123 protein-coding genes and 11 pseudogenes are annotated in these 115,343 nt (G+C 35.0%); 101 read left to right on the forward strand and 33 right to left on the reverse strand.

Annotation, left to right across the window (positions count from 1 at the left end; translation table 11 throughout):
• Positions 1-46 precede the first annotated feature (46 nt).
• Together NSQ40_RS10355 and NSQ40_RS10360 are read left to right on the forward strand one after the other, a co-directional pair.
• Positions 47-1,519 (forward strand): flavin monoamine oxidase family protein, encoded by a 1,473-nt coding sequence (locus NSQ40_RS10355; protein ID WP_097786781.1) that lies wholly within the window; start codon positions 47-49, stop codon positions 1,517-1,519.
• Between the two features lie 321 nt (positions 1,520-1,840).
• Positions 1,841-2,425: a GNAT family N-acetyltransferase gene (locus NSQ40_RS10360; RefSeq protein ID WP_003197085.1), complete on the forward strand. Its 585-nt coding sequence runs from the start codon at positions 1,841-1,843 to the stop codon at positions 2,423-2,425.
• Positions 2,426-2,473: 48 nt separating this feature from the next.
• On the opposite strand, the gene NSQ40_RS10365 is transcribed toward NSQ40_RS10360, so the two are convergent.
• Together NSQ40_RS10365 and NSQ40_RS10370 are read right to left on the reverse strand one after the other, a co-directional pair.
• On the reverse strand, positions 2,474-2,620 hold the full coding sequence (locus NSQ40_RS10365; protein ID WP_018765463.1) for a hypothetical protein: 147 nt from the start codon (positions 2,618-2,620) through the stop codon (positions 2,474-2,476).
• Positions 2,621-2,698: 78 nt separating this feature from the next.
• Positions 2,699-3,601, reverse strand: coding sequence for an aldo/keto reductase (locus NSQ40_RS10370; protein ID WP_003197089.1), 903 nt, complete (start codon positions 3,599-3,601; stop codon positions 2,699-2,701).
• A 272-nt stretch (positions 3,602-3,873) separates the two neighbouring features.
• On the opposite strand from NSQ40_RS10370, the gene NSQ40_RS10375 reads away from it, so the two are divergent.
• Positions 3,874-4,824 (forward strand): CobW family GTP-binding protein, encoded by a 951-nt coding sequence (locus NSQ40_RS10375; RefSeq protein ID WP_033796079.1) that lies wholly within the window; start codon positions 3,874-3,876, stop codon positions 4,822-4,824.
• A 31-nt stretch (positions 4,825-4,855) separates the two neighbouring features.
• Here NSQ40_RS10375 and NSQ40_RS10380 read toward each other — a convergent pair whose 3' ends face one another.
• From NSQ40_RS10380 to NSQ40_RS10390, 3 genes are all read right to left on the reverse strand, one after another.
• Entirely contained in the window at positions 4,856-5,710 is an 855-nt protein-coding gene (locus NSQ40_RS10380) for an alpha/beta hydrolase (protein ID WP_018765465.1), read from the reverse strand.
• 278 nt (positions 5,711-5,988) lie between these two features.
• Entirely contained in the window at positions 5,989-6,459 is a 471-nt protein-coding gene (locus NSQ40_RS10385) for a GNAT family N-acetyltransferase (RefSeq protein WP_003197096.1), read from the reverse strand.
• A 140-nt stretch (positions 6,460-6,599) separates the two neighbouring features.
• On the reverse strand, positions 6,600-7,550 hold the full coding sequence (locus NSQ40_RS10390) for a metal ABC transporter substrate-binding protein (RefSeq protein WP_033796080.1): 951 nt from the start codon (positions 7,548-7,550) through the stop codon (positions 6,600-6,602).
• A 546-nt stretch (positions 7,551-8,096) separates the two neighbouring features.
• On the opposite strand from NSQ40_RS10390, the gene NSQ40_RS10395 reads away from it, so the two are divergent.
• Complete coding sequence (locus NSQ40_RS10395; protein ID WP_003197100.1) at positions 8,097-8,756, forward strand: oxidoreductase; 660 nt, start codon at positions 8,097-8,099, stop codon at positions 8,754-8,756.
• Positions 8,757-8,799: 43 nt separating this feature from the next.
• Here the strand turns inward: NSQ40_RS10395 and namA are convergent, their stop codons facing one another.
• On the reverse strand, positions 8,800-9,840 hold the full coding sequence (gene namA, locus NSQ40_RS10400) for an NADPH dehydrogenase NamA (RefSeq protein ID WP_097786782.1): 1,041 nt from the start codon (positions 9,838-9,840) through the stop codon (positions 8,800-8,802).
• A 133-nt stretch (positions 9,841-9,973) separates the two neighbouring features.
• Between namA and NSQ40_RS10405 the strand changes: the two genes are divergently transcribed.
• The 6 genes from NSQ40_RS10405 to NSQ40_RS10430 all read left to right on the forward strand — a co-directional run bounded on the left by NSQ40_RS10405 (position 9,974) and on the right by NSQ40_RS10430 (position 15,064).
• Positions 9,974-10,426: a methylated-DNA--[protein]-cysteine S-methyltransferase gene (locus tag NSQ40_RS10405; protein ID WP_003197104.1), complete on the forward strand. Its 453-nt coding sequence runs from the start codon at positions 9,974-9,976 to the stop codon at positions 10,424-10,426.
• Between the two features lie 206 nt (positions 10,427-10,632).
• Positions 10,633-11,577: a DUF2628 domain-containing protein gene (locus NSQ40_RS10410; protein ID WP_003206921.1), complete on the forward strand. Its 945-nt coding sequence runs from the start codon at positions 10,633-10,635 to the stop codon at positions 11,575-11,577.
• A 147-nt stretch (positions 11,578-11,724) separates the two neighbouring features.
• Positions 11,725-13,386 carry a peptide ABC transporter substrate-binding protein gene (locus NSQ40_RS10415; protein ID WP_097786783.1) on the forward strand — a complete coding sequence of 554 codons (1,662 nt, stop codon included), beginning with the start codon at positions 11,725-11,727 and terminating at the stop codon, positions 13,384-13,386.
• Between the two features lie 57 nt (positions 13,387-13,443).
• On the forward strand, positions 13,444-13,860 hold the full coding sequence (gene fosB / locus NSQ40_RS10420) for a FosB/FosD family fosfomycin resistance bacillithiol transferase (RefSeq protein WP_018765467.1): 417 nt from the start codon (positions 13,444-13,446) through the stop codon (positions 13,858-13,860).
• Positions 13,861-13,885: 25 nt separating this feature from the next.
• Positions 13,886-14,428, forward strand: coding sequence for a short-chain dehydrogenase (locus NSQ40_RS10425; protein ID WP_003197109.1), 543 nt, complete (start codon positions 13,886-13,888; stop codon positions 14,426-14,428).
• A gap of 18 nt (positions 14,429-14,446) precedes the next feature.
• Entirely contained in the window at positions 14,447-15,064 is a 618-nt protein-coding gene (locus NSQ40_RS10430) for a phosphoserine phosphatase 1 (protein ID WP_097786784.1), read from the forward strand.
• A gap of 57 nt (positions 15,065-15,121) precedes the next feature.
• Here NSQ40_RS10430 and NSQ40_RS10435 read toward each other — a convergent pair whose 3' ends face one another.
• Entirely contained in the window at positions 15,122-15,823 is a 702-nt protein-coding gene (locus NSQ40_RS10435; RefSeq protein ID WP_341286106.1) for a CotG/ExsB N-terminal domain-containing protein, read from the reverse strand.
• A 190-nt stretch (positions 15,824-16,013) separates the two neighbouring features.
• Between NSQ40_RS10435 and cotH the strand changes: the two genes are divergently transcribed.
• The 8 genes from cotH to NSQ40_RS10475 all read left to right on the forward strand — a co-directional run bounded on the left by cotH (position 16,014) and on the right by NSQ40_RS10475 (position 24,742).
• A complete protein-coding gene (gene cotH / locus NSQ40_RS10440) occupies positions 16,014-17,090 on the forward strand; it encodes a spore coat protein CotH (RefSeq protein ID WP_097786786.1) in 1,077 nt (358 codons plus the stop codon).
• An 872-nt stretch (positions 17,091-17,962) separates the two neighbouring features.
• Complete coding sequence (locus tag NSQ40_RS10445; protein ID WP_003197116.1) at positions 17,963-18,580, forward strand: NUDIX hydrolase; 618 nt, start codon at positions 17,963-17,965, stop codon at positions 18,578-18,580.
• A gap of 251 nt (positions 18,581-18,831) precedes the next feature.
• Positions 18,832-19,434: a DedA family protein gene (locus NSQ40_RS10450; RefSeq protein ID WP_003197119.1), complete on the forward strand. Its 603-nt coding sequence runs from the start codon at positions 18,832-18,834 to the stop codon at positions 19,432-19,434.
• 95 nt (positions 19,435-19,529) lie between these two features.
• Positions 19,530-20,909 carry a putative polysaccharide biosynthesis protein gene (locus NSQ40_RS10455; RefSeq protein ID WP_097786788.1) on the forward strand — a complete coding sequence of 460 codons (1,380 nt, stop codon included), beginning with the start codon at positions 19,530-19,532 and terminating at the stop codon, positions 20,907-20,909.
• A 184-nt stretch (positions 20,910-21,093) separates the two neighbouring features.
• A complete protein-coding gene (locus NSQ40_RS10460; RefSeq protein WP_003197123.1) occupies positions 21,094-22,035 on the forward strand; it encodes a magnesium transporter CorA family protein in 942 nt (313 codons plus the stop codon).
• A gap of 200 nt (positions 22,036-22,235) precedes the next feature.
• Positions 22,236-23,132, forward strand: coding sequence for a permease (locus NSQ40_RS10465; RefSeq protein ID WP_003197125.1), 897 nt, complete (start codon positions 22,236-22,238; stop codon positions 23,130-23,132).
• A 3-nt stretch (positions 23,133-23,135) separates the two neighbouring features.
• Complete coding sequence (locus NSQ40_RS10470; RefSeq protein WP_003206931.1) at positions 23,136-24,005, forward strand: TIGR03943 family putative permease subunit; 870 nt, start codon at positions 23,136-23,138, stop codon at positions 24,003-24,005.
• Between the two features lie 230 nt (positions 24,006-24,235).
• Positions 24,236-24,742: an acyl-CoA thioesterase gene (locus NSQ40_RS10475; RefSeq protein WP_018781325.1), complete on the forward strand. Its 507-nt coding sequence runs from the start codon at positions 24,236-24,238 to the stop codon at positions 24,740-24,742.
• Positions 24,743-24,829: 87 nt separating this feature from the next.
• Here NSQ40_RS10475 and NSQ40_RS10480 read toward each other — a convergent pair whose 3' ends face one another.
• Entirely contained in the window at positions 24,830-24,916 is an 87-nt protein-coding gene (locus NSQ40_RS10480; protein WP_000505094.1) for a YjcZ family sporulation protein, read from the reverse strand.
• A gap of 160 nt (positions 24,917-25,076) precedes the next feature.
• On the opposite strand from NSQ40_RS10480, the gene cls reads away from it, so the two are divergent.
• Entirely contained in the window at positions 25,077-26,261 is a 1,185-nt protein-coding gene (cls, locus tag NSQ40_RS10485; protein ID WP_097786789.1) for a cardiolipin synthase, read from the forward strand.
• Between the two features lie 32 nt (positions 26,262-26,293).
• Entirely contained in the window at positions 26,294-26,752 is a 459-nt protein-coding gene (locus NSQ40_RS10490) for a spore coat protein (protein WP_018765476.1), read from the forward strand.
• Positions 26,753-26,801: 49 nt separating this feature from the next.
• On the opposite strand, the gene NSQ40_RS10495 is transcribed toward NSQ40_RS10490, so the two are convergent.
• Positions 26,802-27,587, reverse strand: coding sequence for an SDR family oxidoreductase (locus NSQ40_RS10495; RefSeq protein WP_003197135.1), 786 nt, complete (start codon positions 27,585-27,587; stop codon positions 26,802-26,804).
• A gap of 187 nt (positions 27,588-27,774) precedes the next feature.
• Here NSQ40_RS10495 and NSQ40_RS10500 point away from each other — a divergent pair, with 187 nt between their 5' ends.
• Positions 27,775-27,954, forward strand: coding sequence for a hypothetical protein (locus NSQ40_RS10500; protein ID WP_016114600.1), 180 nt, complete (start codon positions 27,775-27,777; stop codon positions 27,952-27,954).
• Between the two features lie 106 nt (positions 27,955-28,060).
• Positions 28,061-28,681 (forward strand): NAD(P)-dependent oxidoreductase, encoded by a 621-nt coding sequence (locus NSQ40_RS10505; protein ID WP_003197138.1) that lies wholly within the window; start codon positions 28,061-28,063, stop codon positions 28,679-28,681.
• A 25-nt stretch (positions 28,682-28,706) separates the two neighbouring features.
• Here the strand turns inward: NSQ40_RS10505 and NSQ40_RS10510 are convergent, their stop codons facing one another.
• From NSQ40_RS10510 to NSQ40_RS10520, 3 genes are all read right to left on the reverse strand, one after another.
• On the reverse strand, positions 28,707-29,189 hold the full coding sequence (locus NSQ40_RS10510) for a DUF456 domain-containing protein (protein WP_003197140.1): 483 nt from the start codon (positions 29,187-29,189) through the stop codon (positions 28,707-28,709).
• A gap of 1 nt (position 29,190) precedes the next feature.
• Positions 29,191-30,498, reverse strand: a complete 1,308-nt coding sequence (locus tag NSQ40_RS10515) for a hemolysin family protein (protein ID WP_098158727.1) — start codon at positions 30,496-30,498, stop codon at positions 29,191-29,193.
• 212 nt (positions 30,499-30,710) lie between these two features.
• Complete coding sequence (locus NSQ40_RS10520) at positions 30,711-31,598, reverse strand: hypothetical protein (RefSeq protein ID WP_003206939.1); 888 nt, start codon at positions 31,596-31,598, stop codon at positions 30,711-30,713.
• Positions 31,599-31,946: 348 nt separating this feature from the next.
• Between NSQ40_RS10520 and cbpA the strand changes: the two genes are divergently transcribed.
• The 4 genes from cbpA (at position 31,947) to NSQ40_RS10540 (ending at position 35,326) form a co-directional block, all read left to right on the forward strand.
• Entirely contained in the window at positions 31,947-32,594 is a 648-nt protein-coding gene (gene cbpA / locus NSQ40_RS10525; RefSeq protein ID WP_003197146.1) for a cyclic di-AMP binding protein CbpA, read from the forward strand.
• Positions 32,595-33,057: 463 nt separating this feature from the next.
• A complete protein-coding gene (gene brnQ4 / locus NSQ40_RS10530; protein ID WP_033796086.1) occupies positions 33,058-34,395 on the forward strand; it encodes a branched-chain amino acid transport system II carrier protein BrnQ4 in 1,338 nt (445 codons plus the stop codon).
• A gap of 67 nt (positions 34,396-34,462) precedes the next feature.
• Positions 34,463-34,792 carry a chaperone CsaA gene (csaA, locus tag NSQ40_RS10535; RefSeq protein WP_003206946.1) on the forward strand — a complete coding sequence of 110 codons (330 nt, stop codon included), beginning with the start codon at positions 34,463-34,465 and terminating at the stop codon, positions 34,790-34,792.
• A gap of 18 nt (positions 34,793-34,810) precedes the next feature.
• Positions 34,811-35,326 (forward strand): DUF1572 family protein, encoded by a 516-nt coding sequence (locus NSQ40_RS10540; protein ID WP_097786790.1) that lies wholly within the window; start codon positions 34,811-34,813, stop codon positions 35,324-35,326.
• On the opposite strand, the gene NSQ40_RS10545 is transcribed toward NSQ40_RS10540, so the two are convergent.
• Both NSQ40_RS10545 and NSQ40_RS10550 read right to left on the reverse strand, forming a co-directional pair.
• On the reverse strand, positions 35,317-35,613 hold the full coding sequence (locus tag NSQ40_RS10545) for a permease (protein ID WP_224796182.1): 297 nt from the start codon (positions 35,611-35,613) through the stop codon (positions 35,317-35,319). The genes NSQ40_RS10540 and NSQ40_RS10545 overlap by 10 nt on opposite strands.
• A gap of 26 nt (positions 35,614-35,639) precedes the next feature.
• Positions 35,640-35,933: a hypothetical protein gene (locus NSQ40_RS10550; RefSeq protein ID WP_016114606.1), complete on the reverse strand. Its 294-nt coding sequence runs from the start codon at positions 35,931-35,933 to the stop codon at positions 35,640-35,642.
• Between the two features lie 89 nt (positions 35,934-36,022).
• Here NSQ40_RS10550 and spoIIP (NSQ40_RS10555) point away from each other — a divergent pair, with 89 nt between their 5' ends.
• The 5 genes from spoIIP (NSQ40_RS10555) to NSQ40_RS10575 all read left to right on the forward strand — a co-directional run bounded on the left by spoIIP (NSQ40_RS10555) (position 36,023) and on the right by NSQ40_RS10575 (position 40,914).
• A complete protein-coding gene (gene spoIIP / locus NSQ40_RS10555) occupies positions 36,023-37,177 on the forward strand; it encodes a stage II sporulation protein P (protein ID WP_003206948.1) in 1,155 nt (384 codons plus the stop codon).
• Between the two features lie 312 nt (positions 37,178-37,489).
• Complete coding sequence (locus NSQ40_RS10560) at positions 37,490-37,987, forward strand: GNAT family N-acetyltransferase (protein ID WP_016114607.1); 498 nt, start codon at positions 37,490-37,492, stop codon at positions 37,985-37,987.
• An 11-nt stretch (positions 37,988-37,998) separates the two neighbouring features.
• On the forward strand, positions 37,999-38,739 hold the full coding sequence (locus tag NSQ40_RS10565; RefSeq protein WP_006094622.1) for a M15 family metallopeptidase: 741 nt from the start codon (positions 37,999-38,001) through the stop codon (positions 38,737-38,739).
• Between the two features lie 23 nt (positions 38,740-38,762).
• Positions 38,763-39,209 carry an NUDIX hydrolase gene (locus NSQ40_RS10570; RefSeq protein ID WP_003197163.1) on the forward strand — a complete coding sequence of 149 codons (447 nt, stop codon included), beginning with the start codon at positions 38,763-38,765 and terminating at the stop codon, positions 39,207-39,209.
• Positions 39,210-39,438: 229 nt separating this feature from the next.
• A complete protein-coding gene (locus NSQ40_RS10575; RefSeq protein WP_006094623.1) occupies positions 39,439-40,914 on the forward strand; it encodes an amidase family protein in 1,476 nt (491 codons plus the stop codon).
• 50 nt (positions 40,915-40,964) lie between these two features.
• Here the strand turns inward: NSQ40_RS10575 and NSQ40_RS10580 are convergent, their stop codons facing one another.
• On the reverse strand, positions 40,965-42,143 hold the full coding sequence (locus NSQ40_RS10580; RefSeq protein WP_078211714.1) for an MFS transporter: 1,179 nt from the start codon (positions 42,141-42,143) through the stop codon (positions 40,965-40,967).
• 318 nt (positions 42,144-42,461) lie between these two features.
• Here NSQ40_RS10580 and NSQ40_RS10585 point away from each other — a divergent pair, with 318 nt between their 5' ends.
• The 18 genes from NSQ40_RS10585 to alr all read left to right on the forward strand — a co-directional run bounded on the left by NSQ40_RS10585 (position 42,462) and on the right by alr (position 59,596).
• Positions 42,462-42,890 (forward strand): NfeD family protein, encoded by a 429-nt coding sequence (locus NSQ40_RS10585; protein ID WP_003197168.1) that lies wholly within the window; start codon positions 42,462-42,464, stop codon positions 42,888-42,890.
• A gap of 2 nt (positions 42,891-42,892) precedes the next feature.
• Positions 42,893-43,861, forward strand: a complete 969-nt coding sequence (locus NSQ40_RS10590; RefSeq protein WP_003197170.1) for an SPFH domain-containing protein — start codon at positions 42,893-42,895, stop codon at positions 43,859-43,861.
• A gap of 399 nt (positions 43,862-44,260) precedes the next feature.
• Positions 44,261-45,391, forward strand: coding sequence for a stage II sporulation protein P (gene spoIIP / locus NSQ40_RS10595; RefSeq protein WP_016114609.1), 1,131 nt, complete (start codon positions 44,261-44,263; stop codon positions 45,389-45,391).
• Between the two features lie 200 nt (positions 45,392-45,591).
• The gene (locus tag NSQ40_RS10600) at positions 45,592-47,064 is read left to right on the forward strand and encodes a 4-hydroxyphenylacetate 3-hydroxylase family protein (protein WP_018765489.1); all 1,473 of its coding nucleotides are present in this window, start codon (positions 45,592-45,594) and stop codon (positions 47,062-47,064) included.
• Positions 47,065-47,217: 153 nt separating this feature from the next.
• On the forward strand, positions 47,218-47,964 hold the full coding sequence (locus NSQ40_RS10605; protein ID WP_341286107.1) for an IclR family transcriptional regulator: 747 nt from the start codon (positions 47,218-47,220) through the stop codon (positions 47,962-47,964).
• A gap of 19 nt (positions 47,965-47,983) precedes the next feature.
• A complete protein-coding gene (locus tag NSQ40_RS10610; RefSeq protein ID WP_098803387.1) occupies positions 47,984-48,532 on the forward strand; it encodes an FAD synthetase family protein in 549 nt (182 codons plus the stop codon).
• A gap of 27 nt (positions 48,533-48,559) precedes the next feature.
• Positions 48,560-49,099, forward strand: a complete 540-nt coding sequence (gene nbaC, locus NSQ40_RS10615; protein WP_003197181.1) for a 3-hydroxyanthranilate 3,4-dioxygenase — start codon at positions 48,560-48,562, stop codon at positions 49,097-49,099.
• Entirely contained in the window at positions 49,084-50,127 is a 1,044-nt protein-coding gene (locus NSQ40_RS10620; protein ID WP_033794804.1) for an amidohydrolase family protein, read from the forward strand. Before nbaC ends, NSQ40_RS10620 begins: the two co-directional genes overlap by 16 nt.
• Complete coding sequence (locus NSQ40_RS10625) at positions 50,099-50,557, forward strand: RidA family protein (protein ID WP_041488410.1); 459 nt, start codon at positions 50,099-50,101, stop codon at positions 50,555-50,557. Before NSQ40_RS10620 ends, NSQ40_RS10625 begins: the two co-directional genes overlap by 29 nt.
• A gap of 12 nt (positions 50,558-50,569) precedes the next feature.
• Positions 50,570-52,039, forward strand: a complete 1,470-nt coding sequence (locus tag NSQ40_RS10630; protein ID WP_097786792.1) for an aldehyde dehydrogenase — start codon at positions 50,570-50,572, stop codon at positions 52,037-52,039.
• A 202-nt stretch (positions 52,040-52,241) separates the two neighbouring features.
• The gene (locus NSQ40_RS10635; protein ID WP_003197188.1) at positions 52,242-53,021 is read left to right on the forward strand and encodes a 2-keto-4-pentenoate hydratase; all 780 of its coding nucleotides are present in this window, start codon (positions 52,242-52,244) and stop codon (positions 53,019-53,021) included.
• Positions 53,022-53,053: 32 nt separating this feature from the next.
• Positions 53,054-53,953, forward strand: a complete 900-nt coding sequence (locus NSQ40_RS10640; RefSeq protein WP_003197190.1) for an acetaldehyde dehydrogenase (acetylating) — start codon at positions 53,054-53,056, stop codon at positions 53,951-53,953.
• Positions 53,940-54,965, forward strand: coding sequence for a 4-hydroxy-2-oxovalerate aldolase (gene dmpG / locus NSQ40_RS10645; protein ID WP_041488411.1), 1,026 nt, complete (start codon positions 53,940-53,942; stop codon positions 54,963-54,965). The genes NSQ40_RS10640 and dmpG overlap by 14 nt, the downstream gene beginning before the upstream one ends.
• Before the next feature lie 3 nt (positions 54,966-54,968).
• A complete protein-coding gene (locus NSQ40_RS10650; RefSeq protein WP_003197195.1) occupies positions 54,969-55,757 on the forward strand; it encodes a 2-keto-4-pentenoate hydratase in 789 nt (262 codons plus the stop codon).
• 15 nt (positions 55,758-55,772) lie between these two features.
• A complete protein-coding gene (locus NSQ40_RS10655; protein WP_003197197.1) occupies positions 55,773-55,973 on the forward strand; it encodes a 4-oxalocrotonate tautomerase in 201 nt (66 codons plus the stop codon).
• A gap of 238 nt (positions 55,974-56,211) precedes the next feature.
• Entirely contained in the window at positions 56,212-56,757 is a 546-nt protein-coding gene (locus NSQ40_RS10660) for a MarR family winged helix-turn-helix transcriptional regulator (RefSeq protein WP_003197200.1), read from the forward strand.
• A gap of 262 nt (positions 56,758-57,019) precedes the next feature.
• Positions 57,020-58,219 (forward strand): MFS transporter, encoded by a 1,200-nt coding sequence (locus NSQ40_RS10665; RefSeq protein ID WP_003206975.1) that lies wholly within the window; start codon positions 57,020-57,022, stop codon positions 58,217-58,219.
• Between the two features lie 201 nt (positions 58,220-58,420).
• Positions 58,421-59,596 (forward strand): alanine racemase, encoded by a 1,176-nt coding sequence (gene alr, locus NSQ40_RS10670; RefSeq protein ID WP_097786793.1) that lies wholly within the window; start codon positions 58,421-58,423, stop codon positions 59,594-59,596.
• Positions 59,597-59,692: 96 nt separating this feature from the next.
• Here the strand turns inward: alr and NSQ40_RS10675 are convergent, their stop codons facing one another.
• Positions 59,693-60,562, reverse strand: coding sequence for a GNAT family N-acetyltransferase (locus tag NSQ40_RS10675; protein ID WP_003197204.1), 870 nt, complete (start codon positions 60,560-60,562; stop codon positions 59,693-59,695).
• 23 nt (positions 60,563-60,585) lie between these two features.
• Positions 60,586-60,798: a hypothetical protein gene (locus NSQ40_RS10680; protein ID WP_003197205.1), complete on the reverse strand. Its 213-nt coding sequence runs from the start codon at positions 60,796-60,798 to the stop codon at positions 60,586-60,588.
• A 177-nt stretch (positions 60,799-60,975) separates the two neighbouring features.
• Here NSQ40_RS10680 and NSQ40_RS10685 point away from each other — a divergent pair, with 177 nt between their 5' ends.
• Positions 60,976-61,833 (forward strand): YitT family protein, encoded by an 858-nt coding sequence (locus tag NSQ40_RS10685; protein ID WP_003197206.1) that lies wholly within the window; start codon positions 60,976-60,978, stop codon positions 61,831-61,833.
• A 26-nt stretch (positions 61,834-61,859) separates the two neighbouring features.
• Here the strand turns inward: NSQ40_RS10685 and pdxR are convergent, their stop codons facing one another.
• Positions 61,860-63,281 (reverse strand): MocR-like pyridoxine biosynthesis transcription factor PdxR, encoded by a 1,422-nt coding sequence (pdxR, locus tag NSQ40_RS10690; RefSeq protein ID WP_003206981.1) that lies wholly within the window; start codon positions 63,279-63,281, stop codon positions 61,860-61,862.
• Between the two features lie 130 nt (positions 63,282-63,411).
• Here pdxR and NSQ40_RS10695 point away from each other — a divergent pair, with 130 nt between their 5' ends.
• Entirely contained in the window at positions 63,412-63,837 is a 426-nt protein-coding gene (locus NSQ40_RS10695) for a GNAT family N-acetyltransferase (RefSeq protein ID WP_258248373.1), read from the forward strand.
• Positions 63,838-64,002: 165 nt separating this feature from the next.
• The gene (locus tag NSQ40_RS10700) at positions 64,003-65,130 is read left to right on the forward strand and encodes a metallophosphoesterase (RefSeq protein WP_098101121.1); all 1,128 of its coding nucleotides are present in this window, start codon (positions 64,003-64,005) and stop codon (positions 65,128-65,130) included.
• A gap of 90 nt (positions 65,131-65,220) precedes the next feature.
• Here NSQ40_RS10700 and NSQ40_RS10705 read toward each other — a convergent pair whose 3' ends face one another.
• Together NSQ40_RS10705 and NSQ40_RS10710 are read right to left on the reverse strand one after the other, a co-directional pair.
• Complete coding sequence (locus tag NSQ40_RS10705) at positions 65,221-66,261, reverse strand: ABC transporter permease (protein WP_033798382.1); 1,041 nt, start codon at positions 66,259-66,261, stop codon at positions 65,221-65,223.
• Positions 66,258-67,160 carry an ABC transporter permease subunit gene (locus tag NSQ40_RS10710; protein ID WP_097786796.1) on the reverse strand — a complete coding sequence of 301 codons (903 nt, stop codon included), beginning with the start codon at positions 67,158-67,160 and terminating at the stop codon, positions 66,258-66,260. The genes NSQ40_RS10705 and NSQ40_RS10710 overlap by 4 nt, the downstream gene beginning before the upstream one ends.
• A 139-nt stretch (positions 67,161-67,299) precedes the next feature.
• On the opposite strand from NSQ40_RS10710, the gene NSQ40_RS10715 reads away from it, so the two are divergent.
• The 24 genes and pseudogenes from NSQ40_RS10715 (at position 67,300) to NSQ40_RS10825 (ending at position 89,118) form a co-directional block, all read left to right on the forward strand.
• The gene (locus NSQ40_RS10715; RefSeq protein WP_018765502.1) at positions 67,300-67,866 is read left to right on the forward strand and encodes a GNAT family N-acetyltransferase; all 567 of its coding nucleotides are present in this window, start codon (positions 67,300-67,302) and stop codon (positions 67,864-67,866) included.
• A gap of 6 nt (positions 67,867-67,872) precedes the next feature.
• Positions 67,873-68,421 (forward strand): 2'-5' RNA ligase family protein, encoded by a 549-nt coding sequence (locus tag NSQ40_RS10720; protein WP_097786797.1) that lies wholly within the window; start codon positions 67,873-67,875, stop codon positions 68,419-68,421.
• Complete coding sequence (locus tag NSQ40_RS10725) at positions 68,418-68,903, forward strand: GNAT family N-acetyltransferase (RefSeq protein ID WP_033796095.1); 486 nt, start codon at positions 68,418-68,420, stop codon at positions 68,901-68,903. The genes NSQ40_RS10720 and NSQ40_RS10725 overlap by 4 nt, the downstream gene beginning before the upstream one ends.
• Before the next feature lie 23 nt (positions 68,904-68,926).
• Positions 68,927-69,307 (forward strand): annotated as a pseudogene (locus NSQ40_RS10730) (cupin).
• A gap of 4 nt (positions 69,308-69,311) precedes the next feature.
• A complete protein-coding gene (locus NSQ40_RS10735; RefSeq protein ID WP_003197224.1) occupies positions 69,312-69,749 on the forward strand; it encodes a GNAT family N-acetyltransferase in 438 nt (145 codons plus the stop codon).
• Between the two features lie 177 nt (positions 69,750-69,926).
• On the forward strand, positions 69,927-70,223 hold the full coding sequence (locus tag NSQ40_RS10740; protein ID WP_003197226.1) for a WXG100 family type VII secretion target: 297 nt from the start codon (positions 69,927-69,929) through the stop codon (positions 70,221-70,223).
• 154 nt (positions 70,224-70,377) lie between these two features.
• Complete coding sequence (gene esaA / locus NSQ40_RS29435; RefSeq protein WP_445684660.1) at positions 70,378-72,588, forward strand: type VII secretion protein EsaA; 2,211 nt, start codon at positions 70,378-70,380, stop codon at positions 72,586-72,588.
• Positions 72,589-72,620: 32 nt separating this feature from the next.
• A complete protein-coding gene (locus tag NSQ40_RS29440) occupies positions 72,621-74,069 on the forward strand; it encodes a hypothetical protein (RefSeq protein WP_003206986.1) in 1,449 nt (482 codons plus the stop codon).
• Complete coding sequence (essA, locus tag NSQ40_RS10750) at positions 74,041-74,544, forward strand: type VII secretion protein EssA (RefSeq protein ID WP_018765509.1); 504 nt, start codon at positions 74,041-74,043, stop codon at positions 74,542-74,544. Before NSQ40_RS29440 ends, essA begins: the two co-directional genes overlap by 29 nt.
• Before the next feature lie 12 nt (positions 74,545-74,556).
• Positions 74,557-74,808, forward strand: coding sequence for an EsaB/YukD family protein (locus NSQ40_RS10755; protein ID WP_018765510.1), 252 nt, complete (start codon positions 74,557-74,559; stop codon positions 74,806-74,808).
• A gap of 90 nt (positions 74,809-74,898) precedes the next feature.
• Positions 74,899-76,098, forward strand: coding sequence for a type VII secretion protein EssB (gene essB / locus NSQ40_RS10760; RefSeq protein WP_003197233.1), 1,200 nt, complete (start codon positions 74,899-74,901; stop codon positions 76,096-76,098).
• 304 nt (positions 76,099-76,402) lie between these two features.
• Positions 76,403-76,681: pseudogene (locus tag NSQ40_RS29445) on the forward strand (FtsK/SpoIIIE N-terminal domain-containing protein); the annotation flags it as partial.
• Positions 76,679-80,908, forward strand: a pseudogene (gene essC / locus NSQ40_RS10765) (type VII secretion protein EssC); the annotation flags it as partial. The pseudogenes NSQ40_RS29445 and essC, both read left to right, overlap by 3 nt.
• The gene (locus tag NSQ40_RS10770; protein ID WP_097787420.1) at positions 80,905-81,720 is read left to right on the forward strand and encodes a DUF3952 domain-containing protein; all 816 of its coding nucleotides are present in this window, start codon (positions 80,905-80,907) and stop codon (positions 81,718-81,720) included. The pseudogene essC and the gene NSQ40_RS10770, both read left to right, overlap by 4 nt.
• Before the next feature lie 29 nt (positions 81,721-81,749).
• Complete coding sequence (locus NSQ40_RS10775) at positions 81,750-83,315, forward strand: lipase family protein (RefSeq protein WP_097787421.1); 1,566 nt, start codon at positions 81,750-81,752, stop codon at positions 83,313-83,315.
• 72 nt (positions 83,316-83,387) lie between these two features.
• Positions 83,388-83,648, forward strand: coding sequence for a hypothetical protein (locus tag NSQ40_RS10780; RefSeq protein WP_018783501.1), 261 nt, complete (start codon positions 83,388-83,390; stop codon positions 83,646-83,648).
• Between the two features lies 1 nt (position 83,649).
• Complete coding sequence (locus tag NSQ40_RS10785) at positions 83,650-84,000, forward strand: DUF4176 domain-containing protein (protein ID WP_003206994.1); 351 nt, start codon at positions 83,650-83,652, stop codon at positions 83,998-84,000.
• 135 nt (positions 84,001-84,135) lie between these two features.
• Positions 84,136-85,113: pseudogene (locus NSQ40_RS10790) on the forward strand (hypothetical protein).
• Between the two features lie 220 nt (positions 85,114-85,333).
• Positions 85,334-85,515: pseudogene (locus NSQ40_RS10795) on the forward strand (hypothetical protein); the annotation flags it as partial.
• On the forward strand, positions 85,512-86,339 hold the full coding sequence (locus NSQ40_RS10800; protein WP_003206999.1) for a DUF3952 domain-containing protein: 828 nt from the start codon (positions 85,512-85,514) through the stop codon (positions 86,337-86,339). The pseudogene NSQ40_RS10795 and the gene NSQ40_RS10800, both read left to right, overlap by 4 nt.
• Positions 86,332-87,183 carry a DUF3952 domain-containing protein gene (locus tag NSQ40_RS10805; protein ID WP_306473178.1) on the forward strand — a complete coding sequence of 284 codons (852 nt, stop codon included), beginning with the start codon at positions 86,332-86,334 and terminating at the stop codon, positions 87,181-87,183. The genes NSQ40_RS10800 and NSQ40_RS10805 overlap by 8 nt, the downstream gene beginning before the upstream one ends.
• Before the next feature lie 43 nt (positions 87,184-87,226).
• Positions 87,227-87,421, forward strand: a complete 195-nt coding sequence (locus NSQ40_RS10810; protein WP_018765516.1) for a hypothetical protein — start codon at positions 87,227-87,229, stop codon at positions 87,419-87,421.
• 1 nt (position 87,422) lies between these two features.
• Positions 87,423-88,235, forward strand: coding sequence for a DUF3952 domain-containing protein (locus tag NSQ40_RS10815; RefSeq protein WP_098609929.1), 813 nt, complete (start codon positions 87,423-87,425; stop codon positions 88,233-88,235).
• Positions 88,236-88,662: 427 nt separating this feature from the next.
• A complete protein-coding gene (locus tag NSQ40_RS10825; protein ID WP_098101999.1) occupies positions 88,663-89,118 on the forward strand; it encodes a GNAT family N-acetyltransferase in 456 nt (151 codons plus the stop codon).
• Positions 89,119-89,526: 408 nt separating this feature from the next.
• Here the strand turns inward: NSQ40_RS10825 and NSQ40_RS10830 are convergent, their stop codons facing one another.
• Complete coding sequence (locus NSQ40_RS10830; RefSeq protein ID WP_006097544.1) at positions 89,527-90,111, reverse strand: HAD-IA family hydrolase; 585 nt, start codon at positions 90,109-90,111, stop codon at positions 89,527-89,529.
• 311 nt (positions 90,112-90,422) lie between these two features.
• On the opposite strand from NSQ40_RS10830, the gene NSQ40_RS10835 reads away from it, so the two are divergent.
• Both NSQ40_RS10835 and NSQ40_RS10840 read left to right on the forward strand, forming a co-directional pair.
• Positions 90,423-91,004 (forward strand): DUF4256 domain-containing protein, encoded by a 582-nt coding sequence (locus NSQ40_RS10835; protein ID WP_018765517.1) that lies wholly within the window; start codon positions 90,423-90,425, stop codon positions 91,002-91,004.
• A 221-nt stretch (positions 91,005-91,225) separates the two neighbouring features.
• Positions 91,226-91,636: pseudogene (locus tag NSQ40_RS10840) on the forward strand (restriction endonuclease); the annotation flags it as partial.
• Between the two features lie 298 nt (positions 91,637-91,934).
• Here the strand turns inward: NSQ40_RS10840 and NSQ40_RS10845 are convergent.
• The gene (locus NSQ40_RS10845) at positions 91,935-92,105 is read right to left on the reverse strand and encodes a hypothetical protein (protein ID WP_003197259.1); all 171 of its coding nucleotides are present in this window, start codon (positions 92,103-92,105) and stop codon (positions 91,935-91,937) included.
• 243 nt (positions 92,106-92,348) lie between these two features.
• On the opposite strand from NSQ40_RS10845, the gene NSQ40_RS10850 reads away from it, so the two are divergent.
• Positions 92,349-92,627, forward strand: coding sequence for an AbrB/MazE/SpoVT family DNA-binding domain-containing protein (locus tag NSQ40_RS10850; RefSeq protein ID WP_003197260.1), 279 nt, complete (start codon positions 92,349-92,351; stop codon positions 92,625-92,627).
• A 326-nt stretch (positions 92,628-92,953) separates the two neighbouring features.
• Here the strand turns inward: NSQ40_RS10850 and NSQ40_RS10855 are convergent, their stop codons facing one another.
• Both NSQ40_RS10855 and NSQ40_RS10860 read right to left on the reverse strand, forming a co-directional pair.
• The gene (locus tag NSQ40_RS10855) at positions 92,954-93,628 is read right to left on the reverse strand and encodes a hypothetical protein (protein ID WP_098102272.1); all 675 of its coding nucleotides are present in this window, start codon (positions 93,626-93,628) and stop codon (positions 92,954-92,956) included.
• A 531-nt stretch (positions 93,629-94,159) separates the two neighbouring features.
• Positions 94,160-94,252, reverse strand: a pseudogene (locus NSQ40_RS10860) (class I SAM-dependent methyltransferase); the annotation flags it as partial.
• A 434-nt stretch (positions 94,253-94,686) separates the two neighbouring features.
• On the opposite strand from NSQ40_RS10860, the gene NSQ40_RS10865 reads away from it, so the two are divergent.
• The 7 genes and pseudogenes from NSQ40_RS10865 to NSQ40_RS10895 all read left to right on the forward strand — a co-directional run.
• Positions 94,687-95,007, forward strand: coding sequence for a PadR family transcriptional regulator (locus NSQ40_RS10865; RefSeq protein ID WP_033796096.1), 321 nt, complete (start codon positions 94,687-94,689; stop codon positions 95,005-95,007).
• 71 nt (positions 95,008-95,078) lie between these two features.
• On the forward strand, positions 95,079-95,420 hold the full coding sequence (locus NSQ40_RS10870) for a DUF1048 domain-containing protein (RefSeq protein ID WP_003207016.1): 342 nt from the start codon (positions 95,079-95,081) through the stop codon (positions 95,418-95,420).
• A gap of 171 nt (positions 95,421-95,591) precedes the next feature.
• Entirely contained in the window at positions 95,592-96,353 is a 762-nt protein-coding gene (locus tag NSQ40_RS10875; protein ID WP_003207019.1) for an ABC transporter ATP-binding protein, read from the forward strand.
• Positions 96,354-97,103 (forward strand): ABC transporter permease, encoded by a 750-nt coding sequence (locus NSQ40_RS10880; protein ID WP_003204823.1) that lies wholly within the window; start codon positions 96,354-96,356, stop codon positions 97,101-97,103.
• 497 nt (positions 97,104-97,600) lie between these two features.
• A complete protein-coding gene (locus NSQ40_RS10885) occupies positions 97,601-97,888 on the forward strand; it encodes a hypothetical protein (protein WP_098101495.1) in 288 nt (95 codons plus the stop codon).
• Complete coding sequence (locus NSQ40_RS10890; RefSeq protein ID WP_097787350.1) at positions 97,885-98,697, forward strand: DUF3952 domain-containing protein; 813 nt, start codon at positions 97,885-97,887, stop codon at positions 98,695-98,697. Before NSQ40_RS10885 ends, NSQ40_RS10890 begins: the two co-directional genes overlap by 4 nt.
• A 28-nt stretch (positions 98,698-98,725) precedes the next feature.
• A pseudogene (locus NSQ40_RS10895) lies at positions 98,726-98,941 on the forward strand (lipase); the annotation flags it as partial.
• A 279-nt stretch (positions 98,942-99,220) separates the two neighbouring features.
• Here NSQ40_RS10895 and NSQ40_RS10900 read toward each other — a convergent pair.
• The gene (locus NSQ40_RS10900; RefSeq protein WP_098101496.1) at positions 99,221-99,859 is read right to left on the reverse strand and encodes an acetylglutamate kinase; all 639 of its coding nucleotides are present in this window, start codon (positions 99,857-99,859) and stop codon (positions 99,221-99,223) included.
• A 278-nt stretch (positions 99,860-100,137) separates the two neighbouring features.
• On the opposite strand from NSQ40_RS10900, the pseudogene NSQ40_RS10905 reads away from it, so the two are divergent.
• From NSQ40_RS10905 to NSQ40_RS10915, 3 genes and pseudogenes are all read left to right on the forward strand, one after another.
• A pseudogene (locus NSQ40_RS10905) lies at positions 100,138-100,314 on the forward strand (DNA repair protein); the annotation flags it as partial.
• Positions 100,314-100,487: pseudogene (locus NSQ40_RS10910) on the forward strand (DNA repair protein); the annotation flags it as partial. The pseudogenes NSQ40_RS10905 and NSQ40_RS10910, both read left to right, overlap by 1 nt.
• Positions 100,484-100,825 (forward strand): YolD-like family protein, encoded by a 342-nt coding sequence (locus NSQ40_RS10915; protein WP_018783025.1) that lies wholly within the window; start codon positions 100,484-100,486, stop codon positions 100,823-100,825. The pseudogene NSQ40_RS10910 and the gene NSQ40_RS10915, both read left to right, overlap by 4 nt.
• Positions 100,826-100,931: 106 nt before the next feature.
• Here NSQ40_RS10915 and NSQ40_RS10920 read toward each other — a convergent pair whose 3' ends face one another.
• Positions 100,932-101,717: a GNAT family N-acetyltransferase gene (locus NSQ40_RS10920; protein ID WP_097787353.1), complete on the reverse strand. Its 786-nt coding sequence runs from the start codon at positions 101,715-101,717 to the stop codon at positions 100,932-100,934.
• A gap of 132 nt (positions 101,718-101,849) precedes the next feature.
• On the opposite strand from NSQ40_RS10920, the gene ytfJ reads away from it, so the two are divergent.
• From ytfJ to NSQ40_RS10940, 4 genes are all read left to right on the forward strand, one after another.
• On the forward strand, positions 101,850-102,275 hold the full coding sequence (gene ytfJ / locus NSQ40_RS10925) for a GerW family sporulation protein (RefSeq protein ID WP_000349994.1): 426 nt from the start codon (positions 101,850-101,852) through the stop codon (positions 102,273-102,275).
• A gap of 160 nt (positions 102,276-102,435) precedes the next feature.
• A complete protein-coding gene (locus NSQ40_RS10930) occupies positions 102,436-103,212 on the forward strand; it encodes a hypothetical protein (RefSeq protein ID WP_016114639.1) in 777 nt (258 codons plus the stop codon).
• A gap of 51 nt (positions 103,213-103,263) precedes the next feature.
• Positions 103,264-103,584 carry a hypothetical protein gene (locus NSQ40_RS10935; RefSeq protein WP_018767261.1) on the forward strand — a complete coding sequence of 107 codons (321 nt, stop codon included), beginning with the start codon at positions 103,264-103,266 and terminating at the stop codon, positions 103,582-103,584.
• Between the two features lie 69 nt (positions 103,585-103,653).
• A complete protein-coding gene (locus tag NSQ40_RS10940) occupies positions 103,654-103,866 on the forward strand; it encodes a hypothetical protein (protein ID WP_018767262.1) in 213 nt (70 codons plus the stop codon).
• 27 nt (positions 103,867-103,893) lie between these two features.
• Here NSQ40_RS10940 and NSQ40_RS10945 read toward each other — a convergent pair whose 3' ends face one another.
• Entirely contained in the window at positions 103,894-104,232 is a 339-nt protein-coding gene (locus tag NSQ40_RS10945) for a hypothetical protein (RefSeq protein WP_006094661.1), read from the reverse strand.
• Here NSQ40_RS10945 and NSQ40_RS29450 point away from each other — a divergent pair.
• The 5 genes from NSQ40_RS29450 (at position 104,231) to NSQ40_RS10965 (ending at position 108,711) form a co-directional block, all read left to right on the forward strand.
• Complete coding sequence (locus tag NSQ40_RS29450) at positions 104,231-104,293, forward strand: sortase B protein-sorting domain-containing protein (protein ID WP_367899897.1); 63 nt, start codon at positions 104,231-104,233, stop codon at positions 104,291-104,293. The genes NSQ40_RS10945 and NSQ40_RS29450 overlap by 2 nt on opposite strands.
• Positions 104,294-104,437: 144 nt before the next feature.
• Positions 104,438-105,115: a class I SAM-dependent methyltransferase gene (locus NSQ40_RS10950; protein ID WP_097787354.1), complete on the forward strand. Its 678-nt coding sequence runs from the start codon at positions 104,438-104,440 to the stop codon at positions 105,113-105,115.
• Positions 105,116-105,215: 100 nt separating this feature from the next.
• Positions 105,216-106,904, forward strand: a complete 1,689-nt coding sequence (locus NSQ40_RS10955; protein WP_029427715.1) for a formate--tetrahydrofolate ligase — start codon at positions 105,216-105,218, stop codon at positions 106,902-106,904.
• A 90-nt stretch (positions 106,905-106,994) separates the two neighbouring features.
• Positions 106,995-107,522, forward strand: a complete 528-nt coding sequence (locus NSQ40_RS10960; RefSeq protein ID WP_003204852.1) for a hypothetical protein — start codon at positions 106,995-106,997, stop codon at positions 107,520-107,522.
• Positions 107,523-107,541: 19 nt separating this feature from the next.
• A complete protein-coding gene (locus NSQ40_RS10965; protein ID WP_003204854.1) occupies positions 107,542-108,711 on the forward strand; it encodes a DEAD/DEAH box helicase in 1,170 nt (389 codons plus the stop codon).
• A 207-nt stretch (positions 108,712-108,918) separates the two neighbouring features.
• Here the strand turns inward: NSQ40_RS10965 and NSQ40_RS10970 are convergent, their stop codons facing one another.
• Together NSQ40_RS10970 and NSQ40_RS10975 are read right to left on the reverse strand one after the other, a co-directional pair.
• Complete coding sequence (locus NSQ40_RS10970) at positions 108,919-109,560, reverse strand: zinc dependent phospholipase C family protein (RefSeq protein ID WP_097787355.1); 642 nt, start codon at positions 109,558-109,560, stop codon at positions 108,919-108,921.
• An 11-nt stretch (positions 109,561-109,571) separates the two neighbouring features.
• Positions 109,572-110,549, reverse strand: a complete 978-nt coding sequence (locus tag NSQ40_RS10975) for a quinone oxidoreductase family protein (protein ID WP_097787356.1) — start codon at positions 110,547-110,549, stop codon at positions 109,572-109,574.
• A gap of 214 nt (positions 110,550-110,763) precedes the next feature.
• Between NSQ40_RS10975 and NSQ40_RS10980 the strand changes: the two are divergent.
• A pseudogene (locus tag NSQ40_RS10980) lies at positions 110,764-111,123 on the forward strand (sigma-70 family RNA polymerase sigma factor); the annotation flags it as partial.
• Positions 111,124-111,125: 2 nt separating this feature from the next.
• On the opposite strand, the gene NSQ40_RS10985 reads toward NSQ40_RS10980, so the two are convergent.
• The 3 genes from NSQ40_RS10985 to NSQ40_RS10995 all read right to left on the reverse strand — a co-directional run bounded on the left by NSQ40_RS10985 (position 111,126) and on the right by NSQ40_RS10995 (position 112,944).
• Complete coding sequence (locus NSQ40_RS10985; RefSeq protein ID WP_097787357.1) at positions 111,126-111,563, reverse strand: hypothetical protein; 438 nt, start codon at positions 111,561-111,563, stop codon at positions 111,126-111,128.
• Positions 111,564-111,662: 99 nt separating this feature from the next.
• Complete coding sequence (locus NSQ40_RS10990; RefSeq protein WP_033796102.1) at positions 111,663-112,634, reverse strand: MBL fold metallo-hydrolase; 972 nt, start codon at positions 112,632-112,634, stop codon at positions 111,663-111,665.
• A gap of 88 nt (positions 112,635-112,722) precedes the next feature.
• Positions 112,723-112,944: a DUF3925 family protein gene (locus NSQ40_RS10995; RefSeq protein ID WP_170958750.1), complete on the reverse strand. Its 222-nt coding sequence runs from the start codon at positions 112,942-112,944 to the stop codon at positions 112,723-112,725.
• Between the two features lie 212 nt (positions 112,945-113,156).
• On the opposite strand from NSQ40_RS10995, the gene NSQ40_RS11000 reads away from it, so the two are divergent.
• On the forward strand, positions 113,157-113,636 hold the full coding sequence (locus NSQ40_RS11000) for a glutathione peroxidase (protein WP_097787358.1): 480 nt from the start codon (positions 113,157-113,159) through the stop codon (positions 113,634-113,636).
• Between the two features lie 112 nt (positions 113,637-113,748).
• On the opposite strand, the gene NSQ40_RS11005 is transcribed toward NSQ40_RS11000, so the two are convergent.
• A complete protein-coding gene (locus NSQ40_RS11005; protein WP_003204869.1) occupies positions 113,749-113,988 on the reverse strand; it encodes a hypothetical protein in 240 nt (79 codons plus the stop codon).
• A 457-nt stretch (positions 113,989-114,445) separates the two neighbouring features.
• Here NSQ40_RS11005 and NSQ40_RS11010 point away from each other — a divergent pair, with 457 nt between their 5' ends.
• The gene (locus tag NSQ40_RS11010; protein WP_003204871.1) at positions 114,446-115,306 is read left to right on the forward strand and encodes a DUF1259 domain-containing protein; all 861 of its coding nucleotides are present in this window, start codon (positions 114,446-114,448) and stop codon (positions 115,304-115,306) included.
• The last annotated feature ends 37 nt before the right edge of the window (positions 115,307-115,343 follow it).

Consider the following 115,343-nt stretch of genomic DNA (forward strand, 5'->3'; position numbering starts at 1 on the left):
ATTCAGAGAATCACTGTTTTGTATTTTCAAAGTAAGGGGTGGAATGATGCGAGTGCATACACAATCCCATGTCACAACTGATAAAATGGTGGGAATTATTGATAAGGGATTACCGAAAACAGTAGAGCCAAAACAAATCATTGTAATTGGTGCTGGAATGGCTGGTTTAGTATCAGCATCCTTACTTAAAAGCGCAGGACATCATGTGAAAATTTTAGAAGCGAATAACCGTATAGGAGGCCGAATTGAGACTATTAGAATGGAAGACACCGGATTATATTTAGATGTTGGAGCAATGCGCATTCCATATATACATACATTAACGATGGCTTATATAAGAAAGTTTGAGCTACAAGTGACCCCTTTTATTAATCGAAATGAGACGGATATTATTTATGTGAATGGTAGAAAAACGACATTACAACAATACGAGAAAAATCCAAGTATTTTAAGATATCCAGTAGTGATGAATGAAGAAGGAAAAACATCTGAAGAATTATTATTGTTAGCAGTGCAGCCAATTATTGATTTCATTAAAAGAAATCCAGATAAAAATTGGGAAATTGTTGAAAAAGACTTTGGGAAGTATTCAACAGCACAGTTTTTAAAATATCATCCTTATCAATATAATACGTATTTTTCACCAGTAGCAATTGAGATGATTGGTGTACTTTTAGATTTAGAAGGATTTTTAGAAAGGTCATTTGTTGAAACGTTACGTTTTATATATATTTTGCAGCAAGAAAGTGGTTTTTGTGAAATTAGTGGGGGCAATGATAAATTGCCAAAATCTTTTTTGCCGCAGTTAAAGGGAGATATTATTTACAATCAAAAATTAATGAAGCTTCAACAACATGATAAAGGTGTGACAGCATATTGCAGACATGAAGAGACATTTGGATATAGCAGTATAACAGGTGATTTAGTTATTATTACAATTCCATTTTCCACAATGCGATTTGTTGAAATTGATCCATTCGATTCTGTATCACATGAAAAGTGGAGAGCAATTCGTGAACTACATTATATGGCGGCTACTAAAATAGGAATTCAATTTAAAAGTCGCTTTTGGGAAGAACAGGGTCAATTAGGGGGGAGGATTATTACAGATTTACCAATTCGCTATGCGTATTATCCAAGCCATGGTATTGGGACTAAGGGACCGGCTATGATGCTTGGGAGCTATACATGGTCGTACGATGCATTATTATGGGATGGATTGTCGAAAGGTGATCGTATTTATTATACATTACAAAACTTAGCGACTATATTAGGTGGTCAAGTATATGATGAATTTATGTCAGGAGTAGCAAAAAATTGGACACTGGACCCGTATGCATTAGGAGGGTTTGCGATTTTTCAAGCGGGTCAAGAAACAGAACTGCAGCCAGCTATTGTAAAACCCGAGGGGAAAATATATTTTGCAGGAGACCATACAACACTTTATCATGGGTGGATACAAGGCGCAATTGAGTCTGGAATACGTACAGCTGTAGAGGTGAATCAATTGATTGTATGAGTATTAATAGTAAGAGGAAGGAAAGTGTCGTGACGAATATAATTAGAGATAGGTATGTATGAATTTGGTTTGAAAATAAGTGAAGTTCAGAAAAGTTATTTATTATATAAGTCGCTGCTACGGAGAAAAAAGTGACTTGCACTTGTTTTCTCTCTTTGTTTTCACTGGGCATGGGGCAGGAAAAGGATTTGACTGCTTCTATGCATGGTCGGATGCTCTCTTCCATCTGAAAAAGAAAGACTTTATGCCGTTTTTTTAATTTGTATTTATATATAGTGTTAAATGTTATTATATATAAAAGAACAATAGGGAGTGTTTGTAATGAATCCATTATTACTTGATTTTCCTTCTGAATTTTACACAGACAGGCTTCTCATTCGAATGCCAAAACCAGGGGATGGAAAGGCAGTATATGAAGCTATCAATGCATCGTTAGAAGAATTAAAACCTTGGATGACTTTTGCTCAAAAAGAACAAACAGAAGAAGAAATCGAAGCGAGTATAAGAAGATCACATATTCAATTTTTACAACGTGAAGATTTGAGATTACTAGTATTTTTAAAAGACACAGGCGAATTTGTAGCTTCTGCTGGATTGCATCGTATTAATTGGGAGATACCAAGATTTGAAATTGGATACTGGATAGATTCGCGCTTTGGTGGAAAAGGTTATATGACAGAAGCTGCGCAAGGTATTATGGATTATGCTTTTTCTGAGTTAAAGGCAAACAGGATAGAGATTCGCTGTGATTTACGAAATGTAAAAAGTAGAGCGATACCTGAGAGGCTAGGTTTTAAATTAGAAGGGATTTTAGAAAGCAGCAGTGTAGCAGTAGATGGCAAGGGACTCAGGGATACATGTGTGTTTGCGATGACAAGAAACAGGTATGAAAAAGAAGAGCTATAATGTATTAGCTCTTCTTTTTGAATTGTATTATTAATTAAGTTTTAGTCATTATAAGAACTGTTTAATGATTTTTACCCATCCTAAATAGGAAGCTCCTAAAATAATAGCCCATAAGAATGCAAGTCGTGCACTTCTTGGAATAGATAACCAAATTTCGAATAATTTCCAAGAGTAATTTTTATTTGAGTTATTCATTAATGGATATCCTTTTTGTGGAAATTATAACATAAAAAGGAGTGGGGTATTCAATACCTACTATAATGTGCTAGCACATTAAGGTACGGGATGTCCATTCGAACTTTCAAAGATGGTAAACCATTGCTGACGATCTAATGTAAGTTTTGTTGCAGCGATAGCTGACTTCACGCGATCTAATTTACCAGAGCCAACGATTGGCATCATTTTTGCTGGATGAGCAAGTAGCCATGCATACATGACAATATCGATGCCATCAGCATTCAGTTCATTTGCGACTTTTTGTAAAGTTTTGCGTAAGCGTACAGCACGTTCATTTTGTCCTGTAAAGATTTCTCCACCAGCAAGAGGAGACCAAATCATAGGGCTAATTCTTTTTTCTTGGCATAAGTCGATTGTACCTTTTTCAAAATGTTCAAGCTGCATCGCAGATACTTCAATTTGGTTTGTGATGAGCGGGAAATCTAAGTATGAGCTAAGCATATTAAATTGAGACGGTAAAAAGTTAGATACACCGAAATGACGGACTTTTCCTTCTTGTTTTACACGTGTGAAAGCTTCTGCCACTTCACTTGGGTCCATAAATGGATCAGGTCGATGAATCAGTAACAAATCAATATAATCAGTATGTAAGTTTTGTAGTGACTGTTCCACGCTTTTTACAATATGTTTCGTACTTGTATTATAGTGAGCGACATATCGCTTTGGAAACTTCGGAGATAAGGGAGCGATTCCACATTTTGTGACAATTTGCATGTTATCACGTAAAGAAGGCTGTAATTGTAATGCTTCCCCGAATAATGATTCACACGTATATCCTCCATAAATATCGGCGTGGTCAAAAGTTGTAATCCCCATCTCCATACAATTTTTGATAAAAGAAAGTAATTCTTGTTTTGGCATATTCCATTCTGCTAAACGCCAAAATCCTTGAATGATACGAGAGAATTCAAGGTTATTAGCCATTTGAATTCGTTCCATTTTGAGTAGACCCCCTTGATGAATGATGATATTTTTGAAAAGGCTTTCTTGTTCGGTACTATTATATAGTTATTGGACTGTACTTACAATGAATATGTCTTTGTTGTAAAAAACGATTTTACCTCGCATTAACGGGCAGTAAGCCCCCACCTCAAGAGTAAGAGCGAAACGAGGAAGATAGGTGGGGGATGAAGAAAAACCCTACTGATGGAAGTTTCACTTTATCTGTATGGTATAATGTACGAAGATATAGCTATAAGGAGATGTACGAAATGATTCCAGTAACAATTTTAACTGGTTTTCTTGGATCGGGGAAAACAACATTATTAAATCGTATTTTATCGGAAGAACATGGAAAGAAATTAGCGGTTATCGTAAATGAAATAGGGCAAATTGGCATCGATAATCAATTAATTATGAATGTAGAAGAAGAAATTATGGAAATGACAAATGGCTGTTTATGCTGTACAGTGCGTGAAGATTTACTTGTTGCTTTAAAACAGTTATTGGATGTAAAAGCAGAAGGGAAAATGGATTTTGATGGTCTAGTGATTGAAACGACAGGTCTTGCAAACCCAGGGCCGATTATCCAAACGTTCTTTTTAGATCCAGTTATTCAGTCAGCATACAAAATTAATGGTGTTGTGACAGTGGTAGATAGTTATCATATACATAAACATTTTGAAAAAGGGCTAGAAGCGAAAGAACAAATTGCTTTTGCAGATATGGTTTTAGTAAATAAATTAGATTTAGTTGGAGAGGAAGAAGAGAAAGAACTCCTTACTGAATTACAAGGGATTAATCCAACAGCAAAATTAATCCCAACGATAAATTGTGAAGTAGATATACCGGTCTTGTTAGAAATTCAAACGTTTAAAACGCGTGATACATTAGAGATTTATCCACATAAAGAGCATCATCATTTAGAAGGTGTAAAATCATTTGTATTACGTGAAGAGCGGCCGTTAGATTTGCAAAAGTTAAACGAATGGATGTCAGCTGTAGTTCAAGAGTTAGGAGAGTATTTATATCGATATAAAGGAATTCTATCGATCGATGGAGTAGATTGCCGTATTGTTTTTCAAGGTGTTCATACACTATTTGCTGCTTCTTACGATAGAGAGTGGCAAGAGGGAGAAGAGCGCGTGAGTGAAGTGGTCTTTATCGGGAAAGATATTAATAAAGAATGGTTCCAAGAACATTTTAAAGAGTGCGTAAAATAAGCCTGCTAATTTAGCAGGCTTATTTTTGTTATTAATCTCTGCCGGCTTCAACTAATTTCTTCGCGACAATTGCTGGTTTAGCATGAAACATAGTCATGTGATCACCTTGTGTAGTTACTAAACGAAATAATCCAAGGCGATTTGACATGTGAGGGTGCCATCCTGAATCTTTACCTTGTGGAACTGCCATATCTTCAGTTAAATAGAAATAACTTTTTGGAATATTTAATTGATAAAATTTCGTAAGGTCCAGCTTTTCAAAAAGTGGTCCAGCTGGTTCTGGTGTAACAGTTTCGTAAATTTTTTTCGCTAAGTCGAGATTAGCATTATTCATAAAGGTTTCTCGCCAAATAGGAAAAGGCAATTGGATAGCATTATTTTTCGATTTTTTCGCAAGCTCGGTCCAAAGCGTTTTTCCTTCGGCTGGGATTTCATCAGCTGCACTTTCTCCATTTGCTAGAACAAATGCATTCATAAAGACAAGTCTGTGGATTCGATCTGGAATTTGTTCGGCAACTTTTGAAATAACAGTACCACCAAAACTATGACCAACAAGAACAAAATCCGTTATATTTCTTTCCTTCACATAGTTGACTACTGATTTGACATAATCAGTGTGTTTTACAGCTTTATTCGTATCTTTTCCATGCCCAGGTAAGGTAGGAGTATATACTTTATGTCCCATTTGTTTCAACTCATTAGCTGTTTTATCCCAATAGCTAGAATCTCCCCAAGCGCCGTGAACGAGTACAAACGTAATTGGTTTTTGACGTATTACATCAATATCTGTCTCTATTTTAGCTTCTGCTGGGATATGGAAGCTATTACTGCTAAGCATGATTAAAATAGCAGAAAGGCTTACGAATAAGAACTTGAATATTTTCAAAACAAACCCTCCATTTACTACTGATTTTGCATATATGTACATATATTTTCGCTGAAAGATTGTTTTTATTCTTTTGGAGTATAGTTATTAAAAGTAGTAGTGTTTACTTTGTAGAAAAAAGGACATTATTGTACGGTAAATGTTTAGCATTACATCTTTAGTTAATGAAAAAAAGTGAAACAATTATATTTTTGATGCGGAGGTAGAATAGGAAACATGACCATCTTGTTCTTCTATTAATAAACAAAGATTAGTAGAAAATAATAAAAAGCCTGTTTTCACAGGCTTATACTTTCATTTATCCGTAATTCCATTACAACACCAACAACTGGTCCTTCATCGTCTATATCACCAGTTAAGTGAAAACCGAAAGACTCATATAGTTTCATTGCTAGTTTGTTTTCTGGATGAAGACTTAAATAAATCTTTTTGCATTGAAATTTTTGTTGTAAATACTGGATAAGCAGATGGAGAAAACGTTTCGCATAGCCATTTCCTTGAAAATGGTAATCAATCATAAAACGATCTAGCCATACGCTATCATCTTTTTTTGAATACCAACCATACATTGCGTAGCCAACAAGTGTTTCTCCATCATATAAGCCTACTGACGTTCCGTTTTCTTCATATAGGGATTCCGCTAAAGAAAATGCATTGCTTTCAATAAATTGCTGCTGCTCCTTTGCTACGTCTAAAGCAGCGACTGAACGCCAATTATTTGCTGTTACTTCACAAATGTGAAGATTCATAGTTCCAACTCGCTTTCATAACATAGTATATCTTTAAAACTAATATGGATAATTTTACTTGTTATTTTGTTGAAGTCAAGCTGCTGAATATGAAAAAAGACAGTTGAATATGTTTCAACTGTCTGAAAGGAAATATAAATTTAGTTTGTAGCTTCTTTTAAAGTGTTCACGTTTTCTTCCATTAATGTGAAGTAATCTTTATTTTTCTTTGCATCATCTTCAGAAATAGTAGCAAGGTGATTTAAACGTAAAATTTTCGTTCCTGTTTCTTTTTGAATAACTTCTGCTACTTTTGGAGTAGAGAATGTTTCAAATAAAATATATTTTAAACCATGCTCTTTTGCTGTTTTTGTAATGTTAGCAAGTTCTTTTTGTGATGGTTCATCAGAAGCGGAGATGCCAGCAACTGGTATTTGTTTTAAGCCATAGCGTTTTTCCCAATATCCATATGCAGCGTGAGAAACTAAAATATCTTTCGTTTTTGCCTCTGAAACAACAGATTTAAAGTGATCATCTAAGTCAGTGAACTTTGTTTGTAGGGCGGCGAAGTTTTTCTCAAATTCTTTTTTATGATCTGGTTGCAATTCTACGAGTGCATCTTTAATTTTTTCAGCCTGCTTCATCGCGAGTGTAGGATCAAGCCACACGTGTGGGTCTTTGTCATGATGGTGATTTTCTTCTTCTTTATGACCTTCCTCGTGCTCATGCTCTTCTTCTGATGAAGCGATAAGATCGAAACCTTTAGATGCATTAACAACTTTTACGTTCTCTTTTTTTAATGTTTTTTCCATTTTTTCTGCAAACGGCTCTAATTCCGCGCCGTTATATACGAATAGGTCTGCCTTCGCAACTTGTACCGTTTGTTTTTGACTTGGCTCATATGTATGAGAGTCAGCGCCAGGTGGATAAATTGTTTCAACATTTACATAGTCACCACCGATTTTTTTAGCGAAATCAGCAAGTGGAAAAATAGTTGTATATACAGAAAGTTTTCCATCTTTTTTTGCAGTTCCGTCTTTTTTGCTGGCACACCCAGCAAAAATTAATGTAAAAATAAGTATAAAAGAAAATACCATTAACCTTTTCTTCATGTAATTCTCCTCTTTTCTTTCTTTTCCAATTTTATATTCTCCAAAATAAGAGAAAAAATATCTTTTTGTTATAAAACGGAATAATTACGTTTTAAGTTGCGAACTTAGTATAATACATCTTTACGAAAGTTGCAATAAATAATAATCATTCCGATTTGATTTTGTTATAAAGTTGTCAAAAAGAACAGTATTAATTTTTATGAATGTCGCATATGTGACAACACTCCTTTCATATATTGAGGTAGAGGGTATGAAAAGGGGATGAGTAATTGGATTACATAATGGAAGCAATCTTATTGATACTAGCAGTAGTTTTGCCATTAACATGTGTTTTGATTTTCCTCAAGACATTAATAAGTAATCTAGGTGACTCTAGGATAATAACCAAGCTACCAACAGAGAAAAAAGGAGAGAAGAGTAAGTAAAGCACTTGCATCACGCATAGTGCTTTACTTATGATAGAATAAGAAAAAGGAAACTCCTAGAAATAGGATTTGTACTGCCTGTTTGGACGGTATAAAATTAGATAAAGAGGTATAAAGATAAATGAATAAAAGAACAGCCTTAGTACTCGGTGCGAGTGGTTTAGTTGGACAAGAAGTGACGCAGCTATTACTTGACTCAGATTACTATGATTCGGTTATGGTTTTTGTAAGAAAGCCACTGCAATGGGAACATGAAAAGTTACAGCAGAAACAAGTTGACTTTTCTATATTAGAAGAGTATAAAGAATTTTTTGCTGTTGATGATGTTTTTAGCTGTCTTGGGACAACAATTAAGAAAGCGAAAACGAAAGCGAATTTTAAAAAAGTAGACTATGAATATACATTACGAGCGGCCTGTTTAGCAGAAAAACAAGGTGTACAAAATTTTCTTGTTATTTCTTCTATGGGTGCTAATCCAAAATCACTTTTCTTTTATTCACAAGTAAAAGGGAAGATGGAGGAGGAACTTCAAAAGTTAGTAATCGGTGGGATTCATATATTTAGACCATCACTATTGCTAGGAGATCGAGAAGAATTTCGTTTTGGAGAAAGAATGGCTGAGAAGATATCTGGTGTTTTGCCATTTGTATTTAATGGTACTTTAAAAAAGTATAAGCCGATTACAGCTGAGCAGGTTGCAAAAGGGATGTACTTAGCGGCACTACGTGAAGAATCTGGTGTCCATATTTATAATTCTACAGAGATTACAATGATGGAATAATGAAAACGAGAAGGGGAGCCCTTCTCGTTTTCATTATTGCGTATTAGCGGCGAGTCGGGGCTATTTTACCACGAGCACGTTGATATTGGTGGGGCTCTTGTAATTCAAATCCAAGTTCATTAGCTGCTGTTCTTGGAAAATATGGATTGCGAAGTAATTCGCGACCGATAAAGATTAAGTCCGCTTCATTATTTGCTAAAATTTCTTCTGCTTGTATCCCGCTTGTAATCAATCCTACTGCGCCTGTCGCAATGTGTGCTTGTCTTTTTATATGATTTGCATACTCTACTTGATAGCCAGGATAAACGTCGATTTGTGCAGGTACAACTGCCCCAGAACTACAATCAATTACGTCTACATCTTGTTCTTTCATCCATTTTGCAAATTGAACATAGTCATGGACTGTTAATCCTTCAGGATGATAGTCATTTGCAGAAATACGAACGAATAAAGGACCATTCCAAACTTCATTTACAGCATCAATGATTTCTTTTAAGAAACGGTAACGGTTTTCAGGTGATCCGCCATATTCATCAGTTCGTTTGTTAGATAATGGAGAGAGAAATTCATTAATGAGATAGCCGTGAGCCGCGTGGAGTTCAATAATATCGAATCCTGCTTGTTTGGAACGGCATGCGGCATCTTGAAAAGCAGAAATTGTTTTTTTGATTAGCAGTTTATTCATTTCTATTGGGGTTTTCATTGTATCATTAAATGCAATAGCCGAGGGTGCTACAGAGTCTGTATGTAATTCAGCTTTTCGACCAGCATGGGCTAACTGAATAGCTGCTTTTGCCCCATTTTCATGGACGAGGGACACCGTTTTTTGTAACCCTGGAATATGATCATTATTCCATATACCTAAATCTTTATTAGAAATACGTCCTTCAGGTACAACAGCTGTAGCTTCAAGCATAACAAGGCCTACTTGACCAGCTGCGCGAGACGCATAATGGATAAGATGGAAATTTGTCACTTTTCCATCTTCGTTTTCTGAAGAGTACATACACATCGGTGACATAACAATACGATTTTTTAATGTAACATCTTTAATCGTATAAGGTGAAAAAAGCTGATAGTTCATATTTATTCCCCCTTATTGTAGTTTCCTTTATTGTATCATCATCATTTTTGTTTCCATAATGAAACGCTTATTCCCGAAATTTTGTACATTTATGTTACAATTATTGAAATAAATTAAATTGGGGGATAGGGGCATGTACCGAGCTTATTATGAAAGCGAAATAGGTTTGCTTGAAATTACTGCAAATGATGAAGGAATTACTTCTGTTATTTTTGTAGAGGAACGGAAAGAAGAGAATAAAAATCAAATTGTAGAACAGTGCCTCGCTGAATTAGATGAATATTTTAATCGAAAGAGAACTGAATTTACAGTACCACTGTCAGCGGTTGGAACACCATTTCAAAAGAGTGTTTGGGATGCACTTTATACGATTCCATATGGAGTGAATGCTTCCTATCTGGATATTGCAGAAAAGGTTGGTAACACAAAGGCGGTGCGTGCAATAGGAGGAGCGAATAGTCGCAATCCGATTTCTATTATTGTTCCGTGTCATCGTGTAATTGGAAAAAGTGGAAAGTTAGTTGGATATGCAGGTGGTCTATGGCGAAAAGAATGGTTATTGAAACATGAGGGGATTTTGCAATAAGATAAAACTCTTTTCAAATGGAGATAGTAGTTTTCATTGCTTAGAGGATAACAAAGTCTAGTAGAAAGTAAGTATTTCTATGTTTCATACGAATGGTTTAACCTGTTATTTGCGGGGAGGAATCATCTTGTTAAATAGCTAAATTTTTTAGTATGCTGGACAACAGAAGTATAAGTAGGGGATAAATCAGGGAAAGAGGGATTATTTTGCGTTGTATAAATTGTGGGAATCCTTGTCCTGAAGGTCAATTTAATTGTGAAGATTGTCAGCAAACTTTACATAATGGAACAAAAGAGGAGACCTCACCAATCGAAAAAAATATGGAACAATATGTGGGAGCACATTATCCATATTATAAAAGAAAATGGGATAAAGAAAAGAAACGAATAGCAAGGTGGAGCTGGAATGGATGGGCTGCTATTTTCAATGTCGGATGGTTTGGTTATCGAAAATATTACTTACCTGCTTGTTTATTTGTAATTTTATTAGTAGCTTGTGATGCATTTTCATACTATATGGGATTCAATGTAGCACTCCCCATTATTAACATGGTTCCCCTTACCTTTTTATTGCTCATTTTAATGATGATAGGGGTCGGAATTTTTGCAAATGGGTTATATTATCGATTTGCTGAGCGGAAAATATACCGGATAAAAGCAAGAGGGGTAACGAATGGAGATGTTGAGCGTTATCTCATCCGTGATAGTGGAGGAACAAGTAAAATGGGAGCGGCTATTGTTACAATTTTGACAGCTGCTAGTATATTCATGAGTCACTTTTTCTTTCCTACAGATCAAGATGTTATTCAAAAAGTACGAGCAAGTTCCCTTTATGAGTATCCTTTTTTTTCTATTGGGGAATCTTTTGAACAGCATTTTAAGCAACCAACCTGGGTTTATTACCGCGGGGGAGATGGATTGGAATTAGTAGAATTTCATGGATACAATCATGGTATGACAAGACAAAAAATTATCATTCAATTTGTTGTCGATTACAGGTTGCATGAAATTGAACCCTATTCTCTTACAGTTAACGGTGAGCCCCAAGGTGAAAAAGAGTTTTTGAAAATGATGGAAGATGTGTTTCGTACGCAAGATCTTTTTGAGTTGGATGACGGATTACAAAAAGATGAAAAAAAAGAAATGTTATAAGAAATGAATGTAAAAGCAGATGGAGCAGCTTTTACATTCATTTCTTTTTTTATTTTAGGAAAGAAAAATATTTAAAATAATCAGAATTTTTTGTATAATAATATTATACATGCTTTATTGTATACATACAGATTGGGGGAAGGAATAATGAAGAAAAAAGTTTCAACGCTTGCTGCACTTGCATTATCAACAAGTATGTTCGTTGCAGGTTGCGGGAATGGGGAGAAAGCATCGACAACGAAGAAAGAAACAGGTAAGGGGATGGCCGATAAACAAGTGCTAAACTTACTAGAAACAGCAGAAATTCCTTCGATGGATACATCAAAATCAACAGATTCCGTATCATTTCGAGTATTTGTAAATGCAATGGAGGGTTTATATCGATTAGATAAAGATAACAAGCGAACTCCAGGTATGGCAAAAGATGTGAAGATTAGTGAAGATAAGAAAACATATACTTTTGAATTACGAGATGCAAAGTGGTCGAATGGTGAGCCAGTTCGTGCACAAGATTTTGTATATGGCTGGCAACGTGCGCTTGATAAAGCAACAGCAGCTGAATACGCATTCATTTTATTTGATGTAAAAAATGCTCAAAAAGTTAATAAGGGGGAACTACCACTTGATCAGCTAGGTGTAAAAGCAAAGGATGATAAGACACTAGTGGTAGAACTAGAACAACCAACTCCATATTTTCTTGATCTTACATCATTTCCAACATTCTTCCCTTTAAATGAGAAGTTTGTAAAAAAACAAGGTGATAAGTATGCATTAGAAGCTGATAAAATTTTATACAATGGACCATTTACGTTAAGTGAATGGAAGCATGAGCAAAGCTATCAATTAAAGAAAAATCCAAATTATTGGGATAAAGATACTGTAAAACTAGAAGAAATTAATGTCGGTGTCGTAAAAGAAACGAGCACAGGTGTGAACCTATATGATAATGATCAAGCCGACCGCGTAATTTTAACTTCAGAGTTTGTTGATAAATATAAAAAGAATAAGCCAGATGAATTCAAAACGAAACTAGATCCGCGTATGTATTTCTTACGTTTTAATCAACAAAATGCAACATTTAAAAATCAAAAAGTGCGTGAAGCAATTGATTTAGCTTATGATAAAAAAGGTATTGCAAATGTCATTTTAAATGATGGCTCATTACCAGCATATTTCTTAGTACCAGAAAAATTCACAACAGGTCCGGATGGAAAAGATTTTCGTACTGTAAATAAAAACTTCCGTGATAGTAAAGACAATGCGGAAAAAGCGAAAAAGTTATGGGAAGAAGCGAAAAAAGAACTGGGTCAAGATACAATTACGGTAGAATTACTAAACGATGATAATGGTAGCCGGAAAAAAGTTGGCGACTTTATTAAAGAAGAGCTTGAGAAAAATTTACCTGGAATTAAAGTGAATTTGAAACAACAACCGTATAAACAGAAATTAGATTTAGAGAAGAAATTACAATATGAGTTTTCACTATCAGCATGGAGCCCAGATTATCCAGATCCAATGACGTATATTGATATGTTTATTACAGGAAGTACATTTAATGAAATGGCGTATTCAAATCCGAAATATGATGACCTAGTTGCTAAATCGAAAGGTGAGTTGTTAAAAGATGATGCAGCGCGCTGGAAAGCACTTGCAGAAGCTGAAAAAATCTTAATTGGAGAAGATACAGCGATTTCACCTACTTATCAGCAAAGTACAGCATATTTAGAAAAAACATATGTAAAAGGAATTGCAAATCATACATTCGGCGGCGATTTTAGTTATAAATGGGCGTATATTACAAAAAAATAGTATAATAAGAGATGCGCGAATTTTCGCTCATCTCTTATTTTGTAAGGAGGACTTATGTTGATAAATGGCTTTAATCATCTTTGTTTTTCGGTTTCAGATTTAGAAAGATCTATTCAATTTTATGAAACAGTATTAGAGGGGAAGTTATTAGTAAAAGGAAGAAAACTCGCATATTTTGATATATGTGGAGTGTGGGTGGCACTCAATGAAGAAGCAGATATTGCACGAAATGAAATTCATCAGTCATATACACATCTTGCATTTTCTGTTAAACAAGAGGATTTTGGTCGACTATTAAAGCGATTAGAGGAGAATAAAGTTCATATTTTACAAGGAAGAGAACGTGATGTAAGAGATTGTCAGTCTATTTATTTTATTGATCCAGATGGACATAAGTTTGAGTTTCATTCAGGTACACTGCAGGATCGCTTAAAGTATTATAAGGAAGCAAAACCACATATGAAATTTTATTGATGAAATAAAGGGGGATGGGAAGAGCATGCATGCGCTCGTTATTGGAGGGACAGGGATGCTGAAGAAAGTGTCCGTTTGGCTTTGTAATCAAGGGCTTTATGTTTCTGTTATTGGACGAGATAGGAATAGGTTAGAAGATGTAAAAAATACATGTAATGCTCCAAGAAATGTTACATGTATTTCTCTTGATTACCACGATAGTGATGCTTTGAAACAATCTATTAAAGATACGATTAAACAAAATGGACCTATCAGATTAGTCGTAGCTTGGGTACATACAACTGCTAAAAAGGCGCTTCAAGTAATTTGTGAAGAAATTGAATTACATTCTAAATCCTATAGTTTGTTTCATATATTAGGGAGTAGTGCATCTCGATTGGAACGTCAAAAAATAGGAAGTGCTTTCTGTAATTATCATAGAATTTTATTAGGGTTTATTTTACAAGGTGAACATTCAAGGTGGTTGACTCATGAAGAGATTACTGATGGAGTTATAGCAGGAATTCAGAGTAAACAAAGTGATTGTATTGTAGGAACATTGGAACCATGGGAATTACGACCAATTTGATGAGGGGGAAGAAAACGAATGAAAACGACTTTATATGTAACACGTCATGGAGAAACAGAGTGGAATGTGGCAAAGCGTATGCAAGGGAGAAAAAATTCTAATTTAACCGAAAAAGGGATATTACAGGCAAAGCAGTTAGGGGATCATATAAAGGATATACCACTTCATGCGATATATAGTAGTCCAAGCGGGAGAACAATGCATACGGCAGAGTTAATAAAAGGAGAGCGGAATATTCCAATTATAGCTGATGAGAACTTTTATGAGATTAATATGGGGAACTGGGAAGGGCAAATGCTTGTGGATTTGGAAGCGCAGTACCCAGAGGAAGTACATACGTTTTGGAATGAGCCACATCGTTTTTGTTCGACATCAGGCGAAAATTTCTATGATGTGCATAGTCGGGTGATAGAAGGAGTAAACCTTCTTTTAGAAAAACATAAAGGGGAAAGTATTTTAATCGTATCTCATGCAGCAGCTGCAAAATTACTTGTGGGACATTTTACTGGTCTTTCTGTTGAAAGAGTGTGGGATGATCCATTTATGCATAGTGCGAGCTTAAGTATCATTGAATTTGAAGGAAAAGAGGCTAGTGTTAAACAGTTTGCCGATATAAGTCATTTTCAGCAAGTATAAAAAGACCGCAATAGAGCGATCTTTTTACGTTTACTGTTAACAATAAGGGATAAAGAATTAGCAATTACGTTTTCTAAACCAGAAGTGATCGACTTTTTTCCGTTTGCAAGATGAATGTTTGTGATGATCGCACTCATGGCAGCTTGAATGACAGTCATCATCCCATGAGTGATTGCAAGATTTTTTATCATGATTACGGATAAAAACACATTTTTTACAGAAACATTTCTTCACACGTGTCCGTTTTGTAACACAAGTGGACTTTTTCACACGTGTCCGTTTTGTAACACAAGTGGACTTTTTCACACGTGTCCGTTTTGTAACACAAGTGGACTTTTTCACACGTGTCCGTTTTGTAACACAAGTGGACTTTTTCACACGTGCCCGTTTTGTAACACAAGTGGACTTTTTCACACGTGTGCGTTTTGTAACGAACGTACATTTTTTCACACGTGTGCGTTTTGTAACGAACGTACATTTTTTCACACGCGTACATTTTGTAACGAATGTCCACTTTTGTACACGTACACGAGTACGCTTCGTAACAAACGTACATTTTTTCACACGCGTACATTTTGTAACGAACGTACATTTTTTCACACGTGTACATTTTGTTCGAGGACATTTACAGCTTGTTGTACATTTATGACCAGAAAATTTATTATCGTCACAATCAAACTTACTTGGGTCTTGATGTAAAAATTCTTCCATCCCTGCACTTTTGATTTCCTCAACGGCTTTTTGAATATCACGTTTCATAGAAACCCTCCTTATCGCTAATTAAAATGAAAAAGTATCCTTTTACATTAATCAGGATATGAGGAGAGAATTTCTTCTGTATGAGACAAGAGCTTAGATTTCAATAAAAATAGACATATAGCGGATATATGGACATGGACAAAGCAATGAGCATACATTAAATGGAGAAAAAAAGAAGGGATGGGAGAACATGTTGCCTTCTTATGATTTTTTTATTCATCCGATGTATCTTGTTGAATTAAAGAAGGACATTTGGTCTGATAGTCCAGTGCCTGCTAAATTAACATATGGGAAAAGAAAGTATGATATTGACATTGTATACCGGGGAGCACATATTCGAGAATTTGATAAAAAATCATATCATGTTATGTTCTATAAGCCGAAACAATTTCAAGGGGTGAAAGAGTTTCATTTGAATTCTGAGTTTAAGGATCCGTCACTTATAAGAAATAAATTATCGCTTGACTTCTTTAGTGATATTGGTGTGCTTTCACCAAAATCTCAGCATGTTTTTATTAAAATTAATGGTCAAATTCAAGGGGTATATTTGCAATTAGAATCTGTTGATGAGAATTTTTTGAAAATCCGTAAATTACCGAGTGGGTCAATTTATTATGCGATTGATGATGATGCGAATTTTTCTTTAATAAGTGAGCGTGATCAAGATGTTAAAACAAACTTATCTGCAGGCTATGAGTTTAAATGTGCGAATGAACATAGTGAAGAACAGCTTAGTGAATTCGTTTATCAGGCAAATGCACTATCGCGAGAAAAATATGAAAAAGAAATAGTGAATTATCTTGATGTTGAAAAATATTTGCGATGGTTAGCAGGTGTTATTTTGACTCAAAACTTTGATGGGTTTGTTCATAACTATGCATTGTATCATAATGATGAAACGCATTTGTTTGAAGTGATACCATGGGATTATGATGCTACATGGGGCCGTGATGTAGAGGGAAGGCCACTTAATCATGAATATATTCGAATTCAAGGGTATAATACATTGAGTGCCAGAATTCTTGATATACCAGTATTTCGAAAACGTTACCGCAATATCCTTGAAGAAATTTTGGAGGAAAAATTTACGGTTTCTTTTATAAGGCCACAAGTAGAGGGAATGTGCGAAGCGATTCGTCCGTATCTTATTCAAGATCCTTATATGAAAGATAAAATAGACATTTTTGATAAAGAAGCAGAAATGATTTTTCAATATATCAATAATCGTCGGCAATATATTGAAGAACACCTCCATGAATTAACATAATGTGAAAAGGGATTGATTCGTTATCAATCTCTTTTTTGTTATCCCGCTATTAGCGAGTAGTAAGATTACTATATTAAAATTTATATTAGGTGAAGGAGGGAGCAAAAAACGAAAGATTAAAGATTCATCTTATTTGAGTAGGTTTCAATTGCTCGACGTTGTGGAACATCAAAGTAATAATGCGTCTATTAGTAAAATGATTGTAGAAGATTGGTAATTTTTAGGGATCTCACCATTCTTTAAGTGTATATGGGGATTAGTCTTTCATTGCTCAAAAAAGAGTGCAATTAGAGTAATGATTTAACAAAATAATGGTTATATATGGTAAAATACAACCGAATGGGACAGGGAGATTTGGTTCATTAGAAATATAATGAATATTTTAATAAAATAATTAGAAAAAGAATGCGTGCCTATAATGAAGATCTTAAAACGTATGATATTCGAGAGAAATTAAGATATATTCATTTCCCTACTCTCATTTTGTGTGGTCAACATGATGTTCAATGCCCAGTTTTTTATTCAAAGGAAATACATAGCTTGATTTCAGATTCAAAATTAGTAATTTTTGAAAATAGTAATCATTTTCCTTTTGTTGAAGAGAAGGAATCTTTCGCAATAGATATCCGAAATTTTACAACTATTTAATTCGTTTATACAAATGGAGGTGAACTTTTTATATTTTTTATTTCTTAATCAACAATAGGAATTAACAGAGATTATAGTAAGATTTTGAAGGAATGGTGTATATTCTGTTATTTTTGCTAAGTATAGTTTAGTTTTAAGTGAACAAGTAGTCTATTTTTCATTTGCAGTGAAATTACGTATTGTTCAATGTGAGTAGAGAATATCTTTCCTAGGATGGTGAGAATATGGAAGTGAAATGGATCGATTGGGTAAAACAAATACAAGCCATTGCTCAGGCTGGTTTAACGTATTCAAAAGATGTGTATGATATGGAACGTTTTCAACAATTACGTGATCTTTCAGTTACGATGATGTCTCATTATACGAAGACAGATTGGGAAGTGGTAGAGAGATTATTTGCCAATGAAATGGGTTATCAAACACCAAAAGTAGATATTCGGGCTGTCGTGTATCAGGATGGAAAATTATTATTTGTGAAAGAAAAAAGTGACGGGAAATGGGCTCTTCCAGGTGGCTGGGCAGATGTTGGCTATACGCCAACAGAAGTGGCAGCAAAAGAAGTGTGGGAGGAAACGGGTTATAAAGTTGATCATTTTCGATTATTAGCAGTATTTGATAAAGAAAAACATTATCCATCACCATCAGCAATGCATGTATATAAAATATTTATTGGTTGTGAAATTGTTGGGGGCGAAAAACAAACAAGTATTGAAACAGAAGAAGTGACCTTTTTTGGTGAAAAGGAAATCCCAGAGTTATCGACTGCTAGAAATACAGAGTGGCAAATTAGAGAGATGTTTGCCTGTATGAAAGATAGGAATAAAAGCTCCTTACTTGATTAAGAAAATATGTAAAGATAAGAATAAAGATAGTTTAACAGTACTCCAACAGAAGTCCCCTTCCTCAAGCACATGCAGGTCATAGTCCAGGGATCATTCACAGCGTATAAATCTCTTTTTCTTTCTATTCGTGCCTGGTATATTTATAATGAATTGTACATATTTTGGGTAAAGAATGAGGAATATATTGGCATGCATAAATCTTTGTGGGATAATAAGAAGGTATGTAAGCAGAAAAGGAGATAGAAAAGCAAATGTTAGCAAATTTAATAGAGCAGTTATTGCAATTTTTCGCAAGTTTAGGATACTTTGGAGTTGCTTTAGGGCTAATGATTGAAATTATTCCGAGTGAGATTGTCCTTTCTTATGCTGGTTTTTTAGTTGCGCAAGATAAAATAAGTTTTATTGGGGCAGTAATCGCCGGTACAATTGGTGGTACATTAGCACAAATCTTTTTATACTGGTTAGGATATTACGGAGGGCGTCCGGTAGTTGAAAAATATGGTAAATATTTATTGATTAACAAGCATCATTTAGATGTAGCCGAAAGTTGGTTTAAACGTTATGGTGCGGGGGTAATCTTCTCTGCTCGTTTCATCCCAATTGTACGCCATGCGATTTCAATACCAGCAGGATTAGCGAAAATGCCTTTAAAACTTTTTACACTATATACAGTAGTTGCGATTATTCCATGGTCAATTCTCTTTATTTATTTAGGAGAAAAACTAGGTGGGAATTGGCGGCATATTAAAGAATATGCAGCTGATTATACGCATTACATAATTATTGGGGCAGTGCTCTTTATTGCTCTTTATTTCGGTTTAAAGGTATTGAAAAAAAGAAAAACAGTTCGTTAAAGCCAATGATTTCATTGGCTTTTTTTATACGTTTCAGTTCTAAAATAAAGAAGTTGTCCATAATGTGTAGTAATAAAGCGTAGCGGGGGAATGAAATGAAAGGATCACCGTTTTTACGTGGAACATTATTTTTAACGATGGCAACGATGATATCTAAAATGCTTGGATTTATATATGTTATCCCATTTACAGCGATGGTTGGTACTAGTGGATACATATTATATACATATGCATATCGGCCATATACAATTATGCTGAGCATTGCAACGATGGGATTGCCACTTGCTGTTTCTAAAATGGTTTCAAAATACGATGAGTTAAATGATTATCATACAGTAAAACGGGTGCTAAAAAGTGGACTGTTTTTTATGGTTTTTATGGGAATTGTTTCATTTCTAGTTCTTTATATGTTAGCTCCATATCTTGCAAAGCTAGTGATCGACGGAAGTGATCAAACTGGTAATAGTATGACTGCTGTGACGTATAATATTCAAATTGTTAGTTTTGCATTATTGATTGTACCAGTAATGAGTTTATTGCGCGGTTTTTTTCAAGGATTTCAATCTATGGGACCGTCAGCATCTAGTGTAGTTGTGGAACAGTTTTTTCGTGTCTTAACAATCTTAATAGGAAGCTTTGTTGTTTTGCATATTTTGAAAGCGTCTGTTTCGTTAGCGGTTGGAGTTTCAACTTTTGGTGCATTTATGGGGGCAGCGGCAGGATTGACTGTTTTGATAGGGTTTTATATGAGAAGGCGGAAATATTTAAAACGGAAAGAGATTGCCAGTATCCCACAGACAACGAAGTCCTTTTTTGCTTTATACAAAGAGCTATTTACGTATTCAATTCCATTTGTTGCTGTTGGGTTAGCGATTCCGTTGTATCAAACAATTGATACATTTACAATCAATAAACTTTTAATAGAGATAGGTTACGTACAAGGTGAAGCAGAAAAAATAAATGCAATAATTGGGCTTGTCCAAATGGTTGTACTTATTCCTGTATCCGTTGCAACAGCTTTTAGTATGTCTCTCGTTCCTGAAATGACGAAAGCTTATACAGTTGGAAATGAACAATTATTATATAAGCATTTCACGAAAACGAATTTACTTGTTGTAGGGATTACAATTCCCGCAGCAATTGGAATGATTATATTAGCCCAACCTATATACACTCTTTTATTTGGAGTAGGAAATAATCCAAGTTTAGGAAGTGTTATTTTACGGTACTATGCACCAGCGTGTATATTATTTTCATTGTTTACAGTTACTGCTGCGATGTTACAAGGGATTGATCAGCAAAAAAAAACAGTTCTAGGTTTAACCTTAGGAATTATAATAAAGATTGTACTAAATATTATATTATTGCCGTACTTTGACTACACCAGTTTTATTATCTCAACATATGCAGGCTACACAGTTTCAGTTTCATTTAACTTGTGGATGCTGTCTAAATATGTTATAAAGGCAACATGAGCTTTTGAAAAGACAGAGCAATCTCTGTCTTTTTCTATTTTGAAAGAAATTATGAAGAAAAGCGTTTTCAAAATAATTTTCTATTGAAATTTAAACGTTTGTTTCATATGCTGAAAATAGCGGTTCAAAAACTGTTGTTTAAGTGAGGTAGATTCCCACATGTAAAAAGAATCGGGGTGATAGTATGTTAAATATTTATTTAACAGACCGAAACGGAAAACTACAAGAAATAGAGGAAATTCAAAAAGGTTGTTGGATTAATGTACTCCATCCAACAGAGGAAGAAATTCAATTTCTAGTGCAAACATTGAATGTAGAATTGGATTTTATTAAAGACCCTTTGGATGATGAAGAACGATCTCGGATTGAAAAAGAAGATGACAATGCATTAATTATCGTTGATATTCCAACAGTAAGGCATGATGAAGAAGGAAATTCAATATACGACACGATTCCAATTGGTATGATTGTAATGCCGGAATGTTTCGTTACAATCTGTTTAGAAGAAAATCCGATTTTCGAGCGATTTATTAATCAGCGTATTAAAGAATTTTATACTTTTAAAAAGACTCGTTTTGCATTGCAGCTCTTATATACGATTTCTACTTATTATTTACGATACTTAAAACAAATTAACCGAAAAACAATCGACCTAGAGCACGAGTTAAATAAGTCGATGAAAAATAAAGAAATCTTTACATTATTAGGTCTTGAAAAGAGTTTAGTGTATTTTACAACATCTTTAAAAGCAAACAAAATTGTTATTCAAAAGTTAATGCGCAATAATACGTTTATTAAAATGTATGAAGATGATCAAGATTTACTAGAAGATGTATTAATTGAAAATAAACAGGCCATTGAAATGGCTGAAATATATAGTAATATTTTAAGTGGTATGATGAATACGTTTAGTTCGGTTATTTCTAATAATTTAAACAGTGTTATGAAGTTTTTAACTTCTATGACAATCATATTATCAGTGCCAACAATGGTTTCCAGTTTTTTTGGAATGAATGTTCCAGTTCCTTTAAGTGAAAATCCGCATGGTTTTTTAATGGCTATGATTATATCCGCAATATTATCTTGCGTAATGGCCTTTATTTTTTGGAAGAAACGTTATTTTTAAATCATATGAAAGCTGTTCTAGCATAGTTATCAAACTGCGCTAGAGCAGCTTTTTTGTCGTAATAAAACGTTTCTTATATACAATATGTGTATTGAGGAAAAACTTATTTCCATGATTTGTAGATTTGAAAAGGGCTTGTTCAAATAATAAATTGAGGTTAAAATTACATATTGTTAATGAAAAGATGGAGGAAATACATCATGGAATTGTTTCAGTTACCGAAAGCATTCCTGCAAATGAATACGATTTTTATCTCAATTTTAATTGAAGCACTACCATTTGTGCTAATTGGTGTATTTATTTCAGGATTCATTCAAATGTTTGTGACAGAAGATATGGTGGCAAAATGGATGCCCAAAAATCGATTTCTGTCTGTATTATTAGCTACTTTTCTTGGCATGATGTTTCCAGGGTGTGAATGTGGAATCGTTCCAATTGTAAGACGTTTAATTGGGAAAGGTGTTCCGCCGTATGCTGGAATTGCATTTATGTTAACGGGGCCAATTATTAATCCGGTTGTATTATTTGCAACATATGTTGCGTTTGGAAGTAGTATGCATATGGTGTGGTATCGTTCCATTGTAGCCATTATTGTAGCTATTATCGTTGGACTTATATTATCGTTTATGTTTAAAGATCATCAACTACGTGATGAACATTTCCCAGAGGTGGATCATAAGCGTCCTTTGCGTAAAAAGATGTGGGACGTATGTACACATGCGGTTGAAGAGTTTTTCTCAATGGGGAAATACTTAGTAATGGGAGCATTAATTGCTGCTGCAGTTCAAACATTTGTACAAACTTCAACACTACTTTCTATAGGACAAGGACCGTTCTCTTCATCAGCTGTTATGATGGGACTTGCGTATATTTTATCACTATGTTCAGAAGCGGATGCTTTTATTGCATCTTCGTTCCAAAGTACATTTTCAACAGCATCACTTGTCGCGTTCCTCGTTTATGGACCGATGGTGGATATTAAAAATATGTTTATGATGCTTGCGACATTTAAAACAAAATTTGTAATTGTTGTGATAGCTACAGTTACACTTGTGGTTTATGCAAGCTCACTACTCATTTATGCGATGGGGTGGTAGGTTATGTTTCGAGCATATATTTTACTCGGATTTACAATCTTAATTGCGCAGCTTCATATTTCAGGTAATATAACAAAGTATATAAATATGAAGTACGCATATTTATCAAAAACAGCTGCAATTATTTTAGGGTTTTTAACACTTATTCAAATCATTGTTGTTTTCCAAAAGGAACACAAAAAGGAAAAAGATCAGCACAGTTGTGGTTGTGATCATAGTCATTGTGGACATGATCATTCAAAAGATGAAAACACATGGTGGAAACGAACTTTTGCGTATACATTATTTTGTTTCCCTATTATTTCAGGACTATTCTTTCCAATTGCGACGTTAGATTCAGATATTGTTAAAGCGAAAGGATTTCATTTCCCTGTTGCGCAAGCAGAGAGTACAGATCCATTTATTACAAGGCAGTTTTTAAGACCCGATACGAGTATTTACTATGGAAAAGAAGGGTATCGTGGTGTGATGGAAAAAGGAAAAAAAGAATACGTCACAAAAGATAATATTGCCTTGAAGGATGAAGACTTCTTAAAAGGTATGGAAACAATTTATAATTATCCTGGTGAATTTACAGGTAAGACACTTTCGTTTAAAGGATTTGTTTTCCGCGATGATTCTTCAAAGAAAGAACAATATTTCTTATTCCGCTTTGGTATTATTCATTGTGTAGCCGATTCAGGTGTATACGGGATGTTAGTGAAAAAGCCAGATGGAGTAGAGTGGAAGAATGATGATTGGATTGAAGTGGAAGGTGAAATTTCAACTGAATTTTATCAACCATTCCATGCAAATATTCCTGTTTTGGAAGTAACAAAATGGAATAAAGTTGAACAGCCGAAAGAACAATATGTATTTAGAGGAGCCGATTGATTATAATCGGTTCTTTTTTATAGACATAAATTTATGAAAATTGCTAATATATAATATATAGTTCACCTAGTGTAATTTTTATATACAAGATGAACAAAAAAGCATAGGGTAGTTCCAATGTTTTCATATTAATTAATATATAGGATGCATGGGACTAGGAGAATTTAGGGAGTATTTATTTCGTTTTCATGTTATGAAAGGTTTATGAATGAATTAAAGAGGTGAAGGAAATGGAAGAAACAAATGGGAAAACAGTTAATGAATCAAGAGTTTTTAAAACAAGTCGTGTCTTTCCAACAGATTTAAATGATCATAACACATTATTTGGAGGTAAAATATTAGCTGAAATGGATATGATTGCATCTATCTCAGCAACGAGACATTCACGAATGGAATGTGTAACGGCATCAATGGACTGGGTAGATTTTTTACATCCAGTTCGTTCAACTGATTGTGTGAGCTATGAATCGTTTGTCATTTGGACAGGGAGAACGTCGATGGAAGTGTTTGTAAAGGTAGTAGCGGAAGATTTAATTTCTGGTGAAAAACGAATTGCAGCAACATCTTTTGTTACATTTGTAGCACTTGGGAAAGAAAATAATCCAGTTCCTGTTCCGCATGTAATTCCCGAAACAGAGGGAGAAAAAAAACTACATGAAATTGCTGTTTTACGTGCGCAACAACGTCATATTCGAAAAGCAGAAAGTAAGAAAATTGCAACGTTATTAACTTTATAAGTAATTTGAAATGAAAAGCGGACACCTAAATTTAGGTGTCCGCTTTTATAGTTTTTTCATCTGCATATCGCTCTTTCGGGTGGCTAACTAGCAAAAGCAAGCAGCACCGACGATAATTAAGAGGATAAATAGTACGACAAGTAACGCGAATCCATTTCCATGTGCGAAGCCCATTGTTATTTCCTCCTTTTATTTTAAGATACAACATACAATATGCAAATTCACTCTTGTTTGACAGGGACATATATCACGAAAATATAGATTTTTCTTGTATGTTAACGTGAAAAAAAGGAAAGATATAGGAATAACTGTTTTTGAAGAAAGGGTTTTATCCATGAAAAAATGTGTATCCATTTTGTTATGGATCATAGGGATATTCATATGGATGAACATCGATTTAGAGATGGGGAAGAAAATGACTAGTGGGCTTGAAATATCACAAATTCGATACGGTAATTTCCAATTATATACAAATGGAACGGATTTGTATCAAAATTTGTTTGATGATATAAATCGTTCAGAAAAGTATGTCTATATTCATTTTTATATTGTTGGTAAAGATGAAGTGAGTCGTAATTTTTTACAATTATTAGAGAAGAAAGCATCGAGCGGTGTGGATGTGAAATTATCAGTAGACCGTATAGGTGGCTATAAAATGAAGAAACAAGTGATTCAGCAGTTAAAAGAAAAGGGTGTTAAGTTTACTTTTAGTAAAAAGCCTAAATTAAAGAATTTGTTTTATTCATTGCATCAACGTAACCACCGGCGTATTGCGGTGATAGATGGAAAGATATCTTACATTGGTGGTTTTAACATTGGAAAGGAGTATCTCGGTAAGGATCCTAAATTTGGGAAATGGCGTGATTATCAGTTGCGTATTGAAGGAGATGGAGCGACTGATATGGAACAGAAATTTGCAGAAGATTGGTATGCGGATACTGGTGAAAAACTTTCTTTGTACAAAGGACCATCTCAGCAAGGAAATGCAAAGTATCAATATGTATTTTCAGATGGGAAAGGGTTATGGCAGGAATACGGTGCATTATTAAAAGGGGCTAAAAAATCATTAATCATTGCAACGCCGTATTTTGTACCAAGTAAGGAAATGATGGATGGTTTACAAGAAGCATTGCGGCGTGGCGTGACGGTAAAGATTCTTGTTCCTTTTAAAAGTGACGCTCTGTTACTAAAACAAGCTGCTTATCCGCATTTAAAAAAGATGCTGGATGCCGGTGCGGAAGTCTATCAATACCAGAATGGTTTTTTTCATGGAAAGGTGACAATAATTGATGATATAAGTGTTGATGTAGGAACAGCTAATTTTGACAATCGTAGTTTTTACATAAATACAGAGTCGGACTGTTTTATATATGATAAAGCAGTTGTAGCTGAGGTATGGAAACGACTACAAGAGGATTTTCATGATTCTAAACGCTTAACTGATAAAGATTTTGACAAAATAAATAGCTGGGATTGGTTTCTAGCAAAGGTAGCAAATGTTCTGGTATCCTATTTATAGGCATATATTTAGAGGGAAGGGGGAGCTATGATATGAGATGTATGGAAGAGTTAATGAAGTGTAGTTATGAAATGATTCATATGATTGGTGAGTATATGAATAGGGTGGAAGGTGAAGAGTTAAAGGATATATTAAAACAACATTTGCCTTATATTTTGCAAGCTTACAATGAACAAGTGAACTTTCAAGAAGGTGAAAATATACAGCATATGATTTGTGAACAACTGAAGTCTCCCCTTATACAAAATGATATACCGATGAAGAATACAAGTCAGGGTGACATTGAACTTGCTATTTCCTATATTTCGAATTTAAAAAGATTAGCACTCAGATTCGCCCAAGTTGCTGTAGAAGTTGCAAATCCGGAATTTCGATCATTTTTGGAAAACTGCTTTGTTAAAATGAATCGTTATGCATATAGTGTATGGCAATATGTTGTGAAAAAAGAATATACAATAGAGAATATATATGAAGACGAAAGATTTGCATAGAATAAAAAAACAAGACGGCATATGAGCTGTCTTGTTTTTTTGAAAAGAATTATAAGCTTTTTACCATTCCACCATCAACAAGGAATGATTGCCCAGTCATATAAGTATTTGCATCGGATGCAAGGAATGTAGCAAATTTAGCGAATTCACTAGGACGACCATATCTTCCAAGTGGGATAATTGCTTCATATTGTTTTTGAACGTCTTCTACTGCAATTCCGCGCTTTTCGGCAGCTGTTTCATCGAGAGAAGCGATGCGGTCCGTAGCAATACGTCCAGGAGCAATCGTATTAATTAAAATGTTATATGGAGCAAGCTCAGATGCTAACGTTTTTGCTAAGCCTGTAATGCCGACGCGGAATGTATTCGATAATAGTAATCCGGGAATGGGCTCTTTAATAGAAGACGAAGCAATGTTAATAATTTTGCCGCCTTGCTCTTTCATATATGGAAGTACTTCACGAATCATACGAACGTAACTTAATAAATTGAGCTCAAATGAATTGTACCAATCTTCGTCTGTTAATTGTTCAAATGTACCAGGCTTAGGGCCGCCGGCATTGTTTACTAAAATATCAATTGTGCCAAAGGTTTGTACAGTATATTCTACCGCTTGTTTCATGTTTTCTTTGTTTGTAACATCACAAACTGTATACATGGCAGTGCCTTTATTAAGAGCGATCAATTCTTTTTGTAAAGATGCTAGCTTTTCTTCATTACGACTAAGTAGCATAACATTTGTTCCTTCTTTTACAAGTTCCGTAGCAATTGCTTTTCCTAACCCTTGACTAGAAGCAACAACTAGTGCAGTTTTTCCAGCTAATCCAAGTTCCATATATATCAACCTTTCTTTGTTATATTATTTCTATTATAAGTGAAAAAGATCCAAAATAAAAAACAAACGCCTCTCTTATCAGAAAATTTACAGAAATTTACCGTATCTTTACTCTTTTCTCATATTATCTTCAAAAAAGAGAAGTAATATGAGATTGTACATATTCTATCAAAAGGGGGATAAGCAAATGAATAAATGGGTTAAATCTTTAACTGCTATGGCACTTGCGAGCTCTTTATTTATGGTAGGTTGTAGTAAAGGTGAGGACAAAAAGAAGGATGAGGACAAAACATCACAGCAAGATGAAAAGAAAGATCAAGAAACGAGCAAGGATAGTAATTCTTCAGATTCAAAGGAAAAAAAATAATATTTTGAATGGTAGGGCTTTCTCACGTGTTGGGGAAGCTTTTTTAGTTGCATATTTATCGTTTTTGAGAAAGAATAGAGAAAAATAGTAAGTAAGGAGTACGAAGATGAAAATATGTATATTTGGTGCAACTGGAAGAGTTGGGTCACAGTTAATGAAACTAGCATTACAAGATTCACATGATATCACAGTATTAGTTCGTGATCAAAATAAGCTTATGATGAGACATGATAAGCTACATATCGTAGAAGGGGATGTATTACAGGGAAATGATGTGAAGAAAGCTTTAAAGGACGCTGAGCTCGTTTTAAGCGCTCTTGGAACAGATGGAAATAGAACATTATCGAATAGTATACCTAGCATTATAAAACATATGGGGAAAGAGGGAGTAAAAAGGATTATTACGATAGGAACAGCAGGCATTTTACAGGCGCGAACAAATCAGAAGATATATCGATTTCAATCGGAAGAATCAAAAAGAAAAACCACAACGGCTGCAGAAGATCATTTAGCTGCTTATGTAGCTTTAAAAAATAGTGGGCTATGCTGGACAATTGTTTGTCCTACACATTTAATTGATGGTGAAGAAACGGGTATATACCGGACGGAGACGGATATGTTACCACTGGATGGATCAAAAATTACGGTAGGAGATACAGCTCGTTTTACGTGGTCTCTAATAAATGAAAAAGTATATGAAAATAGCCGTGTAGGCATTGCTTATTAAAAAAAACATCCCTGAAAAGGGATGGTTAAAAAAGAATGTAACATACAAAAATGATAATCATAATAATTTGTAAAATTGCTTTTGCTACTGTACTGCTTAAGAAGCCGACGACTGTAGCAATTCCGACCATAAACGCTTCTTGTGGTGTCTTTTTATGCATTATTTCTGTCACGAAAACAGACAGAAATGGAATGATAATGAGACCAAATGGTGGGAAGAAAAAGGAGCCGATAATAATAGAAACCATTCCCACACGTTCACCCCATTTGGTACTTCCATATTTCTTTAAGAAGTATCCATTTGCGATAAAATCAGCAACGAAAATAATGATGGTAAAAATGATTTGAAGGATCCAAAAACTTATTGTTAGCTCCCCACCATTTATGCCAAAATGATAAATGAGATATCCAGCCCACAGTGCAAGTATGCCAGGGATAATCGGATAGATAAACGCAATAAACGATACGATAAAACAAGCAATTATACAAAGTGTTAATAAAACGGTCACTTTATATCTCCTTTTTACTATCTAGTTTATGTACAGCAACTTTCTTAATTTGATGCCCATCAAGTTCTAATACTTTGAATTGGAAACCAGCATATTCAATTGAATAGCCAACTTCAATATTTAAATCAATTGCCTGAGATAGAAGCCAGCCCCCAATTGTATCTAAATCACTATCATCGATATGTAGACCAAATATATCATTTACTTCTGAAATGAGTACTTTTCCATCCAGTACAGTGAGTTTTGGTGTGCGTTTTTCAATCATTGGCGATTCATCTGCATCAAATTCATCTTGAATTTCACCAATAATTTCTTCAATAATATCTTCCATTGTTAATAGGCCAGCTGTCCCGCCGTATTCATCCATTACAATTGCCATTTGCACACGATTCTTTTGAAGATGAATTAATGTTTTACGGATTGGTACTGTTTCAAATACAGTTAAGACCGGATGTATATACGCTTCTAAAGGTTTTTGAATCCCCTTCGTTTGGTCGTGAAAAATTTCTTTTGTATTTAGCATCCCGATAATATCATCTTTATCTTTTTCAATAATCGGATAACGTGTATATTTTTCAGATGCCACGATATCCATATTTTCTTCTAATGTATTTTCGGTAGATAAACAAACCATTTCTGTGCGAGGTACCATAATTTCTTTGGCAACACGATCATCAAATTCGAAAATATTGTTTACATATTTGTATTCAGTTTGATTAATTTCACCACTTTTAAAGCTTTCACCTAAAATAAGTCGTAATTCTTCTTCTGAGTGAGCAAGTTCATTTTCTTTTGCTGGTTCTAAGCCGAATAGTTTTGTAAAGAATACGGCTGTACTATTAAGTGACCAAATGAAAGGATACATGATTTTATCAAACCAAATGAGTGGTTTGGCAAATTTTAATGTAATAGCCTCCGCTTTTTGAATTGCAAAAGATTTTGGAACAAGTTCCCCCAATACAACATGGAAAAAAGTGATGACACTAAATGCAATGATAAACGATAGCGTATTAGCCATTGCTCCAGTAATATTTATTTTTTCAAATAGTGGTCGTAGTAAGTGTTCAACAGTTGGTTCACCAAGCCAACCAAGGCCTAAAGACGTGATAGTAATACCAAGCTGACAGGCTGATAAGTATACATCTAAGTTAGAAACAACGCTTCTGGCAGCTAATGCTTGCTTATTTCCTTCATTTGCAAGCTGATCAATTCGACTTTTTCGTACTTTTACAACCGCAAATTCAGATGCGACGAAAAAGCCAGAAATGAGAATAAGTACAAAAATGAGAAAAATATTTAATATGTCCAAGTGTGTTCTCTACTCCGAAGTTGGAATAAAGATGTCACCTCCTGCAAGTATGTTATACTTTTATAATAAATCGAAATGAAAATAATAGTCAAAGGAAATGAGTAAATATTGGAATGTTTTTCTAACCATACATGAATTTGTTGGTATTTTACCCTGAATGAAAGGGGAATAACCCTCCATTTTTAAAAGGAGGGAGATAGCATGAAGCTTAATTACTTTATCAGTGTTTTTGTGATAGTGTAAGTTTGATGTTTAGACTGGTTTGTTGTCCACACGGATTGAAGAAAGGAAAGAATGATGTATGGAATATAAATGAGTAGCAGTCCAATTGTGACAACGGTCGGGGAACTTCCTCCAAATTGAATAATAAATTGTAGTAATCCTTTCGTATGAAAAATACATTCCATATAAAAAAATGACAGAATAATGGAGCTTAAAATAGATTTATGATTTGAAACAATTGCCATAAATAACGTATTAATGAGAAAAGTTGAATCACGTAAATCATGTTCTGCAGTTTTATTTAAAAACGGAATCCATTTTTTAATTGCCTGTATAACAATAATCATTGATGTACTACTTATGATGATGAGAGAGGAAAGGAATGGAATTGTTATGTACTTTGCGATGTATAAAGAAATTAAAACAATAGAACATTGTAATAAAGCAGTACTGAATGAGTATGGAATCCAGCGCAATATTGAAGTGTATTTTTTTAGTTGTTTTGGTGCCTTTAAGAATAAACGTCCCATTGTTAAGCTAATTGAAAAACCAATTGCGAGTGTGAATGTAAAACGCACGATTGATAAAAAGTATACTTCCCACATATAAGGGAATAGAAGTGTAGATTGTCCTGGAGCATGTAAAGTTGTGGTTGAATTTATAATAGGTTGTGATGAAAAAAGAATGGATTCATGCATCCAATCAATCATCGGGATGAAAATGGATGGAAAATGAGCGAGATTATGAAAAATCCCAAGTAAACCTTTCAAATAAGAAGACTCATGAGTTAATAATAAGGCGGGAATGGGGCTTATGATAAGAATAATAAGGAATCCTACAAAAAAGCGATATGTGTAAGAACGAAATAATGAAGACATAAAGGTTCACCTACTCTTTGAAAATTCAGAAAATTCTTATTCTTATTTTAGCGCTTTTTTGCTAAAGTTACAATATCTTTTTCTTTACATATGGGTATAAGCTAGGATTATAAGTAATTCTCTTTATTTTCAGCTATAGTCAGTAACTAGCTTAAGTATGATAAGTTGCTTATATTATTTGTTGTACAGAATGATAATCTACTAAATTTCTCAAAAATGAATCATTCATGAACAAATAATGACAATAATATGAAAAGATTTCAGAAAAATAAAATAAATTATTTATTTTTTTCTGAAAATATAATATAGTTATGGCACAGAAAGTATTTTAACATAAGGAGGCTTTTTATGAGGATTAAAGGAAATTATGTGCCAAAAAGAGAAGTTTTATATTGCTCCATTTCATTTACAATAGGTGAAGCATTGGATCATTTAAATAAAACAGGTTATCGTTGTGTGCCAGTTTTAGATGAAAAGAAAGAGAAATTTTTAGGGAATGTATATAAAGTAGATATTTTAGAATATAAAGGTTCATTAGAAGATGATTTATCAGAATTATTAAATGATAAAGAGGGCTATGTGAGAGAAGACTCTTCTTTCTTTAAAGTGTTCTTTACAATTAAGAAGCTACCATATTTGTCCGTTATCGATGAGAAAGGGACATTTCTTGGAATCTTAACTCATAAAAAGGTATTTGAGTTATTAGAGGATGCATGGGGTGTTCATTCTAGCAGGTATTCTGTTATGGTGGGAACCCAAGATTATAATGGAGCGATTCAAAAACTATCTACAGTTTTGAAAAAATATAGTGGCATACAAAGTTTAATGACATTTGATAATGATGCGTTATTAGTACGCAGAATTATGTTTACACTAGGCGAAGAATTTAAACCAGAAGAATTAGATTCATTGCTTAAGGATTTAGAAGACCATGGATTTCGCGTTGTATATGTAGAAGAAATGAATAATCCACGTGAAGTGGAGACAATAGAATAGAAGATAAAAAGCCATCTGTATAATTTAGATGGCTTTTCGTTATACATAAAAAAGGAAATAGTAATGTTATTTCGAGATAACAAAATGAATCGTTGCATATTTGTTTCTAAAATATTTTCCTAAAAGAATAATAGACGAGGAAGGAGAACTTATTATTTTGTTTTTCGAAAAATTCTATATAAAAAATATGTTTTTATTTTTCAACTAAATATGTTACTATATGTGTGACAAAAGCAAAGAAGTCTGACAAGTTTACTCCATGGTTTAACACTCTAATGATTTGAATATTCAAAAAAATCAAAATTTATAAATTAGAGTAATAAAAAGGGGAAGTGGAAAAATTATGGAGAAAGGCATTGCCTTTTAAGGGGCGATATATTAATCAACATGAGCAGAGAGGAGGATGCATAGCATATTGTGAAAAAAGATAAAAACAATAGGGAACATGCTATGCAAGAAAAAGATGAAGGGACGATTAAGGCCAGGAGATACGATAGCAATTGGTTTGATGTTGTTTGCATTATTTTTAGGAGCAGGAAATTTAATTTTCCCACCAGTATTAGGTCAACAAGCAGGAGAAAATGTTTGGATTGCCACAATTGGATTCCTTGTGACAGGAGTCGGACTTCCTCTATTAGCTGTAACCGCTGTAGCTTTTGTAGAGGGAGACTTAAAAGCGTTATCCTCTAGAGTACATCCTATATTTGCGTTTATTTTCCCACTGATTAGTTATTTAGCGATTGGACCATTCTTTGCAATCCCGCGTACAGGGGCAGTTTCATTTGAAATGGGAATGAAGCCGTTTCTATCAGAAGCGTTTTTGTCAGAGTGGTATATGCTGTTTCTATACACAGTAGTTTTCTTTGGGGTTACTTGGTATTTATCATTAAATCCATCAAAACTAATTGATTGGTTTGGAAAGTTCCTTACCCCATTATTAGTATTAATTGTTGCTGTAATTGTTGGGAAAGCGATTATTGATCCAATTGGGGCGCCTGCTGCACCATTAGATGCATACAAAGAAAATGCATTTTTTGGCGGATTTATTCAAGGATATTTAACGATGGATGCTATTAGTGCACTTGTATTTGGGATCGTTGTTGTACAAGTTATTCGTTCAAAAGGGATAAAAGAGAGTGGACAAATTGCAAAAATAACAATTATATCAGGAATTATTGCTGTGGTAGGCTTAACATTAATTTATTTATCACTTGCTTATCTTGGTTCGACAAGTACATCACTTGGCGTTTCTGATAATGGAGGTCTTATTTTAACGAAAGTTGTAAATGAGCTATATGGAACAAGTGGAAAAGTATTGTTAGGCCTTGTTATTACACTTGCATGTTTAACAACTTCAGTTGGACTTACATCGGCGTGTGCGGGATTCTTTACAAACTTATTCCCAAGATTATCACATAAAATGATTGTCACATTGGTATGTGCGTTTAGTTTATTTGTATCAAACTTAGGGTTAACACAGCTTATTGCTGTAACATTGCCTGTGTTACTGATTATTTATCCTGTTGCGATTGTACTAATTGTTCTGTCTTATTTCCATAAATGGATTGGGCAGCGAAATACAATATATATCGGTGCGATTTTAGGGGCACTAGTTATTAGTCTATTTAACGGTTTAGAAAGTGCAAATATTAAGTTTGATGCTATAACAAATGTGTTGCAAATGCTTCCTTTATATAAGGAAGGAATTGGATGGTTATTGCCATCATGTGTTGGTGGAGTTATCGGTTACTTCCTATATAGACCAAATGAATCAAGGGAGTTACAAAAGAAAGGTGCTTAGGCATCTTTCTTTTTTTAGAGGGAATTTGCATGTTTTGTCTAAATGATAATTTGGGAGGGAGAATAAAATGGCTAATTTTGAAGACTTTTTACAGTTAGATTTACGTATTGGAACGATAAAAAAAGCAGAAGAGTTTAAAGAAGCGCGTGTACTTGCAATTAAGCTGGAAATTGACTTTGGTGAACTTGGTATGAAGCAATCCAGTGCTCAAATTACAAAGCGGTATACACCAGAAGTGTTAATTGGAAAACAAGTTGTTGCCGTAGTGAATTTTCCACCAAAACGTGTTGCAGGCTTTAAATCAGAGGTGCTTGTGTTAGGAGGAGTCCCAGAACATGGTGATGTAATCTTATTGCAACCTGATATAGAAATTCCAAATGGAACGCCAATTAGTTAATATGGGAGAGGATTGGAAATGGAAGTTAGAAAAGCTTATTTAGAATGTGTTTTTTTAAACTTTAAGGCGATTCAAAAGCAAGGAGAACAATCGCTTTCACAGTTATCATATGAACAACTATGCTGGACACCTCATGAAGAAGCAAACAGTATTGCGATTATCATTAAACATTTGCATGGGAATATGCGCTCAAGATGGACAGATTTCTTAACGACAGACGGTGAAAAGCTAGATCGGAATCGTGATGGTGAATTTGAAGGCGGTTATGCTTCAAAAGAAGAAGTGCTAGCAGCATGGGGGGGAGGATGGGGGTATGTTTTTCAAGCGCTGCAATCATTAACTCCGCAAGATCTTTTAAAGATAATTCATATTCGTGGTGAAGCGCATAGTGTTATGCAAGCAATTGAAAGGCAGATTGCTCATTATGCATCACATATTGGACAAATTATTTATGTTGGGAAATTGCTGAAAGAAAAAGATTGGGAGTGTTTAAGTATTCCTAAAGGACAGTCTAATCGCTATCTTCAAAAGTGACGTTCGATATAATAATAAGAAATGAAGCGATATAGAGCTGGTAGTAAAAAAAAGATCCAAATAATTGAGGGTTCAGTTATGGTTAAAACACTCCCTATAGCGAGAGTATACCAAATGAAATATGCTCCAAATAACGTGTTAATAGGAATGAAACTAGAAAAGAAAAATTGTTGGCTAAAACAAGTATTGTGAAATAAGTAGATACGTATGTAAAATATTGTGGTGATAAGATCTTGTTTTCTGATAATTTTCTTCTGGCATTTATGACATATAAAAGGTGGTTTCATCTTTACACTCCATTTAAAGGTAAGTATTAAGTTTTTCTTACATTTGTTACTAGTTTATAAATAAGGAGATATAAAGAATATACTCCTACATAAGCCCCGGTAAGGAGAAATAATGGATTCAATAAAATACTGTGAATGGTTGTCATAAATACTAAGCCGTGCAGTACAACATCATATATGTTAAAAGCAATTAGTATACCCAGTATATATAATGAAAGGTACGCGCAAATATCTAAGAAAGCACGGATTTTAGGGTGTGCTGCAAATAATAAAAAAACACATGATAAAACAATAGGAATTATACCTATAATTAGCTTCAATTCACTTCACCTCTATGACAATATAGCCGAAATTTAGGCGGTCTATTCTCTATAGCTTGTACATAAGTTGGAACAGAGAGGGTGATGTTATGAATCGAGGCTTTTTTTATGTAAAATTAACGAGTGTACGAAAGCTCATTTTATTTGTTGTCATTATGATGTTAGCAACTTTTTTTCTTATTAGTATGATGGTGACTTCATTAAAAGAAACAAAGTCAGCATATTTATATAATTGGTTGAATGAGTTGTCAATAAATGGTTATATGTATGTGATTGGAAAGGAAAATCACTATTTTACACAAGAATATCGGAATTTAAATCAAGATTTTTCGATTTCATCTTTTCTTTTTTCAACTGTAACGAATATTCGATTTGATGATGTACGTAGCTTTGTTGGAAAGGAGCTTCCGGGTTTTGGGAAATACGATACGGAAATCGTCATTGCTGGTGAAGGAACAGATTATTCTAACTTACCAATAGAATCGAGTGTTCCACTTGAGGAAGTAGTGAAAGAGCGGACTGGAGAAGCAGGACAAGTTCCGAAAACGGATACAAATAAAGACAAGAAACAACCATCTCAAACAACTGGGAAAAGACAAGTGGCCTTTATTTATCATACGCATAGCTGGGAGTCTTATTTACCGTTATTAAATTTGACAAATAATCCAAATCCAAATAAAGCGACAAGCTCTGTGACGAATATTTCTATTTTGGGAGACAGATTCCGTGAGCAATTAGAAAATGAAGGGATAGGGGCAGTTAATGATAAAACAGATGTTGGGGAGAGGTTGATTAGTAAGGGTTTAAATGATACAAGTTCTTATAAAATGTCTCGTGAAGTTGTACAGGAAGCAATGGCTAGTAACAGAGAATTGCAATACTTCTTTGATTTGCACCGAGATAGCGCTCGTAAAAATGTCACAACAAAAGCGATTGGAGATAAATCATATGCGAAGCTTGCTTTTGTCATTGGAAAAGGAAATAAAAATTATGCAAAAAACTTACAATTAGCAACTGCGCTACATGAAGCGATTAATAAAAAATATCCTGGAGTAAGCCGCGGTGTTATTCAAAAGGGATTTCAAACAGGGAACGGTGTTTATAATCAGGACTTATCAGGACAAGCGATTTTAATTGAAGTGGGAGGTGTAGATAATACATCTGAAGAATTAAATCGTTCCATTGATGTATTGGCGAAAGCATTTAGTGAATATTTTTGGCAAGCAGAAAAGGTAAATGGATGAACGTAAGTGAGATACTTACGTTTTTTTGTGTGTTCAAAAAATAAAAAGATGGAAGCTAAGCTTTTATCTCGCTATCCGCGGGTAGTAAGCCCCAACTTTAAAATGTAGCAAATGTAAAAAATTTAAGTGAGGTAAGAAGAAAACTCCCACTGATTAAAGTTTCACTTTATTGTCACAATTTTTTCTTCATTATATTGATATCGAAAATTGTCTATTTCTCCTGGGGAAAATAGAAAGGAATTTCATAAAAAAATAGCGAAAATCTCTTTATAAAGAAAATTTTTATATTATAAACTTGGTAGGGTGATAGAAATGATTCGAGAAATTCGAGTAGAGGACGCAGCAGCATTTTTGCAATTAGGAAAACAATTGGATGAAGAAACTACTTTTATGCTATTAGAACCAGGTGAACGGAATACAACAGTAGAGCAGCAAACACAAATGATTCAACGTTTTGTAGAAGATTATAATTCTACTATATTTGTAGCAGTAGAAGGGGAGCAATTAGTTGGATTTATTTTAGCTAATGGTGGTAATGTGCAAAGAAACAAGCATGCAGCAGCAATTGTAATTGGAATCTTACAAGAATATGGCGGAAAAGGAATTGGGACGACATTGTTTAAAGAAGTAGAAAAGTGGGCAAGATTACATGATATATGGCGTTTGGAATTAACAGTAATGGCCCACAATACAAGAGCGCAGGCACTATATAAAAAAGCAGGATTTGAACAAGAAGGTGTCAAAAAAGATTCTCTTATTGTCGAGGGTGAGCGTGTCGATGAGTATTATATGGCCAAATTATTAAAATAAGAGGTCGTTGTATGAAAAAAAGATGGACACTACTGGGTGTCGTAGTAGTTGTAATTATTATTGGAGTGGCAAGCATTAATTATAAAATGTATAAAGATAAACAGGCACAAGAGGTGAATAGTAGCGTTGTATTTCCAAAAGCACAAGAAACTATTGCCAAAATGGAAGGAGATCTTGCGGTTGTCAATAATCCTGATTCCGTACTTGTACTTGTAAATAAAAGCAGACGGCTACCAGATCGTTATAAGCCACAAGATTTAGTTATTCCAAAAGTGCGTTATTCGAGTGAAGGTGATCAAGAGAAAAAGAAGATGAGGAAAGAAGCAGCGCAGGCACTTGAAAAAATGTTCGAGCAAGGAGATCAGGAGCGGATTTTTCTTTTTGCAGTTTCTGGATACCGGTCTTTTGATCGGCAAAAAGCATTAAATACAATGTATAAGATTCAAGATGGAGAAGCAAAAACAGCAATGTCTAGTGCTGTTCCAGGAACGAGTGAACATCAAACGGGACTCGCAATGGATATTACATCACAATCAGCTAAATTCCAATTAGAGTCTGTTTTTGGAGATACAAAAGAAGGGAAATGGCTATCTCAAAATGCGCATCGATTTGGTTTTGTCATTCGGTATACAAAAGAGAAGGAGTCCATTACGGGTTATCGGTATGAACCGTGGCACGTACGTTATGTAGGGAATCCACAAGCGACATATCTATATGAAAATCAACTCACCTTAGAGGAAGCGATGAAGTAATGAATTGAGGGGAGACGGATTAGATGACGATGTTATATAAGAAAAAAGTATATGCATACATTACAAGGGAGAAAGCAGGAGTTATGCAGTTGCTTGTTTTTACTCATCGTGATATACCAGAAGCAGGTATACAGGTCCCAGGTGGCACAGTTGACGAAGGAGAAAAATTAGAAGCAGCAGTACTGCGTGAAGTAATAGAAGAGTCTGGACTTCGTCATTTATGTATAGAACGTTTCATTGATGATTATATCATCTATATGAAAGAAAAACAGGAGTATCAAAAGCGTCACTTCTTTCACATTTCATTATTAACAGATGTAAAAGATATGTGGGAACATATAGTAAGTGCAGGAGAGGAAGATGAGGGCCTAACATTTTGTTATGAATGGGTTGATATAGCAAAGTGTCCTGTATTAGCAGGGAATCAAGGTGAATTTGTACATTTATTAGAGGACGTGTATGTGAAATAAAAGAGAGTTTGAAAATAGGAAGAGAATATATGTGATTGTTAACAACGTTTTAGATAGTTTTATTCGTCTAAGGCGTTTTTTATTTTGTTTGAAGGTTTTTATGTATGGTAGACGAAATGTTTAAACAGATGTGAATTTGTCGAAATGAGGAGACAAGGCAATGATTAAAGTTAATAAGTAATAAGATAAGATCTGAAACTAGGAAACAACTTGTAAGGGGAGAAATCAGATGGAGATTCAATTCAATAAACTACTAAGAAAAGAATTAACAATTCATGGTATACAAACAGCGATGGAAAATGGGGAACTTACTTCGAAAGAGTTAGTTATGTATTACCTTCATAGAATAGCGAAGTATGACCAAGACGGTCCGAAAATAAATTCTATTTTAGAAATAAATCCAGATGCAATTTTTATCGCAGAAGGATTAGATCATGAAAGAAAAATAAAGGGTGTCAGAGGTCCTTTGCACGGTATTCCTATTCTCTTAAAAGATAATATTGAAACAAATGATTCAATGCATACAAGTGCAGGAACAATTGCGCTTGAAAACTATAGGAGTAATCATGATGCATTTCTTGTTGAAAAGCTTCGTGAAGCAGGTGCAGTCATATTAGGTAAGACGAATATGACAGAATTAGCGAATGGAATGTCTTTTGAAATGTGGGCTGGATATAGTTCAAGAGGTGGACAAGTCATTAATCCATATGGATCAGGTGATGATGACCTTTTTGTTGGTGGTTCAAGTACAGGATCGGCCGTAGCGGTTGCTGCCAACTTAACCGTTTTATCTGTTGGAACAGAAACAGATGCCTCTATTTTAAGTCCAGCAGTTCAGAACTCTGTAGTTGGTATTAAGCCTACTGTTGGCTTAGTAAGTCGCAAGGGGATTATACCTTTTACATATTCGCAAGATACAGCGGGATCTTTTGCTAGAACAGTAACTGACGCGGCAATTTTATTGGGGAGTCTAACAGGAATAGACCAGCTTGATCCTGCAACTTATAAAAGTGAAGGAAGAGCTCAACAAGATTATATGGTTTATTTAGATTCTAATGGTTTAAGGAGTGCTAAAATTGGAGTATTTAACAAAGCCTCTGAAAGCTATTACGAATCTGGAGAGTATGATGAGGAACTATTTCAGAATGCTATACAAGTACTGCGTAATGAAGGAGCAACAGTATTAGAAGATATCGAAATTCCATCTTTTCATAGGGAGTGGAGTTGGAGAGTCTCATCGTATGAATTAAAACATAGTCTAGATAATTATCTTTCCAAGTTACCTTCCAATATTCCAGTCCATTCTATCTCTGAATTAATTGCATTTAATAAAAATATAGAAGAGAAAGCATTAAAATATGGACAAAGTAGGTTGGAGTTTGGAAAGGATTTTTCTAATACGTTAAGAAACCCTGAATACTTAAATGCAAAATTAGAAGATTTATATTTTTCCCAGGAACAAGGAATTGATTTTGCGTTAAAGAAATATGATCTTGATGCAATTCTCTTCCCTTCATATATAGGATCAACAATATGTGCCAAAGCTGGTTATCCTTCCATAGCAGTACCGGCTGGATATATGAAAAGCGGAAGACCGTTTGGAATCACTTTTGCAAGTACTGCTTTTAGCGAAGGGACTTTAATTAAGCTTGCATATGCATTTGAACAAGCTACAAAACATAGACGAATTCCAAATTTATCGTAAATAGAATGCAAAAAGGATAGGGTAACCTATCCTTTTTGCATTCTGTGAACTTAAAGAGAAATGTCTTTTTCTTGCTGTTTTGTATGTTTTAACAAAATAAAAGATAAACAAGCAGAACAAAAAATTAGAAAAGCAGCAATGATATATATAGTACGGACACCGAACATATCGGTAATAATGCCAACGCATAGCATAGAAAGTCCTGAAACAGCCGAAGTAAGTGTACCGTGAGCTGTATACATTCTTGATAATAGAGATGGTGGTACGCTTGATTGTAAAACGGTTGTTTGGGAAATATCTCGAATTTGATAGGAAGGTCCCATTAGAACACAAAGAAACAGTGCAATAAATCCGTTGCTTGTTATGCCATATAAGAAGGTAAGCACGCTAAATAGAAGTGATCCTAAGGCCATTGAGCGTATTAAGTTATTTTGAATATATGTACTCATTCGCCATGCTAATAGCCCACCAATTAATGTTCCGAAATAATAGCTTGTGTTGATATAACCCCACCATTCTGCTCCTCTATGAAGAACAGTCGTTACGTAAGCCATAGTAATACCACCAATCCATATCGTTCCAGCAAAAGTTTCAATTAAGTCCATATATGTAACTATACGGAGGGAGGGATGCTGAAATAAAAGTTTCCATCCTTCTATTAATACAGCTGATTTGGAAGAGGATTTCTCTATTGTTTGTTCAGTTTGTATAGCGCGCAATGAAACATATAATGCAATACACCCCAAAATCATTAATACGTTGTTTATCATAAGTGTAGAAGTGGCACCAATCAATAAGACCACTACACTTGTGAATGAATAAGCAGCTGCTTGAACAATTTGTGTTGAAAAGGAAAAGACACTATTTACTTTTACTAACTTTTCTTGTGATGTTAGACGTGGAATAACAGCGTATAATAAAGGAGAACTCCAACCTTCGCATAATGAAATGAGAATAATAAAAGCAAGAAGGGCAATGATGTTAGATGATAGTAAGGGAAATAATGCAGTTAAAAGAATAAAAAAGAAAGTCTTAACGCCTTGCAATGTAAAGAGCAATGAATAAGATGGAAAACGGTTCATTAAAAGTGGTGCGGATGTACTCGCAATAAAACTTGTAATAACTCGTAATAATGGAAAAAGAGCTGTGATAGTAGCTGATTTGGTTGTTATATAAATATGAGTAGTAAGAATCATTATGTAAACAACTTCAGCAAGAGTGATGCACATTTTAGAAAACCAATAAAAGGATAGCGATTGTTGATGCAATATTGGTACCTCCACTCAAAGAATAATACATATTTCTTTATAGTAATCATAATTCGTGGAATAAATTTTTGAAAGAATTTTATTTTTTGTAACTTTTATACAGGGATTTTCATGTATAATAAAGAATATATTAATATAATATTTTAATAATACTCATTATAACAGTGAATATGTATAGTAGCTTCCGATGAAACGTCTCGCCTTAATTAGGAGGACGTGATAAACAATTCTTTTTTTTCATATACATATAGAAAATAAAAAAGAAAGTGAGGGTTGCATATGGCTGGATGGGTAGTTTGGTTTATTATAGCCGGTATTTTATTTATAGCAGAAATGTTATCGATTACCTTTTACATGTTATGGCTTGGAATTGGAGCGGTTGTCGGAGGTCTTATTGCATTGTTTGCTCCAGATGCACTATTTTTACAAGTTGTTGTAGGAGCAATTGTAAGTTTAACATTGACTTTCTTTACGAAACGAATCTCTAAAAATTTTCGAGAGGCAAAAGGATTTATCGATACTGTCGATAAATTAGCTGGTAAAAAAGGAATTATCCTGCAAGCGATTACAAGTGAAGGGAATGGGATCGTGAAAGTGGATGGCGATACTTGGACTGCTATTTCAGATGTTCCCATTTCTACTGGGGAAAGAGTCATTGTTATAAAGAGGAGCAGCACTGTTTTATATGTGAAAAGGGAGAGTGAATAAAAATGGTAGCATTAACATTAACGATTATTTTTGCATTAATTGTCATTGTATTTATCGCGTTAACAATTAAAATCATGCCCCAACAAAAGGTAGGTGTGGTTGAAAGATTTGGTAAATTCCAACGCATCATGCAGCCAGGATTAAATCTAATAATCCCAATTGTAGATCGTATACGTGTATACCATGATTTACGTATTCAACAAACAAATGTGCCACCACAAAAGGTAATTACGAAAGATAACGTACAGGTAGAAATTGATACAATAATTTTCTATCAAATTGTTGAACCGGAACTTGCGACATATGGTATTTCTAACTATGAATATGGTGTTCGTAATATTACATCTGCAACAATGCGTCAAATCATTGGTAAGATGGAGCTGGATGAAACATTATCAGGGCGTGAAAAGATTTCAACAGAAATTCGTCTAGCTCTTGACGAAGCAACAGAGAAGTGGGGCGTTCGTATTGAACGTGTGGAAGTTGTTGATATTAATCCACCAAAAGATGTGCAGGTATCCATGGAAAAACAAATGAAAGCAGAGCGTAATAAGCGTGCGATTATTCTAGAAGCAGAAGCGGCTAAACAAGATAAAGTTCTTCGTGCTGAAGGGGAAAAACAAAGTAAAATCTTGATGGCTGAAGGGGATAAAGAAGCGCGTATTCGCGAAGCAGAAGGTATACGAGAAGCGAAAGAATTAGAAGCACAAGGGGAAGCAAGAGCAATTGAAACGATTGCGAAAGCAGAACAAAACCGAATCGAATTAATACGTGCAGCGGACTTAGATGAACGCGTTCTTGCTTATAAATCATTTGAATCGTTAGCTGAAGTAGCAAAAGGACCAGCAAATAAGGTCTTCATCCCATCTAATGCAATTGAAACACTTGGCACACTTGGTGCAATCGGTGAAATTTTTAAAGAAAAACAAGCGAAGAAATCACCTTCGTCGGATACATCGAAAGAACAATAACTAATGAGAGAGAAATGGGCTGCCATTTCTCTTTTTTTATCATTTTAACAGAGAAGACCCCCTCCTCTAAACGAAGTGAAGGTGGGGGTAGTTCAATTAGGGAGAATTGTACAAAACAGGCGGTAGATATTTTGAAGATTTGTATATCATTTATATTTGCTCTAAGTGAGGCTAGGTAAGAAAAGACATTATTTTTAACTTACACTTAAACTTTGGTGCAACACAAATTGAAAATGGAATTCTAGTATGTAAGGTCTAATTTAAAAGTCTAGTAAATATATATTACATAAAGCTTGTACATATCCATGTTTGAACTACCACCACTTACTCATTGGTCTGTGCTCTTCACGTTCCTTGAGGTGGGGGCTTCTCACCTAAAATGATAAAGAAGGTGATACATTGAAAAAGTATGCAACTCGTATACATGGAAAGAAATTTCTATTTTTAATCTTATCATATGTATTTGTAGTGATAGTGGCGGCGTCTATTGTGACCTCGCTTTTACATACTATGAAATCTTATTATGCGAGTCAGTGGTTTGGAAAAGTATCAATGCAAGGATTTATTCAAATGTTTGAGAGTGAAAATCGTTATTTTGCATCGGATTATTTTAAAACAAATAAACGAGAGTCTGTTGGGAATTTATTGTTTTCTATCACAACAGATCTGAAAATACATGATTTACGAACGTTCGTTGGCAAAGAAGTACCGGGGATGTCAAAGTACTATTCTAATATTATCGTAGCTGGAGAAGGAACGGACTATACGAATATTCCGAATGAATCTAGTGTACCGATTGAAGAGGTAACGAAAGAACGGGAAGTAGCGAAAGATAAAGTCACAGAAGCAGACAAAAAGAATCCTGTACAAAAAAATAAAAACGATGCAAAAGGTGAAAAAGCTGTATATATTTATCACACGCATAGTTGGGAGTCCTTTTATCCATTGTTACCTGGGGCGAAGAGTCCATCAAGTCCGGATGTAAATGTCTCGCTTTTGGGAGAGCGTCTAAAAGAACAGTTGGAAGGGCAGGGAATACCGGTTCTTCATGACAAAACAAACATGGGTGATTTATTGGCGAATAAGAAATGGAAATGGTATCAAGCATATACCGCATCTCATGGATATGTGAAAGAAGCCTTGGCACAAAATGATAAGATTATGTTTCCAATTGATATTCACAGGGACGATCAGCGGAAGAATGTTACGACAAAAGTGATTAATGGCAAATCCTATGCGAGGTTATATTTTATAATAGGGATGGAAAATGCAGGGCGTTCTGATAATGAAAAGATTGCAAGAGCGATAAATTCGTATTTAGATGAAAACTATTATGGGTTAAGTAGAGGGATTTTTCCAAAGTATAAAAAGGATGGAAATGGAGTCTATAATCAAGATTTATCGAAAAATGCCATGCTTATCGAAGTTGGTGGCGTTGATAATACTTTAGAAGAGCTATATAACACAATTGATGTGTTAACTGAAGCATTTAGTAAATATTATTGGGATGCGGAGAAGGTGAATGAATGATGTGAAAGGAACAGGGAACTGTTCCTTTTTTACATGTCCCTTAAAAATTTTACTAGAATTTCATAATGTGAAATAAGGCAGTAGTTTTGAGTTGAGATTGTTTTATAATAATTTAAAATTCCGTCAATTTAAAAGGGTGACAGAATTTCTAAACTTATTTGTATAGTAAACTTCAAAATGTATATATTGGAGGGGTAAAAATGGCGATTCGAACAGGGGCTCAGTATATTGAAGGATTAAAGGCAAGAAATCCTGAAATTTGGATTGGTGGAAGAAGAATAACCGATGTTGTGAATGAAGATGTTTTTCGGGAACCGATTTTACAAATTGCTAAATTATATGATATGCAGCATGATCCAGAGTATCAGGACAAGATTACCCATATATGCGAAGAGACAGGAGAGCGGGTTTCGAATGCATTTTTAGTGCCAAAAAATTATGAGGACTTAAAAGCACGCCGCGAATTGTTTGAAGTATGGGCAAAGGCTACATTTGGTTTAATGGGCAGAACACCAGATTTTTTAAATGTTACAGTTACTTCAATGGCGAGCAATGCATGGTTTTTTGAAAAATTTGATTCCTCATGGGGGACTAATATAAAAAATTATTATAAACATATACGTGATCAAGATTTGTTTTTAACACATGCGATTATCAATCCACAAAATGATCGAAGTAAAGCCTCACATCAGCAAGAAGATGCAACGATGCATTTAGGTGTAGTGAACGAAACAGAAGAGGGAATGTATGTAAGCGGAGCTAAGATGTTAGCGACACTTGCACCAATTACAGATGAGGTAATCATTTATTCTTATCCAAGTTTTAAGCCGGGTGATGAACGTCATGCAATTTCTTTTGCAGTTCCTATTGATGCACCGGGTTTAAGGATCCTTTGTCGCGAGCCAATGCAAGATGGAAAACGATCCTTGTTTGATCATCCACTTGCATCAAGGTTTGAAGAAATGGATGCACTCCTTGTATTTCATAATGTGTTTATTCCATGGGATAAAGTGTTTATCTATCAAAGTGTAGAGGCTGGAAATCAGCTGTATCCAAAAACAGGAATTGGTCATCAACCAGCACATCAATCAGGAGTACGAGGATTAGTGAAACTTTCTTTTGCAGCAGAAGTGGCTATAAAACTAGCAGATTCAATTGGAGTAGACGGCTTTTTAAATGTACAAAATCAGTTAGCAGAATTAATACAAGATGTAGAAACAATCCGTGCACTCTTGCAAGTAGCAGAATATGAGTATGAAACGAATGCATATGGTGAAGCTGTTCCTGCGAGACTACCGCTTGATACAATACGTAGCTTATTACCTAAAATGTATCCACGTGCTATTGAAATTATTCAAACCATTGGGGCTGGTGGACTACTAATGTCGCCAACAGGTGCTGACTTTATGAATCCAGAGATTCAAGAGGATATGTATAAATATTATATCGGGCGTGAAGGAGTATCTTCTGAGGAACGCGTTCGATTATTTAAATTAGCTTGGGACTTATGCGGTGAAGCGTTTGGACAACGCCTATTACAATATGAGCGTTATTATTCTGGTGATCCAGTGAGAAAAATGGGCATGTTTTATAATGCGTACAAAAAACAACAATCGCTGTCACTTGTGGACAGTGCCTTGCGAACGGAATTATCTGGAAATTCATTAAGGTGACAATAAAATGATCGCGCTTACATTTTAAAATAAAAAAGGAAGGAGTGGCAAATAGATAACAAGAATTTTACTGTTAGGATGTAAATCTTCTTACATGTTTTAGCTATATATGAACCGGAAAATATGTAACTGGAATAGAGGAGGTAAGTTATTGTGATAGCATCTATCGGTAAAATTTGTAAAATTCTAAATTGTTTTACGAGTGGTGAGCCGGTGTTAGGAAATTCTGAAATTGCTGCAAAATTAAATATGAACTCGAGTACAGTTCACCATCTTGTCCGTACATTGTGTGAAGAAGGAATGTTAATTCGAGATGAGCAGAGAAAATATCGACTGGGATGGAAATTGTTGGAGTGGGGCAATCAAGTGATGTTTCAACAAGAGATTTATAGCGGGGCGATTCCAATCGTTGAAGAACTTGTAAGGAAATTTAATGGGACGGTGCATATCGGTATGTTTGACCGTGGAGATGTTGTATTTATTTTGAAAATTTCATCAAAGGATTCTGTTCAAATATCAACTCATGTCGGATCAAGAAAACCTGCATACTGCACAAGTACAGGAAAAGTTCTTCTTTCATTTAACCCTTCTTCTTTAGAGTATACTTCAGAAAATGGGCTGCTGCCTCGAGCACCAAATACAATTACTTGTATGAAGAGATTTCAAGAAGAGTTACAGACAATTCGTAAGCAAGGTTATTCCATAAGTGATAACGAAAATGAACATGGATTATATGGCATTGCGGCTCCTATTCGTTCTTACACTGGGAGAACCATTGCGGCTCTTAATATTGTTGGTCCGAAAACGTATATGCAAGGAAGCAATCGTCAAGTCATGATTCGAAGTGTGATGAATACTGCAAATTTAATTTCAAAGGAATTTGGTTATTTAGACATTTAATCATAACTGTAAAAGAGAGGTGAGAATCATTTATATACATGATTATAGTGTACCTGAATTGGAAAAATCGATTGTTTCTATTGGTGCTTTTGATGGTGTGCATAAAGGACATCAGACCGTTATTAGAAACGCGGTGGAGAAAGGGAAAGAGCTACAGATTCCAAATGTCGTGTATACATTTGATCCGCCACCACGTTCTTATTTTCAGGGAGCACAAGTGCTAACGCCAATTAATGAGAAGTTAAATCGATTTCAGGAGCTCGGTGTTGAACATGTAATTGTTATTCGTTTTGATGAGTTGTATGTAACGAGAAAGGCTAGTTACTTTATTCAAGAATTACAAAGATTATGCCCAATTGAAATTTATGTCGGAGAAGATTTTCGATTTGGAAAAAATCGCGAGGGTGATATAGAGCTACTGATGAAATACTTTGATGTTTCTATCGTCGAAGAGGTTTGCTGCGAAGAAGGTGAACGAATTTCATCAACGAGGATACGGAATCACTTATTTCAAGGAGAATTACAAAGGTCTCAATCCTTATTAGGATGGCCTCTTAAAACAATATAAGCGAATGAATTATAAGGAGGAAAAAACATGTCAAAAACATTACAATCTTTTAATTTACTAAAATGGATTGATGAAAATAAAGAGTTATTGAAACCACCGGTAAATAACAAGGTAATTTGGCAAGACTCAGAGTTTATTGCCATGATTTTAGGAGGGCCAAATAGAAGACGTGATTTTCATGTTGATCCTTCAGATGAATTCTTTTATCAAATAAAAGGCGAATGTTATGTGGAATGTATTACGGAAGAAGGGAAACGTGAAGTTGTTACAGTGAAAGAAGGAGATGTGTTTATGTTACCAGCCATGGTGCCACATTCACCGCACCGCGTTGCAGACACATATGGATTAGTAATTGAAAGGAAACGTAACCAAGGAGAACTTGAAGATTTTGTTTGGTTCTGTGATGAGTGTAATCATGAAATGCATCGCGTACGGGTTCAATTAACCGATATTGAAAAACAAGTGAAAGAAGCGATTCATAGTTTTAATTCAAATAAAGAAATTCGTGCGTGTAAAAACTGCGGACATATTATGCCAGAAGAAGTGGAGGAATGGAAGTGCGAATAGATTTTCATACACATATTATTCCTGAAACATTTCCGGATTTTGAGGAGAAGTTTGGTGGTGGACGTTGGCCGATATTAAATCGCACTTGTACATGTGGTGCTGCGATTATGGTTGGTGGGAAAAACTTTCGCGATGTGACAGATCAAGTATGGTGTCCGGAGAAAAGAATTGAAGATATGAACCGTGAAGGTGTTGATATACAAGTATTATCACCAATTCCTGTTACATTTTCCTATTGGGCAAAACCAGAAGAAGCTGAAGCAATGGCGCGTATTCAAAACGATTTTATTGCGGAAACCGTCTTGGCATATCCAGATCGTTTTGTTGGATTAGGAACAGTGCCAATGCAAGATGGAGAAACGGCAGTTCGTGAGATGGAGCGATGCATAACAGAATTAAACTTACATGGAATTGAAATTGGCACGAATGTCAATGGGAAAAATTTAGATGATCCTTCATTTATTGAGTTTTTCCAGATGGCTGAAAAATGGCAAGTCCCAATTTTTATTCATCCGTGGGAAACATTAGGGCGAGATAGAATGCCGCATCATAATTTTATGTATACAGTTGGGATGCCAAGTGAAACGGCTCTTGCCGCAGCCACACTTATATGGAGTGGGATAATGGAGAAGTTTCCTAGGTTAAAAATTTGCTTTGCTCATGGTGGAGGTTCTTTTCCATATATTTTGCCGCGATTAGATCAAGGGTGGCAAGTATGGCCACATCTGAGATTAACTACATATCCTCCGAGCCATTACGCAAAGAAATTTTACTTCGATTCTCTAAACTATGATCCTATCAACCTTAAATATATGATAGAGCGATTTGGACATGAAAAGATTTTTATGGGGTCGGATTATCCGTTTTTACTACGAGAAATTCAGCCAGGTAAAGTAATTGACGAGACACTTGATTTATCAGAGGAGCAAAAGGAAGCTATGCTTGGTGGAAATGCAGCGAGTTTCTTAAATATTGATATGAAAAAAAGAGGTGTAGTATATGCAGAGAGTACAAACACCAGAGAGTAAATTAAATGAAATGGGACTCACACTACCAGCTATTCGTCCAGCGGTAGGTAATTATGTAAGTTGTGTAAGGGTCGGAAACTTATTGTTTACTGCTGGACAAGGTGTTGACCAGTACCATGGGAAATTAGGTGAAGATGTATCAATAGAAGATGGATATAAGGCAGCTAGGCAGTCTATGTTGAACTTATTAAGCGTTGTAAAGAATGAACTCGGTGATTTAAATAAGGTGAAACGATTTGTGAAGTTACTTGGATTTGTAAATAGTACAGAAGATTTTATTGATCAGCCAAAAGTGATGAACGGTGCATCCGATTTATTAGTAGATGTTTTTGGTGAAAAGGGAAAGCATGCTCGTTCCGCTGTTGGAATGGCTCAACTACCGAATAATACAACAATTGAAATCGAGATGGTTTTAGAAATTGTAGAGTAGGAGGTAAAGAGTGTGAATAAAGAACTATTAGCTGAAAAAATGAAAGTAAAAGATGCGAAGTTATTTATTGATGGTCAATATGTCGATGCGATGTCCGGCGAAACGTTCGATACGTTCAATCCATCGACAAATAGAAAACTTGCCTCTGTTGCACAAGCAAATGAAGAGGATACTAAGCGAGCAATAGACGTGGCGGGGCGTACATTCACAAGTGGTATCTGGAGTAAAATGCCTGTGGAAGAGCGCTCAGCTATTTTATGCAAAATGTCAGATTTGATTATGCAAAAAGTAGATGAATTAGCGTATATAGAGACACTTGATGTCGGAAAGCCAATAAAAGAAAGTCGTGGTTTTGATATTCCGCGTTCTGCACATAATTTTCGTTTCTTTGCCGAGATGGCAAAGTATATAGTACATGAACATTATGATAAGCATAACTTTATGTCATATGCAAAATACGCACCAGCAGGAGTAACGAGCTTAATTATTCCTTGGAATTTGCCATTTATGCAGATGACGTGGAAGGCGTCAGCTGCACTAGCCGCTGGTAATACAGTAGTTGTGAAACCAGCATCTTACACGCCGCTAAGTGCAGTCATGCTTGGGGAAATTGCGAATGAGGCAGGGCTACCTCCAGGTGTACTGAATATTATTACAGGGCCAGGAAGTACGGTAGGAACGAAAATGACGACGCACCCGTCTGTAAGACGTATTTCATTTGTGGGGGAAAGTAATACAGGGAAAACAATTATGCGGAATGCTTCAGAAAACTTAATACCAGTTTCATTAGAATTAGGCGGAAAATCAGCAAACATTGTATTTGAAGATGCTGACTTAGATGAAGCGGTACAAGGGTCGATTGAAGCAATTTATCGGAATCAAGGAGAAATTTGTTTAGCTGGTTCAAGATTACTTGTACAGGAAAGCGTATATGAACAGTTTCTAGAGAAATTTGTAAAAGCGGTGAAAAACATAAAAGTGGGAGACCCTCTTGATGAAGATACAGATATGGGAGCGCTTGTTTCGAAATCACATCTAGAAACAGTTGATCAGTACGTGGAAATAGGTCTTTCAGAAGGAGCAAAATTAGCCCACGGCGGAAAAAGAATCGAGAGTTTAGCACAAGGGAACTTTTATGAACCGACTATATTATATGATGTCGATAATCGTATGCGTGTAGCTCAAGAAGAGATTTTTGGTCCAGTTTTAGTTGTTATACCATTTAAAACAGAAGAAGATGCAATTCGTATTGCAAATGATTCTATTTATGGTTTAGCGGGAGTTGTTTGGACAAATGATCTTAGAAGAGCACAACGAGTTGTTTCGCAAATTGATTCGGGATTATTATGGATTAATTGTTGGTATGTGCGAGATTTACGTACCCCATTTGGTGGTTCTAAGGCAAGTGGTATTGGCCGAGAAGGTGGACGCCATAGTTTTGAATTTTATACAGAAGCAAAGACAGTTACGATGAAATTATAAAGTGAAACTTCCATCAGTGGGGGCTTCACCAATCGGGCTTTTACGGGCAGTTATCCCCCGCCTATCTTTTTTGCTTCTTTCTGAAACCTGAGGTGGGGGGCTTACTGCCTGCGAATAGCGGGGTAAAATGAATGTTCCATCAATGGAATGGTATTTCCACTGATGTGTTCTAAATATAGATTTTAAAAATGAGGTGAGATAAATGCAAGTGTTAATAAAGGAATTAGCAGATGAACTTATACAGGCAGAACAAACGTGTAGACCAATTTCGCCTTTCACGGAAAGGTATTCAAATCTATCAGTTTTAGATTCGTATAACATTCAGCTCGAAGTAGTGGGACGAAAGTTAAGACAAGGCCGCACAGTGATTGGGAAGAAAGTTGGACTTACGAGTAGTGCAATGCAGCAAATGCTTGGGGTAGATGAACCAGATTACGGACATTTACTAGATGATATGAAAGTAGAAAGTGGAAGTGTAATCTCGGTAGATTCGTTTGTATCTCCAAAAGTAGAAGCGGAAATTGGATTTGTTTTAGCTGAGGATTTAAGTGGACCTAATATTACATATGTAGATGTGCTAATGGCGACGAAATATATTGTACCTACACTTGAAATTATTGATAGTCGTATTGCAGATTGGAAGATTAAGCTTGTCGATACAGTAGCAGATAATGGTTCTTCTGCAAAAGTAGTTGTTGGTGAAAAGATGTCCAATGTATCTGAAGTAGATTTGCGTACGGCTGGAATGGCGCTCTATAAAAATAATAGTTTAATTGCTACTGGAGCAGGAGCAGCGGCATTAGGACATCCTGCACAAGCGGTTGCTTGGCTAGCGAATAAACTTAGTGAATTTCATATTTCATTGAAGGCAGGGGAGTTAATTTTGCCAGGTGCATTATCGGGCGCTGTTTCAGTTCAATGTAATGATGTAATTCAAGCCGATTTCGGATCTCTTGGTTCGGTTTCTATTAAATTTGTATAGTTTTATAGTTGTGTGAAAAGGAGGGGATATATGTGGGGAAAGTGAAGGCGGCTATTATAGGTTCCGGAAATATCGGTACGGATTTAATGTATAAATTAAGAAGAAGTGAAGTAATTGAAATGACTGCCATGATAGGGATAGATTCTGAATCAGATGGATTAAGGCGAGCGAAGGAAGAAGGATATGAGATTTTTGATAATGGTATACAAGCAATTATTGAGAATCCTAGCATAGCGGATATTATATTTGATGCAACTTCAGCCAAAGCTCATATTCGTCACGCGGAAGTCTTAAGAGAGTTAGGAAAGCTAGTGATTGACTTGACCCCTGCAGCATGTGGCCCATTTGTTTGTCCAGCTATACAAGATGGTACTCATGTAGAAATGCGAAATGTCAATATGATTACATGTGGTGGGCAGGCAACAATTCCAATTGTTCATGCAATCAATGAAGTAGCGGACGTTACGTATGCGGAGATAGTTGCTACGATTTCTAGTTTAAGTGCAGGTCCAGGTACACGGGCAAATATTGATGAATTTACGATTACAACAAAGCGTGGGATTGAAGAGGTTGGGGGAGCAGACTGTGGGAAAGCACTTATTATATTAAATCCTGCGGATCCTCCTATTTTAATGAGAGATACAGTATATTGCGAAGTTAAGCATATGGATGAATTCATTATTGGGCAAGCAATTTGTAAGATGGTTGAAGTAGTTAGGTCATACGTTCCAGGATATTCTTTAAAACAGGAACCGATGTTTGATGGGAACCGTGTGACTGTATTTTTAGAGGTAGAAGGAGCCGGAGATTACTTTCCGCCGTATGCTGGTAATTTAGATATTATGACAGCAGCGGCATTAAAAGTTGGTGAAGGATTTGCATCTCGAATAATTGGAGAGCAGAAGCGAGGTGTGATGAGTGAAAAGAAATAGTGATATGCCAATCAAAATAACTGAGGTTTGTTTGCGTGATGGAAGTCATGTAATGAGGCATCAATTTACAGAGGAACAAATTCGGTCTGTAACTAGGTCGTTAGATGAGGCTGGTATGCATTATGTTGAAGTTAGTCATGGGGATGGATTAGGTGGTTCCACTTTGCAATATGGAAAATCGTTAGTAGATGAAATGAAACTCATTGAAGCGGCAGTGGAAGAATGTAGACAGTCAAAGGTAGCTGTGTTACTTATTCCTGGTATTGGCACTGTCCATGAATTAAAACAAGCAGAAAGCATTGGAGCAAGACTTGTTCGTGTAGCAACCCACGTAACGGAAGCGGATGTTTCCGCTCAACATATTCATTTTGCACGAGAATTGGGTATGGAAGTGTGTGGTTTTTTAATGATGGCACATTCGGCACCGATACAGAAATTGGTAGAACAAGCAAAACTTATGGAAAGTTATGGGGCACAAGCTGTCTATGTAACAGATTCAGCTGGAGCTTTATTGCCTCGTGAAGTACGTGAACGTATCCAGGCATTACGTCAATCTCTAAATATCGAAATCGGCTTTCATGGCCACAATAACCTTTCTGTTGCAGTAGCGAATACGATTACTGCAATTGAAGAAGGAGCAACCCGAATTGATGGAAGCGTCCGCTGCCTTGGAGCTGGAGCTGGGAACGCGCAAACAGAGGTATTGTTAGCTGTATTGGATCGGATGGGATATACGCTAGATGTAGATTTGTATAAAATGATGGATTTGGCAGAGGATATTGTTGCACCGCTGTTACCAGGGCCACAAGAAATTCAAAAAGGTAGTCTTGTCATGGGATACGCTGGTGTATATTCTAGCTTTTTACTACATGCTGAGAGAGCTGCTCATAGATTTGGTGTAGATGCTCGTGATATTTTAATAGAACTTGGCAAGAGAAAAGCAGTTGGTGGGCAAGAAGATATGATTTTAGATGTAGCAGCTGAATTAGCAAAGATAAAAACGGGGGTGTAAAATATGGCTTTAGTTAAAGGAGCGGATTCAGAGATTATTGAATATTTACTTCAGGCGGAGAGGGAACGAAAAGAAGTAGTAAAGGTAACAGATCAGTATCCGGATTTAACAGTAGAAGATGCTTACATATTGCAAAAACAATTAGTTGAACAAAAGATGAAAGAAGGATCCAAACGAGTTGGTGTAAAGCTTGGGTTAACGAGTAAAGCGAAACAACAAATGATGGGGATTGAGGAAGCAATTTACGGTTATTTATTACATGATATGTTAGCGTTTGAATGGGAACCTGTGCAGTATGAAACGTTGATTCATCCAAAAGTAGAACCAGAGATTGCCTTTTTAATGGGAGATGATTTACAAGGTACTAGCGTTACAGCGGATGATGTATTAAAGGCAACAAAATATGTTACGCCAGCTTTGGAAATTATTGATAGTCGTTATTTGAATTTTAAATTTACATTGCCTGATGTAATTGCAGATAATTGTTCATCCTCAAAATTTCTATTAGGAAGCAAATGGATTAACGCTCAGGAAATAGACTTAGCTAATGTTGGAATGGTTATGTCGAAAAACGGTAAAACGGCGACAACTGGTACAGGGGCAGCTGTACTTGGACATCCGGCAACGGCAATTGCTTGGGCGGTAAATAAACTTGGATTACAAAATGAAGGGTTAAAAAAAGGTGATATTGTGCTAAGTGGGGCATTATCTGAAGCGGTTGCTTTCAAAACTGGTGACGCTATTATTGCGCAGTTTGAAGGGTTGGGTAGTGTATCGATGTTTTGTGAATAAAGAGTAAAGCGAGAGATGGATATGCCAATTGTACAAATTCAAGTTATTGAGGGTAGAAAACAGGAGCAGATTCAAAATCTCATTTCAAATGTTACAGATGCAGTTGCAAAAAGTTTGGATGTAGATGTTGAACGTGTGCGTGTACTAGTAAATGAGATTCCGGGTTCGCATTGGGGTGTTGGAGGAAAGGTAAAAGGTAGTGTGGAAGAAAAATAGTGTTGTTGAGTAAAAGTAATTCTTATTTTTAATAAGAATTACTTTTTGTTTGTAGCGCGAAAGTAAGAGAGTTAGATCGTGATACGCTTCATCTAACTTGGATAAGGTGTCTAAATTATAGTGAATTTTTATAAGGATGTTCTTGCAATAAAATAGAAAAAATGAGTATAATGAAAAAGTAGTTAGTCAAACTAATTACTTTGGAGAATGATATTGAAAAAAGGAGAAACTGGGAGCAATGACTTCAAAAAACGATTCTCATCCTTTAGGGATAGAACCTTATGCAAAGTTGATAAAAACGACAGCATCAGCAGACACGGACCCAATCGCAGCAAAACTTGGTTTACTGATGCTATGGACATCTGATGATGTTTTGGATGCAGTTGATCTGGATTTAGCGCCACTTGGAATTTCTGAAAGTAAATTAGATTTTTTATTGTTATTTATTTTACGTGAAATTGAATTGAATGAGGAAGAAGCTAGTATGAGTCCTTCAGCTATTGCAAACCGCTTAGGAATTACGCGCGCTTCAGTCACTGGATTATTAGATTGGATGGAAAAACGCGCATTAATTGTAAGGTACCACCATGCTGAAGATCGCAGAAGATTAAAGGTGAAGATTACTCCGAAAGGAAAAGAACTTGTTTTTCTTTCCTTACCAACTTTTTGGTCTTCGTGTGCATCATTGGTGGAAGATTTTAATCAAGAAGAACGTCAAATATTAGAGAAATTATTAAATAAGATGCAAATAAACATGCGATTGAAAGTGGGAGAAGGTAGGTAAATAAGTTGATTATAAAAATCGACTTATTTATTTGGTTATATAGTTAGGTTACCTAACTATATGTGTGGCTAACAAAATGAGAGGAGGTGATGAAATAATTAAATCAATATTGTATTTTCGGTAAAGGAGTTGAAAAGGGTTAAGTTAAGTAGAGGACGTAAAAAGCAATAATTTTTTATGATTTTATTTTAGGCACTTTTGAGGCGCGGAATGTAAACAGTATGAATTTAAATGACAACTTTACTAAAGAGGAGGATTCAAGTTGCAAATTTCAAAAGAAGTGAATTCTATAAAGAATTATGCGTTAATGACAGCTGTTTTATGCTGGTCGGGTATGGCAGTTATGTCAAGTCTTTATGTTACAATTCCATTGATTCCGATATTCGCAGATTTTTTTCATGTTTCATTAACGCAATCTGCAATTACTGGTAGTATGTTTTCACTCGGTTTTGCGATTGGTTGTTTGCTATTTGGTGCGATATCTGATAAATATGGTCGAAAGAACGTCATTCTGATGGGGTTAATTGGATTAGCGATTATTTCCTTCTTATTAGGCTTAGTCAATAGTCTATCTTGGCTTGTTGTGCTACGTGGGTTACAAGGTATAGCGGCAGCTACTTTCTCCCCAGTAGCGTTAGCTTACGTTGTAGAATCGTTTCCGGTAGAAAAGAAAGTTACAACCATAGGATTTGTTAGCACTGGTTTTTTAGTAGCAGGAATTGTAGGTCAAGTTATGAGTACTGTAATTAGTCAGTATTTTGGATGGCATATGGTGTTTTTTCTTCTTAGTAGCGTATATATGGTTACTGCTTTATGGATCTATTATTCTCTTCCAAGAGGAGAGTCGTCTCAATCATACACGGATATATTAGGACCAGTGAAACAAATGGGTAAGGTCTTCACGCAAAAAAACTTAGTATTAAGCTATATGATTGCATTTGTCTTATTAATGGCTTTTGTAAATATGTATACTGTTTTAGGAAACTATTTAAGTTCGTCTAACTTTCAGTTACATGCAGATCAAATTCTCTACGTTCGCTTAGCTGGATTATTTGGAATGTTGCTTTCACCACTTGCAGGGCGTCTAACAATGAGATTTGGTGTTAAGCAGGTTCTTCAGGGAGGATTATTAATAGCCATTCTTAGTTTAAGCTCATTGGGGGTTATTTCTAGTCTTCCTTTTCTTATAATCATGAGCGTATGTTTTGTTGTCGGAATTGCTTTATCTGTCCCGGCATTGGTCACTCTTGTCGGAGAGTTAGGTGGGAAATCAAGGGGAATAGCAGTTTCAATTTATACTTTCATTTTATTTTTAGGAACAAGTATAGGACCTGTTATCTCTATTTATCTTATGAATATTGGCGGATATTCTCAGACTTTTGTTTTGCTAGGCTCAATACTATGCGTCGGTTTGTTTTCTTCTCTTTTCATTAACAATCAATCTATTTTTGATGAGGCTTAAAATCGATTCATGCAGCTTGAACAAACATTGTAATTCTCCTCATCTCCGTATATAATAGTGTCTTAGGAGTATTAATCTATATTCAAAATTCCGAAAATTCTAGTAGTTTGACTAGGAAAATGAAAAGTATTATATTGTAAAAGGTCATAATTAAACGAGAAATAGAATGGAAAGCAATTATTGAGTTAGGAGTTTAGACCCATGAGTTCGAGATATGGAAGAGATACAATTGTTGAAGTTAACTTAGATGCTGTAAAACATAATGTAAGAGAATTTAAAAAACGTGTGAATGATAAAAATATTGCAATGATGGCAGCGGTAAAAGCAAATGGGTATGGACACGGGGCGGTTGAAGTCGCAAAAGCGGCAATTGAGGCAGGAGTGAATCAACTTGCTGTTGCTTTTGTAGATGAAGGAATCGAACTACGCGAAGCAGGAGTTACTGTGCCGATTTTAGTTTTAGGTTATACACCAGTGGAAGTTGCTAAAGATGCTATTGGGTATGATATTATGATGACGGTATATAGAATAGAGGATCTAAAAGGTATCAATGAAATTGCTAAGCAACTTGAAAAGAAAGCGCATATTCAAGTGAAAATAGATACAGGAATGAGTCGCATTGGTTTACAAGAAGAAGAGGTTGCGCCATTTTTAGAAGAACTAAAAAATATGAAATATATAGAAATAGAAGGTATGTTTACACATTACTCTACAGCTGATGAAATTAATAAAATATATACAAATATGCAAACGAGTTTATTTGAGAAAGCTGTAAATGCAGCGAAGGGAATGGGTATTCATCTTCCGTATATCCATAGTTCAAACAGTGCTGGATCAATGGAGCTAAGCAATACATTTCAAAATATGGTTCGTGTTGGAATCGGAATTTATGGTATGTATCCTTCGAAAGAAGTAGATCATACAGTTGTTTCTTTACAGCCAGCACTATCATTGAAGTCGAAAGTGGCTCATATTAAGCACGCGAAAAAAAATCGTGGTGTAAGTTATGGGAATACGTATGTAACAACAGGAGAAGAATGGATTGCGACTGTTCCAATTGGTTATGCAGATGGATATAACCGTCAGCTGTCGAATAAGGGGCATGCGTTAATTAATGGAATTCGTGTGCCAGTTCTTGGGCGCGTTTGTATGGACCAGTTAATGTTAGATGTTACAAAAGCAATGCCTGTACAAGTAGGAGATGAAGTTGTTTTCTACGGTAGACAAGGTGAGGAAGAAATTTCTGTAGAAGAAATCGCGGATACATTAGGTACAATTAACTATGAAGTGACTTGTATGCTAGATCGAAGAATTCCACGCGTATATAAAGAAAATGATGAAACGACTACTGTTGTGAATATATTAAGAAACAAATGAATTAGAAAAGGACTGAATCGCTAAGATTCAGTCCTTTTCTAATTCATTTTAACCGAGAAGACCCCCTCCTCTAAACGAAGTGAAGGTGGGGGTAGTTCAATTTAGTAAATCATAATAATCATACCTTGTTGTAATCTCAAAACCACACTGTTTATAAAGTTTTAGAGCACTATCGTTTTTAGTTTCAACCTCTAATTCAATCTTCGTTCTTCCCTCAGTTAATAGCTGATGTACGATGTACTGCAAAATGCTTTTTCCATATCCTTTTCCTTGATAAGAAGGATGAACAGCAAATCCGGATAAGGAAGTAAATCCGTTTTGTTTATTTACTGTAATGGTCCCAATTGGCTGTTTATGGATGAGAGAAATATATACTTTGTGAGTAGGAGAAGACATTATTTTTTGTAACCAGGAGGATGTGTTTGTCAATGAATCGCCAAAAGCTTTACTAGATATTTCTAAAAGAGTAAGAAATGTCGCAGTCGATACAGGGATAAGCTCAATCGTATGTTTTTGTATAGTCGTTTGCTGTGTATCTAACTGAAACTCCATACCGTACTCGCTGTATAAGTATGGTAAGTTAGTTTGTTCGGCAAATTCTTTTCCAGATGTTGATGCCCCGTTTATGATGAGCAAGACTTCATCAACATCTCGTTGTTGTATTTCTTCCATGGCCGTTTGTAAAAGAGTAGTTCCTACTTTTTGTTTTCTGAAATGGGGGTGGACAAATCCTGTTAATTCAAGTTTTGTCGGTCTTTCAAATTCATACATGTTTAACACACCGATTAATTGTTCATTGTTATAAAAAAGAAAATCGTTTAGCCGGTTTTCGTTTCGATTCTTAAGAATATTGACATGCAAATCTGTTGGATAATCGATGCCATCGTTTCGCTTACAAATATGAGCTAAATCTATGATGTGCTGTATTTCAGGTATTGTTAATCGTTTCTTTTTTTGAATTTGCATAGTGTAATCTCCTTAAGAGTATTTTAGAAGAAGACGGGGTGTTGTAGCCACTCCTCTAAATCCATATTTCCTTGAACGGATAATAATCGATATAAATATCGGTACGGTGCCCTACATTGTTCTAAATTAGAAAGAGGCATAATTGTTTCGTAACCTTGTCGGAATGCATGATCTTCATAACCTGGGTGTAACGTGTCTATAGATAGGATAGGAGAGGTAAATAGCTTTTGTAACATAAGAAAACTCCTTTTCTCTAAAAATTCGATAAAATCATTATATATCACCTAGAAATAGAATATATAAAAATTTCCAAATTAGTGTCGGATTTGTGTAAATAAATCCATTTCTTTGCAAGAATAGAGAATTATAGGTATGATAATACTAAGAAAATATATCTGTTTTGGGGGTAATCAATGAAAAAAATATTTGAATATGTTTTATTAACAATTGGATCGATTATTGTAGCTGGCTCATTGGAGTTGATTTTGGCACCAAATGGACTGGTAGATGGTGGGGTAACAGCCATTTCTATTATGGCGAATAAAGTTGCTGGATTACCGCTTTATGGTGTGTTTTTAGGACTTAACATTCCTATCTTATTATTTACTGCAAAAGTAATGGGGAAAAAATTCTTTATTCGTACGTCCTATGCCAACGTTGTAACAACTCTCGGATTAATTTATTTGAAGCCATTTCCAGCTATCACAACGTCTGAATTACTAATTGTATTGTATGGTGGAGTATTATTTGGAATTGGTGTTGGAATTGTTGTGAAGATGGGTGGTGCAATTGACGGGTCAGAAATGTTAGCGGTCTGGATGAACAAACATTTTAAAGTGCCGATTAGTACATTTTTACTTGCTGTAAATGCTGTTATTTTTGTATTTGTCGCTATTTTGTTTTCAATCGAGCAAGCAATGTTCTCACTTGCAATTTTCTATATTGTTACGAAGATGATTGATTTCATATTAGATGGCATTAATCAAGGCAAGAGTGTCATGATTATTTCGAGTAAGAATAAAGAAATTGGTGAACTTCTTATGAAGGAGTTACAACTTTCAGTTACGTATCTACATGGAGAAGGTGGTTTTTTAGGAGAGCACCAGAGAATTATCTACTGTATTACAAACCGTTTTATTTATCCAAAGATGAAAGATCTCGTTCTCTCTGTAGATTCAAGTGCCATCATTGAAGCTTCTTATTCAACGGAAACAACTGGCGTAAAACGCCCAGGTATCTCATCACGTTCAGGGCAAACATCAAATGATTAGGCATGTAAAAAAGCTGTTCCTTGCAATTATTTCTGCAGGGAACAGCTTTTTTTTGCAAACCAAGCTTCTTTTAATAATGTTACAACAGTTTCGATTGCATCAATCGGTATCCCTCCAAAACCTAATAATACATGAGCTTCTTCTTGCAAATTATTTACTGGATCGTATATGGATAGAGGGTAAAGCTTTACATGTTTTTCAGCAGCTGATTGAATGAGTTCTTGTTCATTCATGCCGTTATGAACATGTAGTACAATGTGAAGTCCAGATTGATCCCCAAGTATATTAACACCAGTGCCCATTTGATTCACAAGTGATTTGACTAGTTTATGATGTTTTTTCTTATATAATGTACGAACGCGGTTTAAGTGCCGATCCCAATCTCCTTTTTGGATGAAGTTAGCAAGAGCAAGCTGTTGTATTTTAGAAACAGTTTGTTTAAAAATGCCGCCTAAGTTTTTATAGACTTCCAAAAGATGATTAGGAAGAACGATATAGCCCATTCTTAAGGAAGGTAAAAACGATTTTGAAAAAGTTCCCATGTAAATAACACGTTCATTTGTATCAAGCCCTTGCAGTGAGGGAATAGGTTTTCCAACGTAGCGAAATTCCCCGTCATAATCGTCTTCAATAATATAACCAGAGCGATCATTAGCCCATTTTAATAACTCAAGCCTCCTTGATAAAGGCATAATCATGCCATATGGAAATTGATGAGAAGGCGTAACATAAGCAACATTCGCATCGCAATTATTGAGAGATGAAATGTTCATTCCTTGCTCATCTAATGGAACAGGATGAAAAGGAAGACTGCAGCTTTGGATAATAGCTTTTACGCGGTGAAACCCAGGATTTTCGATTGCGTATGATTTTTGCTGCCCAAGTAATTGAATAAGTAACCAAAGAAGGGGTTGTGTACCAGCACCAATAATAATTTGGTTAGGTGTGCAATGAACCCCGCGAGCATGATACAAATATTTTGCAATGTGAGTACGAAGTATATATTCTCCTTGTGGATCTTCTTTTGTAAATAATTCGTTTTCATATTGGAGTAAACATTCTTGTAGTGCTCTTTTCCAATTTGAGAGTGGAAAGGCTGTTTGATCGATGTTTCCTTGACTACAATCAAAAAAGAGCGGTTCTGTTTGTTTTTTTTCAAATTGGTAAAATGGAGCGTGTTGTTTATTTGGTATAACATCTACATCTACTTCTGTAACAAATATACCACGCTTCGGTTTACTGTCCACATAGCCTTCCGCGGATAACTGCTGATAAGCTGATTCGACTGTAATGCGGCTAACACCAAGTTGTAATGCTAAATTTCGGTGAGAAGGGAGCTGTGTTCCGGCAGGGAGCGTTCCCTTTAAGATTTCTTGTTTCATGTAGTCATAAATTTGTATATAGATGGGTGTTTTACTTTCTAATTGTAGAGGAATGGTTAAATCCATTGCATGTGCTCTCCTTTAAAACTGGCCTTATAAAAAAGGGATGAACTGCCACTTAAGGAAAGGGCAGTCTCTATTTATAATAATAATATAACATTTAGAAAATTTTATAAATAGTTAGGGGAGATTCGCGATGAATGTTAAGGAAATAAAATCAGAAGATCAATTAGATGCGGTATTACCCGTTTTACAACAATTACGAACTGCGCTTACAAAAGAGGAAGCACAATTTTTATTTCGTCAGATGAAAGAGGAACGCTATCAATTATTTTCTTTGTGTAATGACGCAGATGAGGTGGTAAGCCTTGCAGGGGTAGCGGTATGTACGAATTTCTATAATAAGAAACATGTTTTTGTATATGATCTTGTTACAGCGGGGGCCCATCGCTCAAAAGACTATGGTAAAGCGTTATTATCATATATAGAAGAATGGGGAGCAGAAAAGGGATGTAGTTCGGTTGTTTTGACATCAGCTTTTCCAAGAATTGAAGCACATAGATTTTATGAAAGAGAAGGATATAATAAGGTAAGTTATTCTTTTTGTAAAGAGTTACAATAGAGAAGAGAAATAGTAGATTCTAAATGTGATAAGATATAGAATCAGCTATTTTTTGTTATAATAGAAATAAGGTATAATAAGGTATTTTGTCGAATTATGTTTATGAAATGATAAAGGAACATTTAAATATGTAGCAAGCTGTAAATGAAAAAAGGGGCGTTTATATTGGATAAAATACAGAAAATATCAATTCTAAACGAAGGAAGAGTTATTGTTATTTCTGATATTCATGGAGAGCTAGAGCTTCTTAAGAAACTATTAAGCGAAGTTAATTTTAGTGCAGAGGATTATTTAATCATTAATGGTGATCTTTGTGAAAAAGGAAGGAATAGTATAGGTGTTGTAAACTATGTCATGGAACTGTCAGCACAGAATCAACAGGTACATGTTATTGAAGGGAATTGTGAAGCTTTGGTTGAGGCTCTTTTAAATGAAAATCCTGGGTTAATAAACTATTTATGTACGAGAAAGCATTCTATCTTTAATGAATGGCTTGACCAATTAGATTTTCATATTAATGAAGAGAAGGATATCGGTGAGGTAAAAGATATATTAATGAGCTGTTTTTCAAAAGAGATGAATTGGCTCATGGAATTACCAACTGCTATTGAAACAGATGACTATCTTTTTGTGCACGCAGGACTTGAAGATATAGAAGATTGGAAGAAGACTGAACGGGAAAATGCGATTGCCATGCCGGAGTTTTTTACTAAATCACATCGCGCAAATAAGTATGTAGTAGTTGGGCATTGGCCTGTTGCTAATTATTCTGAAGAGGCACCTTCTAATAATCCAGTTATCGATGAAAACAAAAAAATAATTGCGATTGATGGTGGAAATACTATTAAAGAAGCGGGACAATTAAATGCATTTATCATTCATAGATCAAGTTCTAAAGATGTGTTTTCATATACATATGTAGATCATTTTCCACAATATGAAATTTTAACAGATTTTAAAGCAGAACCAATGATACAAGGTGGAGTCACGTATCCGTATTATCATATTGTACCAGTTGAAAAAAATGATGATTTTACAATATGCAAACAAGTAGAAACAAATAAACGATTATATGTTAAAAATGAATATATAAAGCAAAATGAAGCAGGTGATTATACTGTTAAAACCGATATTTCTTGTGCACAAATAAGTGTAAGGAAAGGTGATATTGTTTCGCTTATTGATGATAGCTGTACGGGATATGATTTAATCAAAAAAGATGGTGTGGAAGGTTGGATAGAGAAGGGTCTTCTTCTTAAAGTGAATGGGAAGGAATTAAAAGTATATAGCTAAAAAACAGGAGGGAATTTCCCTCCTGTTTTTTTATTTTGTAGACTTTGAGAGCGTAAAGTTTAGATGATCATGATAAGGAATTTAATTTTTTTATAAATGCAGCGAAGAACTACTTTTCTCTTCTAGAGAAGCAAATGAAAAAGAATCTTTATTTTTAACAAATGTTTTTTGATCTTGAACAGATTGAACTGCTACAATTTGTGAATTTCTTACTTTAAGTGCATCTTGAATCCCAAGTGTCATGAGCTTAATAAAAAGAATAGTAATAAAGAATGTAGCGAGAGTATAAAAAATAATCCACAATGAAAGATTCATTTCATTACGATTTAGTCCAATAAGGCCCGCCCAATCATTCGAGAGTGAAACAGGTTTGAACTGACCTTCGTCCATTTCTTTCATTTGTATCCCGCCGATTACAATGTTAAGTAATGCTAAGTGGATCATGAGTATGAGTGTTTGGACAATATGTTCCATAAATAACAAAAATACGCGGTCGAGCAATAAGACTCGTAAATGTTTTTTTATAATATGAAAACGACTTGCCCCCATTAATTGTGAGCTCGATATATAATCTTTTTTCATAAATTCATCAACTTCTGATGAAATATATAACGAAATTGTAGGGAGAGCGATAAAAATGAGTATAATAGCTTGATAAAGTGCAAATGAGATATTTGGACTTAGTCGATCCGCATTTGATGTGATTACAAGATTAATTGGCGTGATGAGTATGAATGCGATAAATAAAGTTGGGATATAATAAAAAACTTCTGAGCATGCCTGGAAAAATCTTTTGAATTTTGTAGCGTATAAACTTAATAGAATACCTATACATGTTCCAAATAAAATACGTAATAAACTAATTGCGATAGCAAATAAAATTGTAAATTTCGCTCCTTCTAAAATTTGTAAGAAAATAGATTCTCCAAAACGGTCAGAGCCAAAAGGTGGCATTAAAGATGGCGAAAAGGGTGCCTTGCCAAGTAATTCATTATTGTCATTGTAAAGCAATAGAGGTGCTTCTGGTATGCTATCTTTAAAGAACCAACTATAAATAAAGCTAGCTGTAAGTAGTACAAAAAGATAAATGAATCCGATTAAAAAGCGTTTTGATTTCCAAATAGACCTCATAGAACTTCTCCTCTCATTTGTTTTTGCCACCTATTCATCATAAAAGAAGTGATTTGAAAAATAATATAAAACGGTAAGATAATCATGATAAGTATGATAAATGTAGCGGGAGGTGAAATAAACGCCTTCCTAAATAAAAATTGAATGATACCTTGCATATTAAAAATAAATTCTAAAATGAACAAATTAGAAAGTAAGAAAACGAAAATTGTTTTTAAATGGTGAAAGAAATGGATAGATATATTTTTAAATAAGTGCACACATAGTATATAACTTGATGAAAGGCCCTTTCCGTAAGCAACTTCTACATATTGTTTTCCATGTTCTTCTTTTATATATAAAATCATCATCCGAAACATTTGTAATGTAGGTAAAACCGCTAAAGATAAAATAGGAAGTAAATAAGCGCGATTTTCATTAAAAGAAATAATTGTGACAGGAGATTCCCCGAATTTCTGAAGTAACCAAATGAAAAACATTTGTAAGCAAATCATCATCATCATATCAGGGATAGCTTCTAATACAAAAATAAATCTGTTAATCCATTTTTTGATAGAATCCTTTGCTAAAAAATAGAAAAACGCCATGCTAGATGAAATAAAGAGTGCAAGAACGAAAGCTACAAACAAAACAGTAAATGAATATATGTAAGGTTCTAATACGGTTGGAAATAATGGTATTTTTTTGAAATTACCGAACTTCGCTTCTGATGATAGAACTATAAGAGACTCGGGAGAGAAAACCTCTTTTAACATAGTAAAAATCTGTTTGAAAAATTGAATCGGTTGAAAGGTGAATCCCCCTTGAGTGATAAATAAATAAGGTAAATTTAATAATAGTAAGAGTGATAAAATAATCGATGAAAGTTTTATCATAAATTGAGATGTTTTGTGTAACATCAAATCCCTCCGTCATCTTTTTACAATATTATACAACAAAGTGAGAATTATTGTTTGATTTTTCAGAAGAATATATATTATTGTTATTATTAGTGATACATTAAATTCTAATATTCTACTTGATAGCATAGGAGGCAATATGGAACAGATATATTTACAAGGTAAAAAAGTGATAGTAAGAAAAATAGAAGAGAAAGATATAAATTCTTTATATTCACAAATATACAAAGAAGAAAACCCTGAATGGAAAAAGTGGGATGCGCCATACTTTCCATTTTCTATTCAGGAATACCCAGTGTATAAGGGAAGTTTGCAAGCTAAGCTAAAAGAGGAACCTTTGTCGCAACTTATTATTGAAGCCGATAACGAAATAATAGGGACAGTTGGTTTCTATTGGGAATATAAGGCGTCACGCTGGTTAGAAATAGGGATCACCATTTATGACCCAGCATATTGGAATGGCGGTTATGGTACAGAAGCTTTGCAACTATATAGAGATTTATTATTCGAAAATATGGAGATTGGTAGGGTTGGACTAACAACTTGGTCTGGAAATGAACGAATGATGAAAGTCGCAGAAAAAATTGGGATGAAGTTAGAAGGTAGAATGCGAAAATGTCGTTACTATAATGGGGCATATTATGATTCTATTCGAATGGGAATGATTCGTGAAGAGTGGGAAGCATTAAGAGAAGTGGAGGAGTAAAGTAAGATGTATGCCGTTATTGCTACATTTGATGAGAGGTTTTCAAAGCACGTGAAAGAGATTCGGGAAGGACTAACGGACATTGTACATAATGAGGGCTTAGAGCCTCATATTACATTAGCTGATTACCATGCTTTGGATTTAGAAGCATATAGACATGAACTTGAAAAGTTTACAGAGAGTGTAGAGCGTTTTCTAGTTGAATTCTCTTCTGTTGGCACCTTCCCTACAAATGGAACAATCTTTCTGGCGCCAACAGTAACAAGAAGATTACTAGAGTTGCATCAATCGTTTCATAATCATTTTACGGATTTTCATGATCAGCCACAGTCGTATTATGTACCTGAGAAGTGGGTACCACATTGTACAATTGCCAATCGTTTAGAGTGGGAGCAATTTGTTCGTGTAATGGAGTTTGTATATAAAGGTTTCAGTGTACAAACGGTAGTTATAGAAAGTTTAAAGTTAATTAAAGTGAACTATGAAAATGGTAATCCGGTTTCTTGTAACATAGTAGCAGAATACAATTTAAAAAGAGTGGAGATATCGATATGACGTATGTAGTTAGAGAAATGAATGTAGAGGACATTACAGCTGTACAAGAAGTGGCAAAAATAGCTTGGCATGATACATATAAAGGAATCATTCCACAGGAAATTCAAGATAAATGTTTAAAACAAGCATATTCAAATGAAATAATGAAACGACGTTTAGAACATTCATACTTACTCGTAGCAGAAGTAGAAGACCAAATTGTTGGATTTGCTAATTTTTCACCTGTAAAACATCAAAATGAAGCAGAATTAGGGGCTATTTATTTATTACCGGAGCATCAAGGAAAAGGAATTGGGACGGCTTTATTGCAAAGAGGTATCGCGGTTTTAGACGGTGTTAAGAAGATTTATATTTGTGTAGAAGCGGAAAATGAAAAAGGAAAAACGTTTTATAAAGCGAAAGGTTTTGCCGATTTAGAACAGTTTGAAGAAGACTTTGAGGGACACATGATGCAAACGGTAAGAATGGTGTTACATGTATAGTAAATGGTTTAGGAGGAGAAGAGATGAAGATATTCGATTTCGGTGAAATGGCAGGGAATCACATATCAGTGTTTCATTCTAACTTTATTATGTCAAAAATAGTAAAACATCAAGGAGAGGTACATATTGGTTGTATGCATTTACAACCAAAAGGAATAATCGGGTATCATGAAGCAGTTGTTTCTCAGCTTCTTCTAATTGTGCAAGGGTAAGGACTTGTTTGTGGCGCAGATAAAAAGAAAAAGAAAGTGCACCCGGGTCAAGCTGTTTTCTGGAATAAAGGGGAATTCCATAAAACAACTACTGAAACTGGGCTTATGGCAATTGTAATTGAGTCAGAGAATCTAGAAAATAATATCCGAATGCCGATTGTAGAAAGAGAAGGCGAAGGAATAGGAGGATGAAAGGATGATTCAAAAGGCGAATGAAGAGGAAGTTCAGCAAATATTAAATTTTGCAGCACAATCACTCTTTGAAGGAACAAAAGAAACGTGCCAGTTAAGCCAAGAAAAAGCGATTGAGATTACACAGCCTCTATTAGATAAAGGAGCGTATTATTTAGTTGTAAAACAAGAGAATGTGCTAGCAGGATGGATTTTAATTGGAGAGAATACGGATTATTTTTCAGGAGGAAAAATGGGATTCATTTATGAATTATATATTTTTCCAGCGTATAGAGGAAAAGGGTTATCCCGAAAACTAATGAAAGCAGGAATCGATAGATTGCAAGAAAAGTATAAAGAAATACGTTTAAATGTATTCGCTGGGAATTTCGCCAAAGAGATGTATAAAAAATTTGGATTTGTTGAGAGGCAAGTAGTTATGACATTGAAGCTTAAATGTTGAATTATATCTGTATATATAAATAAATAGAATAAATAAAATTTATAAAATTTTTCCATGAAAGTGAAAAAAATCCCTTTTCAAATTTTTATTATTATTCTATAATTATCCAAGTAGAATTGAATTTTAGTAAATTCTATCAATTTAACCAATTCATTCACTATTAAGGGGGAAAATTTAATGGCTGGACAAATTCGTATGAGTCCTGAGGAGCTAAAATCAAAAGCTAAGCTATACGGACGAAGCTCTGATGAAATTAAAGATATTCTTGGAAAATTACAAGGATTACAAAATGAATTACGTGGAGAATGGGAAGGCCGTGCTTTTGATGGTTTTGATCGACAATTCAACGATTTAAGACCAAAAGTAGAAAGCTTCTCACAATTATTACATGAGATTGATGTTCAACTTACCAAAACTGCAGAGGCTGTTGCTTCTCATGATGAAGAGTTATCACGTAATTTCGGCTTGAAATAAGAAACGTTGATATTCTCTACATAAAAAGAAGGTTTCAAAGTTAGCCATGCGACTTCTGTTGTATGGCTAACTTACTTTTAAGAAAAGAATGAATTTTAATTTTTATGTATAATAGGTTATTTTTAGATTTTTTTATTCGCAGGAGTGATAAGTATTGAAAAAAATTAAGTGGAGTATCTTGTTGTTTATCATTTTAGCACTTGTATTTGCAACAGGGACTTCCTATTTAGCTTTAAATAAAAAGTTAAAAAAAGAAGATGAAAAAAGCACTCCAAAAATGACGGTTGCTTTAGTAAACGAGGATCAAGGGACGGTATTTGAAGGAAATAAAATAGCATTTGGAGATCAGTTTATAAAAAATATTAATAAAGACAATAATCAACAATGGTATGTGGTCAGTCGTGGAGTTGCAGAAAATGGTTTGAAAAACAATAACTATAATATGATGATTGTAATTCCGAATGACTTTTCTAGAAAGGCTGTTTCAATTCATGCTGAAGCACCAGAGAAACTAACATTAAGTTATAAAGTAAATGCAACTGGAAATAAAGAATTAAAAACAGAAGCGGAAAAGACAGCCGCATCGATTTTAGAAGATTTTAATAGACGTATTATAGATGTATATTTTGCTAGCATAATTGGGAAATTACAAGCTGCGCAGGATAATATTGGGACAATCGTAGATAAAGAACAAGCCCACATGAAAGTATATAAAACAGATGTACATAATCCTTTGGCAAACTATACACAACAATTTAAAACAGTACAAGATTATACAGGTGTCTCTGTTAATAGCTTTAAAGGGTTTGAAGGGGTATTACAAAGATTTGGTCAAACAATCGATGAGGGTGCGAAATCGAATGCTACCTATTTAGGTGGTTTCGATAATCTTCAAAATTTGCAAACAGGCAATAATTTGTTAGCAAATAATTTTTCAAATCAGCTTAATCAATTTAACAGTGACCTTAGTACAAATGATGTGCTAAAGCAATTAAGTGCATTGGAATCGGCGAATAAAGTTATCGCAAGCCATTTCAATGACTCAGATAAACAATCTAATGCTTTAACTGACTCAACAGCAATTCAACAGTATTTAGCAGATGTCACAAATAAAATGAAAAGCTATGATGAAGAACTAGCAGATAAGCTCAAGAAGAATATTCAAGAAACAATTAATGAGAAATTAAAAGCAAAACTTTCGGGTAATAACACAAAAGAGATATATTTAAATACCTTAATGCAACAACCAGACAATCAAATTAACGAACAGATTAAAAGTTTAATCAATAAGTTAGCAAGTATGGATGTTGAAGAAATTGATAGACTCACATTACCTGATGAGACAAAGACGCAGCTGAAAAATGTAGTTCAAGTTTCTAAGAAGTATGGGGAAGAGAATAGCTTCCATTATGAAGGCTCTAACGATATTCCATTAGAAAATACAATCAAGAATATTAAGAAAGGCCTAGCTACTGATGGAATTATTTTTGAAGATAAAGAAAAAGTTGCAAAAATGGATGGAGAGCAAATGTTTAATTTGCAACTTCCAGAGGGATTTGAACTGTATTCAAGTACGGAAGCATTAATGATTAACGGACAAGACTATACTGCAGACTATTTAAGTAATGGGAGTGTCAAGCTGCCTTCTCGAGAAGAAGGAGAATTATCTGTTGGTGTGCGTGTCAAATTGTCGGATGAAAACGCAAAGATTGATGTTTTTACACCAGTAACATGGAAATGGAATTTAACTCATACGCATGAAAAAACACCAACGGAAACGAAGCCAGTTGATCCTCCGACCGAGGGACAAGAAACAACTGGTGAAAATAATAAACAAAGTAATCAAGTTGTCAAACTGACAAATCGCACAAAAACGCCAGTACATTCAATTAAACAATTGACAGATAGTAAGACTGGTAGTGAAACAAAAGAACCAAATAAAGATGGAAACAAAAACCCAGGTGGTGGCACGACAAACCCAGGTGGTGGCACAACAGAGCCAGGTGGTGGTGGTGGTACAACAAACCCAGGTGGTGGTACAACAAACCCAGGCGGTGGCACAACAACCAGGTGGTGGTACAACACGACCCAGGCGGTGGCACAACAGAGCCAGGTGGCGGCACAACAAACCCAGGTGGTGGTACAACAAACCCAGGTGGTGGTACAACAAACCCAGGCGGTGGCACAACAGGTGGTGGCGGCACAACAAACCCAGGCGGTGGTACAACAAACCCAGGTGGTGGCACAACAGGCGGTGGCACAACAAACCCAGGCGGTGGTACGACAAACCCAGGCGGTGGCACAACAGACCCAGGCGGTGGTACAACTAATCCGGGTGAGGGAGATAAAAAAGTTGAAACAATAGAACGTACTAATGATCATATTGTTCATCAAAAAATGGAAGTTTTATCTCCAGCATCATCTGAGGGGTTAATAAAAGACGCTGTGAACACAGTGAAAAATTATGAAGAATTATCAGGCTTATATGAACTGTATTATGGGCTTGATATGAAAACAGAAGATTTATCAGGAAAGTTAGAAAAACAAGCTTTAAAAGATCTTGCCACATCAAAATCTCTTTATTACATGTTAAATAAACAAAATGTGTTAGATATCATTACAGGTCTTGTTTCATCTGAAATTCAGGCGGAAGTAACATCTGAGATGAATCAAGTAAAACAAAAAATTAATGATTTGCAGCTCTTAGCTAAAAATGTTAACCAAAATTCAGACCGTTTGGCAGAAACATTAAAACAAACATCAGAACAAGCTAATGTAATGAATACGAATCTGGCTGAGTATTTAAACGGTGCAATGAAGTGGCGTGAAGGTAGTCTAAAACTGATGGAGGAACAAAGAACAATAGTAAGTAGTCGTGAAGGAGAACAGACAGCTATATTAGCATTAGACACTGGATTGAAATCATTAGTGACACAGAGTCAATCGTTAGCTGAAAGTTCGAAAGGTACTTTGCTAGCTTCTGACGAGGTATATAAAACGTTTGATCAAATTAATAATCAAGCAAAAGAAATTCAAGACAGCGGTGTAACGATGGTGTCAAAAGCTGATACATTATTAAACGATTTAACTGATAAAGTATCGGATGATAAGTCATTCGCGAAAAACTTCAGTAAAGTATTAGCGAATAGCCGTGTTGGCGAACGTCAGAATGAACAGTTATACAAGTTTTTAGCGAATCCAGTTTTAAAACAAAATGACGGTGTTATTACAGCAGGCAATGCCTTTACACCATATTTAATTGTATTAGTATGTTTTATTGTTTCTTTATTTACGTCATACGCTATTGCGAATCAGGAAAGAAAGCGTCATCAACAAGATGATTTTGAAGAAAAATCATCAATTTTAGATATGAACTTACCAATCACGGCAATTACATTCGGAATAGCTATTGTTGAAGGAGTTATAATTGGTATCATCGCTGGGAAATTATTAGAATTCAGCGGAAATCAAAGGTTAATTTGGATTGCTTTTATAACAATTACAATGATGGCTTTTGTCTTCGTTTCAACATATCTATTACGCCAAGCAAAAATGATAGGCATGTTTATCTTATTAACATCATTAAGTCTGTATCTATTTTTAACAGAAGCTGTTGGAGTTAAGGTAACTAAGACATCATATCTTGGTAAGTTACGTGAATTTTCACCACTTCAATATATAGAAGATTTCTTAAATAATTTTATAAGTGGTAAAAATGATGGTCATGTCACTTTCGCAGTCCTTCTTGTAATAGCAATTGTTGGATTTATTATCAATCTATTTGTATGGCATAAAAGGTGGGAGGAAAAAATTGACGATGATGAAACAATGCATACAGCTGGCTAGATTATCATTTGTCTTTTTTCTTTTCTTGTTTGCTGCGCCCCTCATGGGTAGCGCAGCAGACAGTTACCTGAATGATAATGGTAAACTTGATTTCAAAGTAGATCGGCTACATGAAGATAACCAAGAAAGAAATGAAAAAGGACAGCAAGAGACAGAGCTCGATAAAGCAGCAATTCAATTATTTAATGAAGAAGTTGAAAAACAAATTAATGAAAAACAAAAGAAAGAAAAGAAAGAAATGAAAGAGTTGAATGACTCTTTATTTTTGAATACGAAAAAAATAGATAAAATGAAAGACACACAGAAGAGTTTGTTTTCAAAAAACTATAACGTGAGAGCAAGTTCTAGTGAAATGGATCATAGCCAAGCCAAAACAGAAGAGTCAATTAGTCCGACATTGATTGGATTAATTATTATTGGCGTTATATTCATTTTTATTGGATTTGGAATCATCATTCGGAAAATTTGGATGTAAGGAGAATCACAAATGGCTATACAGACACATATTAACGTCACTGTTGATTTTCATAAATGGAATGGAAATACATACGATTTACGAATCCCCAATCATCAGTCTGTTAAATATTTGCTTAAAAATTTAATTGAAACATTAAAAATTGAAAAATACGATACATCAAACTACGTAATTAAAGTTGTGAATAAATCGTTATTATTAACAGATGATGATAGATTGGTAGATCACCAAGTAACAGATGGAGATATATTACAAGTAATATAAATTACATAATCATGAACGCAGCATGTAACCTACTCAAGTGAATTCGTAAAATCAGAATAGGTTTATGGTGAAAAGGAGAAGAGGAAGAACATGACGGAGAAAACAATTCAGATTGATTCAATGGAGTATCGATTTGAAATAGAAGAAGATACTTGGAAATTAGAACTTGCTAAATCTCAAACGCAAGTAAAAGATACCCGTCAATTGGAGTTATTAACGGAAAAATCATCAATGTTTCTACCAGTAACAATAGAAGAGCATGATGATACATTTACTTTTACATATACGGTAGAAAAGAAATTATTGAAATGGGAAGATGTAAAGAAATTAGAAAGAAATGAGAAATTACGTTTAATCCGAAATCTATCTCATTTTCAAGAGTATTTGCATAGAAGAATAACTTTCTTTTTACACCCGGATAATTTAGTATTTGATGCAAATTTAATGCCTTTTATTATACATCGCGGAATTCGAGAGATTGCCCCGCCCAAACCACTAACAGAAAATCAATTTTTACTCCACTACAAATGTTTTATTATTGCTTTGTTTTCCAAAAAACATAGTTATGATGATCTATATGCTGGTTTATTGGAAAGCGCAAAAGAAACTACATTTGAACAGAATGTGGTCAACATGGAAAGCTTTGAGGAACTGAAACAGTTTATCGAAGTGAATTTTTTAAAGGAGCAAGCAAAAGCAGAAAAAACAATGCAACTTGTTCCGAAAAAGCAGTTTAAATTATTTAAATACTTAGCATTTTCATTTGCGGCAGCTACAGTTATCTTAGCAGCACCAGTCGTTTACTACACATTTATGAAAGTGCCGTATCAAAATACACTTCTAGAAGCTAATAAAAATTTCTTAGCAACGGATTACGATAAGGTAATTAGTAATTTGAATGAGGAAGAGTTTGAATCATTACCGCTAGCATCTAAATATGAGTTAGCGTATTCCTACTTGAAAGTAGAGAAATTATCTGATGAGCAAAAAGCAGCAATTATGAAAAATGTTACTTTAAAAAGTGATGAAAAGTATTTATTGTACTGGATTTACAACGGAAAAGGTAATTTTGATAAATCATTAGATTTAGCGAAAAGTGTGGATGATCCACAATTAATCATGTATGGCTTAATTAAACAAATAGAAGCAGTGAAAAATAATCCGGATTTACCAGGAAAAGAGCGCGATGAAAAGCTAAAAACATTTGAACAACAATTGAATGAATATAAGAAAAAATATAGTGATTCATCCAATGAAAAAGATATATCTAATACAAAAAAAGCAAAGTAAAAGGATGAAGACTTTTGCTGAATCTATATGAAAATGGATATATAAACAACAAGAAAAGATAGGGAGTACGTATATATCCAATCTATATAAATACAAAATGAAAAACCGACATAACTCTTTCTTTTTAGGTGGGAGAGAGCGTCCGTCCATGGAGGCCCATGCTAAGTGAAAACAAAAAGAGAAAACGAGTGTAGGATACCTTTTATTTTTCATAGCAGCGACTTATATGTTGGAAAATCAAAATGGATATATATGTATGGGAACTCCTTACAGATAGAGCGAACAAAAGGAGAAGTGGAGAAGTATGGAGCAACTACTTGCACTAAGTTACGGCAATCGATTACATAAATGCCGCTTACATCCATCCGAACGTCCTACAGTGACGATTGGGAAAGAATGGTCAAATCATATTACTGACTTTGATTTAGATGAATCACTTTTGTTAAATTGGGATAGCGAATTAGAAGCTTGGAAGATAGGAGAGCAAGTCCTTTGTTTTAATAAGGCGAATACAATTCAATTAAAGAATAACAAGGCTATGCGCATTTGGATTGCAACTGTAGAAGAAGTAATTGTATATGATACATCAACGAAATATTCGATAGCAATTAGTAAAAATGACTACGATGATATAACAGTTCATGATGCTACTACAGATTTTCTGTTCATTCGTGAAACATTAGATGAGCCGTTTAAAATTAACGTGTATGAGGGGAACGTCTTTCATAATTATTCTAAATTGAAAGGTACAGCGAATGTAGAAGCTGGAGATCACTTATATTTTGATGGCGTAACAATTCAAATTGGAAGTGAAGATGTTCAAATATTCGCAGCAGAAAAACGGGTAGACTCGACATTACCTCGTTTACTAGAAGCGGACAGCTTTTATCATGATGAGTATCCAGATTATCATCGTTCACCACGGATTATTTATCGTGAGCCAGTTGAAAAAATGATAATTGCAAAACCATCATCAAAACCATCAAAACCAACAGAGCATCTAGCAAGGATTATTGTTCCATCTCTCGTAATGATTGTGGTAACTGTCATGTTATCTATATTTCAATCATACGGTTTATTTATTTTCGCATCGCTAGCAATGACAGTCGTGACTGTCGTTGTTTCGATCACATCGTACATAAAAAACTTAAAGCAATACAAAATTGATATTGCCGAGCGAGATAAGAGTTATCGAGAATACTTAATGCAAAAAACAAAGGATTTACATGCTGAAAGTGAGAAGCAGCGTCATGCACTTCATTATCATTATCCAGATGTTACCGAAATTAGAGAAATGGCGATAGAAGTGAACCCTCGTATATATGAAAAAACAATCATGCATCATGATTTCTTAACATACCGAGTGGGAAAAGGGAATGTAGATACTAGTTTTGAAATTGAATTTAATGAAGAGGAATTTAGCCAGTTTAAAGACGAGCTTATTGCCATGGCACGTGAGCTAAGACAGCAATATCTTTCTCAAGCCGATGTTCCGGTTGTAACAGATTTAATGAATGGACCAGTTGGATATATTGGGCAGCGTTCGTTAGTGCTCGAACAATTACAACTATTAGTGATGCAAACAGCTTTATTCCATAGTTATTATGACTTGCAGTTTATTACGGTCTTTCCTGAAGAGGAGAAGAAGAAGTGGGACTGGATGCGCTGGTTGCCTCATGCAAGTGTACGTGATATTAATGTACGCGGTTTTGTATATCATGATAGAAGCCGAGACCAAGTACTGAATAGTTTGTATCAAATATTGAAAGAACGCAAACTGAAAGTAGATGAAAAAAGCAATTCAAGTGAAAAAATACATTTTTCACCGCATTATGTTGTCCTTATAACGGATGAAAAACTCATCTTAGATCACGTTGTAATGGAATTCTTTAATGAAGATCCAAGTGATTTAGGTGTATCACTCGTATTCGTTCAAGATGTGATGCAAAGCTTACCGGAGCATGTGAAGACAGTTGTTGACATAAGAGACTCGAAAAAAGGAAATATCATCTTAGAACAAGGGGAACTTGTAAATCGTCAGTTCGCACCGGATCATTTTCCAGAAGGATTTAATTTAGAAGATGTAGCTAGAGCACTTGCGCCACTGAATCACCTGCAAAACTTGAAAAATAGTATTCCAGAAAGTGTTACATTCTTAGAAATGTATGGCGTTGAAAAAATTGATGAATTAAATATTACAAGCCGCTGGGCAAAAAATGCTGCTCATAAATCATTAGCTGTTCCGCTTGGCCTTCGCGGTAAAGAAGATCTTGTGAACTTAAACTTACATGAAAAAGCACACGGACCACACGGGTTAATTGCTGGTACTACAGGTTCTGGTAAGTCAGAGATTATTCAGTCGTATATTCTATCTCTTGCGGTCAATTTCCATCCTTATGAAGTTGCGTTTCTATTAATTGACTATAAGGGCGGAGGAATGGCGAACTTATTTAGAAATCTACCTCACTTACTAGGAACGATTACGAACTTAGATGGTGCGCAAAGTATGCGTGCACTCGCTTCGATTAAGGCAGAATTACAAAAACGCCAACGCTTATTTGGCGAGAATAATGTGAATCATATTAACCAATATCAAAAATTATACAAAGAAGGCGCTGTAACAGAGCCGATGCCGCATCTATTCTTAATTAGTGATGAGTTCGCGGAGTTGAAGGCAGAGCAGCCAGACTTTATGAAAGAATTAGTTTCAACAGCGCGTATCGGGCGTTCTCTTGGTATTCATTTAATACTGGCTACACAAAAGCCAACTGGGGTTGTCGACGATCAAATTTGGAGTAACTCGAAATTTAAACTAGCGCTTAAAGTGCAAAATACATCAGACAGTAATGAAATATTAAAAACACCTGACGCAGCAGAAATTACACTGCCAGGACGCGCGTACTTACAGGTCGGAAATAATGAAATCTATGAACTATTCCAATCTGCATGGAGCGGTGCTGATTACGTGGAAGATAAGGATGATCAAGATCGTCTCGATACAACAATTTATGCAATCAACGACTTAGGTCAATATGAAATCTTAAGTGAAGACTTAAGTGGACTTGGAGATAACAAAGAGATTGCGACGGTGCCGTCTGAACTTGATGCAGTTATCGATTATATTCATGATTATACAGAAGAAAGACAAATTGAAGCGCTCGCAAGACCGTGGTTACCACCGCTTCCAGAAAAAATATTCCTGCAAGACTTACACCCAGTGCACTTTAAAGAAGCATGGAATGAAGCAAAGAAACCATTGCAAGCAATAGTTGGTTTACTAGACCAACCTGAATTACAATCACAAACACCATTAACATTAGACATAAGTAAAGATGGACATGTAGCCGTCTTCTCAAGTCCAGGTTACGGTAAATCGACGTTCTTACAATCAGTCATTATGGATGTAGCGCGTCAAAATAGCCCGGAGCATTTGCATGTGTATTTAGTAGACCTTGGTACGAATGGTCTCTTACCATTAAAGGGACTGCCACATGTTGCGGATACGATTACGATTGACGAAGCAGAAAAGTGCTTAAAATTAGTTGAAAGATTAACGCAAGAGATGAAACAACGTAAACGTATGTTAAGTGAATATGACGTTGCAAGCATAGAAATGTATGAAAAAGCTAGCGGTAAACAAATGCCGAATATCATCGTTGCGATTGATAATTACGATGCGGTAAAAGAAGCTAGATTTTACGAAGACTTTGAAATGTTAATGATACAAATTGTTCGCGATGGCGCAAGCTTAGGTATTCATACACTAATTAGTGCAGGTCGACAAAATGCACTGCGTATTCAGCTATATAATAATATTAAATTGCAAACATGTCTATATATGATTGATCAAAGTGAAATCTCAGGCATTGTAGGTCGATCTGATGTAAAAGTGGAAGAAATGGCAGGACGAGCAATTATAAAACTAGATTCACCGACATTATTCCAGTCAGTGTTACCAACAAAAGCAGAAGATGAATTACAACAAATTCAATTATTGCAACAAGAAGCAAGTGAAATGGATCAAGAATGGGATGGAGAACGTCCGAAGGCAATTCCAATGATGCCAGAAATCATTGATCTTGTAACATATCGTAAAAACAAGGACGTTACCAAAGCATTACAAGCAGGAAAAGTTCCACTGGGACTTGACTTCACAAATGTAGAAGTCGTTGCGCATGATATTGCAGTTAATGATCATTTAATGGTTTACAGTGCAGATGATAGTATTAGAAAACAAGTCATATCAAGTATACTCTCCCAAATGAATAAAGACTATTTTGAGAGTATAACATTAGTAGATACAGCGGAGTATAGCTTCGTTCAGTATAAAGACAATGTGACTCATTACATCGTAGAAGAAAATGAAGTAAACGTTCACGTGAAATACTGGATGGAAGTGATTCGTGAACGATCTCTTGAATTATCACAGGCAAGACAAGAAGGAAGAGAAATACCAGTGTTTACAAAACAACTTATCATTATGACAAACGTTGAAGAATTTAGCAGACTTGTTTACTTAGAAACAGACGACGCAACAACTTTAATGGATCTATCTCGTGCAGTTGGTATTTACTTCGTCCTAGCAGGACATCATGACTATATGGATCGAAACCGAGATGCCTTACCGATGAAAATGAGAAGTAAACTAACAGCGGGCATCATCGCAATGCAATTAAACGACCAAAGTGTCTTCAATGTGAAATACGTAAGTAACGAAACATCTTTAGGGAAAGACGAAGTGTATTACTACCAAAAAGGAAGCATTATGAAACTCAAAATGCCAAGAGTAACGAACGAGGTGACTGTATGAAATTGAAAAAGAAAGCTAAGGTGATGATAGTTATGACGATAGTTGCGAGTTTATTTAGTGGGTGTGGTTTTGGAGAAACGAAAATAGACTATGAGAGATTTGTAAAGGCGTTGGATGAAGGGGATATGAAGACGGTTATGTCTGCGAGTGATGATGGGTATGCATATGTGACCCAAAGAGGTATATACAGTAGGTATGAAGAAAAAGAAGATGGAGAGCATAGTAAAACAATCCGTCAAACTACGGAAGGTGTATATAATACGAAAGATAAAAGTTTATATGGGGAGACAACACAAACAATCGCTACTGACATAGAGAATAAAAATGAAACAGGGACAAATAAAAATTATAAAAAAGAAACCGTTTATAGTACAAATATAATGTATGAAAATGGGCAGGTACAAAGTCCAGATTCCAATCTTGATGTTTCATACGTTAACTTAATTGTAGATCGTTTAAAAGGAATAGGGAGATTAAAGATGAAGCCAGGCGATGATATCAAAAAATTTGATCAGCCTAATACAGTTGGATATAGACTCACTGAATCAGAATTTCAAAATATTATCAATGATAAGCTAAACATACAATATGATGAATATGATGGGGCGACAATTGTACTTCATCTTGATTCCGCGAAAGGCCCAAAGCAGATATTACAAGTAAGTATTGATATAGACTATAAGAAAAAGAATGATGATGGGAATTTAGTAGAATATATGTTCCAGATAAAAACATACTTTAATAGAAAACAAGATAACAATCAAGATGCGAAAAAAGAATATGTAGATTATAAAGCACAGTACAAAAAATAATAAATAATTAAGAAAGGAGATAACCTAGTATGAAGAATAATGTGGGAGAGGAACAGGATAAAGATTTAAAGATAGCTTCTGATTGGGGGAAATTGGAGCTGGCTGGTCAGGATATTTATAATTTTAAGGCAGGGAAATATCCGTATGATCAATCAGACGAAAAAAATCTAAAGAGGTTAAAAGCTAATTTTAATGCAGAGCTTATGTATCATGAAGTAGATGAAAAGACAGGATTTGCAGCATATGCTTTTAAAGATAAGACCACAGGAGAAATTGTAATAACATATGTAGGAACAGAAGATGGAACGGATGCAAAAACAGACGGTGAAATTGGTGTTCACAATATAACGGGTGCAAATAAAATAGCATTGGGAGATTGGAACGAGGATCTTGCGGTAAAGCAGTACGATCAAGGTGATTTGTTTTATATGAAGATTAGACATAAAAACCCTGATGCGGAAATTAGTGTAACAGGACATTCATTAGGTGGTGGTATAGCTGACACGGTAGCATTAAGACACCGAGAAGATAATATTGAAGCGTTAACATTAAATCCAGCTCCTGTTCTAAAGCGAGATGTTGAAACATTCGGTAACGGATTTGATATGAAAAACATTCGGAACATTATTAATGAAAATGATCCACTGCACATTGGAATAAAAGTAGCTGATTTTACCATTCCTGGAAGAATGTATATAATTCCGAACCAAGCATGGCATTCTTACGTTTTTACAAAAAAAGATTATGGTAAAAATGATAAGCTAGTATGGTGTGATAAATTACCAAGTTCTAACGATACAGGATTTGATGGGATTCCTGGATCCTTAGAGCTGGCCCAATCGTCAGGAGCTTTGTATACAGGAACTATATATAAGGTGTTTGACAGAAAGGTTTCTCCAGTAGAGGAAGCGGCAGGAGGTTCAGCAGTAAAGTTTATACTAACAGGGACACCACTTGCACCTTTCATAACGGCCTTGTTAACATATTCAGATAGTGTACAAGCTGTAGGAGAATTTAGAAAAATAAAGGGTCAAGTGGAAGAAAGTATTTCTAGATTAAATAAAAAGTATGAAGGACTAAAGTCTCAAGTTACAATAGAAGCTATTAAGTTTAGTATGGCAGCTACGATAGAAATTAAGAGCGCAGTAGATACCGCTGTAGATTGGATTGAAACAACTCTAGCTAAATGTAAAGAAAAGGTGTTAGAAGTATTAGAATCTGTATTTAATGCAGCTGTAGACTTTTTAGCAGGAAGTGTCGTTGTGTATTTAGCGGCAAGTGAAATTTTAGAGATTGCCAAGGAAGTAGCGGGTTCTTATGTGCAGGATTTACTAGATATGTTTAAAGGGGATTTTCACATAGATACAAATGTTACTGCAATTGTAGCAGAGCATATTTTAACTCATCGACACTCATTGCTTCATCTCTTTATGAATGATGGTAGTAGAGGAATAAACCGTTCATTGTTAGGTGAAATCTCAAAAGATGTAAAAGAGCTCTCAAAAGATTTGAAACAATTGAATGAAGATGTTTCAGAAGCAATCTTTTCTATGATTGCAAAAGATGAGGAGTTAGGAGCAGTAACATATTATTAATATTTTTTCTAGCTAAATATATTTCTTTTCAATACGCGGACTTTGGAAGAGAAAGAAGAAAGGGGAATTGGTATGGATTTACATATGATAATGAATAAGGTTCATAGTACATTTCCAAATAATGGTGGTAGGGATCAAATTATAAACGTGGTCATGCAACTTGAAAAAGCTGCATCAGCTTTAACGAGTGATATTCGAAGCTTAGAGAGTAGTATCGACAGCAATTTGCAAGGGAAAACACGTGATGCCTTTATTGATCGAATTCGTCAACTTGAAAAAAAGAGACAAAAAATCGAAGAGAAAATCGTAGTATTAAAAGGGACGGTTAATTAATATGAAGGATTATATGGATAAAGTATTACCTTTAGGTAGTGTAGTGAGAGTAAGTTTGGAAGAAGAGAAAGATGTAGATTATGTAATCACTACAAGAGGTCTTTTGTTAGATGATAATACTTTCTATGATTATGGAGGAGTATTATATCCAGTAGGCTTGACAGCAGAAACATATAAACTATTTAATCACTCTGACATTGTTGAAGTGAAATTTGAAGGATATCGAAATAAAATTGAAAGTCAATTTGCGGCTAAATTTAAAATATGGCGGAATGAGTTTGTTGAAAAAGTAATAGAGAAAAATAAAAGAGAGCAACAAAATCAAGCGGTAGAAATACAAGAGCAACAATAAAGTAAAAGGGAAATAAGCTTTCCTCTTCCTATATGGAAAGAGGAAAGCTTATTTTGATTGTGGGAAAAGATGGCTTTGAATATACTACACAACCAGGAATCATTTCTTACGTAAGGAAGGGGTATTAGGGGTTATATGAAAAGAATGAAAAATGTAATATTGTTAGTGTTATGTTTCTTATTTTTGAGTGGCTGTATTAGTAATAATGAAGAACAGGTTAAAAAATAGATAAAAGAAAAACATGGAATCGATGTTGTTGTAACAGATTGGGGCGCTATGCATGAAGGGAATATGGGACATACATACCATACTGTTCAAGCAAAAAACAACAAAAATATTCAATTTAGAGTAGAGGTAGATGGCTTCTTATATTCAAAAATAAAAGGTGATGAATACCAATACGGAAAAAACACATATGAGGAATATAAGAAATTTAAACCAATTTTAAAAGAAATTAAAAAATTAGGCTACGAGGAATTTGAAAAAGAAAATGTTCTTCAGTATATAGTTGATTATCATGAAGACAAACCAACTGATGAGTTGTTATTAACTTTAAAAACAAGTAACAAGATTGATTATAGTCAATTTGAATCAGCAGAATTAGATCGTTTATATGCTCTATTCCAACTCATTCAGAAGAGTAATAAAAAGATAACAGAACTTGAAATTAAAGATCATAATGGTGAATATATAGGTCTCCCTTTTGAAAACGTACAAAAAGTTATAACGAAGGAAGAACTACTATTAACTATGAAAAACACTGTAAGAAGTTATTGGACATATTTGATTCAAACTCAAACAAAAGTAGGTGACAGATTGAAAGAAATTCAAAACGACGATTTTGTAATTGAAGGTATTACTTGTCCACATCCGAAAGACGGGGAGTGTCCGAAGTATAAGGTGACTTTAGTTTTTAAGGACAGTAAGATGCAATATAACAACAAGCCTCCTGTAATTGAGGATCTGACAAAGGTGGTCACTATCCTTAAAGAAGAACTATATAATGAAGAATTTGACATATTTTTAACCAACAAGGATGGAACAAGATATTCACTCTGGCTATCATCAGAAACAATCAAAAATAGTAATAGCATCGAAGAACTTATAAAATAACGGTCTCCTTAGGAATAAATCTAAAGCACTTTTTACGTTTATTATTTGGTGTGAAAGCATGATATCAGTTCGTAAAATGAATCATTTGTATTAAGAGTGTAAGAGCATGTTTTAATCGTTTTTTTCAAAATATGCTCTTTCTTTCTATGCATTTGCTAAGATCAGTAACAATAAGCTAAGTAGGTATATTATTATTATGTAGATGTTGGCAGACTTCAATTTGAAAATGAGAAGTAAACTAACAGCGGATATCATCACTATACCAGTAAACGACCAAAGTGTTTTCAATATTAAATACACAAGTAACAAAACATCTTTAGGAAAAGACGAAGTGTATGACTACCAAAAGGAAACATTACAAAACTTAAAATACCAAGAGTAACGAATGAGGTGACAGTATGAAAAAGAAAGCTAAGGTGCTGATGCTTATGACGATCGTTGGGAGTTTACTTAGTGGGTGTAGCTTTTTTGAAACGAAAATTAAATATGAACCATTTGTAAAAGCTTTGGATGAAGGGGATATGACGAAGGTTATGTCTGCTAGTGATGATGGGTATGCGCATTTAGAAGAACGAGTTATATATAGTGCATTTGAAGAAAAAGAAGATGGCATACACGAAAAAAATATCTATCAAACCACTGATGGAGTATATAACATTAAAGGAAAAAACTTATATGGTAGTACAACGCAAATAGTAACTACTGATATTGATAAAAGAAAAGAAAAAGATAAAATTAAAAACTATAACAAAGAAAAAGTATATAGTACAAATATTAAGTATGAAAACGGCCAAGTACAAAGTACAAATCTAAGCTTAGAAGTTTCTCAAGTGAAGCTTCTTATGGATCGTCTTCATGGAGTAGGAAAACTAAAGATGAAACCGGGTGATGATAAAAGAGGGTTTGATGAGCCTAATTTAGTAGGATATGAATTAACTGAAGCGGAATTCCAACAAATGATAAATGATAAATTGAAGCTACAATATGACGAATATGGTGGTGCGTCAATTGTACTTAATTTCGATGCTGCAAAAGATTCGAAAGAAAAACCAATGGAGTTATCAGAGCTGAGTGTCTCTGTAAACTATAAGAAAAAGAATGAAGAGGGGAAAGTGGTTACGAGTATTTTACAAATTAATACATATTTTGCCGGGAGAAAATACAATAATCAAGACGCGTTAAAAGATTATGAAAAGTATAAAAAGCAGTATGAAAATAATGGATAAGCGTGAATATTACATGGGGGATAAAATGAGAAAGTTAATGAAATTAACAATTAAGATGTTGACCTTAATTTTAATATTCGGTGGATGCAGTGTGGGGGAAACAAAAATTGAGTATGAAAGATTGGTAAAGGCGTTGGATGAAGGGGACATGAAAACGGTAATGTCTGCGGGGAATGAAGGGTATGCGCATGTAGAAGAACAAATCATACACTCCATTATAGAAGAAAAAGAAGATGGAGAATATAGAAGAACAAGATATCAAACTACTGATGGTATATACAATACGAATGATAAGAGTTTATATGGAACTACAACACAAGAAATAGCTGATAAAACAACTAATGATAAAAATAAGGAGAACAATAGTTATAAATCAGAAGAAAAATATAATACCTATATTATTTATAAAAATGATCAAGTGCAAAGTTTGAATCCAAGCTTAGACGTTTCTTCGATTAAGCTAGTTATAGATAATTTAGAAGGAATAGGGAAATTAAAAACAGATAAAGATACAAAGGGGTTTGATGAACCGAACAGTATTGGTATTGGATTAACAGAAGTGCAATTTAAAGACATGATAAATGATAAATTAAAACTACAATATGATAAATTTCAAGATGCATCGATTGTTATAGATTTTAATTCTGCCAAAGACAGAAAAGAAAAAACGATGCGAATAAGTGAAATTACGATCTCAATAACGTACGATAAAAAGAATGAGGAAGGCAAGATGTTGAAACATATTCAACAAATAGCAGTTAGATTTAATGGTAAAGAAGAAAACACTAAAAATGCTAAAAAAGAATATTTAAATTATAAAAAACAATATTGCGATAACAAATAAAGTTCATAGTACATTTCCAGATAACGGTGGACGCGATCAAATTATGAACGTGGTCATGCAACTCGAAAAAGCAGCATCAGCTTTAACGAGTGATATTAAAAGATTAGAAAGCAGCATTGATAGCAACTTGCAAGGGAAAACACGTCGTGATGCTTTTATTGATCGGATTCGTCAACTAGAAAAAAAGAGACAGAGAATGGGAGAGAAAATCGTAGTATTAAAAGGGACGGTTAATTAATATGAAACTGAAAAAGAAAGCTAAGGTAATGATTGTTATGACGATAGTTGCGAGTTTATTTAGTGGGTGTAGTTTTGGGGAAACGAAAATAGACTACGAGAGATTTGTAAAGGCCTTGGATGACGGAGATATGATGAAGGTTATGTCTGCGAGTGATGATGGGTATGCGAGTGTGACACAAAGAGGTATATATAGTACGTACGAGCAAAAAGAAGATGGGAGGCACATTAAAAGAATCTATCAAACTACGGAAGGTGTATATAATACGAAAGATAAAAGTTTATATGGAGGTACAACACAAGAAATTACTACTGATATAGATAATAGAAAGAAAGAAAGTACAAATGAAAATTATAAAGAAGAAACCGTTTATAGTACAAATATTATGTATAAAAATGGGCAAGTACAAAGTGATTCTAATGTTGATGTTTCTTACGTTAACTTAATTGTGGACCGTTTAAAAGGAATAGGGAAACTAAAGATGAAGCCAGGCGATGATATCAAAAAGTTTGATCAGCCTAATACAGTTGGATATAAACTAACTGAATCAGAATTTCAAAGTATTATTAATGACAAATTAAAAATACAATATGATGAATATAGTGGGGCGACAATTGTGCTTCATCTTGACGCCGCAAAAAATCCAAAGCAGATATTGCAAGTAAGTGTTGATATAAACTACAAGAAAAAGAACGATGAGGGGAATTTAGTAAGATATGCGTTACAGATACACACATACTTTAATAGAAAACAAGATAACGATAAAGACGCTAAAAAAGAATATATAGATTATAAAGCACAGTACAAAAAATAATAAATAATTGTATGTGTAAATCTTTTGGATATCACTACTATCAACGAAAAAAAGACGTGTACTATTTGATGAAATTGTTTGTCCATACATCACAAGGGTAAACGTTACGATACATTGGAATTGAAGCGGATGAAATTCGGAAAACGGCGGAAGATTTTACACTATAAGAACTAGGGGAATGCTAACTGATTTGATACCCACTGAAAGGAAGGATTATACGTGAAATACGTTGAATTTGAAGCCCTAAAAAATTACGAATCGCCAACAGTTTATTTTTGTGAGCATGATATAAAACATAGTTGCCTGGTTGCTATGTAACGGTATTGCTATAATAGTAACTTCTTTAACAATGTAATGATAAGTATTAAATTCCCTACACCGCTATACTTATGCTTAAATAAATATATATTATTGGAGATGTTGAAGTATGAGAATTATTAATAAACATATCACTCTCGATGAAATAGAGATAATAAGAAACACATTAGATAAATTGCATGAATACCATAACAGTAAATCAAATTTTTTTTCTGGTGATTATCCAAGAATTACATTTGAGGAACGTATTGAAGAATATAAAAAAAATTCAAAGTATGGAGAATACAGAATTGAATTATTGATTGAGTCAGAAACAGACAATATATTAGGATTTTGTATAGCATATAGTAAAAAAGTAAGCGGGAAGATTGAGGTTCTATTTGTTGATGAAAAATATCGAAGAAACGGATTGGGTTTGAAATTAATGAATAGTGCAGTGGAATGGTTTAAAGAAAAACAAATATATGAAATTGAATTAACAGTAGTGTACGGGAATGAAGCTGTATCGTTTTATCAGAAGTTGGGATTCTATCCACGTTCAATTATTATGACAACTAAATCATAACGATATTATGAGAATATTTTTTTGTTCAACTAAAGGGCACTCTAATGAAATAAAGATTACAGGAATGATCAAATTTCTTTATAAAAGAATGATTCAATCGAATATATTAAGAGCTTGTTTTGATCATTCTTTTTTCAAAACAAGCTTTTTCTATTTACGCTTTTATCAATTTTTATAGGGTTTATTTAATCAAAACTTATTTCAAGTCTACAATAACGAAAAGGCAGGGACATATTTTACATATTAAATATGTCCCTGCCTTTGATTTTATTGACTTTAGCCTCTACAACCTAAATATAAAAATGACTAATATGTGAAGTATCTTTATTTTTTGGCTGTGTTAAACAATTATGCTGATAATTATAAAAATAAGAAAATCAAAATTCGATCCATTTACAGTAGTTATTACTAACTGAACACCCGTTTCGCTAATGGAATATCCGTATTAAAAAATTTCGAGTAGTCTTGTAAATGATAATCAGCAACATCACCTTGACTTTGAAACATGCACGTTGCAATTCCTAATTCTTTTGCAGGTAATAAATCTAACTCCCGGTCTCCAATAACTAGATCGATTCCGTGTTTTGTATGTAAATGAATGTATGCTAATGGATTAGGTTTACGAGGGAAACCATCATCAATTGTAACCATATCCACAAAGTATTTATCCCATCCATAGTATTTTAAGATGGCTAAAACTCCGTCCCTATGCTTGTGTGTCATAATTACATTTTTATTTGCAAATTTTAAGATTTCTTCTACACCATCAAATGGTTTCATATCTTTTGGAGATAATGTTTTCTTTAATCTTTTTATCTCTTCTTCTTGATCCCTGGAAATGTTATAGTAATCAATTGCATGCGAATACGAAATTTTTAGCTTTTCATAAATTTCCTGTTTATCTACTGCTTCTCCCAGTACCAAAGAGAGTATGTTTGTATACGCAGGATACGTATCAAACAAAGTTCCATCAAAATCCCATAAAATGTTCAATTAGACCACCCTTTTATAATTATATCAATATAAATTCGTCAAACTAGCGTAAACTCCTCCTTTAGATTATCTAAAGGAGTGTATTTATAGTGAAAAGGAAAAGAACATCTGAAATTGAAAGAACGATTAAGGAACTGTTGAGTGACAATAAGTTGTTCCGTTAAAGGGCCAGATTGTAGAGAAATGGATTTACTAAATCATATAATTTATTGTAAACTGAATTCACACGATTATTTAAACGATTTATTATAAAACAAATATTTATATATACTTAAACCATTATGAGTAAAAACAATAAGGAGGGAACTAACATGACAAAGGGAAATAAAATCAACAATAAAGAGGAGTTGTCACTAGAACAACGTGAAGAATTACTCAGAGCATTGAAAGCCCGTTTTGAGAAAAACATGAACCGCCATAAAGGTCTTGAATGGGCTAAAGTCCAAGCAAAGCTGGATGCTAATACTGAAAAACTGTGGTCGCTCAATGAAATGGAAAGAACTGGCGGTGAACCGGATGTTGTTGGTCATGATAAAGAGAAGGACGAATACATTTTTTATGATTGTTCAGCGGAAAGTCCTAAAGGTCGCAGAAGTGTTTGTTACGATCGTGAAGGGTTAGAGTCAAGAAAAAAACATAAACCAGAAAATAACGCTATTGATATGGCAACTGCCATGGGCATTGAACTATTAACGGAAGAACAATATCGGACGTTGCAGAATCTTGAAAATTTCGATATGAAAACGTCGAGTTGGGTGCAAACACCCTCTGATATTAGAGAACTCGGCGGTGCCCTTTTTTGCGATTGTCGCTTCGGGCACGTCTTCGTGTATCACAATGGAGCAGAATCCTACTATGCCGCCAGGGGTTTTCGTGGCTCGCTAAGGGTCTAAATTTTGCACAGACAGCTAAAATTGAATTTGAGAACGGATCTCACCTAAGGAAAAGTTTTCATTTCATTCTTCAACTATCGGGCGCGATTGTGGAGCAACATAGATAGGAAATGATCAAACTTTTTTATAAAAGAATGAACCAACTGAAAACACGCTCTTTTCTATGAACATTTATCAAGGTTATTAGTATCAATTTGATCAAACTTTATTTTAAAGCAACAGCCGATCTCGGATTAAAAGAGAACAATCGTATTGTAATTCAAGCGAAAATATATGGTGTGAAAAATCGAGTTGGTATTCGTGTTGTACAGGAGATTTATGCAGCAAAAGCCTATTACAAGGCTTATGAGGCGTGGGTTGTCACGAACAGCGTATATACAAAGCAGGCGAAAGGATTAGGTGAAGCATGTCATGTAAAACTAATAGATCGTATAGAGCTTCAAAAATTGATTAACAAAGTAAATCCAGAGTATTCGGCTGAAGATGTGTATCGTGGTGTAGATCCTGCAGAAAGGAAATGCCCGTCATGTAAAAATCATTTAGTGGTACGAAATTCAAATAAAACTGGAAACAAGTTCTTTGGATGTTCTCAATATCCTACATGTACACATAAAGAACCAATTAATAAGTGAGCTGTGATGAAAATCCAGCTCTTTTGTTATTTTCATGAATATATTTTTAAAAGCCCTATTCTTATTTGAAAATGACTTCTCAGATTTGTTTGTACTACGTTTTTGACGGATTGGTAATGCAATAGGTCTTAAATAATGGATGATTGGATTTTTGGGGGAATAATAGGTTTAAATTTGATATGCAGATTTTTAAGTGAAATAAAAAAGGGCAGCCGCTAATTGCGACCTAGCCCTTTCTCTACGATCTGTCGAATTGCTTCATTTCGATTTTTTAGCTTATTTTCACGCCAAAAACTCTCTATTCGTCTTTATTTAGAGTTGCAGTTTCGTTTTCTGATGAATCTATTTTTATTCCGTTAGATAGCTTTTGAGCTGAATCTTGCATTTGCTCTTGGGACTTACTAGGAGTATTCAGAGCATCTGACGGCATGTTGTTGACTTGAAGACTTACTAAATCTTTTTTATCCATGGTATATAGCTCCTTCTTTAATTTAAATTTAGATGTAATGTAATTATTAAGTAATTACTTGGATATTTTACATCTTTAGATCGATTTATATACAAGAGATATATTGAGAAATCACGTAACTATATTGTGGCTTGTGAGTTTTTGGAACATTATGTTTTTCATGTATGGAGAAAGCCTGTTACAATGAGAAAATGACATAGGGTATGAAATATAGAGCTATAGAATATATAAGGGAGAGGTTTCATGAAATCAACAGGAGTAACTCGAAAATTAGATCAATTAGGACGTATAGTTATACCAATGGAGTTAAGACGCACGCTGGCAATTGAAGAAAAGACACCATTAGAGATTTATGTAGAAGGTGAAAAGATTATCTTGAAAAAATATGAAGCGAATGGTGCTTGTGCAATAACAGGAGAAGTATCTGATAAAAATATTTCTTTAGCAGACGGAAAGATTACGCTAAGCCCAGCAGGTGCAGAACTTATAATAGAGGAATTACAGAAGAATCTTGTAAAATAATTGGCTCCTTTTAGGGGAGCTTTTTTAAGTTATATCTAAAAAAATTCACGTACCGTAGTTATTAATCAAAACAAATACATGCCAATAAAGCTCTACAACTAATCCTGTCCTTTTCTTATAAAAGGCGCATACAATACGCTGTTGGGTTCAATATATTGAAAAATACACCTATAAAATTCGAAAAAGGGGCACGGCAACATGCCCATCAAGCTAAAAAAGAAAAACACCCCCAAAACGAAAATTCTATTCATTATTGACTACTGATAATGATGGGTTATGTGAACTATAAGAAACCTCTGATTTAGATAATCAGAGGTTTCCCTTTTTTACATACCTGAAAATGGGGCATGTTTCCATATTAAAAGGGTAGGCAAAGTCTTTTTAATGTTTGTTATTAGCTTTTGTATGAATTTAATTTCAGATAATTGTTTATTGTATTCTTCTAATTGAATTAGATATTCATAATCATTTTGAAACATTGTATCTTTTAAAAGTTCGTTCAAATCCATGGCTAGGAAAAGGGTTAACATAGATAAGTATTGTGTTCCTCCTTTTGAAGCTCTTTTTCGTAAGAATGTAAGGATTTGCTCTTTGGTTTGAAGACATATGTAACGTTTTTGAAATGATAAACCTAATATTCGTCTTTCAATTACTTTTATTTGTTTTTTTCGCTGTATACAATCTAAAACAGAATTATATAGTTTGTGACTTGATCGTTGTTTTCCGCAAATGGTTAGTATCCACATTCTTATATTGTGATTGTCATCTAAATGTTGTGTTAAATCTAAGGTATGTTGTAAATAAGGGATATCAGATAACTTACTAGTCCTATGTACAATAAATTTATGATCTATATAAATATACTTTTGAAGGTAAAGTTCTAGCAATATGTTTATTGTAATGAATATTTCTATATTTGATTGTAAAGGAGGTTGTATAGTTTGGGTATCATCATCTACAGATAGTAAGAAAAAAAGCTCAGGGACTGTTAGATATTCCATTTTTTCTTATCACCTTTCTTTAGATAGAATTTGTATTTAAATATATTTTCATCTTTTTATTTCATAAATCCTTTTGGATTATTAATAGAACTTAGCTACCGAGAAGTGGGGTTATGTAAACTTCAGATGTATACGGGGTTCAGCCGAGATACGTGTAAAAACGGGCCATAAGCTTACTTTTTTCCATATCTACGATATACAAAAAAAATAAAGAAACACGAATTTTATAGGCTAAGATATTTTTTGGAAGTAAAAACCTTGATTATTCTGCTTAGTGTAAAAAAATCAAGGTTTTTTATTTGTAGAGTGACAATAAAGTTATTTAATTTTTGATGTAGATTACTTCACCGAACTTAAAAATATAACAATAAAGTTGTTTAAATCTAAGAGTTATTTCATAATCGCGCCCGATAGTGGAAAAGTGAAGAACGCGAAGGAGTTACATTAATAATCCTCAGTTATTTTACTAAAGCTCCCGTGAACCCAAAAAGAAAAACGTCCCTACATCGTGCAGGAACGCATAATAAACATTTACTTTTCTGCTGAGATTATTAAGAACATAGGTCTACGAAGTTCTTCTTTCATTTCGGGAATACTCTTTAACATTTCTTCGGAAGGAATTGGTCACTGGAAGTAGGAGAAAACCTCATCGTTTTCACACCAGAGAAACCGGGAACTTAAATGTACAGCTGCTGGATGGGGATGATCCGCGGTATAATCATTGTGAAAGAAGCATAGGAGGAAGTAAAAGCTCCATAAAGAAAATCGGCTGTATCCAATGAGGATAGCCGGTTTTAAAAATATTTAGAAAATCCAGTTGACAGTTCATCTACTGCGTGTTACGATATACTTGTAGTAGGTCACACTGAATAGGGAGGTTGCAAAAATATTTTTAAGAAAAATAGTTGACACCTTCTACTCGGTGATACAATATACATGTAATAAGTAATACTGAATAGCGTGATTTTCCAAAAGCTATTCAGTAAAAATTTACCTTAGTACTCTGTTATACTGAATATAAGTCAGACAAAATAGAGGAGGGAGAGGAGAATCTAAACATGGAAAATTTAACTGAAATGCTGAAGGGTTCGCTGGAAGGCTGCGTGTTGGAAATTATCAGCCGCCATGAAACCTATGGCTACGAGATTACCCGCCGCCTGAACGAGCTTGGGTTTACCGAAGTCGTGGAAGGGACGGTCTATACCATCCTCGTGCGATTAGAAAAGAAAAAACTTGTGAACATAGAAAAGAAACCGTCAGATATGGGGCCGCCCCGCAAGTTTTACTCACTTAATGAGGCTGGCCGCCAGGAACTTGAATTGTTTTGGGAAAAATGGGATTTTGTATCATCAAAAATCAACGTCTTGAAGTCAATCTAGCTTCATAAGATATTCCGTCCGATATTTTTGGAGTGTCTTGTTCAGCTTTATAAAAAAGGAGGAAAAATAACATGTTGGAAATGTTCAAAAAAATGATTGGTGATAAAAAAGAGTACAAAATGATGATGGCACGGGTTGAAGCCCTTCCAGAGGACTACCAGTTTGTATTTAAGAAAATTCAAAACTACATGTGGAATTTCTCAGCGGGCAACGGGATGGATATGCTGCACATACAGTATGAATTAATCGAGTTATTCGAAGCCGGTGCGGCGGAAGGCAGACAAGTGCTGGAAATCACTGGAGACGACGTGGCGTCCTTTGCCGACGAACTAGTGGCAAACGCTAAAACCTATGTTGCCAAGTATCGTGAAGATTTGAATCAGAGTATCATGAAACGATTGGGAAAAAAATAAATGCAATAGATAATACCGACTGAATAGCTGGTTACAAATGTGAATTGCCACCTTCGCTATTCAGTTATATTTTCAACCCGGTAGTAAGTTATACAGATTATCAGTCAGACTAAATAGAAGAGTATAGGCAATCTAGCTCCGCAAGGCGCTTTTTATAAGGAGGAAAAAAGTATGAGCAATGCAGCGATTTTTGTAAAAGGGTTAAAAAAATCCTTTAAAGACAAGGAAGTCTTAAAGGGGGTGGATTTTGAGGTGCGGCGTGGCGAAATTTTCGCACTGCTGGGATCAAATGGAGCGGGCAAGACGACGATAGTCAACATCCTCTCGACGCTGATGAAGGCCGATGGCGGCGAAGTAGGTATTTACGGCTTTGACGTCCAGCATCAACCGGATCATGTTCGCCAGAGCATCAGCCTGACAGGACAGTTCGCAGCTTTAGACGGCATGCTCACCGGGCGGGAAAACTTGATGATGATAGCCAAGTTGCGGGGAGTTTCCAATCCCGCTCAAGTCGCTGACAATCTGCTTGCAAGATTTAGCCTGACCGATGCGGCCAACCGCCGGGCGGACAAATATTCCGGCGGGATGAAGCGCCGGCTTGACATTGCCATGAGCCTGATCGGGACGCCAGCAGTCATTTTTCTCGACGAACCGACGACAGGGCTTGATCCCGAAGCGCGGATTGAAGTTTGGGATACCGTCAAGGAGCTTGCCGGCGGCGGCACGACCATCTTGCTGACGACCCAGTACCTGGAGGAAGCCGAACAACTGGCAGATCGTATCGCCATCCTGCATGGTGGAAAAATCATCACGACCGGTACCCTTACCGAACTCAAGGAGATGTTCCCGCCAGCGAAAGTGGAGTACATCGAGAAGCAGCCGACATTGGAGGAAATTTTCCTCGCGATCATCGGCAAAAAGGAGGAGATGTAAATGAAAAGCAAAACAGGGGTATTACTAGGGCGTTTAATGCGGAACATCATGCGCAGCCCGGATACGATTATCACGGTGGCGATTACGCCGATTATGATGATGCTGCTGTTTGTCTACGTATTTGGCGGCGCCATAGAGACAGGCACGGACAACTACGTCAATTATTTATTGCCGGGAATCTTGCTGATGGCTATCGCATCCGGTGTCGCTTACACTTCACTGCGGCTGTTTACGGATGTAAAGAGTGGGCTGATGGCGCGTTTCATTACCATGCCCATCAAGCGCTCGTCGGTATTGTGGGCTCACGTGTTGACCTCACTTGTTTCCAATGCGCTTACTATTGTGGTGGTTATCCTCGTCGCCCTCTTGATGGGCTTCCGTTCCAGCGCTGATATCCTGGATTGGCTCGCGGTAGCTGGGATACTCGGGCTGTTTACGCTGGCGCTGACATGGCTGGCGGTCATTCCCGGATTGACAGCGAAGTCTATGGAAGGGGCGACAGCCTACTCGTACCCGCTGATTTTCCTGCCGTTTATCAGTTCGGCCTTTGTTCCCACTGAAACCATGCCTAAAATTGTCCGTGCGTTCGCTGAGAACCAGCCCGTGACTTCAATAGTGAATACGATTCGTGCCCTCTTGTATGAAGGGTCTGTTGGCAACGGTATCTGGATCGCGCTTGCCTGGTGTGTCGGCATCATGGTCATTGCTTACTTCTTCGCCAGTAAAGTATTTAAACGTCAGTTAGGGTAAGTACACCATTATGGGATTAGTCATATCAATAGTCAGCCACTGCGATGAATACATTTGCTATCACACTGATCATTTATAAACAACTTCCGATTTCGAAAATTATATAAAAAGCTAGCATGGATCTAGCTTTTTCTTTTTTGTCCATGATGCTCTAACCTCTTTATTTGTTATGTTTTGAATGTATACTTTTGTTAGTGGTTTTGGAGGGGATGAGGAAATTGAAATAGAGTCAATAAAATCAAGGGAATGAATGTAAATAAATATCTAAAAGTTTACATTCATTTTGTATCAGTACATGAATGCGAAATGCTTAAAATAATAATGAGAATCCAACAAAACCTTCTCTTTTCGTTAGAATGAGAAGGTTTTTAAATTTCAATTTAATGGTTTGGGAAAATTTAATTCATGATGTTAAAACATGGGGGCAAGTATAGGTAGAACAATTTGGTTCTTGGTGATGGTAATCTACTAAATTATATAAAAGGTGGAAAGATTGAATGGGGAAAACAAAAAAAGAAGATTTAGGGTTATTTAAAATAACTGATAGAAATCGATTAAGTCCTGATAGTGCGGTAGGTCCAGTTCTTTTTAAATGTACACAACTTGAAGATGAGAATAAACTAACAGCGGGCATCATCGCGATGCCATTAAACGACCAAAGTGTCTCCAATATTAAATACATAAGCAACGAACCAGCTTTAGGAAAGGATGAAGTATACTATTGTGTAAAAGGAAATACAACTAAACTTAAAATGCTAAGAGTAACGAACGAGGTGACGGTATGAAATTGAAAAAGAAAGCTAAGGTGATGATTGTTATGACGATAGTTGCGAGTTTATTTAGTGGATGTAGTTTTTGGGAAACGAAAATAGAGTATGAACCATTTGTAAAGGCTTTGGATGAAGGGGATATGAAGACGGTTATGTCTGCGAGTGATGATGGGTATGCGCATGTGACACAAAGAGGTATATACAGTAGGTACGAAGAAAAAGAAGATGGGGAGCACAAGAAAACAATTTATCAAACTACGGAAGGTGTATATAATACGAAAGATAAAAGTTTATATGGAGAGACAACACAAGAAATCACCACTGACATAAAAAATGAGAAAAACATTGGTGATAATACAAATTATAAAGAGGAAGTTGTTTATAATACAAATATTAAGTATGAAAATGGACAGGTACAAAGGCCAGATTCTACTCTTGATGTTTCATACGTGAATTTAATTGTAGATCGTCTAAAAGGAATAGGGAAACTAAAGATGAAGCCAGGTGATGATATAAAAAAATTTGATCAGCCGAGTACAGTTGGGTATAGCTTAACTGAATCAGAATTTCAAACTATTATAAATGATAAGCTGAAAATACAATATGATGAATATGGTGGGGCGTCCATTGCGATTGATCTTGGCTCTGTAAATGGTTCCATGCAGATATTGGAAGTAAGCGTTGTTATGAATTATAAGAAGAATGAAGGAGGAAAGTTAGTACAATATATATTGCAGATGCACACATACTTTAATAGTAAAAAAGATAATAATCAAGAGGCGAAAAAAGAATATGTAGATTATAAAGCACAGTACCAAAAATAATAGATGATTAAGAAAGGGGGAGCCTAGTATGCCGAATACTGAGGTGCAGGACAAGAATAAAAATTTAAAGATAGCTTCTGATTGGGGAAAATTGGAGCTAGCTGGTGAGGATATCTATAAATTTAAGGCGGGTAAATATCCGTATAATGCTCTATCAAGTAAAGTGAATGAAAAAATATTACAAGAAAATTTTAATGCAGAGCTTATAGATCATGAAGTAGATGAAAATACAGGATTTGCATCATAAAAAAAGAACGCCTTGTCCCAGCCTCTTACGCTTGTCACCAGAGCAGATAACAAGTCTAGGAACTGGGTGCATGGCAAGGTGTTCTACTCTCGATATAAGAAAAAAGTAGCTGTACCTGTTTTGTTTTCCTCGGAAGATAGAATAGGTCGTCTTAGGGATACTACGGAACTTCTATATCGTTGTATCCTCTTTGTTGAACGTGAGGAACTGTTTTTGCCCTAGCAAAAACAGGAGAATCCCCTACCTCAAGCTCGTGTAGAGGTAGGTGGGGGTAGTTCAATGAAATAGTTGGGGAAATTGCTTTATTATTCCTTCAGTAAGTGCATCCGCCATTTCTAAAGCTTCCTTCTCAATTTTGTCATACAATTGAACACCTGCTTGATAATTTTTACTTAGAATGGCTACTGCTTCAGATTTAGTCAATGCTAGGTGTTCATAAAACATTTTCCTAAATTCTTCTTTGGGTATATACGGATTTATACTACTTAAAAATTCAACAATGTCGTCTGCATTAGCGTACCATTTTTTCTCTGCAATTGATGCGGCGTTTTGATTACCAACTTTTGCTGCTTTGACAAGATCGACAGCAATCACTAAGTGATCTTTTATCAAATTACTATATTTTTTTGCTGCATTGTCACCGTAGAAAGGTTTAAGAGAATTCCCCATATCTGGAGCGTTTTGAAGGAGACGTGTAATCGAAAAGTTAACATCAGGTAAATTAAAAATAATGCTAATGATAGCCATTCTTGTCCAAGCAACATGTTGTTCCCATAGTGAACGCATATAACTTTTTAAATCAACTTCATTTTTACTGACACGGTAATTCCGTATGGGTGAAAATGTAGCTGTTGAATTCCAATCTAAATAAGGGATATCGTGTGTGAAATAATAGGATTGCCAATAAGGGTACATAATGAATACACTCCTTTTTTGAACACATATATATCACGGTATGAGAACATCTATTACTATGTGCTCATGTCCAAAGTATTTTTTTCATACGTTTAGGGGAATTGTTAAGTTTTATATTCAAATTTTGAATATAAAATGAGGTTTGATTCAGATGAAAATCATCAATTGAGAGTCAGCACTTTTTTTGTTTTAACCAATATTTTCTTAAAAAAGACTTCTAAAAGAACATAGGTTCGTATATAATAAGAACGAACGTTCTATCATTAAGGACGATTATCTTGTATGATTATTCTCTTTTACCTAATCGAATTATTTTGTGTGTAAATCTTCGTAGCTTTTATGCAAGTGTATCATGTATCAAAATGGGTCTGGCCCCTTTGCGTACGAAGCTAGCGGTAGTAGGGGACGTAAATCGTAATGGTTCAATTGTTCTGGCAGCGACGCCACTACTTAAGAAATTTCTCTTTTTGATAATGTAATACAGCGCGAAAAAGAAATGAAACTAACAAAAGTGATGGATGAAATACGCACTCGTTTCGGTAAAAATAGTATTTTGCGTGGCGTATCTTATACAAGTATCGCGACAGCAAGATATAGAAACACTTTATTAGGGGGACATAAATCATGAATAACGCAAACATGTCAAAAGAAAGAGGGATGGTAAAGTGGACACCATTTGCATCTATGCCGGAACAATTTGCTGGTATACGAAAGATTATTGAAGAAAAAACGAAAGTACCACGACCAATACTGACTCAAGATACGAAAGAAATGAACGAGAATAAGTTATTATTCTCGTTGTTATCCGAAGAGGAAATATTAATTACATATTATGAAGACGGTTATGTCCTTACTAGTTATATGACGGTTATTGATATCGATCCTAAAAGAAAGAATGTAATATGTACGGATGCATTTTATCACGAGAGCACTTTTAATTTTATCGATATAATTGCTGTTGAATAGAATGGAATAACAGGATAAATTTCATTATGTAGTCCAATTGGTGAGAGCTAATAATCAGTGGGGATCCCACTGATTAAAGTTTCACTTTATCAATGAACATCCAAATTTACCGATACATCGTCCACGTTCCAATGTCCTTAAAACCTAAGCGCTTATAAATCCGCCCCGCAGCTGGGTTATTATAAAATAAGCAAAGCGTTCTTCCTTCTTGAGTAAAATCCCAAATCATTTTTTGTAATATGAGTGAAGCGTATCCTCTGCCGCGATGGCTTAGATGAGTACATACTCCAACAACCATTGTAGATAAGGAATTTTCAGCTGATGTGGAAGCGGAAGCGATGATTTCTCCTTTCTCTTCAATGTAGTAAGTGCGTCCTGTATTTGTTTCGAGTGATTGCCGCAAAATCTTTTCTGATTGTCCTGTTTGAGGGAATTCTTCAATGTTGCTTTGGAGCTTCATAATTCGCTCAACATCATCTATGGTTGCTAGTTTGATTGCAGTATGAAGCATTGTTTTAGGTAGTGCAGTATCATCTTTACATTCACAAAAGTACATTTTATTTTTTGTGCCAAGTTGTATGTCTTGTATGTCTTCAAATTTTTCTACAATGTCTGATTTACCGGAGATTTTTAATGGCTGATAAGTAGCAAGAATTGCCTCATAGTCAGCAGCAGAAAAATCATCTTTTCCATATGATATAAATGAATCATGAAAGCGTAGTAATACGGATTGTAATGCTCCGTTTTCTGTGGAAATGCCCCATAATTCTTGAAAGTCTGCATCGTATCCAAATGCTTCAATATCGCCAATGATAAATAGGTTAAGCGCTGCTTCTTCTTTTAGAAATGTAAGCACTTGTTCATGATCACTCTTTGTTAGTTTCCGTATCATTATAATCCCCTCTTTAGTTTGTTTTTTCTAAATATTATTACTTATCATTTTTGAAATCAATATAAAATTTTATGTTTAGTTCATAAGGTTTCGGAAAAACTAGGAAAGATATGACAAAGGAGGTTATGAACGGTGGATCATCCAATTCAAGGATTAATGAAAGCAGCAATGGAAAATTTAAAGGAAATGGTCGATGTTAATACGATTGTTGGAGAGCCTGTTCAGACGGCTGACGGCGGTGTAGTGTTAACTGTTTCCAAAGTAGCGTTTGGATTTGGAGCAGGTGGATCGGATTTTCAAACAAATGATGGTCAAAGAGCACAAGGTAATCCGGCATTTGGCGGAGGGAGCGCAGGTGGTGTTTCCATTACTCCAGTAGCTTTTCTTGTAGTGAATAAAGATGGAGTAAATATTCTTCACTTACAAAATGCCACACACCTAGCTGAAAAAATGATTGAGTTAGCGCCACAAACAATTGATAAGATTCAATCCATTTTTCAAAAAAACGAAAAGCATACTGAAAATCATCATCCGCAAAATCCAGACGAAATCGCGTAAAAAAGCCTGTTTTTCAACAGGCTTTTTTTCTTGTAATCAGTATGTAATAAAACTCATGAAATTGTAAATAGTTTTTGAAGTTTTTTCTATGTTTCTAAAATTTTTCATGTTAAAATATGCTATAGAATTGAAACATATAAAACGAAGGTGGCTAGGTGCTTTGTCTGGAGGATCTGACCAAGTAAAGAATATGATATATATTAATGGTAATCGTCGGGGTCATTGTTTTATTACATCTGGAATTACATTTGAAGAGTTTGCAAGTAATATCCCATCACCGCTTCATCAAGTGTTGCTTTTGAAACATAATTTTGAGTGGACTGATTTTCACTATCATACTTTATTTGAATATGTTGAAGAAGAAAACATACATAAATTAATTAAAGCAGAGATTGATGAATTTGATGAGTTCTGTTGGGTGGATTTTGATGACGCAAGCGATTTAGATGAATTGGAGCCAAAGGAAATTGCAGAATTGTTATATTTGGCTCACAAAAAAGAACCACTTGGGAGAGCGTTTTTCCCACTTTTGAAAAATAGATTTGTCTATTTTTCACATGATGACGGTTGGTACAACAAAGTGTATTACCGTAGAATCGCTGATTTTGTAGGAATGCTTAGCAAAGTAATTCCGTACAAACTCGGTTCATTTGGAAAAAAACGATTCTCTTTCTTTCAAAAATCAAAAATATTTCCAGCAATTTCAAAAGAAGTTATTCTTGGGCTTGTTCCATTAATGGAAGACGGGCTGTATATTGATTTAGCGGGGAAAATTGAGTCAAGAAGAGGTTTAGAGATTCCTGTATATGTAGTTGGTTCGTATGAAAGTACGGATGAAGTACTAGATAACATAGAGGAATTAAAAGAAGGTGCAACCGAAACTGGCTGGCTTATTTTTGATAAGAAAGAACAAGAGTGGCAATGGGTTGTGGACTAAGAGAACTTGACGAATTAGGTCAAGTTTTCTTGTTTTTTGAAAGGAGAAAAAATGAAGAAATATTATACAGCAGTAGGTATTGTCAGCATTATCCTTGTTGCAGTACTACTTTTAACTTGTCCGAAAGAATCTGATTTCAGGTCTTACTTAGAGGATAAGTATGCAATGATTTGTAATCAAGATAGCTTTGAATGTACACAAAATGTAGGTAAGAAAGAACAAAAAATGAAGTTTGTAAGTACGAATACACGAAATGGTGTATTTTTTATAACAGTGAAACAAACTTTTGAAATGGAAAATGGTAAACAGAAAGAATATAGCGGAATAGGCGTATTTGGTACATTTCTTTTTGTTACGGAAAAGACTTTCTAATTATAGAAGGTCTTTTTTTTATGCATATGTTCATATAGATGAAGTAAGACAAGCATAGGAGGGATGAGAATGAAAAAAATATGTGTAGTTTGTGGTGGAGAAGAATTTTTTTCATCTACATTATATGCACGTACGAAACAAGACTGGGCATATGCCCCTAACATGTATCGTTTTGAAAAGGTATTTATTGAACAGCGGGATGAAGAGAATTATCCAGTGTTTCAAGAAATTACAGCAAAACATTGTTGTGGATGCGGGTATATTATGCTGTATCATGAGTGAACACACCAAGTAATACTTGGTGTGTTTTTATAATGCTGATAAAGCAAGTGGATACAATAACGTAAATAAAACAGAAAAGCTACCAAATCCAATGGCTGTATATCCGAGTGTTTTTGCTCCAAAATTAACAGCCAATAAGCCAATTAAAATGGAAAGGGAACCAAGGGTAACTGGATAAAAGGCAATTGAGAATAAAGAAAGAAATAGTGCTACATAACCGATAAGTGTACCAGCGTTTGTACCTTCTATTTCATGTGCAATTTCTTTACGTCTATGTCTAATTGGAAGATGCCCTGGCGAGATTTCAGCTGCATATTCTTCGTTTTTTTCACCACTCTTAAAATGATGTGTTCGCTTTTTCGGCATGTACATCTCTCTCTTTCAATTGGGTGTATCTTTATTATTTTTCATAAAGAAGAGAATATGAGTATGAGTTATATCCAAGTTAAGCAAAATTTGGAGAATGTATGAGTCTGTTGCTATCTTATCCATCTCTCCATGAGAATAAACAGGAATATAGGAAAATGATGTAGAATGGAATGAATGAAAACAAGTGAAAGTAGGGGGAAACATGACAAAGTTTAATTGGCATAAATCAGCAGAAAAAAAGTGGGACAACAATGCGGAATCTTGGAATCAAAATAGTCAAGAAATGTGGGATCATGGGAGTCGGAGTACAATCATTCCGTTTTTTGAAAAGTATGTAGAAAATGGTGTGGCAGTTTTAGATGTCGGATGTGGTGATGGATATGGTACATATAAATTAAGTCTCGCAGGATATAAGGCGTGTGGTATAGATTTATCCGAACAAATGATTCAAAAGGGAAAGGAACGCGGAGAAGGGCCTAATTTGTCATTTGTAAAGGGCGATCTTTCTTCATTGCCCTTTGAAAATGAGCAATTTCCAGCCATATTAGCAGTGAACTCGTTAGAATGGACAGAGCAGCCGCTACAGGCGTTACATGAGATAAAGCGTGTTTTGAGGTCTGATGGATATGCGTGTATTGCTATTTTAGGACCAACAGCAAAACCACGTGAAAATAGTTATCCTCGTTTATATGGAAAAGATGTCGTATGTAATACGATGATGCCTTGGGAATTTGAAAAGCTTGCAGAGGAGCAAGGGTTTCAAGTAGTGGATGGTATAGGCGTATATAAACGAGGGGTAAATGAAAAAATGCTTGGACAATTATCGGTAGAATTGCAACAAGCATTAACATTTTTGTGGGTATTTATGTTGAAAAAATAATGCCTGAAGAAATGCGCAAAATTTAGGAGGGAAATAAGTGCAGAAAATACAAAAAACTGATACAATATCAACAGAACCAATTAAAGGGGGACTAGGGTATATGACAACTACTACAACAGTTAAATCCGATATTGAAATTGCACAAGAAGCAAGTATGAAGAAAATTCAAGAGATTGCAGCGGAGTTAAACATTTTAGAAGAAGAACTAGAGCCTTATGGTCATTATAAAGGGAAGTTATCTCTTGATATTTTTAAGCGCTTACAAACCGAAAAGGACGGAAAAGTTGTTTTAGTAACAGCGATTAACCCGACTCCAGCAGGAGAAGGTAAATCAACAGTAACAGTTGGTTTAGGTCAAGCTTTTAATAAAATTGGTAAAAAAGCAGTAATTGCACTTCGTGAGCCATCACTTGGACCAACAATGGGACTAAAGGGCGGTGCAGCAGGTGGAGGTTATTCACAAGTTGTACCAATGGAAGATATCAATCTTCACTTTACTGGTGATATTCATGCCATTACAACTGCAAATAACGCATTAGCAGCGTTTATCGATAACCATATTCAACAAGGAAATACACTTAAAATTGATACGCGAAAAATCGTATGGAAGCGTTGTGTCGATTTAAATGACCGTGCACTGCGTAATGTGGTAATTGGTCTTGGTGGGCCAGTTCAAGGTGTACCGCGTGAAGACGGTTTTGATATTACAGTAGCATCTGAAATTATGGCTGTATTCTGCCTTGCGACAGATATTCAAGATTTAAAAGCACGTTTATCTCGCATTGTCGTTGCTTATAATATGGACAACGAGCCTGTAACAGTTAAAGATTTAGGCGTAGAAGGAGCGTTAACACTTTTATTAAAAGATGCGTTAAAACCAAACTTAGTACAAACATTAGAAAATACACCAGCAATCATTCATGGTGGACCATTCGCTAATATCGCTCACGGTTGTAACAGTGTTATCGCTACAACAATGGCAGCAAAATTAGGTGATTATGTAATCACGGAAGCTGGTTTCGGTGCGGACTTAGGTGCTGAAAAATTCTTAGATATTAAAGCGCGTGCAGCTGGTATTAAACCAGAAGCAGTCGTTATCGTTGCGACAATTCGTGCGCTTAAAATGCACGGCGGTGTGGCGAGAGATCAGCTGAAAGAAGAAAATGTAGATGCGCTAGCAAAAGGAATGGAAAACTTACAAAAACATGTTGAAACAATTCAAGCGTTCGGTGTTCCATTCGTAATCGCAATTAATAAATTCATTACAGATACAGATGCAGAAGTTGCATACTTACAAGAATGGTGCAACGAGCGTGGCTACGAAGTATCCTTAACAGAAGTTTGGGAAAAAGGTGGCCAAGGTGGTGTAGACCTTGCTGAGAAAGTATTAAAAGTAATTGAAAAAGGTGACAACAAATACGCACCACTTTATGATTTAGAATTACCATTAGAAGAAAAAATTCGTACAATTGCTCAAAAAGTATACGGCGCAAAAGATATTGAATTTGCTCCGAAAGCACGTAAGCAATTGGCTCAATTTACAGGGGAAGGTTGGAGTAACCTACCAGTATGTATGGCGAAAACACAATACTCTCTTTCTGACGATGCAACAAAATTAGGTCGACCATCTGACTTTATTGTTACAATTCGTGAACTGAAACCGTCTATCGGTGCAGGATTTATTGTAGCGTTAACTGGAACAATGTTAACAATGCCAGGTCTTCCAAAACAACCAGCTGCTCTTCAAATGGACGTAAATGAAGATGGAAAAGCAGTAGGTTTATTCTAAAAGGTTGTAATTCATCTCGTTTATCTGTAAACTATATATACATCAAGTGGCGCCTTTCCATCGAAAGGCGCCTGTTTTTTGGAGGAAATTATGTTTGATCCAACTGCTTTTGACAACTTAAAAGTGATCGTTGAAGGAGCTGTCTATGATTTTGATTTACATGGCGATATTCTTGTAACGGATCGAAAAGATATGATGGACCTTGCATCGCTAAGCCGTATATATCATATTTCATTTCAATTAAATGAACAGTTTGAACAGCTAGTAGAAGCGACATTCTCACTGTCTGTAGATGCGAAGAATCTATCAGGTGAGATATTAGAGGTACCACAGTTTATACCAGGCTGTGAAATGAAATTACGCTTCGCGTTCCCGTTACAGCAACCAGAAGCAGAGTGTCAAGAAATCGAAAACTTGTTACAATCTATCTGGGGAAAAGAGCGAATGATTACGCAACAAATTTCATACGAATATAATAAGCAAGCGATTTCATATCATAATAAGGTAGAAGTTCTATTTCAAAAAGCGATTACAGAAGACCATGTTGATGATTTAATAGCTGTTATTTCTCACATGATAGAAACAGTGCGAGCAATACAACATTTTCTTCAAAAATAGAGATAAAGGAGAAAAACAAATGATAAAAGACATGCAACCATTTTTGCAACAAGCTTGGGAGAAGGCTGGTTTTAAAGAATTTACTGAAATTCAAAAACAAGCAATTCCAATGATTTTAGAAGGACAAGACGTTATAGCTGAATCTCCAACTGGAACAGGAAAAACATTAGCGTACTTATTACCACTTTTACATAAAATTAATCCTGAAGTGAAACAACCACAGGTTGTCATTTTAGCTCCAACACGTGAACTTGTTATGCAAATTCATGAAGAAGTTCAAAAGTTTACAGCAGGAACTGATATTTCAGGTGCATCTTTAATTGGTGGTGCGGATATTAAGCGCCAAGTGGAAAGATTGAAGAAACATCCGAAGGTAATTGTTGGTTCACCAGGACGTATTTTAGAATTAATTCGCATGAAAAAATTAAAAATGCACGAAGTGAAAACAATTGTATTTGATGAATTTGATCAAATTGTAAAACAAAAGATGATGGAAGCTGTGTTTGATGTAATTAAATCCACAATGCGTGATCGTCAACTAGTATTCTTCTCTGCAACAATGACAAAAGACGCAGAAGAAGTAGCACGCGATTTTGCGGTTGAACCAGAATTAGTTCGCATTAAACGTGCGGAAATAAAAAGTTTAGTTGAGCATACGTATATCGTTTGTGAGCGCCGTGAAAAAAATGATTATATTAGAAGAGTTATGCATACTGGTAATGTAAAAGCAGTAGCCTTTTTAAATGATCCATATCGTTTAGACGAGATTGCTGAAAAATTAAAGTATCGCAAAATGAAAGCAGCCGCACTTCATGCAGAAGCAAGCAAACAAGAACGTGAAGCAACGATGCGCGCATTCCGTCAAGGAAAAATAGAGATTCTACTTGCGACTGATATTGCAGCGCGTGGGTTAGATATTGATGATTTAACGCACGTGATTCACTTAGAATTACCTGATACATTAGACCAATATATTCACCGTTCAGGCCGTACAGGACGTATGGGGAAAGAGGGGACAGTTGTTTCCCTTGTTACTCCGCAAGAAGAGCGTAAACTACTTCAATTTGCGAAAAAGTTAGGCATCCAGTTCAAGAAACAAGAAATGTTTAAAGGTACTTTTGTAGAATCAAAACCGAAAGCACCAAAGAAAAAGAAATCTGCATTTACTGGGAAGAAGAAGCCTAGATAAATAATGAAAAGACAGACGTAACTATGGATAGAACATAGTTACGTCTTTTTATTTTTTCAGAAGGAACAGCATAGAGAATGTCGAATGTTACTGTTAAATGGACTATATTGAAATAGCGATGCAATATAGTGGAATTACTAAGTAAATAAAATAGTAGAAGAAATGATAAAAAGCCCTCATATTAAAGAAATGAAGGCTTTAAAATTATTAAAAAATATTTGTAGTAGATCTATTGTTCGAGAGCTGTTCTAGATAGAATACTCCTTTCTCAATAGCAGTCTCTACATAACCGACGATTTGATCAAATGTGAATACTTGTAAGTTTGTATGCAAATCTTGCTTGGGATACAGCATATCATCAAAAATAAGCTTTTTAAAAGCTAGCACATTTTCTTCTGAAACTTCTTCAATATTTGCTATGGTTGCTTTTTGATTAAGGAAAGGAAATAATTGCTGATCTTTATCGTAGAGATGTAACAATTTTCCGTTTAATAATTTGAAATCATTATGGTACATAGATAAAATTGTTTGATCGTGCTCGATTCTATTTTTGAGCCAAGGAAGAAAAAAACCGTTGAGCCAATTATCATCAGCAATAAGGTGTGTATAATACCCTAAAATGAAAGAGGAATCCATGTGCTTTTTATATTTTTGAAGAAATGTACCGTAATCAATTCTTCTGGTATAGTTTTTTGTTGTACCAGCATAAAAATGTGATACGTTTTTTTCCTCTTTTGAATGAACTGCATCAGGAGCTACTCCCCCAAGCAAGAAAGATGTTTTATCAGGGATGGATAATTTCTCTGCAATACCATTTGTGATAATCAAATGCATAATTCGTGACCCCATGAATGACACCTCTATTTAACAGTCAGAATGATCTTTCCTGTACTCTGTCTACTTTCGACCCATTCATGTGCTTTCCCTGCATCTCGAAGTGTAAAGCATTTACCAATTGCAATTTGTAGGCTTCCATCACGTAAATACTGAAAAACTTGGTTAGCGGTATGACAAAGTAAGTGAGGACGTTTCTTACGAGTTGTTCCAAAGCTAAAGCCAAGAATAGAACGACAGCTTGCATGTAAATCCTTTGTCCGAAATGTGCCAATTTCCCCGCTAGCATTACCAAAATGGACAAGGCGACCATAGTAAGCCAAACACTCCAAGCTTTTTTCTGATACTGCCCCGGAAATGGAATCCAAAATAACATCGGCACCTTTACCACCCGTAAGTTCATTTGCCTTTTTACTAAAATCCTCATCTTGATAACAAATAACATGATCAGCCCCAGCTTCTAAAGCAACTTTCTTTTTCGCTTTATTTCCGACTGTTCCAATAATTTTTCCAGCCCCTAGTATTTTTGTTAATTGAATCGATGTTGTTCCGATACCACCAGCCGCAGCATGAATAAGAACGGTTTCACCTTGCTGTAATCTTGCTATATTCGCAAGCAGATTGTAGCTCGTAAAAGATACAACAGGACAAGCAGCGGCGGTTGTGAAGTCAACTTCATCAGGTAACACAAACGTAAGGTTTTCATTGGCGACAACATATTCAGCATACGATCCATTAAGAGGAAAGGCGATTACACGCTGTCCTATGCGGATGTTTTTTACATCTGATCCTACTTGTTCTACAATACCTGCGGCGTCTATTCCAGGAATAAATGGGAGTTTTCGATTTCCCTTTTTACCGTAGCGAGATTTAATATCGGCAAAATTGACACTTGTAGCAATAACGCGAATTAACACTTGTTTCTCATTAAAAGTTGGCATATCGACTTCTGTATACTTCATCGTTTCAGGTCCGCCAAATGCAGTTACAACAATAGCCTTCATTTAGATGTCCTCCTAAAAATATATTATATATATTATTTTAAACATCTATCATAAAATGGAAAATTATATAATTGTTATAAGAGGCCATAAGCTACCGTTATAAAGTAATAAGTTTTAAATCATTATATTAATTTATATCGAAAATAATTTTAAAAAACGAACGAAATGTTTTTTACTTGCCAATATATAGTGTAAGACAAAGGAGGGAAGAGGCATGGATCAGGAAACAGACTATCACAATCTCATCGAGCGGACTTTATCAGGAAGTCAAGAGGCATACAGTGAACTGTATGATAAAACAATCCAAGATATCTATAGGACAGCACATTTCTTGATAGAGGAGAAAGTGGATGTAGACGATGTCGTTCAGGAAATATATATACAGCTTTATCAATCCCTTAGCAAGTATGATAGAGAACGACCTTTTCGGCCATGGTTAATGGGACTTGCGGTAAGGTAAATTCACTCATATAGGAGAAATAGGTGGATGCGTCTACGTATTATAAAGAAAGCAGAAGAACAGAAGAAACCAATTGAATTTGACTTTTCTAGTGATGTTGTGAATAAAGTTTCACTTTATGCGGGACTATGTTGATTTTCTTGTCGTATGAAACTATCTAATAATGAGTAACCAGCTATTATATTTATTATTACGGGAAATGTTGTATTTAAAAGAGTTAGGGTAGCTAAGTAAGCTAAGTAAGGGAAAAATTGTCCGATAGGTGAGAATAATAGAATAGGTGAAAAGCCAATCAATGTTGAAGGTAACGCAATGCCTATAAATTTATCTAGTTGAAATTTCCATATATGTTGGTTCTTTTTGTTACTGATAAGTTGAAAGAAATGTAATACACCACCGATGAAAAAGGGGAAAAACATAAAGAAAAATATTCGATGGTACATATGAAAGGATAGCTCAGCTTGTTTATCTAAATGAAATTGAATTTTCCCTCCATAAAATAGCAATATAACAATGAATAAAGTGAAGCATAAGTATTGAGTAACTTTTTTCATTGTGTCACTCCTTTTGTATGCATAGTATTAAAAAAGCATATTCAAAAAAAGAGGATATATGCTTGAAACAGAGCGTCATATCCTCGGATGTTTTTTCATTTAGTTAGTAGTTGTTTTGGCCTTTTCTTGCTTTGTAAGATAATCAATAATTCCCATCGCACTGATTTCCATATCTAGTTTTATCACATCGTAAACAGAATGAGTTGCTGGTACACCTTGCTGTGAAAGATGAGAAGAGACTTTTTCAAGTAATAAAGTATACAATTCATGGCTTGCTGCTTCAAAATCCTGGTTTTTTTCAAATACTTGTTTTCCTGCTTCAACAAAGATAGGGAGCCAGTCTTCAAGCTGTTTATACACTTCAGAAACATGGGAAGATACACCGTAATGCCCGAAATAGATGAGGTCAACTTTCATATTTCGAATGCGGTCTTTTGCTGCCATCATCGCGTCGGGTTGAAACTGTGATGGAGATGTGGTTGGTAAATATAGTTCAACGCCAAGTTCAGTTAGTTCTCGATAATAAATACCAATCGTGTCACCTGTGAAAATGCCATTTGTCAAAGAATCATGGATACTAATATGGTGCTTGGCGTGCCCTGGTGTATCGTAAAATGAAAGCGTCCGATTTTCTGAAATTTGTAGTATGTCACCATCTTGTACAATATGGACACGTTTTTCTGGAATAGGAAGGATTGGATTAAAGAGTTCATCAAAAGCATCGCCATAGACAGCTTTGGCACCTTGGATTAATTTTGTAGGATCAATCATATGGCGTGCGCCACGTGAATGGACAAATAAAGTAGCATTTGGGCACTTTTCCATCATTAAACCAGCTCCGCCAGCATGATCAAGATGAACATGGGTAACGATAATGTTTTTAACATCAGCTAAGTCAATGCGTAATTGTTGTAAGCCATTTAGAATGTGCGGAAGAGAAGGGGCTGCGCACGTTTCGATTAAAGTAATATCATCACCGAGTAATACGTATGTACCTGTACGCTCGTTATGTTGTAAATCGTAATCATCAATGAGATATAACTGAGAGGATAACTGTTCAACTTTTTTCATATGAGTCACTCCTTATAGTCTTATGTTCTTTTATTATAAAATAAAAGGCAGAAAACGAAAAATCGTTTTCTGCCTTTATGTAATGTTATTATTTTGTTTGTTCTTTACTAATTGACATAATAAAGAATCCGACAAGACCACCAACTAGTGGAAGAGAAATCATTCCTGCAAGTGAAAAGTACTTGCTTAAAAATAGTCCATTTACATCCATAACCCAACCGGCAACAAATAGTAACATCATGTATAATACGAAGTAAAACTCGCGATTTGAAATCATTTCACGTTGTGCAGTTTTCATTATCAACACCATCCTTTATTCATTATAATGGAATTGAAAATGTCACAATTTAGAAGGTAAACTGTCACATTTTGTTCACAATTTAATTGTAAAACTTTCCAAGCTATTTGTCTAGTAGTTTGTGTCGAATTTTTGAACGAAAATAAAGCGCTCTCATTAGACGGAGAAGTTAAATACATATATGATGAGAATAAGTATGAAATAATAGAGAGGGGCAGATATATATGACAGTTTATGATTTTTCTGCAAAAACAATTACAGGGGAAGAAAAATCGTTACGAGAGTATGAAGGTAAAGTTCTTCTCATTGTAAATGTTGCAAGTAAATGTGGATTTACACCGCAATATAAAGGGTTACAAGCCATTTATGAAAAGTATAAAGAGCAAGGATTCGAAATCTTAGGTTTCCCATGTAACCAATTTGGAGGACAAGAACCAGGTACAGAAGAGGAGATTACAAGTTTTTGTGAATTAAATTACGGTGTATCCTTTCCGATGTTCACTAAAGTTGATGTAAAAGGTGATAACGTGCATCCACTATATACATATATGACGGATCAGGCACCGGGCATACTTGGTATGAAGGCAGTAAAGTGGAACTTTACGAAGTTTTTAATAGGGCGTGATGGGAAAGTGATTAATCGTTTTGCGCCGCAGACGAAGCCAGAAGAATTAGAGAAGGAGATTGAAAAACTTCTCCGCTAAAAATCATGAGTCACTATTTGGTTCACAGTGATAGCTATGCTAGTCATTACCAGAGAAGTACTAGGCGTACAATGTAGTGAAGGAAGATGAGTAAGGCCGCCATCTTTGGCGGCTATTTTTTCTTATATAAACCTCTTTTAATCTGTTCCCAATTTACGCTACGTGTTAGCGCCCACCATATAGCTTTACCTTTTGGTTCTATGTATATGTTGAATTGTTCTTTATTAAAAATAGATTTATCGAATATATCAACTAACTCCTGCGTTGTATATGTCTTATCAGATGCCACAGTTTTTTCGAATTCTTGAATGAATTGAAGAGTTTGTTCGTTAAGTGAATATTTTTCTATCATTAGTATCGCTCCAATGTCTAGTTTAGTATTGTGACTTTCTTATATTATTTATATTGTTTTTTATAGATATCATGATCGCTCTTTGTACCTCCGCCACCGTCCCCATCAAAATCTCTCGTCATGGATTAGAGGGTTCTAATGGACTTATAATTTTTAGTAACTTGTATTTTAGAAGAAAACGGAGCTTTCTTTTTAGTAACAAAAGTAGATAATATTATCACACTAAAAATACCAATCACGGCAAACTTAGCAGCCTTATTTTTAGCATTCGGAGTTCCCAGATGCGGGTAGGGTAATGTAGTCTATCTACTAAAACACAATAATTTTATTATGTAAACAAAAATGGTGTCCTTTTATTTTGATAATTTTCTAAGCAAATAATAGATTGCTAGCATAATATATATTGTCTTTTCCAACTTAAGGAAGATGATCTAATAAAGTTTAGGAGGAAGATAATATGGAAATAGAAAAAGAACAGGTAGACATAACATTCGAAGAGCTATGTGAACGATTCTTTGATGCTTTAGGTGGTACCGAACATTCAATTGAGCCAGGACCTGTATGTGTAGTAACTCGAACTAGAATATTTGATGAAACAATTTTAGGAAGAAAATCAAATTCACCTTTGGTTAATTATCAATTTTTTTCGTTTGAATCTCTTGATGCATCAGGAAAAGCACTTTGTTTAGGTGAAACTGTAGCTTTTCAAAATCAAGTTGAACAAGTCCTTTCTAATCTTCGTGATCGTGGTATTATCGTATCAGGTTTGCATAATCACTGGATGAATGAAAACCCCCGTTTATTTTATATACACTGGGAATCGATAGATGATCCTATTGCATTTGCGAGAAAATCAAGAGAATCTATTGATTTCTTAGGTCCAGTATTACCACCAGATTTACCACCAGTAGAAGTGACTCCAGAATTTAAAGAATTGTGTGATGCATTTACTACACTGTTGGGTGGTGAAGAAGGTGAAATTGAACCAGGACCTGTATGTTTTGTTATGCGACCTGTAAATTTTGAAGCGACTATTTTAGGAAGAACTACAAATTCACCTTTGGTTAGTCATCAACTCTTTTCCTTTGAGTCCCTTGATTCAACGGAAGTTGCACTTTGTTTAGGTGAAACAGCAACGAATCAAGAGCAGACCAATCAATTGATTTCAAGCCTTCTTACATTTGGTTTTAAAGTAACAGCATTTCACAATCACTGGTTAGAAGATAATCCTCATTTAATATATGTTCACTGGGAATCAATAGAAGATCCTCTTGCATTTGCGAGAAAATCGAAAAGAGCGATTGAGTTTTTAGGTTAGTTTTAAAAAGGTTATTTAACAGTACTCCAACAGAAGC

The sequence above is a fragment of the Bacillus sp. FSL K6-6038 genome, assembly GCF_038050455.1.
Classification (GTDB): domain Bacteria; phylum Bacillota; class Bacilli; order Bacillales; family Bacillaceae_G; genus Bacillus_A; species Bacillus_A pseudomycoides.

Excerpts from the sequence above, each read along its gene's own strand:
- NSQ40_RS10355 (WP_097786781.1), top strand. The coding sequence starts at position 47 with ATGCGAGTGCATACACAATCCCATGTCACAACTGATAAAATGGTGGGA.
- NSQ40_RS10360 (WP_003197085.1), top strand. The coding sequence starts at position 1,841 with ATGAATCCATTATTACTTGATTTTCCTTCTGAATTTTACACAGACAGG.
- NSQ40_RS10365 (WP_018765463.1), bottom strand. The coding sequence starts at position 2,620 with ATGAATAACTCAAATAAAAATTACTCTTGGAAATTATTCGAAATTTGG.
- NSQ40_RS10370 (WP_003197089.1), bottom strand. The coding sequence starts at position 3,601 with ATGGAACGAATTCAAATGGCTAATAACCTTGAATTCTCTCGTATCATT.
- NSQ40_RS10375 (WP_033796079.1), top strand. The coding sequence starts at position 3,874 with ATGATTCCAGTAACAATTTTAACTGGTTTTCTTGGATCGGGGAAAACA.
- NSQ40_RS10385 (WP_003197096.1), bottom strand. The coding sequence starts at position 6,459 with ATGAATCTTCACATTTGTGAAGTAACAGCAAATAATTGGCGTTCAGTC.
- NSQ40_RS10390 (WP_033796080.1), bottom strand. The coding sequence starts at position 7,550 with ATGAAGAAAAGGTTAATGGTATTTTCTTTTATACTTATTTTTACATTA.
- NSQ40_RS10395 (WP_003197100.1), top strand. The coding sequence starts at position 8,097 with ATGAATAAAAGAACAGCCTTAGTACTCGGTGCGAGTGGTTTAGTTGGA.
- namA (WP_097786782.1), bottom strand. The coding sequence starts at position 9,840 with ATGAACTATCAGCTTTTTTCACCTTATACGATTAAAGATGTTACATTA.
- NSQ40_RS10405 (WP_003197104.1), top strand. The coding sequence starts at position 9,974 with ATGTACCGAGCTTATTATGAAAGCGAAATAGGTTTGCTTGAAATTACT.
- NSQ40_RS10415 (WP_097786783.1), top strand. The coding sequence starts at position 11,725 with ATGAAGAAAAAAGTTTCAACGCTTGCTGCACTTGCATTATCAACAAGT.
- NSQ40_RS10425 (WP_003197109.1), top strand. The coding sequence starts at position 13,886 with ATGCATGCGCTCGTTATTGGAGGGACAGGGATGCTGAAGAAAGTGTCC.
- NSQ40_RS10430 (WP_097786784.1), top strand. The coding sequence starts at position 14,447 with ATGAAAACGACTTTATATGTAACACGTCATGGAGAAACAGAGTGGAAT.
- NSQ40_RS10435 (WP_341286106.1), bottom strand. The coding sequence starts at position 15,823 with ATGAAACGTGATATTCAAAAAGCCGTTGAGGAAATCAAAAGTGCAGGG.
- cotH (WP_097786786.1), top strand. The coding sequence starts at position 16,014 with ATGTTGCCTTCTTATGATTTTTTTATTCATCCGATGTATCTTGTTGAA.
- NSQ40_RS10445 (WP_003197116.1), top strand. The coding sequence starts at position 17,963 with ATGGAAGTGAAATGGATCGATTGGGTAAAACAAATACAAGCCATTGCT.
- NSQ40_RS10450 (WP_003197119.1), top strand. The coding sequence starts at position 18,832 with ATGTTAGCAAATTTAATAGAGCAGTTATTGCAATTTTTCGCAAGTTTA.
- NSQ40_RS10455 (WP_097786788.1), top strand. The coding sequence starts at position 19,530 with ATGAAAGGATCACCGTTTTTACGTGGAACATTATTTTTAACGATGGCA.
- NSQ40_RS10460 (WP_003197123.1), top strand. The coding sequence starts at position 21,094 with ATGTTAAATATTTATTTAACAGACCGAAACGGAAAACTACAAGAAATA.
- NSQ40_RS10465 (WP_003197125.1), top strand. The coding sequence starts at position 22,236 with ATGGAATTGTTTCAGTTACCGAAAGCATTCCTGCAAATGAATACGATT.
- NSQ40_RS10470 (WP_003206931.1), top strand. The coding sequence starts at position 23,136 with ATGTTTCGAGCATATATTTTACTCGGATTTACAATCTTAATTGCGCAG.
- NSQ40_RS10475 (WP_018781325.1), top strand. The coding sequence starts at position 24,236 with ATGGAAGAAACAAATGGGAAAACAGTTAATGAATCAAGAGTTTTTAAA.
- NSQ40_RS10480 (WP_000505094.1), bottom strand. The coding sequence starts at position 24,916 with ATGGGCTTCGCACATGGAAATGGATTCGCGTTACTTGTCGTACTATTT.
- cls (WP_097786789.1), top strand. The coding sequence starts at position 25,077 with ATGAAAAAATGTGTATCCATTTTGTTATGGATCATAGGGATATTCATA.
- NSQ40_RS10490 (WP_018765476.1), top strand. The coding sequence starts at position 26,294 with ATGAGATGTATGGAAGAGTTAATGAAGTGTAGTTATGAAATGATTCAT.
- NSQ40_RS10495 (WP_003197135.1), bottom strand. The coding sequence starts at position 27,587 with ATGGAACTTGGATTAGCTGGAAAAACTGCACTAGTTGTTGCTTCTAGT.
- NSQ40_RS10500 (WP_016114600.1), top strand. The coding sequence starts at position 27,775 with ATGAATAAATGGGTTAAATCTTTAACTGCTATGGCACTTGCGAGCTCT.
- NSQ40_RS10505 (WP_003197138.1), top strand. The coding sequence starts at position 28,061 with ATGAAAATATGTATATTTGGTGCAACTGGAAGAGTTGGGTCACAGTTA.
- NSQ40_RS10520 (WP_003206939.1), bottom strand. The coding sequence starts at position 31,598 with ATGTCTTCATTATTTCGTTCTTACACATATCGCTTTTTTGTAGGATTC.
- cbpA (WP_003197146.1), top strand. The coding sequence starts at position 31,947 with ATGAGGATTAAAGGAAATTATGTGCCAAAAAGAGAAGTTTTATATTGC.
- brnQ4 (WP_033796086.1), top strand. The coding sequence starts at position 33,058 with ATGAAGGGACGATTAAGGCCAGGAGATACGATAGCAATTGGTTTGATG.
- csaA (WP_003206946.1), top strand. The coding sequence starts at position 34,463 with ATGGCTAATTTTGAAGACTTTTTACAGTTAGATTTACGTATTGGAACG.
- NSQ40_RS10540 (WP_097786790.1), top strand. The coding sequence starts at position 34,811 with ATGGAAGTTAGAAAAGCTTATTTAGAATGTGTTTTTTTAAACTTTAAG.
- NSQ40_RS10545 (WP_224796182.1), bottom strand. The coding sequence starts at position 35,613 with ATGAAACCACCTTTTATATGTCATAAATGCCAGAAGAAAATTATCAGA.
- spoIIP (WP_003206948.1), top strand. The coding sequence starts at position 36,023 with ATGAATCGAGGCTTTTTTTATGTAAAATTAACGAGTGTACGAAAGCTC.
- NSQ40_RS10560 (WP_016114607.1), top strand. The coding sequence starts at position 37,490 with ATGATTCGAGAAATTCGAGTAGAGGACGCAGCAGCATTTTTGCAATTA.
- NSQ40_RS10565 (WP_006094622.1), top strand. The coding sequence starts at position 37,999 with ATGAAAAAAAGATGGACACTACTGGGTGTCGTAGTAGTTGTAATTATT.
- NSQ40_RS10570 (WP_003197163.1), top strand. The coding sequence starts at position 38,763 with ATGACGATGTTATATAAGAAAAAAGTATATGCATACATTACAAGGGAG.
- NSQ40_RS10575 (WP_006094623.1), top strand. The coding sequence starts at position 39,439 with ATGGAGATTCAATTCAATAAACTACTAAGAAAAGAATTAACAATTCAT.
- NSQ40_RS10580 (WP_078211714.1), bottom strand. The coding sequence starts at position 42,143 with ATGTGCATCACTCTTGCTGAAGTTGTTTACATAATGATTCTTACTACT.
- NSQ40_RS10585 (WP_003197168.1), top strand. The coding sequence starts at position 42,462 with ATGGCTGGATGGGTAGTTTGGTTTATTATAGCCGGTATTTTATTTATA.
- NSQ40_RS10590 (WP_003197170.1), top strand. The coding sequence starts at position 42,893 with ATGGTAGCATTAACATTAACGATTATTTTTGCATTAATTGTCATTGTA.
- NSQ40_RS10600 (WP_018765489.1), top strand. The coding sequence starts at position 45,592 with ATGGCGATTCGAACAGGGGCTCAGTATATTGAAGGATTAAAGGCAAGA.
- nbaC (WP_003197181.1), top strand. The coding sequence starts at position 48,560 with ATGTCAAAAACATTACAATCTTTTAATTTACTAAAATGGATTGATGAA.
- NSQ40_RS10620 (WP_033794804.1), top strand. The coding sequence starts at position 49,084 with ATGGAAGTGCGAATAGATTTTCATACACATATTATTCCTGAAACATTT.
- NSQ40_RS10625 (WP_041488410.1), top strand. The coding sequence starts at position 50,099 with ATGCAGAGAGTACAAACACCAGAGAGTAAATTAAATGAAATGGGACTC.
- NSQ40_RS10635 (WP_003197188.1), top strand. The coding sequence starts at position 52,242 with ATGCAAGTGTTAATAAAGGAATTAGCAGATGAACTTATACAGGCAGAA.
- NSQ40_RS10650 (WP_003197195.1), top strand. The coding sequence starts at position 54,969 with ATGGCTTTAGTTAAAGGAGCGGATTCAGAGATTATTGAATATTTACTT.
- NSQ40_RS10655 (WP_003197197.1), top strand. The coding sequence starts at position 55,773 with ATGGATATGCCAATTGTACAAATTCAAGTTATTGAGGGTAGAAAACAG.
- NSQ40_RS10660 (WP_003197200.1), top strand. The coding sequence starts at position 56,212 with ATGACTTCAAAAAACGATTCTCATCCTTTAGGGATAGAACCTTATGCA.
- alr (WP_097786793.1), top strand. The coding sequence starts at position 58,421 with ATGAGTTCGAGATATGGAAGAGATACAATTGTTGAAGTTAACTTAGAT.
- NSQ40_RS10675 (WP_003197204.1), bottom strand. The coding sequence starts at position 60,562 with ATGCAAATTCAAAAAAAGAAACGATTAACAATACCTGAAATACAGCAC.
- NSQ40_RS10680 (WP_003197205.1), bottom strand. The coding sequence starts at position 60,798 with ATGTTACAAAAGCTATTTACCTCTCCTATCCTATCTATAGACACGTTA.
- NSQ40_RS10685 (WP_003197206.1), top strand. The coding sequence starts at position 60,976 with ATGAAAAAAATATTTGAATATGTTTTATTAACAATTGGATCGATTATT.
- pdxR (WP_003206981.1), bottom strand. The coding sequence starts at position 63,281 with ATGGATTTAACCATTCCTCTACAATTAGAAAGTAAAACACCCATCTAT.
- NSQ40_RS10695 (WP_258248373.1), top strand. The coding sequence starts at position 63,412 with ATGAATGTTAAGGAAATAAAATCAGAAGATCAATTAGATGCGGTATTA.
- NSQ40_RS10705 (WP_033798382.1), bottom strand. The coding sequence starts at position 66,261 with ATGAGGTCTATTTGGAAATCAAAACGCTTTTTAATCGGATTCATTTAT.
- NSQ40_RS10710 (WP_097786796.1), bottom strand. The coding sequence starts at position 67,160 with ATGTTACACAAAACATCTCAATTTATGATAAAACTTTCATCGATTATT.
- NSQ40_RS10715 (WP_018765502.1), top strand. The coding sequence starts at position 67,300 with ATGGAACAGATATATTTACAAGGTAAAAAAGTGATAGTAAGAAAAATA.
- NSQ40_RS10720 (WP_097786797.1), top strand. The coding sequence starts at position 67,873 with ATGTATGCCGTTATTGCTACATTTGATGAGAGGTTTTCAAAGCACGTG.
- NSQ40_RS10725 (WP_033796095.1), top strand. The coding sequence starts at position 68,418 with ATGACGTATGTAGTTAGAGAAATGAATGTAGAGGACATTACAGCTGTA.
- NSQ40_RS10735 (WP_003197224.1), top strand. The coding sequence starts at position 69,312 with ATGATTCAAAAGGCGAATGAAGAGGAAGTTCAGCAAATATTAAATTTT.
- NSQ40_RS10740 (WP_003197226.1), top strand. The coding sequence starts at position 69,927 with ATGGCTGGACAAATTCGTATGAGTCCTGAGGAGCTAAAATCAAAAGCT.
- NSQ40_RS29440 (WP_003206986.1), top strand. The coding sequence starts at position 72,621 with ATGGAAGTTTTATCTCCAGCATCATCTGAGGGGTTAATAAAAGACGCT.
- essA (WP_018765509.1), top strand. The coding sequence starts at position 74,041 with ATGATGAAACAATGCATACAGCTGGCTAGATTATCATTTGTCTTTTTT.
- NSQ40_RS10755 (WP_018765510.1), top strand. The coding sequence starts at position 74,557 with ATGGCTATACAGACACATATTAACGTCACTGTTGATTTTCATAAATGG.
- essB (WP_003197233.1), top strand. The coding sequence starts at position 74,899 with ATGACGGAGAAAACAATTCAGATTGATTCAATGGAGTATCGATTTGAA.
- NSQ40_RS10770 (WP_097787420.1), top strand. The coding sequence starts at position 80,905 with ATGAAATTGAAAAAGAAAGCTAAGGTGATGATAGTTATGACGATAGTT.
- NSQ40_RS10775 (WP_097787421.1), top strand. The coding sequence starts at position 81,750 with ATGAAGAATAATGTGGGAGAGGAACAGGATAAAGATTTAAAGATAGCT.
- NSQ40_RS10780 (WP_018783501.1), top strand. The coding sequence starts at position 83,388 with ATGGATTTACATATGATAATGAATAAGGTTCATAGTACATTTCCAAAT.
- NSQ40_RS10785 (WP_003206994.1), top strand. The coding sequence starts at position 83,650 with ATGAAGGATTATATGGATAAAGTATTACCTTTAGGTAGTGTAGTGAGA.
- NSQ40_RS10800 (WP_003206999.1), top strand. The coding sequence starts at position 85,512 with ATGAAAAAGAAAGCTAAGGTGCTGATGCTTATGACGATCGTTGGGAGT.
- NSQ40_RS10805 (WP_306473178.1), top strand. The coding sequence starts at position 86,332 with ATGGATAAGCGTGAATATTACATGGGGGATAAAATGAGAAAGTTAATG.
- NSQ40_RS10810 (WP_018765516.1), top strand. The coding sequence starts at position 87,227 with ATGAACGTGGTCATGCAACTCGAAAAAGCAGCATCAGCTTTAACGAGT.
- NSQ40_RS10815 (WP_098609929.1), top strand. The coding sequence starts at position 87,423 with ATGAAACTGAAAAAGAAAGCTAAGGTAATGATTGTTATGACGATAGTT.
- NSQ40_RS10825 (WP_098101999.1), top strand. The coding sequence starts at position 88,663 with ATGAGAATTATTAATAAACATATCACTCTCGATGAAATAGAGATAATA.
- NSQ40_RS10835 (WP_018765517.1), top strand. The coding sequence starts at position 90,423 with ATGACAAAGGGAAATAAAATCAACAATAAAGAGGAGTTGTCACTAGAA.
- NSQ40_RS10845 (WP_003197259.1), bottom strand. The coding sequence starts at position 92,105 with ATGGATAAAAAAGATTTAGTAAGTCTTCAAGTCAACAACATGCCGTCA.
- NSQ40_RS10850 (WP_003197260.1), top strand. The coding sequence starts at position 92,349 with ATGAAATCAACAGGAGTAACTCGAAAATTAGATCAATTAGGACGTATA.
- NSQ40_RS10855 (WP_098102272.1), bottom strand. The coding sequence starts at position 93,628 with ATGGAATATCTAACAGTCCCTGAGCTTTTTTTCTTACTATCTGTAGAT.
- NSQ40_RS10865 (WP_033796096.1), top strand. The coding sequence starts at position 94,687 with ATGGAAAATTTAACTGAAATGCTGAAGGGTTCGCTGGAAGGCTGCGTG.
- NSQ40_RS10870 (WP_003207016.1), top strand. The coding sequence starts at position 95,079 with ATGTTGGAAATGTTCAAAAAAATGATTGGTGATAAAAAAGAGTACAAA.
- NSQ40_RS10875 (WP_003207019.1), top strand. The coding sequence starts at position 95,592 with ATGAGCAATGCAGCGATTTTTGTAAAAGGGTTAAAAAAATCCTTTAAA.
- NSQ40_RS10880 (WP_003204823.1), top strand. The coding sequence starts at position 96,354 with ATGAAAAGCAAAACAGGGGTATTACTAGGGCGTTTAATGCGGAACATC.
- NSQ40_RS10885 (WP_098101495.1), top strand. The coding sequence starts at position 97,601 with ATGGGGAAAACAAAAAAAGAAGATTTAGGGTTATTTAAAATAACTGAT.
- NSQ40_RS10890 (WP_097787350.1), top strand. The coding sequence starts at position 97,885 with ATGAAATTGAAAAAGAAAGCTAAGGTGATGATTGTTATGACGATAGTT.
- NSQ40_RS10900 (WP_098101496.1), bottom strand. The coding sequence starts at position 99,859 with ATGTACCCTTATTGGCAATCCTATTATTTCACACACGATATCCCTTAT.
- NSQ40_RS10915 (WP_018783025.1), top strand. The coding sequence starts at position 100,484 with ATGAATAACGCAAACATGTCAAAAGAAAGAGGGATGGTAAAGTGGACA.
- NSQ40_RS10920 (WP_097787353.1), bottom strand. The coding sequence starts at position 101,717 with ATGATACGGAAACTAACAAAGAGTGATCATGAACAAGTGCTTACATTT.
- NSQ40_RS10935 (WP_018767261.1), top strand. The coding sequence starts at position 103,264 with ATGAAGAAATATTATACAGCAGTAGGTATTGTCAGCATTATCCTTGTT.
- NSQ40_RS10940 (WP_018767262.1), top strand. The coding sequence starts at position 103,654 with ATGAAAAAAATATGTGTAGTTTGTGGTGGAGAAGAATTTTTTTCATCT.
- NSQ40_RS10945 (WP_006094661.1), bottom strand. The coding sequence starts at position 104,232 with ATGCCGAAAAAGCGAACACATCATTTTAAGAGTGGTGAAAAAAACGAA.
- NSQ40_RS10950 (WP_097787354.1), top strand. The coding sequence starts at position 104,438 with ATGACAAAGTTTAATTGGCATAAATCAGCAGAAAAAAAGTGGGACAAC.
- NSQ40_RS10955 (WP_029427715.1), top strand. The coding sequence starts at position 105,216 with ATGACAACTACTACAACAGTTAAATCCGATATTGAAATTGCACAAGAA.
- NSQ40_RS10960 (WP_003204852.1), top strand. The coding sequence starts at position 106,995 with ATGTTTGATCCAACTGCTTTTGACAACTTAAAAGTGATCGTTGAAGGA.
- NSQ40_RS10965 (WP_003204854.1), top strand. The coding sequence starts at position 107,542 with ATGATAAAAGACATGCAACCATTTTTGCAACAAGCTTGGGAGAAGGCT.
- NSQ40_RS10970 (WP_097787355.1), bottom strand. The coding sequence starts at position 109,560 with ATGGGGTCACGAATTATGCATTTGATTATCACAAATGGTATTGCAGAG.
- NSQ40_RS10975 (WP_097787356.1), bottom strand. The coding sequence starts at position 110,549 with ATGAAGGCTATTGTTGTAACTGCATTTGGCGGACCTGAAACGATGAAG.
- NSQ40_RS10985 (WP_097787357.1), bottom strand. The coding sequence starts at position 111,563 with ATGAAAAAAGTTACTCAATACTTATGCTTCACTTTATTCATTGTTATA.
- NSQ40_RS10990 (WP_033796102.1), bottom strand. The coding sequence starts at position 112,634 with ATGAAAAAAGTTGAACAGTTATCCTCTCAGTTATATCTCATTGATGAT.
- NSQ40_RS10995 (WP_170958750.1), bottom strand. The coding sequence starts at position 112,944 with ATGGTGTTGATAATGAAAACTGCACAACGTGAAATGATTTCAAATCGC.
- NSQ40_RS11000 (WP_097787358.1), top strand. The coding sequence starts at position 113,157 with ATGACAGTTTATGATTTTTCTGCAAAAACAATTACAGGGGAAGAAAAA.
- NSQ40_RS11005 (WP_003204869.1), bottom strand. The coding sequence starts at position 113,988 with ATGATAGAAAAATATTCACTTAACGAACAAACTCTTCAATTCATTCAA.
- NSQ40_RS11010 (WP_003204871.1), top strand. The coding sequence starts at position 114,446 with ATGGAAATAGAAAAAGAACAGGTAGACATAACATTCGAAGAGCTATGT.